At 31.8% G+C, this 115,343-nt stretch carries 109 protein-coding genes and 3 pseudogenes (2 of these 112 cut by a window edge); 70 read left to right on the forward strand and 42 right to left on the reverse strand.

The window, feature by feature from the left end; all coding sequences use genetic code 11:
• Positions 1-307, forward strand: the 3' portion of a protein-coding gene (locus ACSBO6_RS05835; RefSeq protein ID WP_498844345.1) for a sodium:solute symporter family protein. It extends 1,175 nt beyond the left edge of the window; the window shows 307 of its 1,482 coding nt (coding positions 1,176-1,482); the start codon falls outside the window, past its left edge; it ends in the stop codon at positions 305-307.
• A gap of 57 nt (positions 308-364) precedes the next feature.
• Here ACSBO6_RS05835 and ACSBO6_RS05840 read toward each other — a convergent pair whose 3' ends face one another.
• On the reverse strand, positions 365-4,492 hold the full coding sequence (locus tag ACSBO6_RS05840) for a S8 family serine peptidase (RefSeq protein WP_498844346.1): 4,128 nt from the start codon (positions 4,490-4,492) through the stop codon (positions 365-367).
• Between the two features lie 840 nt (positions 4,493-5,332).
• Here ACSBO6_RS05840 and ACSBO6_RS05845 point away from each other — a divergent pair.
• Positions 5,333-6,367, forward strand: coding sequence for a CotS family spore coat protein (locus ACSBO6_RS05845; protein WP_498844347.1), 1,035 nt, complete (start codon positions 5,333-5,335; stop codon positions 6,365-6,367).
• 54 nt (positions 6,368-6,421) lie between these two features.
• Here ACSBO6_RS05845 and ACSBO6_RS05850 read toward each other — a convergent pair whose 3' ends face one another.
• Genes ACSBO6_RS05850 through ACSBO6_RS05865 form a run of 4 tightly spaced genes read right to left on the reverse strand, consistent with a single transcriptional unit; the run spans position 6,422 to position 10,394 of the window.
• Complete coding sequence (locus ACSBO6_RS05850) at positions 6,422-7,585, reverse strand: Ger(x)C family spore germination protein (protein WP_498844348.1); 1,164 nt, start codon at positions 7,583-7,585, stop codon at positions 6,422-6,424.
• Positions 7,572-8,681, reverse strand: coding sequence for a GerAB/ArcD/ProY family transporter (locus tag ACSBO6_RS05855; RefSeq protein WP_498844349.1), 1,110 nt, complete (start codon positions 8,679-8,681; stop codon positions 7,572-7,574). The genes ACSBO6_RS05850 and ACSBO6_RS05855 overlap by 14 nt, the downstream gene beginning before the upstream one ends.
• A gap of 19 nt (positions 8,682-8,700) precedes the next feature.
• Positions 8,701-10,263 carry a spore germination protein gene (locus ACSBO6_RS05860; protein WP_498844350.1) on the reverse strand — a complete coding sequence of 521 codons (1,563 nt, stop codon included), beginning with the start codon at positions 10,261-10,263 and terminating at the stop codon, positions 8,701-8,703.
• A gap of 5 nt (positions 10,264-10,268) precedes the next feature.
• Positions 10,269-10,394: a hypothetical protein gene (locus ACSBO6_RS05865; protein WP_098846855.1), complete on the reverse strand. Its 126-nt coding sequence runs from the start codon at positions 10,392-10,394 to the stop codon at positions 10,269-10,271.
• A gap of 310 nt (positions 10,395-10,704) precedes the next feature.
• Between ACSBO6_RS05865 and ACSBO6_RS05870 the strand changes: the two genes are divergently transcribed.
• On the forward strand, positions 10,705-11,985 hold the full coding sequence (locus tag ACSBO6_RS05870; RefSeq protein ID WP_498844351.1) for a helix-turn-helix domain-containing protein: 1,281 nt from the start codon (positions 10,705-10,707) through the stop codon (positions 11,983-11,985).
• Between the two features lie 110 nt (positions 11,986-12,095).
• Here the strand turns inward: ACSBO6_RS05870 and ACSBO6_RS05875 are convergent, their stop codons facing one another.
• Positions 12,096-13,070, reverse strand: a complete 975-nt coding sequence (locus ACSBO6_RS05875; protein WP_498844352.1) for an NAD-dependent epimerase — start codon at positions 13,068-13,070, stop codon at positions 12,096-12,098.
• A 294-nt stretch (positions 13,071-13,364) separates the two neighbouring features.
• On the opposite strand from ACSBO6_RS05875, the gene ACSBO6_RS05880 reads away from it, so the two are divergent.
• The 4 genes from ACSBO6_RS05880 (at position 13,365) to ACSBO6_RS05895 (ending at position 18,501) form a co-directional block, all read left to right on the forward strand.
• Positions 13,365-14,462, forward strand: coding sequence for a CotS family spore coat protein (locus ACSBO6_RS05880; RefSeq protein WP_498844353.1), 1,098 nt, complete (start codon positions 13,365-13,367; stop codon positions 14,460-14,462).
• Complete coding sequence (locus ACSBO6_RS05885; RefSeq protein WP_498844354.1) at positions 14,459-16,075, forward strand: glycosyltransferase family 4 protein; 1,617 nt, start codon at positions 14,459-14,461, stop codon at positions 16,073-16,075. The genes ACSBO6_RS05880 and ACSBO6_RS05885 overlap by 4 nt, the downstream gene beginning before the upstream one ends.
• 202 nt (positions 16,076-16,277) lie before the next feature.
• Positions 16,278-17,189 carry a UTP--glucose-1-phosphate uridylyltransferase GalU gene (gene galU / locus ACSBO6_RS05890; protein WP_098846850.1) on the forward strand — a complete coding sequence of 304 codons (912 nt, stop codon included), beginning with the start codon at positions 16,278-16,280 and terminating at the stop codon, positions 17,187-17,189.
• 1 nt (position 17,190) lies between these two features.
• Positions 17,191-18,501, forward strand: coding sequence for a UDP-glucose dehydrogenase family protein (locus ACSBO6_RS05895; RefSeq protein ID WP_098846849.1), 1,311 nt, complete (start codon positions 17,191-17,193; stop codon positions 18,499-18,501).
• 47 nt (positions 18,502-18,548) lie between these two features.
• On the opposite strand, the gene ACSBO6_RS05900 is transcribed toward ACSBO6_RS05895, so the two are convergent.
• Both ACSBO6_RS05900 and ACSBO6_RS05905 read right to left on the reverse strand, forming a co-directional pair.
• Entirely contained in the window at positions 18,549-19,331 is a 783-nt protein-coding gene (locus ACSBO6_RS05900) for a HipA family kinase (RefSeq protein WP_098846848.1), read from the reverse strand.
• Positions 19,324-20,433 (reverse strand): glycosyltransferase family 4 protein, encoded by a 1,110-nt coding sequence (locus ACSBO6_RS05905; protein ID WP_098846847.1) that lies wholly within the window; start codon positions 20,431-20,433, stop codon positions 19,324-19,326. Before ACSBO6_RS05905 ends, ACSBO6_RS05900 begins: the two co-directional genes overlap by 8 nt.
• 321 nt (positions 20,434-20,754) lie before the next feature.
• On the opposite strand from ACSBO6_RS05905, the gene ACSBO6_RS05910 reads away from it, so the two are divergent.
• The 4 genes from ACSBO6_RS05910 to menC are packed head-to-tail and all read left to right on the forward strand — an operon-like array spanning position 20,755 to position 24,769.
• Positions 20,755-21,609 carry a MurR/RpiR family transcriptional regulator gene (locus tag ACSBO6_RS05910; RefSeq protein ID WP_098846846.1) on the forward strand — a complete coding sequence of 285 codons (855 nt, stop codon included), beginning with the start codon at positions 20,755-20,757 and terminating at the stop codon, positions 21,607-21,609.
• Positions 21,610-21,633: 24 nt separating this feature from the next.
• Entirely contained in the window at positions 21,634-22,770 is a 1,137-nt protein-coding gene (locus ACSBO6_RS05915) for an amidohydrolase (RefSeq protein ID WP_098846845.1), read from the forward strand.
• Positions 22,771-22,783: 13 nt separating this feature from the next.
• Positions 22,784-23,626 carry a GNAT family N-acetyltransferase gene (locus tag ACSBO6_RS05920; RefSeq protein WP_286138353.1) on the forward strand — a complete coding sequence of 281 codons (843 nt, stop codon included), beginning with the start codon at positions 22,784-22,786 and terminating at the stop codon, positions 23,624-23,626.
• A 27-nt stretch (positions 23,627-23,653) separates the two neighbouring features.
• Complete coding sequence (gene menC, locus ACSBO6_RS05925) at positions 23,654-24,769, forward strand: o-succinylbenzoate synthase (RefSeq protein ID WP_498844355.1); 1,116 nt, start codon at positions 23,654-23,656, stop codon at positions 24,767-24,769.
• A 209-nt stretch (positions 24,770-24,978) separates the two neighbouring features.
• On the opposite strand, the gene ACSBO6_RS05930 is transcribed toward menC, so the two are convergent.
• From ACSBO6_RS05930 to ACSBO6_RS05940, 3 genes are read right to left on the reverse strand one after another with little or no spacing between them, the layout of a single operon-like run.
• Positions 24,979-26,160, reverse strand: coding sequence for a hypothetical protein (locus tag ACSBO6_RS05930; RefSeq protein WP_498844356.1), 1,182 nt, complete (start codon positions 26,158-26,160; stop codon positions 24,979-24,981).
• A 17-nt stretch (positions 26,161-26,177) separates the two neighbouring features.
• A complete protein-coding gene (locus ACSBO6_RS05935) occupies positions 26,178-27,377 on the reverse strand; it encodes a DUF58 domain-containing protein (RefSeq protein ID WP_498844357.1) in 1,200 nt (399 codons plus the stop codon).
• Positions 27,378-28,328, reverse strand: a complete 951-nt coding sequence (locus ACSBO6_RS05940; RefSeq protein WP_498844358.1) for an AAA family ATPase — start codon at positions 28,326-28,328, stop codon at positions 27,378-27,380.
• A 358-nt stretch (positions 28,329-28,686) separates the two neighbouring features.
• Here ACSBO6_RS05940 and ACSBO6_RS05945 point away from each other — a divergent pair, with 358 nt between their 5' ends.
• The 5 genes from ACSBO6_RS05945 to ACSBO6_RS05965 all read left to right on the forward strand — a co-directional run bounded on the left by ACSBO6_RS05945 (position 28,687) and on the right by ACSBO6_RS05965 (position 33,020).
• Positions 28,687-29,859 carry a CapA family protein gene (locus tag ACSBO6_RS05945; RefSeq protein WP_498844359.1) on the forward strand — a complete coding sequence of 391 codons (1,173 nt, stop codon included), beginning with the start codon at positions 28,687-28,689 and terminating at the stop codon, positions 29,857-29,859.
• 476 nt (positions 29,860-30,335) lie between these two features.
• Complete coding sequence (locus tag ACSBO6_RS05950) at positions 30,336-30,884, forward strand: RNA polymerase sigma factor (protein ID WP_098846839.1); 549 nt, start codon at positions 30,336-30,338, stop codon at positions 30,882-30,884.
• Positions 30,881-31,342: an anti-sigma factor gene (locus ACSBO6_RS05955; RefSeq protein ID WP_098846838.1), complete on the forward strand. Its 462-nt coding sequence runs from the start codon at positions 30,881-30,883 to the stop codon at positions 31,340-31,342. The genes ACSBO6_RS05950 and ACSBO6_RS05955 overlap by 4 nt, the downstream gene beginning before the upstream one ends.
• A 14-nt stretch (positions 31,343-31,356) precedes the next feature.
• Positions 31,357-31,812 (forward strand): hypothetical protein, encoded by a 456-nt coding sequence (locus ACSBO6_RS05960; protein WP_142339235.1) that lies wholly within the window; start codon positions 31,357-31,359, stop codon positions 31,810-31,812.
• A complete protein-coding gene (locus ACSBO6_RS05965; protein WP_498844360.1) occupies positions 31,809-33,020 on the forward strand; it encodes a DUF4097 family beta strand repeat-containing protein in 1,212 nt (403 codons plus the stop codon). Before ACSBO6_RS05960 ends, ACSBO6_RS05965 begins: the two co-directional genes overlap by 4 nt.
• 109 nt (positions 33,021-33,129) lie before the next feature.
• Here ACSBO6_RS05965 and ACSBO6_RS05970 read toward each other — a convergent pair whose 3' ends face one another.
• The 3 genes from ACSBO6_RS05970 to ACSBO6_RS05980 form a co-directional block, all read right to left on the reverse strand.
• On the reverse strand, positions 33,130-33,795 hold the full coding sequence (locus ACSBO6_RS05970) for a YwrJ family protein (RefSeq protein WP_098846835.1): 666 nt from the start codon (positions 33,793-33,795) through the stop codon (positions 33,130-33,132).
• 30 nt (positions 33,796-33,825) lie between these two features.
• Positions 33,826-35,181 carry an arsenic transporter gene (locus ACSBO6_RS05975; RefSeq protein WP_098846834.1) on the reverse strand — a complete coding sequence of 452 codons (1,356 nt, stop codon included), beginning with the start codon at positions 35,179-35,181 and terminating at the stop codon, positions 33,826-33,828.
• 247 nt (positions 35,182-35,428) lie between these two features.
• A complete protein-coding gene (locus tag ACSBO6_RS05980) occupies positions 35,429-35,758 on the reverse strand; it encodes a DUF1904 family protein (RefSeq protein WP_098846833.1) in 330 nt (109 codons plus the stop codon).
• 933 nt (positions 35,759-36,691) lie between these two features.
• Here ACSBO6_RS05980 and qoxA point away from each other — a divergent pair.
• The 6 genes from qoxA to katG all read left to right on the forward strand — a co-directional run bounded on the left by qoxA (position 36,692) and on the right by katG (position 43,457).
• Positions 36,692-37,591: a cytochrome aa3 quinol oxidase subunit II gene (gene qoxA / locus ACSBO6_RS05985; RefSeq protein WP_098846832.1), complete on the forward strand. Its 900-nt coding sequence runs from the start codon at positions 36,692-36,694 to the stop codon at positions 37,589-37,591.
• Positions 37,591-39,555 carry a cytochrome aa3 quinol oxidase subunit I gene (gene qoxB / locus ACSBO6_RS05990; RefSeq protein ID WP_098846831.1) on the forward strand — a complete coding sequence of 655 codons (1,965 nt, stop codon included), beginning with the start codon at positions 37,591-37,593 and terminating at the stop codon, positions 39,553-39,555. Before qoxA ends, qoxB begins: the two co-directional genes overlap by 1 nt.
• Positions 39,524-40,123 (forward strand): cytochrome c oxidase subunit 3, encoded by a 600-nt coding sequence (locus tag ACSBO6_RS05995; RefSeq protein ID WP_483295200.1) that lies wholly within the window; start codon positions 39,524-39,526, stop codon positions 40,121-40,123. Before qoxB ends, ACSBO6_RS05995 begins: the two co-directional genes overlap by 32 nt.
• Positions 40,120-40,401 (forward strand): cytochrome aa3 quinol oxidase subunit IV, encoded by a 282-nt coding sequence (gene qoxD / locus ACSBO6_RS06000; RefSeq protein ID WP_098846829.1) that lies wholly within the window; start codon positions 40,120-40,122, stop codon positions 40,399-40,401. Before ACSBO6_RS05995 ends, qoxD begins: the two co-directional genes overlap by 4 nt.
• Positions 40,402-40,571: 170 nt before the next feature.
• Positions 40,572-41,039 carry an NUDIX hydrolase gene (locus ACSBO6_RS06005; RefSeq protein ID WP_098846897.1) on the forward strand — a complete coding sequence of 156 codons (468 nt, stop codon included), beginning with the start codon at positions 40,572-40,574 and terminating at the stop codon, positions 41,037-41,039.
• A 234-nt stretch (positions 41,040-41,273) separates the two neighbouring features.
• On the forward strand, positions 41,274-43,457 hold the full coding sequence (katG, locus tag ACSBO6_RS06010) for a catalase/peroxidase HPI (RefSeq protein WP_498844361.1): 2,184 nt from the start codon (positions 41,274-41,276) through the stop codon (positions 43,455-43,457).
• A 987-nt stretch (positions 43,458-44,444) separates the two neighbouring features.
• Here katG and ACSBO6_RS06015 read toward each other — a convergent pair.
• Positions 44,445-45,656, reverse strand: coding sequence for an MFS transporter (locus ACSBO6_RS06015; RefSeq protein ID WP_098846899.1), 1,212 nt, complete (start codon positions 45,654-45,656; stop codon positions 44,445-44,447).
• Between the two features lie 170 nt (positions 45,657-45,826).
• Here ACSBO6_RS06015 and ACSBO6_RS06020 point away from each other — a divergent pair, with 170 nt between their 5' ends.
• Together ACSBO6_RS06020 and ACSBO6_RS06025 are read left to right on the forward strand one after the other, a co-directional pair.
• Entirely contained in the window at positions 45,827-46,498 is a 672-nt protein-coding gene (locus ACSBO6_RS06020; RefSeq protein WP_098846900.1) for a DNA alkylation repair protein, read from the forward strand.
• A gap of 206 nt (positions 46,499-46,704) precedes the next feature.
• Positions 46,705-47,910, forward strand: a complete 1,206-nt coding sequence (locus tag ACSBO6_RS06025) for a D-alanyl-D-alanine carboxypeptidase family protein (RefSeq protein WP_098846901.1) — start codon at positions 46,705-46,707, stop codon at positions 47,908-47,910.
• Positions 47,911-47,951: 41 nt separating this feature from the next.
• Here the strand turns inward: ACSBO6_RS06025 and ACSBO6_RS06030 are convergent, their stop codons facing one another.
• A complete protein-coding gene (locus tag ACSBO6_RS06030) occupies positions 47,952-48,962 on the reverse strand; it encodes an inorganic phosphate transporter (RefSeq protein WP_098846902.1) in 1,011 nt (336 codons plus the stop codon).
• A gap of 11 nt (positions 48,963-48,973) precedes the next feature.
• On the reverse strand, positions 48,974-49,594 hold the full coding sequence (locus ACSBO6_RS06035; RefSeq protein ID WP_098846903.1) for a DUF47 domain-containing protein: 621 nt from the start codon (positions 49,592-49,594) through the stop codon (positions 48,974-48,976).
• A 327-nt stretch (positions 49,595-49,921) separates the two neighbouring features.
• Here ACSBO6_RS06035 and ACSBO6_RS06040 point away from each other — a divergent pair, with 327 nt between their 5' ends.
• From ACSBO6_RS06040 to ACSBO6_RS06060, 5 genes are all read left to right on the forward strand, one after another.
• Positions 49,922-51,316: an aldehyde dehydrogenase gene (locus ACSBO6_RS06040; protein WP_483295201.1), complete on the forward strand. Its 1,395-nt coding sequence runs from the start codon at positions 49,922-49,924 to the stop codon at positions 51,314-51,316.
• A gap of 115 nt (positions 51,317-51,431) precedes the next feature.
• The gene (locus ACSBO6_RS06045; protein WP_098846905.1) at positions 51,432-52,406 is read left to right on the forward strand and encodes an ABC transporter ATP-binding protein; all 975 of its coding nucleotides are present in this window, start codon (positions 51,432-51,434) and stop codon (positions 52,404-52,406) included.
• Entirely contained in the window at positions 52,403-53,254 is an 852-nt protein-coding gene (locus ACSBO6_RS06050) for an ABC transporter permease (RefSeq protein WP_353616072.1), read from the forward strand. Before ACSBO6_RS06045 ends, ACSBO6_RS06050 begins: the two co-directional genes overlap by 4 nt.
• On the forward strand, positions 53,255-54,061 hold the full coding sequence (locus ACSBO6_RS06055; RefSeq protein ID WP_098846906.1) for an ABC transporter permease: 807 nt from the start codon (positions 53,255-53,257) through the stop codon (positions 54,059-54,061). It abuts the gene before it with no gap.
• Positions 54,062-54,140: 79 nt separating this feature from the next.
• Positions 54,141-55,187 carry a polyamine ABC transporter substrate-binding protein gene (locus tag ACSBO6_RS06060; RefSeq protein ID WP_098846907.1) on the forward strand — a complete coding sequence of 349 codons (1,047 nt, stop codon included), beginning with the start codon at positions 54,141-54,143 and terminating at the stop codon, positions 55,185-55,187.
• A gap of 42 nt (positions 55,188-55,229) precedes the next feature.
• Here the strand turns inward: ACSBO6_RS06060 and ACSBO6_RS06065 are convergent, their stop codons facing one another.
• Complete coding sequence (locus ACSBO6_RS06065) at positions 55,230-55,655, reverse strand: MarR family winged helix-turn-helix transcriptional regulator (protein WP_498844362.1); 426 nt, start codon at positions 55,653-55,655, stop codon at positions 55,230-55,232.
• Positions 55,656-55,854: 199 nt separating this feature from the next.
• Here ACSBO6_RS06065 and ACSBO6_RS06070 point away from each other — a divergent pair.
• Together ACSBO6_RS06070 and ACSBO6_RS06075 are read left to right on the forward strand one after the other, a co-directional pair.
• Positions 55,855-56,044 (forward strand): annotated as a pseudogene (locus ACSBO6_RS06070) (YodN-related protein); the annotation flags it as partial.
• A 125-nt stretch (positions 56,045-56,169) separates the two neighbouring features.
• A pseudogene (locus ACSBO6_RS06075) lies at positions 56,170-56,307 on the forward strand (YodN-related protein); the annotation flags it as partial.
• Here ACSBO6_RS06075 and ACSBO6_RS06080 read toward each other — a convergent pair.
• The gene (locus tag ACSBO6_RS06080; protein ID WP_286138364.1) at positions 56,304-56,945 is read right to left on the reverse strand and encodes a YitT family protein; all 642 of its coding nucleotides are present in this window, start codon (positions 56,943-56,945) and stop codon (positions 56,304-56,306) included. The pseudogene ACSBO6_RS06075 and the gene ACSBO6_RS06080 sit on opposite strands and share 4 nt — an antisense overlap.
• 578 nt (positions 56,946-57,523) lie before the next feature.
• Here ACSBO6_RS06080 and adhE point away from each other — a divergent pair.
• The 3 genes from adhE to ACSBO6_RS06095 all read left to right on the forward strand — a co-directional run bounded on the left by adhE (position 57,524) and on the right by ACSBO6_RS06095 (position 61,834).
• Positions 57,524-60,127 (forward strand): bifunctional acetaldehyde-CoA/alcohol dehydrogenase, encoded by a 2,604-nt coding sequence (gene adhE / locus ACSBO6_RS06085; RefSeq protein WP_498844363.1) that lies wholly within the window; start codon positions 57,524-57,526, stop codon positions 60,125-60,127.
• Positions 60,128-60,225: 98 nt separating this feature from the next.
• Positions 60,226-61,134 carry an RluA family pseudouridine synthase gene (locus ACSBO6_RS06090; RefSeq protein ID WP_498844364.1) on the forward strand — a complete coding sequence of 303 codons (909 nt, stop codon included), beginning with the start codon at positions 60,226-60,228 and terminating at the stop codon, positions 61,132-61,134.
• Positions 61,135-61,144: 10 nt separating this feature from the next.
• The gene (locus tag ACSBO6_RS06095) at positions 61,145-61,834 is read left to right on the forward strand and encodes a copper homeostasis protein CutC (RefSeq protein ID WP_098846912.1); all 690 of its coding nucleotides are present in this window, start codon (positions 61,145-61,147) and stop codon (positions 61,832-61,834) included.
• A 92-nt stretch (positions 61,835-61,926) separates the two neighbouring features.
• Here ACSBO6_RS06095 and ACSBO6_RS06100 read toward each other — a convergent pair whose 3' ends face one another.
• The 7 genes from ACSBO6_RS06100 to phaQ all read right to left on the reverse strand — a co-directional run bounded on the left by ACSBO6_RS06100 (position 61,927) and on the right by phaQ (position 68,458).
• Positions 61,927-62,757: a CAP domain-containing protein gene (locus ACSBO6_RS06100; RefSeq protein WP_498844365.1), complete on the reverse strand. Its 831-nt coding sequence runs from the start codon at positions 62,755-62,757 to the stop codon at positions 61,927-61,929.
• Between the two features lie 549 nt (positions 62,758-63,306).
• Complete coding sequence (locus tag ACSBO6_RS06105; protein WP_498844366.1) at positions 63,307-64,404, reverse strand: SDR family oxidoreductase; 1,098 nt, start codon at positions 64,402-64,404, stop codon at positions 63,307-63,309.
• Positions 64,405-65,153: 749 nt separating this feature from the next.
• A complete protein-coding gene (gene nagE / locus ACSBO6_RS06110) occupies positions 65,154-66,518 on the reverse strand; it encodes an N-acetylglucosamine-specific PTS transporter subunit IIBC (RefSeq protein ID WP_498844367.1) in 1,365 nt (454 codons plus the stop codon).
• A gap of 181 nt (positions 66,519-66,699) precedes the next feature.
• Positions 66,700-66,888, reverse strand: coding sequence for an alpha/beta-type small acid-soluble spore protein (locus ACSBO6_RS06115; protein WP_098846915.1), 189 nt, complete (start codon positions 66,886-66,888; stop codon positions 66,700-66,702).
• A gap of 86 nt (positions 66,889-66,974) precedes the next feature.
• Positions 66,975-67,424 carry a MaoC family dehydratase gene (locus ACSBO6_RS06120; protein WP_098846916.1) on the reverse strand — a complete coding sequence of 150 codons (450 nt, stop codon included), beginning with the start codon at positions 67,422-67,424 and terminating at the stop codon, positions 66,975-66,977.
• Positions 67,425-67,481: 57 nt separating this feature from the next.
• Positions 67,482-67,991 (reverse strand): hypothetical protein, encoded by a 510-nt coding sequence (locus tag ACSBO6_RS06125; RefSeq protein WP_098846917.1) that lies wholly within the window; start codon positions 67,989-67,991, stop codon positions 67,482-67,484.
• A 47-nt stretch (positions 67,992-68,038) separates the two neighbouring features.
• Positions 68,039-68,458 carry a poly-beta-hydroxybutyrate-responsive repressor gene (gene phaQ, locus ACSBO6_RS06130; protein ID WP_098846918.1) on the reverse strand — a complete coding sequence of 140 codons (420 nt, stop codon included), beginning with the start codon at positions 68,456-68,458 and terminating at the stop codon, positions 68,039-68,041.
• Between the two features lie 207 nt (positions 68,459-68,665).
• Between phaQ and ACSBO6_RS06135 the strand changes: the two genes are divergently transcribed.
• The 6 genes from ACSBO6_RS06135 (at position 68,666) to ACSBO6_RS06160 (ending at position 73,733) form a co-directional block, all read left to right on the forward strand.
• The gene (locus ACSBO6_RS06135; protein WP_098846919.1) at positions 68,666-69,178 is read left to right on the forward strand and encodes a polyhydroxyalkanoic acid synthase subunit PhaR; all 513 of its coding nucleotides are present in this window, start codon (positions 68,666-68,668) and stop codon (positions 69,176-69,178) included.
• 24 nt (positions 69,179-69,202) lie between these two features.
• Entirely contained in the window at positions 69,203-69,943 is a 741-nt protein-coding gene (locus ACSBO6_RS06140; RefSeq protein WP_483295202.1) for a 3-oxoacyl-ACP reductase, read from the forward strand.
• A 61-nt stretch (positions 69,944-70,004) separates the two neighbouring features.
• Positions 70,005-71,069, forward strand: a complete 1,065-nt coding sequence (phaC, locus tag ACSBO6_RS06145; RefSeq protein WP_498844654.1) for a class III poly(R)-hydroxyalkanoic acid synthase subunit PhaC — start codon at positions 70,005-70,007, stop codon at positions 71,067-71,069.
• 144 nt (positions 71,070-71,213) lie between these two features.
• Positions 71,214-72,434: an NAD(P)/FAD-dependent oxidoreductase gene (locus ACSBO6_RS06150; protein ID WP_098846921.1), complete on the forward strand. Its 1,221-nt coding sequence runs from the start codon at positions 71,214-71,216 to the stop codon at positions 72,432-72,434.
• A gap of 99 nt (positions 72,435-72,533) precedes the next feature.
• A complete protein-coding gene (locus ACSBO6_RS06155; RefSeq protein WP_498844368.1) occupies positions 72,534-73,202 on the forward strand; it encodes a DUF421 domain-containing protein in 669 nt (222 codons plus the stop codon).
• 24 nt (positions 73,203-73,226) lie between these two features.
• The gene (locus ACSBO6_RS06160; protein WP_098846923.1) at positions 73,227-73,733 is read left to right on the forward strand and encodes a DUF3189 family protein; all 507 of its coding nucleotides are present in this window, start codon (positions 73,227-73,229) and stop codon (positions 73,731-73,733) included.
• A gap of 28 nt (positions 73,734-73,761) precedes the next feature.
• Here the strand turns inward: ACSBO6_RS06160 and ACSBO6_RS06165 are convergent, their stop codons facing one another.
• A complete protein-coding gene (locus ACSBO6_RS06165; RefSeq protein WP_498844369.1) occupies positions 73,762-74,241 on the reverse strand; it encodes a spore coat protein in 480 nt (159 codons plus the stop codon).
• Between the two features lie 230 nt (positions 74,242-74,471).
• On the opposite strand from ACSBO6_RS06165, the gene ACSBO6_RS06170 reads away from it, so the two are divergent.
• Positions 74,472-74,873 (forward strand): DinB family protein, encoded by a 402-nt coding sequence (locus tag ACSBO6_RS06170; RefSeq protein WP_498844370.1) that lies wholly within the window; start codon positions 74,472-74,474, stop codon positions 74,871-74,873.
• 63 nt (positions 74,874-74,936) lie between these two features.
• Here ACSBO6_RS06170 and ACSBO6_RS06175 read toward each other — a convergent pair whose 3' ends face one another.
• Together ACSBO6_RS06175 and ACSBO6_RS06180 are read right to left on the reverse strand one after the other, a co-directional pair.
• The gene (locus tag ACSBO6_RS06175) at positions 74,937-75,284 is read right to left on the reverse strand and encodes a DUF3905 domain-containing protein (RefSeq protein WP_098846926.1); all 348 of its coding nucleotides are present in this window, start codon (positions 75,282-75,284) and stop codon (positions 74,937-74,939) included.
• A 94-nt stretch (positions 75,285-75,378) separates the two neighbouring features.
• Positions 75,379-77,121, reverse strand: a complete 1,743-nt coding sequence (locus ACSBO6_RS06180; protein WP_098846927.1) for a B12-binding domain-containing radical SAM protein — start codon at positions 77,119-77,121, stop codon at positions 75,379-75,381.
• 529 nt (positions 77,122-77,650) lie between these two features.
• On the opposite strand from ACSBO6_RS06180, the gene mtnB reads away from it, so the two are divergent.
• The 4 genes from mtnB to ACSBO6_RS06200 all read left to right on the forward strand — a co-directional run bounded on the left by mtnB (position 77,651) and on the right by ACSBO6_RS06200 (position 81,245).
• The gene (gene mtnB, locus ACSBO6_RS06185; protein ID WP_098846928.1) at positions 77,651-78,286 is read left to right on the forward strand and encodes a methylthioribulose 1-phosphate dehydratase; all 636 of its coding nucleotides are present in this window, start codon (positions 77,651-77,653) and stop codon (positions 78,284-78,286) included.
• Positions 78,287-78,609: 323 nt separating this feature from the next.
• Positions 78,610-78,801, forward strand: coding sequence for an aspartyl-phosphate phosphatase Spo0E family protein (locus tag ACSBO6_RS06190; RefSeq protein ID WP_056474119.1), 192 nt, complete (start codon positions 78,610-78,612; stop codon positions 78,799-78,801).
• Between the two features lie 74 nt (positions 78,802-78,875).
• On the forward strand, positions 78,876-79,322 hold the full coding sequence (locus ACSBO6_RS06195) for a MarR family winged helix-turn-helix transcriptional regulator (protein WP_498844371.1): 447 nt from the start codon (positions 78,876-78,878) through the stop codon (positions 79,320-79,322).
• Positions 79,323-79,550: 228 nt separating this feature from the next.
• Positions 79,551-81,245: a M3 family oligoendopeptidase gene (locus ACSBO6_RS06200; protein ID WP_098846930.1), complete on the forward strand. Its 1,695-nt coding sequence runs from the start codon at positions 79,551-79,553 to the stop codon at positions 81,243-81,245.
• Positions 81,246-81,320: 75 nt separating this feature from the next.
• On the opposite strand, the pseudogene ACSBO6_RS06205 reads toward ACSBO6_RS06200, so the two are convergent.
• Positions 81,321-81,686: pseudogene (locus tag ACSBO6_RS06205) on the reverse strand (efflux RND transporter permease subunit); the annotation flags it as partial.
• A gap of 146 nt (positions 81,687-81,832) precedes the next feature.
• Here ACSBO6_RS06205 and ACSBO6_RS06210 point away from each other — a divergent pair.
• The gene (locus ACSBO6_RS06210) at positions 81,833-81,943 is read left to right on the forward strand and encodes a DUF6254 family protein (protein ID WP_286138372.1); all 111 of its coding nucleotides are present in this window, start codon (positions 81,833-81,835) and stop codon (positions 81,941-81,943) included.
• Positions 81,944-82,140: 197 nt separating this feature from the next.
• Here ACSBO6_RS06210 and ACSBO6_RS06215 read toward each other — a convergent pair whose 3' ends face one another.
• Positions 82,141-82,326 (reverse strand): YkvS family protein, encoded by a 186-nt coding sequence (locus ACSBO6_RS06215; protein WP_098846931.1) that lies wholly within the window; start codon positions 82,324-82,326, stop codon positions 82,141-82,143.
• 176 nt (positions 82,327-82,502) lie between these two features.
• Between ACSBO6_RS06215 and ACSBO6_RS06220 the strand changes: the two genes are divergently transcribed.
• The 6 genes from ACSBO6_RS06220 (at position 82,503) to ACSBO6_RS06245 (ending at position 87,965) form a co-directional block, all read left to right on the forward strand.
• Positions 82,503-82,811 carry a spore germination protein GerW family protein gene (locus ACSBO6_RS06220; RefSeq protein ID WP_098846932.1) on the forward strand — a complete coding sequence of 103 codons (309 nt, stop codon included), beginning with the start codon at positions 82,503-82,505 and terminating at the stop codon, positions 82,809-82,811.
• A gap of 91 nt (positions 82,812-82,902) precedes the next feature.
• Positions 82,903-83,097: a protein YkzS gene (ykzS, locus tag ACSBO6_RS06225; protein WP_098846933.1), complete on the forward strand. Its 195-nt coding sequence runs from the start codon at positions 82,903-82,905 to the stop codon at positions 83,095-83,097.
• A 357-nt stretch (positions 83,098-83,454) separates the two neighbouring features.
• Positions 83,455-83,823, forward strand: coding sequence for a class Ib ribonucleoside-diphosphate reductase assembly flavoprotein NrdI (gene nrdI, locus ACSBO6_RS06230; protein WP_098846934.1), 369 nt, complete (start codon positions 83,455-83,457; stop codon positions 83,821-83,823).
• Complete coding sequence (gene nrdE / locus ACSBO6_RS06235; RefSeq protein WP_098846935.1) at positions 83,801-85,885, forward strand: class 1b ribonucleoside-diphosphate reductase subunit alpha; 2,085 nt, start codon at positions 83,801-83,803, stop codon at positions 85,883-85,885. The genes nrdI and nrdE overlap by 23 nt, the downstream gene beginning before the upstream one ends.
• A gap of 124 nt (positions 85,886-86,009) precedes the next feature.
• Positions 86,010-86,978 carry a class 1b ribonucleoside-diphosphate reductase subunit beta gene (nrdF, locus tag ACSBO6_RS06240; protein WP_498844372.1) on the forward strand — a complete coding sequence of 323 codons (969 nt, stop codon included), beginning with the start codon at positions 86,010-86,012 and terminating at the stop codon, positions 86,976-86,978.
• Positions 86,979-86,996: 18 nt separating this feature from the next.
• Positions 86,997-87,965, forward strand: coding sequence for a quinone oxidoreductase family protein (locus tag ACSBO6_RS06245; RefSeq protein ID WP_498844373.1), 969 nt, complete (start codon positions 86,997-86,999; stop codon positions 87,963-87,965).
• 40 nt (positions 87,966-88,005) lie between these two features.
• On the opposite strand, the gene ACSBO6_RS06250 is transcribed toward ACSBO6_RS06245, so the two are convergent.
• Positions 88,006-89,229 (reverse strand): two-component system sensor histidine kinase NtrB, encoded by a 1,224-nt coding sequence (locus ACSBO6_RS06250; protein WP_498844374.1) that lies wholly within the window; start codon positions 89,227-89,229, stop codon positions 88,006-88,008.
• 126 nt (positions 89,230-89,355) lie between these two features.
• Here ACSBO6_RS06250 and ACSBO6_RS06255 point away from each other — a divergent pair, with 126 nt between their 5' ends.
• Positions 89,356-90,204 (forward strand): DUF72 domain-containing protein, encoded by an 849-nt coding sequence (locus ACSBO6_RS06255; protein ID WP_498844375.1) that lies wholly within the window; start codon positions 89,356-89,358, stop codon positions 90,202-90,204.
• Here the strand turns inward: ACSBO6_RS06255 and ACSBO6_RS06260 are convergent.
• Entirely contained in the window at positions 90,201-90,614 is a 414-nt protein-coding gene (locus tag ACSBO6_RS06260; RefSeq protein WP_098846940.1) for a disulfide oxidoreductase, read from the reverse strand. The two genes, ACSBO6_RS06255 and ACSBO6_RS06260, sit on opposite strands and share 4 nt — an antisense overlap.
• A gap of 139 nt (positions 90,615-90,753) precedes the next feature.
• Positions 90,754-91,458: a purine-nucleoside phosphorylase gene (deoD, locus tag ACSBO6_RS06265; protein ID WP_498844376.1), complete on the reverse strand. Its 705-nt coding sequence runs from the start codon at positions 91,456-91,458 to the stop codon at positions 90,754-90,756.
• Positions 91,459-91,762: 304 nt separating this feature from the next.
• On the opposite strand from deoD, the gene ACSBO6_RS06270 reads away from it, so the two are divergent.
• From ACSBO6_RS06270 to ACSBO6_RS06295, 6 genes are all read left to right on the forward strand, one after another.
• Positions 91,763-92,491 (forward strand): hypothetical protein, encoded by a 729-nt coding sequence (locus ACSBO6_RS06270; protein WP_098846942.1) that lies wholly within the window; start codon positions 91,763-91,765, stop codon positions 92,489-92,491.
• Between the two features lie 10 nt (positions 92,492-92,501).
• Positions 92,502-93,323 carry an HAD family hydrolase gene (locus tag ACSBO6_RS06275; RefSeq protein WP_098846943.1) on the forward strand — a complete coding sequence of 274 codons (822 nt, stop codon included), beginning with the start codon at positions 92,502-92,504 and terminating at the stop codon, positions 93,321-93,323.
• A 189-nt stretch (positions 93,324-93,512) separates the two neighbouring features.
• Positions 93,513-94,400: a ComEC/Rec2 family competence protein gene (locus ACSBO6_RS06280; protein WP_498844377.1), complete on the forward strand. Its 888-nt coding sequence runs from the start codon at positions 93,513-93,515 to the stop codon at positions 94,398-94,400.
• Positions 94,401-94,614: 214 nt separating this feature from the next.
• Entirely contained in the window at positions 94,615-95,751 is a 1,137-nt protein-coding gene (gene nagA, locus ACSBO6_RS06285) for an N-acetylglucosamine-6-phosphate deacetylase (protein WP_098846945.1), read from the forward strand.
• Positions 95,748-96,458 (forward strand): glucosamine-6-phosphate deaminase, encoded by a 711-nt coding sequence (gene nagB, locus ACSBO6_RS06290; protein WP_498844378.1) that lies wholly within the window; start codon positions 95,748-95,750, stop codon positions 96,456-96,458. Before nagA ends, nagB begins: the two co-directional genes overlap by 4 nt.
• Positions 96,458-97,195, forward strand: a complete 738-nt coding sequence (locus ACSBO6_RS06295; RefSeq protein ID WP_098846946.1) for a GntR family transcriptional regulator — start codon at positions 96,458-96,460, stop codon at positions 97,193-97,195. The genes nagB and ACSBO6_RS06295 overlap by 1 nt, the downstream gene beginning before the upstream one ends.
• Before the next feature lie 194 nt (positions 97,196-97,389).
• Here ACSBO6_RS06295 and ACSBO6_RS06300 read toward each other — a convergent pair whose 3' ends face one another.
• Positions 97,390-98,172 carry a Cof-type HAD-IIB family hydrolase gene (locus tag ACSBO6_RS06300; protein ID WP_098846947.1) on the reverse strand — a complete coding sequence of 261 codons (783 nt, stop codon included), beginning with the start codon at positions 98,170-98,172 and terminating at the stop codon, positions 97,390-97,392.
• A 187-nt stretch (positions 98,173-98,359) separates the two neighbouring features.
• Here ACSBO6_RS06300 and glcT point away from each other — a divergent pair, with 187 nt between their 5' ends.
• The 5 genes from glcT to ACSBO6_RS06325 all read left to right on the forward strand — a co-directional run bounded on the left by glcT (position 98,360) and on the right by ACSBO6_RS06325 (position 104,126).
• Positions 98,360-99,211, forward strand: a complete 852-nt coding sequence (glcT, locus tag ACSBO6_RS06305; RefSeq protein WP_098847024.1) for a glucose PTS transporter transcription antiterminator GlcT — start codon at positions 98,360-98,362, stop codon at positions 99,209-99,211.
• A 289-nt stretch (positions 99,212-99,500) separates the two neighbouring features.
• On the forward strand, positions 99,501-101,552 hold the full coding sequence (gene ptsG / locus ACSBO6_RS06310; protein ID WP_498844379.1) for a glucose-specific PTS transporter subunit IIBC: 2,052 nt from the start codon (positions 99,501-99,503) through the stop codon (positions 101,550-101,552).
• Positions 101,553-101,694: 142 nt separating this feature from the next.
• Positions 101,695-101,958 (forward strand): phosphocarrier protein HPr, encoded by a 264-nt coding sequence (locus ACSBO6_RS06315; RefSeq protein WP_098846949.1) that lies wholly within the window; start codon positions 101,695-101,697, stop codon positions 101,956-101,958.
• The gene (gene ptsP, locus ACSBO6_RS06320) at positions 101,958-103,667 is read left to right on the forward strand and encodes a phosphoenolpyruvate--protein phosphotransferase (protein ID WP_498844380.1); all 1,710 of its coding nucleotides are present in this window, start codon (positions 101,958-101,960) and stop codon (positions 103,665-103,667) included. The genes ACSBO6_RS06315 and ptsP overlap by 1 nt, the downstream gene beginning before the upstream one ends.
• A 159-nt stretch (positions 103,668-103,826) precedes the next feature.
• Positions 103,827-104,126 (forward strand): ArsR/SmtB family transcription factor, encoded by a 300-nt coding sequence (locus ACSBO6_RS06325; RefSeq protein ID WP_098846951.1) that lies wholly within the window; start codon positions 103,827-103,829, stop codon positions 104,124-104,126.
• Between the two features lie 61 nt (positions 104,127-104,187).
• On the opposite strand, the gene ACSBO6_RS06330 is transcribed toward ACSBO6_RS06325, so the two are convergent.
• Positions 104,188-104,802, reverse strand: coding sequence for a nitroreductase family protein (locus ACSBO6_RS06330; RefSeq protein ID WP_098846952.1), 615 nt, complete (start codon positions 104,800-104,802; stop codon positions 104,188-104,190).
• A gap of 224 nt (positions 104,803-105,026) precedes the next feature.
• Between ACSBO6_RS06330 and ACSBO6_RS06335 the strand changes: the two genes are divergently transcribed.
• Together ACSBO6_RS06335 and ACSBO6_RS06340 are read left to right on the forward strand one after the other, a co-directional pair.
• The gene (locus ACSBO6_RS06335; RefSeq protein WP_498844655.1) at positions 105,027-105,917 is read left to right on the forward strand and encodes an NAD(P)-dependent oxidoreductase; all 891 of its coding nucleotides are present in this window, start codon (positions 105,027-105,029) and stop codon (positions 105,915-105,917) included.
• A gap of 22 nt (positions 105,918-105,939) precedes the next feature.
• Positions 105,940-106,389: an RDD family protein gene (locus tag ACSBO6_RS06340; RefSeq protein WP_498844381.1), complete on the forward strand. Its 450-nt coding sequence runs from the start codon at positions 105,940-105,942 to the stop codon at positions 106,387-106,389.
• A 40-nt stretch (positions 106,390-106,429) separates the two neighbouring features.
• Here the strand turns inward: ACSBO6_RS06340 and ACSBO6_RS06345 are convergent, their stop codons facing one another.
• On the reverse strand, positions 106,430-107,590 hold the full coding sequence (locus ACSBO6_RS06345; RefSeq protein ID WP_098846954.1) for an aminotransferase A: 1,161 nt from the start codon (positions 107,588-107,590) through the stop codon (positions 106,430-106,432).
• A 150-nt stretch (positions 107,591-107,740) separates the two neighbouring features.
• On the opposite strand from ACSBO6_RS06345, the gene corA reads away from it, so the two are divergent.
• Both corA and ACSBO6_RS06355 read left to right on the forward strand, forming a co-directional pair.
• A complete protein-coding gene (corA, locus tag ACSBO6_RS06350; RefSeq protein ID WP_098846955.1) occupies positions 107,741-108,685 on the forward strand; it encodes a magnesium/cobalt transporter CorA in 945 nt (314 codons plus the stop codon).
• Between the two features lie 164 nt (positions 108,686-108,849).
• Positions 108,850-110,157 carry an ATP-binding protein gene (locus ACSBO6_RS06355; protein ID WP_098846956.1) on the forward strand — a complete coding sequence of 436 codons (1,308 nt, stop codon included), beginning with the start codon at positions 108,850-108,852 and terminating at the stop codon, positions 110,155-110,157.
• 77 nt (positions 110,158-110,234) lie between these two features.
• Here ACSBO6_RS06355 and ACSBO6_RS06360 read toward each other — a convergent pair whose 3' ends face one another.
• The 5 genes from ACSBO6_RS06360 to ACSBO6_RS06380 all read right to left on the reverse strand — a co-directional run bounded on the left by ACSBO6_RS06360 (position 110,235) and on the right by ACSBO6_RS06380 (position 114,281).
• Positions 110,235-111,500, reverse strand: coding sequence for a DUF3967 domain-containing protein (locus ACSBO6_RS06360; protein ID WP_498844382.1), 1,266 nt, complete (start codon positions 111,498-111,500; stop codon positions 110,235-110,237).
• Positions 111,501-111,780: 280 nt separating this feature from the next.
• Complete coding sequence (locus ACSBO6_RS06365) at positions 111,781-112,044, reverse strand: phage holin (RefSeq protein WP_498844656.1); 264 nt, start codon at positions 112,042-112,044, stop codon at positions 111,781-111,783.
• A 232-nt stretch (positions 112,045-112,276) separates the two neighbouring features.
• On the reverse strand, positions 112,277-112,816 hold the full coding sequence (locus tag ACSBO6_RS06370) for a YkyB family protein (RefSeq protein WP_098846958.1): 540 nt from the start codon (positions 112,814-112,816) through the stop codon (positions 112,277-112,279).
• A 145-nt stretch (positions 112,817-112,961) separates the two neighbouring features.
• On the reverse strand, positions 112,962-113,318 hold the full coding sequence (locus ACSBO6_RS06375) for a hypothetical protein (RefSeq protein ID WP_286138391.1): 357 nt from the start codon (positions 113,316-113,318) through the stop codon (positions 112,962-112,964).
• Between the two features lie 129 nt (positions 113,319-113,447).
• On the reverse strand, positions 113,448-114,281 hold the full coding sequence (locus ACSBO6_RS06380) for a metallophosphoesterase (protein ID WP_498844383.1): 834 nt from the start codon (positions 114,279-114,281) through the stop codon (positions 113,448-113,450).
• Positions 114,282-114,403: 122 nt separating this feature from the next.
• Here ACSBO6_RS06380 and fadH point away from each other — a divergent pair, with 122 nt between their 5' ends.
• Positions 114,404-115,168 (forward strand): 2,4-dienoyl-CoA reductase, encoded by a 765-nt coding sequence (gene fadH / locus ACSBO6_RS06385; RefSeq protein WP_498844384.1) that lies wholly within the window; start codon positions 114,404-114,406, stop codon positions 115,166-115,168.
• A gap of 13 nt (positions 115,169-115,181) precedes the next feature.
• Positions 115,182-115,343 carry the 5' portion of an EAL-associated domain-containing protein gene (locus ACSBO6_RS06390; RefSeq protein ID WP_498844385.1) on the forward strand. It continues 1,053 nt past the right edge of the window, so the window shows 162 of its 1,215 coding nt (coding positions 1-162); its start codon is at positions 115,182-115,184; the stop codon falls past the right edge of the window.

Raw genomic sequence — 115,343 nt, forward strand, 5'->3', positions numbered from 1 at the left:
AATTGTGGCGTATAATTTTATAACGCAGCTAGCTCCACCATTTTTCTTAAGTTTAATGAAAAAGAACTTTGTAACAAAGCAAGGCGCTATAACTGGAATCATATTTGGTGGTGTTATTGTTTCAATTTTTGATTTAGGTGAAAAGACATTTGCTCAAGCGTTTCCACACTTTCCACAGTTAGTGAAAGACTTAAATGTAGGGATTATTGCATTAATTATTAATGCGCTAGTAATGGTTGCTGTTAGTCTTATTACAAGAAATAGTATGTCAACGAATAAGGGAATCGATCAATTAGCTGAGCAATAAGAAAAGAAAAACGTCGGGTCTATAGATCCGACGTTTTCTATTATTCTATCAAGTTGATTATTGAATGTTTAAATCCTTCAAAATATCTTCTAAAGTTTGACCTTTAATTTTCTTTTTACCTTTTGGAACGTCTTGGACATCAGGGTTTGGAGTTAAATAATTCTTTTGTACGAAACTCATATCCTTATCGTCAACAATTCCATCGAAATTGATATCAGCTGCACGCTTGTTAGTGCCCCAGTATGTTTTAATATAATCTGCATCTAATACATCGATGACATCATCGTTATTTACATCCCCACCCATAACAGGTGCATATAAAATGTAAGATAAGCGACCTACCGTTTCACCATTCGCTAGATCATATAAATCGTTCACTGTTACGTGTCGATCGAAATGTCCTGGTATTTTGACTGTTAAATCGTAATCTTCATCTGAAGCTGGAAGATTTTTAACAAAGTAACGTGCGCTGCTGTTAAATTCTCCTGTATATGTCTTTCCATTTTTAGAAACTAATGTTAAACTCATGCCTGCTTTCGAAAAATCTTTTTTGTAGTCTAACCAAATACCCCAATCGTCTAGGAATCCATCAGCAAGAATACCACCTTCAAGTTGAGAGTATGTTGGAACAATATTTATTCCTTGACCAAAACCTTCAATTGTTGCAGGTGCTTGATTTAAAGAGAATGCAGTAGATTTTGTGAGATCAATCGTTTGAATCCATTTAACATAGTTAATAGGTTTTTCCTTCACTTTAAATGTAATATCGATTAATGGCATATTCGTTTGGATCGGCTGGATTGAATCGCCAGTTAAATGTGTATTAAGTGTAATTTTACTTGCCGTTTGCTCAATTATTTTAAGATCAGCATTTAAACCATTTGACTTAGCATAAGAAACATAATCCTTATTTAAAGATACATTTGCAATGTCATATACCGTAGAAGGGAATGATAATGTAAATTCTCCACCTGTTAAATCTTTAATATTATTTGCACTAAGTGAAAGGGTTACGTTTTCACCATATTTTACGTCATTTTTGTTAGCAACTAATTTTGCGTATGGTAGTCCTTTTTTAACTAGTGTGTATGAGAAATCAGGGTGATCCTGCATACCGTTTCCTGCGTAGTCAAATGCATCTAAGGTGATTTTTGTTACATCTTTACTGTCTAAAAGACTAGTTTTAAATTCAAAGTCACCATTTTTTTCAATTGCTAAAGGTGTTGAAGAGTATTTGGTTTTATTCATTAAGTTAACCAAATTAGAAGACTGATCCCAATTAAATCCATTTCGATTCATAATATCTACTTGTTGGTCATAGATGTTACCTTTTACAGTCATACCGTCCCCGGTTACTTCGTAAACTCCACCTGGTTGTTGCATTTTTACAATAGGGTTAGAATTTTCGATATAAAATACATCAGATTTTTTAAATGTTTTACCTTCTCGGTTTGTTGCGATTAGTTCTAATTCATATTTTCCTGGAGGAGCAAGCCTTTTTGAATAAGAAATCGGATGATCCTTATGCCCCGTAAATGCATTATAAAGTCCATTAAATCCGTATTCAGTTTCAAACATAAAATCTTCTGTAAAAAGACCTTGATATGCATCAACTAAACCTAGTTCTTTACCAGTCTTCGCATCTTTTAAAATAAAATCTACAGTTTCCATCGGGCTATTTAAGGAGAATTCAATGCCCGTTCCAGATGGGAAACTATGATTTAAATCACGACGCGTTGTGAAGGCGTCTGCATACACATTGATTTTATTAATTCCTTCTTGTAAATGCTTGAATCCAAATGGTATTTGATAAATTTCATTCGGATTACTACTGTTTGTAATATAAATATATCCTTCGTAATTACCAAACTCTGCAGATGCAGGGATATGAATCATTGGTTTAATTTTAATTGTTTTATTGGCATTCATTGTAATCTTATCCGGGAGATCAATCGTCACATGATTTGCTTGTGCATCTTTTGCACCTTTTACATTTTGGTTAAATTTAACTTGAACAGAGAATGTTTTCTTTTTGTTACTTGTATTCGAAATAGAAACCACTCGAGTGTCCGTTTTTTCCTTACCTGCAGTTACTTGTGGACCAAAGCTTAATGCGCCTGTTACGTCTGGAATGGTGATATCTTGGTCATTTTTTGTACTGATCGTTTTATCTAATACTTTAATATGCAAATCAGAATGAACTGCCTCATAAACATCAATTCTTCCAGCACCTACTTCAAATACACTATAATCTTTTTGTAGCGGATCAGCTGTATTCATTAAGGCGGCTTTAACATCTTCTGGTTTGTATTCTGGATGTTCTTGTAGAAGAAGGGCACAAGCTCCAGCTACGTGTGGAGTAGCCATAGATGTTCCAGATGCACTCATATATGCATTCGTATAATCGGTTAGATGATTCGGACCGTTTTCATAAGCTGGTACACTTGAGAATACAGCAACACCTGGTGCGATCACTTCCGGTTTAATATCATAATATCTGTTTGAAGGACCACGAGAACTAAAGTCAGCTAATGTATCTCCGCTAGTTTTCATCTCACCAATTGAGTTTAAAGTAAATGTGGCATTACCTTGTTTTACTTTCTCTAAAACGTTTAATCCTTGTTCATTTGTAAGAGTGAATGAAGGAATAAAGTCAAAGCCGTTTCCAAGATAATGAGGAATTTGGCCTTCTGTTGGGTTATTATTATACATTAAAACTGCTTTTGCTCCATGTTTCTTAGCAAGCATTACTTTTTCATTTAAGCTTAGGACTCCACGCTCAATTAGTGCAATTTTCCCATTAACATCCTTGCCGTTGTAATCACTTTCACTATTTCCAAGTCCAACAAAAACGATAGGTAGGGATTGATCTTTTAAAGTATTTAAATCATCATCATAGCTCTTTGCTAGAAGTCTTAAATTCGAAAGTGATAGATCATTAGCTGAACTAACCGTACCAGTAGCAGTAGGGATGGTCATAGAAAAATCACTTGCACCAACTGTTAAAGCTAGTGGAGAAGTACCAGGTGAACCAAGTGAATATAAATCACTTCCAGAGTTACCAGCTGCAATAACAGCAGTTGTTCCAGCTAGTACAGCATTATTTATTGCGATTGCATTTGGATCAAGTGGATCATTATAATCTGAACCTAATGATAGATTAATAACATCCATTCCGTCTTCTACTGCTTTTTCAATTCCAGCGATGATGTTACTTGAAAATCCAGATCCATATGGGCCAAGCACTTTGTATGCATAAAGATCAACTCCAGGTGCAACTCCGGTGACGGCATAATCAGTTTTATTTTTACCTTGCCCAGCAATTGTTCCAGATACGTGAGTTCCGTGGGAAGTATAATAGGTAGATCCACCTAATGGACTGATTTGGGGTTCTCCAGATTTTTTCCAATCATCATAAGTAGTTTCCATTGGATCAGAATCGTTATTTACGAAATCATATCCGCCTTTATAAACATCTTTTAAATCTGGATGATGATAATCAATCCCTGTATCGAGTACAGCAACCTTGACACCTTTACCGGTAACACCTTCCTCATGAAGTGTTGTTGCTCCTATATTTTCTGTACTATCTACTGCTGGAGAATGAGTAGTTGATTTTGTTGTTTGTTTTTCTGAAGGCGATGGGTCAACTTTGATTACTTTATCTTCAAATATTGCTTTTACCTCATCCATCGCAAGAATATTATGTACTTCATTAGCTGGAACAGTCATCGCAACACCATTAAATGCTTGACGGTACTCTTTACGAATTTTAATTGAAGGTATGGCTTTTTTTGCTTGTCCAATTTTTTGTTTGAAATTTTGATGAGATTTTTCTACTTTATTTTTTGCCTCATCTAAAGAGACTTCAATTCCGTTTTCTTCGTTTTTCTTAACATCTGTTTTAGCAGGGTCTTGAGCAAATTGAACAATGATGTTTACTGGATTATGACTAGTTGTATTAAGCTTAGGTGCTAAATATTTTTCTGGATCTGTCGTTTCAACACCATTATGTACGCGATTTCGATCCTCTTTTGTTAGATTTTTTAAATACTGTTCTACGTATGAGTTGCCAACTTGAGAAGTTGAATCAACCGAAGCAAATGTGTGACTAGAAAATAGCAAACTAGCTGCTATAAAACTTGTAGAAACAACTTTCAGTGGCACTACAAAATGACTCTTCAAATACAATACACCCTTTCAAATTTAACTTAAGGAGTTATCCTTATATTCAGATTATTGAGAATTTTCGACAGGCAGTCAATTGGGTTATTTGTACCCTATAAAATCAACGTTTTTCAAAATCATGAATACAAATCTTACTTTTTTCTAAAAAAATTAAGAAATAATGTCAGAAAACATAGTAAAAAATTGAATTTTGTTGATTTTAAACGTTTCCCAACTTTTTTATGAAAATAGCTAATTTTTCCCTAGAAGTAATATTTTTTGATTTAATAATTGGTAATAAATAGCATAATTTTCTATATTTAACATATTCAGGAAAAATTCCCCTTCTTCAATTCAGTGTAGGGCAAAGCCCAAGAATAAGGAGGGGGGTATTTCGGTTAGGCGATAGCTTAAGGTTTTTTATTTGTATTAAGTACTGTTCAGTCGTGGAATCAAATTAGCTACTAAAATTATCTACTTTCCAAGAAGCCCCCACTTCAAACGACCTGAAAGGGTGTTAAGTGGTGGGTAGTCCACAAAATATAAATAGTGAATTGCAATATTGTGCTAATTTTTTTATTTCTTTACTTATAAAAAGTGCGTGCTTAAAATCATCAATTACTATTTCAGGAAGTATTATAACACTTAATAAAATATAGAATTTTTGTTGTAATGTATTAGGAAATTAAAAGTAAAATTAAATAGAAGAAGATCATTTTATACATTTTGAAAATCAAACAAGAAGTTTATTAGTAGAAAATATTTTACTTCCTAATATAATTAGTAGATTAGCCGTCCCTAAACATGTACATATTCATAGATTAACAGAGGATGAGTATTATTTGGGAGGTATCCTTTTTGGACGCTTTTTTTAGTGATTTAGTAAAAAATGTAATTGCAAATTACCCTTTAGAAGTAAAACATAGATTTTTTGAATACATTGATGAAAAAAAAGCTGTGTGGCCCATTGATACGAATGTCGGTGAAGTATTTTTGAAGAAAGTTTTAATTGATGAAGGATATATTGAACTGATGATCTATGCAATTGACCATCTTAGAGATAATGGCATATTTACTCCAGAAGTATTAACAACAAAATTGGGTGACGGTTTTGTAAAGATGCAAGATGAATATTTTATGTTATTTGAAGCCGTAAATGGTAGAAGTCCAAATTTTGATAGTGAAGAAGATCTTCAATTGATAATGAATGGTATTGCTTCTTTTCATAAAGCCTCAATAGGAATTGAATTAACGAATGAGCAAGTTTCATCCATTGAATCAAACTGGAAAAAAGATTTAGAAAATAAATTTTTAAAATTAACTAAGTGGAAAGAAGAACGAACTAAGTTAAAACATCAAAATGAAATCGATAAACTGTATTTAAAAAATATTAATTCGGTTTTAATGCAATGTGAAAAAGCTTTAGCAATAATTGATAAATGTATTGGTGAAGCACTAGAAGACACAACGAAAACATTATGTTATCAGAATTTCGATGAAAATGGTCTTATTATTGGAGAAGATGGGAATTTATATTTCTTAAATATGAACGCATTAAAAATCGAATTGCCGATTCATGATCTGAGAAAAATTTTAAATATTGTTATGAAAAAAGAAAAAAATTGGAATCCAAAGTTAATGAAGAAAATCATCATCGCATATCATGAAACCAATCCATTAGCATGTTTGCAGTACAAGTTACTAAAAGCTGATTTATTATTTCCTCATTTGTTTTATGACGTATTTTCGGCATATTACGAAAGTATGGAAATAATAATTGTTGATCCTAGTTTAATTTCAAAAATGAAAAAAATAATTACTTTGGAACTGAGTAAAGAAAGAGCAATTTCTACTGTCTTTTCACAAACAAATGAAGCACTTTATGGTCGATGACTTAAAATGATAAAGCTCAAATCCCCTTTAATTTATGGATTCGAGCTTTATTTTTTATTTTGCTTTTTTCTTTCCTATCATTCCATAGTCTCTGATAATAATTTTAACATCATAGTTTATTTTAGCTTTACTAAAAAATTCATCCCAATCCTTCCTCATTTTTTTCCACTTTCTTGGATTTTGAATTCTTACTTCGTTTCCAAATCCAGCAGCATCTGTTTTATATTCATTTTGAAGCTTGTTTGTTACATTTTCTACTATTTTTGTAACTTCCTTTTCAGTTGCTTTCTCTACACTTTTAACGTTCTTCTCTTTAAATAAGGGTTTTAATTTAGGATTCCAATATTCTGCAACTCTACCTTCAGCCTCTAATTTTACGTCAAAAGAGATCTTGTTACCTTTTATATGAGGTGTAATTTTACTTTTCATTGATTCAATTTGAAACCAAGTGGGTCCATCCGATTTTTTTGTATATGCCTTAACTGAACCTCCTTTTACCCTAGCTGATATTAAATTAATTCCTAATACTTCCTGAGGATTAAGAGTGCCAATCATTTTATTGTTCTTACCTTTAAAAATTGCTCCGCCAGAAAATTTCGCTCCTTTATCAGTTGTTTCTAATAATTGGAGGACGAAGCTAGAACCCGAGTTCAATAATCCACCAATTCTAATTAACGGTGTTTTGGTGACAATTTCTGAAGTTGACGATTGGTTTGCAATGTCAACAATTCGTAATGAAGGGATGGTATTTTTTTCTTTTGTTTCTAAAGCATGGTACGCTTTCCCTTTGGCGATAAAAATTAAGGTACTTCCACGAAGATCAATATCGCGGAAATATAAATCAGTAAGCTCACGAAGGTCAACATCTCTTGCAAGTTCTTCACTAATGATAACGCATTTTTGATGTGATCCAAAAATGTATCCTTCCCTACTTAAAGTTGTCTCCCATCCAGAAGGTTCTAAGGAAATCCCTTCGCCGGCTACATTTATATAAGGTTTTTCGGGATTAACACCACCTGATTTTGTAGTCATTGCCTCAGGGACTACATATTGTAGTGTCGATATTATATTTCCATTATCATCTTTATCTAAAGAAGATCCTAATATAATATTTAAATCCTCGATTGATTTACTACTCCAGCATCCTGATAATAAAATTAATAGGCTTAAATTAAAAATTGAAATGATTAATATTCTCTTATACTTATACTTTCTCATTTAGTTTTTTCCTCACAAATGAAATGACTAGTAAGAGAAGAGGGACCATACCAAATAAATAGAATGCAACATTACCGATTGAATCGGCCATTAAAAAAGTCTGATTGATATCTTTAGGGATCATTGAGATAACGTAAATAAATGGTAATGTACCAAAAAGAAACGGCTTTATACTTTTTTTATTCAAAATTTGGGCCATTCCAAGAGTGCAAATATAATATGCAATGATATATGTAGCAAAAATTTGCATAATCCAAATAACAAGCAGTAATGAGTCAAATCTTTCTACAAAAAGACCTTGAATATCGTAACTGCGAATATAAGTAAGTACCGGCCAAGTTTGTAATAAAACACCGTCTACTGAAAAAGCACCAACTACAGCAACAACCGTAATCGCATAAAAAATAAATGGTATACCTATTCCGAGAATAATTGTTTTTGATACTTTCTTTTTATCCTTCATAAACATAAAGATAAAGAGAATTACCTCAAAACCTGAAAATGAAAGGGAAGTTGTTTTGAGTCCATTAATGACAGGTTTGATGCCATTTCCTAGTACAGGACGTAAGTTATCAATTTCAATAATTCCTAATCCTAAAAAAATAACTAATAGAAAAAATAAGACAGTGATTGGGAAAATGATTTCCAACATTCTTGCGATTGGATTGATTCCACCGAGTACTAAATATAAACCAATCCACAAAAACGGGATTAATATAGCCCAAGTAGGAGTACCTTGTAGTAAGAACAACCTAGTCGTTTCTGCCATTACTCGAACCTCTAAAGCTGAAAGCGAAATATAATAAAAGATGATTATGATGCTTAATGGAATTCCTAACCATTTACCAATAATTTTTTGAGTAAATTGAAAATAAGTTTCGTTCGGATATTGTTTACACAACATAACAAGTAAAAAGACTAAAAGGGTTATGAGCAAGCCAGATATGATAACTGAAATCCATCCGTCTGGCGTTTTTACTTTAGCTGTAACACTTCTTGGTAAGATTAAAATACCTGCACCAAAAATAAAATTTACGATCAGCATCACAGTTTGATTCGTCGATATTTGATCAATAGGCTTTGGAACCATAATCATGTACTCCTCCTTTCTTATGCTAGTTCATCCTTCTTGTTTTTTTAGCTTGCAAACTTTTTGGACGTTTTTTCATCATAAATATTGGGGCTCTTATTAAGAAATCCTTCCAATCACTAAATCGAGTTGGAGCAGCGGGACTTAGATAAGGAACACCAAAGCTTTTGAGTTTTACTAAATGACTACAAAGCAGTAAGAAAAATAAAATAACGCCATATAAACCAAATACACTTGCAAAAAGCATGGATATAAAACGAAGCATACGTAGCGCAATTCCAACATTATATTGTGGTAAAGTAAATGAGGAAATGGCAGTTACTGCAACGACAATAACCATGATTGTACTCACAATGCCTGCTTCAACTGCGGCTTGACCAATAATTAATCCTCCAACAATTCCTAATGATTGCCCAATCGGTTTTGGTAAGCGAAGCCCGGCTTCCCTTAATACCTCAATCGATATTTCCATTATTAGTGCTTCAATTAGTGGAGGAAATGGTACACCTCCTCTAGTGGCTGCTATATGAAATACTAATTTTGTAGGAATTAACCCTTGATGAAATGAAATAAATGCAATGTATAAAGATGGACCAAACAATGAAATAAAACAAGCTAAATATCGTAATAATCGAACTAAAGTAGCTGCGACCCATCGTTCATAATAATCCTCAGGAGATTGAAGTAACATCTGAAAAGTTACAGGTGCAATTAGCGCAAATGGAGAACCATCTAATAAAATGGCAACCCTTCCTTCCATTAAAGCGCTCATAACTCGATCGGGACGTTCGGTACTTTGAATCTGAGGAAACGGGCTTAAATAATCATCTTCTATTAATTGTTCAATATAACCAGAATCAGGAAGGCTATCAATTTTAATTCTTTTTATTCTTTTTTTTACTTCTTCAACTAGCTGAGAATCCGCAATAGTTGAGATATATGCGATAACTAATTGTTTTTTTGAAACTTCACCAACTTCATAACCAATCATTGTTAAATCTGGATTTTTTCCGGCACGTCTTAACATGGCTGTATTATCAGCTAAGTATTCAACAAATCCAAGTCTCGGTCCACGAACGAGTGCCTCAGAATCAGGTTCCTTTATATCTCTTGTCTTTGTAAGGGCTTCACCTAGTAAAAAGCACTCAGAAATACCATCTATTAACAGAGCAATTGAGCCAAATAGAACATCTGTTTTTAATTTTTTATAAGTACTGATTTCTTCTATTGTACAAACAGTGAGTGATTGATCTTTAATACATCTTTTAATTTCTTCTAAATTTACAGATTGCCCATTACTTATTTGATTGGTGGCAATGGTCGTAATTCCAGTCATTAATTCTCCCAATATATGTCTTTGAATTAAGTCCGCGTTTGCCAAGCCATCAATAAAAATAATTGCACCTTGAATATCTGTTTCACCTAATAGAAATTCTCTAAATTTAACATCAGAATTCTGTCCAATTTCATTAAAAATCCAATCCAAATTTACTTGTAGATCATTAGATAAGTTCTCATCATTATTTTGAGCTTCATTATTTAGAGATGTCCTGTTTTCTGAACTTTTATCGGATCTCCACCGCTTCATTTAAATCACTCTTTCTCCATAAAATGAACCCATTTAAAAAATTTTGATAAACCTACAGGAATGATAAAGGTAACAAAAGCTTGAATGAAAATTGGATATTCAGGTATATATGAAATAATCTTTTTTAACATTAAAACATCCCCATTAACTAATTTATAAAATATAGAGGTATTATTTCCCATTACAGGAAAAGCATGCAGAAGAGTTGGGAAAGTAATATATTCACTGAAATAAAACTTTAGGCAATGAGACGGTATAGATAAATCATTAACTAATTTTAATTAAATTATTGAATATTTCTTATTTTAAAAATATGACAAAATAGTATAATTAACCTAATAGAAAATGTGTGATAATACCTAGTTGTCCGCTTTTTATCTAGACAAAAGGTTGGGGACGATGAATTAAAATAATGATTACCGAATATGGAGAGGAAGGCTTATGAATCAGATACTTCTATATGATTTTCTTACATTTATGAATGACAAAAATTGGAATAAAGCTGATTTAGCTAAATATTCTGGAATCCATATTAGTGATATAAGTAGAGTATTTAATAATAAAAAGCCGCTTTCTTTGCATTATTTAGATGCAATTACAGAAGCGTTTGGTTTGGCAGAAGGATATTTTTACTCGAGCTATACACAATTATGCTTTAATCACAAACGGTATTTAGATAAACGAAGAAGTGTAGCGTTTATTTATAAATGTGCAATTAAGGGATTTAAAAAAGAATTAAACTTTATCATATCTGAAATGTTAGAAGAAAAATCAAAGACTATACGGACTAAAAATTTACAAAATTTATTTGAGATTGCTGAAAAGTTATTTGCAAAAGGGAAAGAGAAAGAGGCTTTACCTTTATATGAAATCATTATTCATCACATGCCAGATCAAACAGCAGAAGAGGTCGCTATTAGTTATTTTAGAAAGTACTATTTAAATAGATTATCGGAGGAAGGACCAGCTACCCTTGTCCATGTTTTAGAATATGTGAGCTATATGCCAGATGATTTTCAAGAACTGACAATTTTATATATTACGGCTACTTACTATATGTTAAAAAAATGGGACAAAGTTCTTCATTATGCGAAGCGTTTAGAAAAAATGGCAAAAAATGAAAAACATTTTGGTTATGCATTAGTATACCAAGGCTTTGCTTTAAATAGGTTAAGTAATTCAATCGATGAAGTGCTTGACATTATAAAGAAATATAGTAAGATTAATGATTTTTTTGCAGAGGCTGCAATCGGTAATCGTTATGTAACATGCCTTGATTTTGGAAAATTACAGTATGTTGACGAGTACTACGGTTGGATAAAAGATCGAGATGATTTATATGTAGGTATACCGAGAATTATTGAAACCTATGTAAAATTAGGAAGATTAGAAGATGCTTTAGCTTTAATCAATCAGCATGAAAAAGTAATTCATGAAATGGCATATAGTACAAACTTGTATAAACAACAATTGTATTTGGATTTCTGTTACGCACAATCACTTTTAAAATGTGAAAATAAGCAGTATATAGAAGGGCTAAATGATTTAATAAAGGTAGCTAGAAAAGTTGAAAATCTTGGTATTATTGAAAAGTTTAAACAATGCTTATTATCAATTTGGCATTATAGAGATTATTTAACAGATCAATTAAATGAAGATTATATTCAAATGCTAAGTGAGGATCGGAATCAGCCGACTAATTTATATGCAGTGAGCCCTTAATTTGGGCTGATTAGTAATAGTTTTAAAATATTTTCTACATTAGACAAATAAACCACATGGAAAATTAATCCTTGTGGTTAGTTTCATTTTTATTCTTTTTTATATAAGTTTTACTCTATTTTTTTATATTCCTTAAACCATTCAACGAATTTGGCAATACCGTCTTCAATGGAAGTAGTTGGACTATATTGAATGTCATTTATAAGTTGATCAATATCAGCATATGTTTCAAGTACTTCTCCAGGAATCATTGGCATGAATTGTATTTTTGCTTTTTTACCAAGTTCCTTTTCTAGAATCTCTATAAAATAATTTAATTTCACTGGGCTATGGTTACCAATATTATAAAGCTTATAATACGAAGAAGATTCTTTAGGTGGTCCATTTTTAATGATTCTTACAATCGATTCAACTACATCATCAATATAGGTAAAATCACGTTTCATATTGCCATAATTATAAACTTCTATTGGTTTTCCGTTAATGATTGAATTAGCAAATTTGTATAATGCCATATCGGGTCTACCCCATGGTCCATAGACCGTAAAAAAACGTAAGCCAGTAGATGGTAGGTTAAATGTATGACTATATGAATATGCCATTAATTCATTTGATTTTTTTGTGGCAGCATATAAACTTACTGGTTGGTCAACTCGATCATTAATTGAAGAGGGAGTTTTTTTATTATTACCATAAACAGAACTAGAAGAGGCGTATATGAGGTGTTTTATTTGATGGTTTTTACAACACTCTAATATATTGGCAAAACCTACAAGGTTTGATTGGATATATGACCCTGGATTTTCTAAGCTATATCTCACTCCAGCTTGTGCTGCTAGATTAATGACTAGATCGAAGTTATATTGCACAAAGAGCTGATCTAGTAGTTCCATTTCATGAATTGAACCATTTATGAAACGAAAATGCTCATATTTCTTTAAAAGTTCCAATCTATCAAATTTTAGACGTCTGTCATAGTAATCATTTATATTATCTATTCCAATGATCAAAAAACCTTCTTCTAATAGACGTCTGCTTAGATGAAATCCAATAAATCCTGCACATCCAGTGATTAAGATGCGCATAGTATTAGCTTTCTTAATGTTAAAAACCTCCTTATCTAACAAGAGTTGGAATATCATATGATGGAGAAGGGGACAAAGTTCGAATACAAATAGAAATATGTATTTAACTAGTTTAGGGAAAATACTTTTTTAATAGAATACACATATACCCTCACAAAACTTGGACAAAATCATATTATTACATTAGGTCTTAATACACTAAGAGCAATAAAAGTATATTAGTAACTGTATATTACATTTCTTAAAAAAGAAATGTGAAATTTTTTTATGGGCTCTAAACGTAGGAGGGAGAAATTGAATAATATATTAATTGAACCATGGATTGTCGATGAGCTTATTCATGATGAATTCTATGTGCCTGAATATATTGAAAAAATTGGACTTGAAGTACTTAAGTTTTATGACCTTCAAGTAAGTAGTATGCAAGTAATTACAACAAAAGCTGACAAAGGCGGAGCGATTTGGAAAATTGAAACAAACGAGGGTCCAAAAAGTTTTAAGCTTTTACACAGAAGACCTACTAGAAGTATGTTTAGTCTAGGGGCTCAGAAGTATTTAGTTGAAGTTCAACAGGCTAGAGTTCCAAGCATTGTTCGAACAAGAGATGGAGAGGAATATGTAGAAGCTGGTGGAAAGCTATGGTTCATTGCAGAATGGATTGAAGGGTTGGCACCAGTTTCGAAAGATTTAGAAGGTGCTAAGCAGCTATGCTATGCACTTGGTGAGTTTCATCGTTTAAGTAAAGGGTATGAACCACCAATTCAAGCAGAAGTTGCATCAAGATTGCACAAATGGCCAAAAAGCTATGAAAAAATATATAACAAAATGAATTGGTTTAGAACAATTGCCTTGGCATATGAAGAAATGCCTGCTAGTCAGGATTTATTAAATGTAGTAGATCTATTTCAAGAACAAGCAAGAAAGAGTATGGAAGACTTAAATAATTCTAATTACTTTAATATGGTAAATGAAGGCAATGCAAGCTGGGGATTAGTTCACCAAGATTACGGATGGTCAAATGGTCAAATGGGTCCAAATGGAATGTGGATTATTGATTTGGACGGTGTGGCATATGATTTGCCAATTCGTGATCTTAGAAAACTAATATCTGGTACAATGTCTGATTTATACGCTTGGGATGTAACATGGGTAAGAGAAATGATTAACGCATATCACGAAGCAAATCCAATTTCAAAAGAATTATATGAAGTATTAGTGATAGATTTTTCAATGCCAAATGAGTTTTATAAAAACATTAAAGAAGTACTTTATGAACCAGAATTATTTTTAGGTGAATCGACTAAACAATTAATTCAATCAATCGTTGACTTAGAGCAGTCAAAGTGGGCAACATTGAATGAAGTTCGCAACGACTGGAGTGGAAAAGAATGAAAATATTAATGGTATGTACCGAAAACCTACCAGTACCTCCAGTTTTAGGTGGTGCGATTCAAACTTATATTGCAGGAAGTTTACCTTATTTAAGTAAAGTACACGATATAACCGTATTAGGTGTCAATGATCCATCATTACCAGATGAAGAAACAATTGATGGTGTTCATTATGTCCGTGTACCAGGTAAAGTACTAGAACTATATCGTGAAGGCGTAGTTGAATACATTAAAGGAAACCAATTTGATTTAATCCACATTTTTAACAGACCACGACTTGTCCTTCCGATTAGAAAAGTAGCACCAAATTCAAAAATCACATTAAGTATGCATAATGACATGTTTAATATTGGGAAAATTGCTGTTGATGAAGCGAATTTAGTATTAGAAGAAGTTTCTAGTATCGTTACGGTAAGTGATTATGTAGGAAATGTTATTCGTGAACTTTATCCTCAAAGTGCTAATAAAATCAGAACAATCTACTCGGGGGTTGATTCTGACCGCTTCTTACCTGGTAATGATCCTAAAATGATTAGTACACGAAACGCACTTAGAAAAGAGTTTGGTTTAGAAAATAAAACGGTTATTTTATTTGCTGGCAGACTTTCAGAAAACAAAGGGGTTGACCGTCTAATAAGAGCATTGCCAACCCTTTCAAAAACCTTCAAAGATTTAGCTTTAGTTATCGTAGGAAGCAATTGGTTTAGTCAAAATAATGTTACAGACTATGTTGCTTATATTCGTGCAATCGCCAAAAAACAGGATGTACCGATTATTACAACAGGTTTTGTATCACCTTTTGAAATACACAACTGGTTTGCAGTAGCAGATTTATTTGTATGTACTTCATTATGGCAAGAACCTCTTGCAAGGGTTCATTATGAAGCGATGGCAGCAGGACTTCCAATTGTAACAACTGCCAGAGGTGGAAATCCTGAAGTCATTATTCCAGGTGAGAATGGTTTAATCGTAGAAAATCCAGTTGATCCAGATGAATTCGCCACAAAAATCTCAGAAATATTATCAAACAAAACACTAATGAAGAATATGGGAATAAAAGGTAGAGAACTTGCAGTTACTAAGTATTTATGGAGTCGTGTAGCAAATGAAATACTATCTACATGGAGCCAAACAGAATATGCTTCATCACTTTCACCAGAACAATTAGAACAATATGAACCTCAAACATTATTTAAAACTGCAGTACAAAATACTACACAGTTGAATGTAGAAAATAATATACCTGAAGTAATCGAACCGACTGTTGAATCTACAGAAAGTTTATCAGAATCGGTAACTCAGTCCGATATAAATTCTATTGAAGAAATGCTAAAAATCCTAGTAGAGAAAGCAAAATCAGTTCCTAAAGAAAAAGTAGTCGCAGAATTTCCAATTAATACGACACCAAGAGTATTAAGACGAATTAGAAGAGTAACTGATCAGGTCGTAAATAATGAAACCTCAAATTTAATCCTAAACGAAGGATCATCTTTAAATGAAGTAAGTAGTGTAGAAAATAGATCGAATAATCTAGCTAACACTGCAAAATCAGAACCTTTTAAATTAAAGAAAATTCCTAGCGTCACTGAATTGCATAGAGCTAGAACTAGTTAAACAATCATATTTCCTGAGGAATGTGTCTAACGATCAAAGAGGGTATCTCATAAGACTTTTGAGATAGCCTTTTTTCATTTGAAAATGATTGTTTGATGATGTGGTAAAGATAAACTTTCTATTCATAATAGGTATATATGGTGACAAGTCCTCCTTCATTTACATATAAAGTATAATGAACAAATGTTTGGAGGCAAGTTAGATGAAAATCCGCAAGGCTATTATTCCCGCTGCTGGTCTCGGGACTCGTTTTTTGCCAGCTACAAAAGCGTTGCCAAAAGAAATGTTACCTATAGTTGATAAACCAACTATTCAATATATCGTTGAAGAAGCAGTAGCTTCTGGAATTGAAGAAATCATTATTATTAGTGGTAGAGGTAAACGAGCAATCGAGGATCATTTCGATAAATCATATGAACTAGAAGAATCATTATCTCGAAAAAACAAGCTAACTGTTTTGGAAGAAATGCAGAAAATATCTAATATGGTGAAAATCTTTTATGTTCGTCAAAAAGAACCTAAAGGATTAGGGGATGCCATTTTATGTGCTAAGAGTTTTATAGGAGATGAACCATTTGCTGTTTTGTTAGGGGATGACATCGTAATGTCTACAACACCTTGCTTACAGCAAATTATTAATGTATACGAGAAATATAATGCCCCGGTTATTGCTGTTCAGAATGTTCCTGATGAAGAGGTAAGCAAATATGGCGTTATTAAACAAAAAGAAAGTACTTACGATGCAAATACAAATCTATTTCAAGTAGAGTGCCTAGTAGAAAAACCAAAATTGAAAGATGCCCCATCAAATTATGCAATTATGGGACGATACATTCTTACTCCAGAGATTTTTGATATTTTATCTACGATTTCTGTGGGACAAGGCTGTGAATTACAATTAACCGATGCGATTAATGAATTAAATAAAAATCAATTTGTGTTAGCATACAATTTCGAAGGTAAACGATATGATATCGGAAATAAAATCGGATTTATAATGGCTACAATTGATTTCGCGATTAATAGAGAAGATATAAAAGATGAGGTAATTACTTTTTTAAATGAGGTCATATCTGATCATGCTCTAAATATGAAGAATCAGGAAGTGGATTGACTTGAAAATTTCGATATTAGGTACGGGCTATGTCGGTTTAACAACAGGAGTCTGTTTAGCAGAGATTGGTCACTTGGTAACTTGTATTGATATAAATGAACTTAAAATAAAAAACTTATGTGCAGGTATTTCTCCAATATACGAACCAGGAATTGAGGAGTTAATAGCTAATAATATACAGTCAGGAAGATTATCCTTTACAACCTCATATGATAAGGGGTTAGAAGATGCGAAGGTAATTATTATTGCAGTAGGTACCCCTCAAAGGGAAGATGGCTCCGCAAACTTATCCTATCTTGAGGGTGCAGCGATTGATATCGCAAAAAATATTAAACAAGACGTAATTATTGCGATAAAAAGTACTGTTCCAGTTGGAACGAATGAACTAGTAAAGGAAATGATTCAACAAAATTGCAGTAAAGAAATTGTAGTGGACGTTGTCTCAAATCCAGAGTTCCTAAGACAAGGCTCCGCAATAAAGGATACGATGGAAGCAGATCGAATCATTATAGGTAGTAATAATCAAGAGTCCGCTAGAATTGTTGAAGAAATATATAAACCATTAAATGTACCAATCTTAATAACTAGTATTCGAAGTGCAGAAATGATCAAATATGCATCCAATGCATTTTTAGCAAGCAAAATAAGTTTTATAAATGAAATTGCAAATCTTTGTGAAGCACTCGGTGCAAATGTAGAAGATGTAGCGAAAGGAATGGGAAAAGATAAACGAATAGGTGAGGCATTTTTATATGCTGGAATAGGTTATGGTGGCTCTTGTTTCCCAAAGGATGTGAAAGCATTATTGCATACAGCCGAGTTAAATGGGGTTGAATTCGGTTTTCTAAAGGAAACCATTTATATTAATAATAATCAACGTGAATTGCTCGTAAAAAAAGCGATTGAACGATTCGGTAGTTTAATAGGGAAAAGAATCGCATGTCTAGGTTTATCATTTAAACCAGATACAGATGATATGAGAGAAGCACCTTCTATAACTATCATAAAATCTTTAACTGAGTTAGGAGCAGAAGTAATTGCATATGACCCTGTTGCAATTGAAAACGCAAAAAAAATACTAGGTAGCAATTTAACGTTCGCTAGTTCAATAAATGAATGTGTTACGGATACAGATGCAATTTTTATTATTACTGAGTGGCAAGAATTTAGAGAACTTGACTTACCGAACATATTCAAGAAGATGAAGAATCCAATTATTTTTGACGGAAGAAACTGTCTGAAGGAAGAAAAAGTAAGAGATTGTATGAAAATCGAATATTACCCTGTTGGTAAACCGTCCATAATTCAATAGCATAATAAAAACGACTTTCAAACTAATTTGAAGTCGTTTTTATTATGCTATTCATTTTGTTCATGTAATGGACGGTAGATTGTTTTGACAAATTTCTGTTTAAGATAAGGGAGAATTTTTTTTCTACGATTTACTAATCTGCCTACAATTGCCTTTTTGTCTTCTTTAGATAATAACCAATCATCAGGTATTACTTCTACTATTTCTTCTAAAAGCAGTACTGGGAATCTTTGAATAATCTGTAGTTGTTCATTAAATTCTTCTTCACTATTAATATATTGGGACATGAATTGATGAGTAGAACTTTTCATAATCTTTTGAGGTAAAGTTAGTAACTCTGTAGTTAACCAACTATAGGAACCAAATGCTTCAGCATGGTCAATGATCCAAAGTTTAAATTGACCTAAACTTTCTTCGCGAAGTAAAATGTTTTTTCGAGTACGATCTCCATTACAGAGCCAATAATCGAATAAAATAATCCCTGCAAGCTGATTGTTATTTATAATACTAGGAACGGAACCAACTTGGTGTCCATTTAACGTTTCGGGGACATATAAAGAAGCAAATTGAAACTTTGAAAGTTGAATATCTTCCATAACTAGTCCCGGTATTGTTTTTGAAAATTCTTCAGGGATGGAAACAATTTGAGCAAAAGGAACTGGTAAATCTAAAAATCTAGCAATACAATATGCAACCCATTCGTTAGGTAATGTTTTCTCAAAACCTGCCCTAAAATATTTCACAACATAATCTCTACCATCACTAAATGTCATTAAATGAGCATTTGATTTTCCTTCTAGTTTTTTAATATAGGAAACAGGTTCAATCATTTTGAATCACATCACTATTTTTGCTTTTATCAAATTTCAGAAGATATTCGCGATAAATATCAGCTACTTTATGAATAGCAAAGTTTTTTTCAACATGGTTGATTGCATTTTGTGAAAGCTTTTGATGAAAATTCTTATTATCAACAATTGTATATATTTTTTTTACAGCATCTTTAACGTCATGTCCTCGAAAAAGCATACCTGTTTCACCTTGAAGAACGATTTCTGAAATAGGCATAATATTAGAAGCAACAACAGGCACTCCACATGCCATAGACTCAATAAAGGTATTCCCAAATGATTCTACTTTTGTAGTTGCGATTGTACAACCACCAGATTGAAGTACTTTTGCGTATACATGGGGCATTTGTTGATATGGAATAACTGGAAACCATTTAATGATATCGGTTAGTCCTTCTTCTTTCCAAGTTAATGCAAAATCCTCACGCTGAACACTTTGAGCTCCTCCAATTAACCAAATTTCTATATCTGACCGTTCACTTTTTATCAGCTTTGCAATCTCGATTAACATTGGCCAGTTTTTTCGTTTATCCACTCTACCGATACAGCATACAATTTTTTTATTATTTGGTAGGATTGGATTATTTTCATAGGCGATTTCATCTTGTTCTATTGGATGGAAAAATGTTGTGTCAACACCATTGTAGATTACTTTAATGGGGATATTATCTGTTAAGATGGAAACTAATCTTTTTTGATAATTTGATGGAACAATTATAGAAACGGGTTCAATGGATCTGAATTTCTTTAAATGGGGTTGTAGTTTAAGAAGCTCGGGCGTACGTGCTTCTACAATAACTGGACCTTTATATTTAGCTTTTTGTAACCACTTATACGCTGAACCTGTATCTACTACAATGATTGCGTCATATGCATTCTTTTTAATGATATCAATAATTTCGTTTTCGTCCTTCGTTAAATAGACAGGTGCAATATCTTCCATTATGTGTAATCCACCATGATCAGTTGTGTATAAAAACTCAGTATCAATTCCAAACTTTTTAAAATAAATTGAACGATTCCTCCAGCCAGCATTTACTCCACCTACTGTTAAGAGACGCCAGATTATTAAGACTTTCAAATTTTCCCCTCCTTGGTTATAGGGTATACAAATAACGTTTAAACCGACTTGAAAACTAATTGTATACACGTTCTATGGCTTTTGACAGAATTGAAATTTTTTCAATAGTAGTCCTATTTTAGTTAATTCAAATTGAGGTAAATTGTAAGGGCAGTTAACTACAAACCAAAAATATTTATTAGGATAAAAGTATAAAAAACTTACTTCTAAATTTCCTTGCTCCTCATTTATGGATATGATAATGTATAAGAAAAAGAAGGATTAACTGCAATGTTTAAAATAATTGAAGGATAAACTTCAATATTGGAAGGATTAAAAATAATGGAGCGACCTAATTTTAAATTGTTAGTTAAGGAAAAATTTTCCCAATTATCACCAGGGCAAAAAAAAGTAGCCACTTATATGATTGAAAATCTTGAGGAGTGTGCCTTTAAAACTGCATATCAAATTGGAAAAAAAGTTGAAGTAAGTGAAACTACGGTCATTCGTCTTTCATATGCACTTGAATTTGAAGGCTTCAGTGATATGCAATTATCAATTCAAAATGAGTTTCTTCATTTAAATAAAACTGATTATTTAAAAGAAAAAGAAGAAATTAAAAATGCAGAAGGACATAATACTTATACAAAAATTATCGAAAATGAAGTAAATATTTTAAGAAATTTATTACAACCTTCGAATATGAATGAAATTTCAAAAGCAGTTGAAGCAATTACTTTTGCAGATCAAGTGTTAATAGTTGGCCATCGAGTATCCCATATAGCTGCATACTGGTTTTCAAATACGTTAAGCTCAATTAGAGGTAACGTATTGTATTGTTCTCCAGCAGGTGACTTTTATGAAAAGTTTTGCAATTTAACAGAAAAATCGGTTGTCGTTGCATTTTCTTTTCCAAGGTATGCAAAGGAAACACTCACAATTGCAGAATGCACGAAAGAAAATGGTGTAAGTTTAATTTCAGTTACTGATCGATTATTATCACCAATTGGACGAATTGCAGATATTGTTCTAACGACGGAAGAAAATGTAGAAAGTGGCTCTAACTCAATCGCATCCGTTATTAGTCTATTAAATTTAGTGATTGCCGGGTTATATGAAAAAGACCAAAAGAGAATTCAAATGTATCAACAAAAATTGGAAAAAATTTATTCTACCTATGAAGTGTTTATAGAATAGTAGAAACAGTTAGGAGAAAATCTTATGAATCCACAATCTTATCTAGATTTTAATAAAGAAACTATTTTACAAACTTACAAGGATTTACATAAGTTAGCTGAGCCTAGTTGGCAAGAAGAGAAGACAGCAAAGTATTTAAAAGAACGATTAAAAGATGCAGAAGTTGAAATCAAAACGTTTAAAAATCATTATGGATTTATTGCTGAAATTAAGGGAGAAAATGAAACAGTTATTGCGCTTAGAGCTGATATGGATGCATTAGTTCAAGAAGTTGATGGTGTTGTAAAGCCAAATCACTCATGTGGTCATGATGCTCATAGTACGATGGTTTTATATGCAGCGCTGGCTATTTCTGCAAGTGGTATAAAGCCAAAACATACTCTTCGATTTATCTTCCAGCCAGCCGAAGAAAAGGGCGAAGGAGCCCTTCAAATGATGGAAGATGGTGCATTAGATAATGTCATTTCATTGTTTGGCGTACACTTAAGACCAGAAAGAGAAGTACCTTTTCAAAAGGCATCTCCAGTGATCATACATGGTTCTGCTGAAACGATTAAAGGTACAATTCGAGGGGTTCAGGCTCACGCATCTAGACCACAAGACGGTATTAATGCGATTGAAGTAGCTGCCGAAATCGTAAATAAATTGAAGCAAATAAATTTAAATACAGATATCCCATATTCAATTAAAATGACCCAAATTCAAACTGAAAATGAAGCATCAAATACGATCCCAGAAACACTAAAGTTTTCACTTGATGTTAGAGCGCAATCAAATGATATTATGAATGAATTAAATACCCGTACAATTGAAGTGTTTGAGGAAACGATGATTGAAACAAAAGCTAAGATTTTGTGGTCTATGGAAGAGTTTGTTCCAGCGGCCGTACAAAACGAACAGGCAATAAAAATGACCGAAAGAGCCATTGCTGAAATGATCGGATCTGAAAACGTAGTGCCCAAATGCATTTCAAATGGAGGTGAAGACTTCCATTTCTATACAAATAAATATCCTCAAATTGCTGCTACAATGGTCGGTTTAGGATGTGGATTAACTCCGGGGTTACATCACCCTCATATGAGTTTTAATTTAGAAGCACTTCATTATGGAGCGAAAATTTTAACTCAAACAGTTTTATTAGCATCAGAACAAGAAAAATGAAGGGGTGAATGACGTGCTAAACAAAATGAATCAAACAGAATTGAAAACTGAAATTAAGATTCGTGCTCTACACTCAATCGAAGAAATGGGGCAAGTACGAGAACTGGAATCTAAAATTTGGGGTTATGAAGATTCAATTCCTACGCATCAAACAATTACAGCTGCAAAAAATGGTGGCTTAGTTTTAGGTGCATACTTTGAAGATAAACTAATCGGATTTCAATATAGTTTTCCTGGTTATGATGGGCAAAATGTTTATCTTTGTTCACATATGCTAGGAATAGATCAAGAGTTTCGTAATAAGGGGATTGGAAAATTGCTTAAAATTGCCCAGCGAGAAGAAGCTCTTAAACTCGGTTATAAACGTATTACTTGGACTTATGATCCTTTAGAAACAGCAAATGGTTATTTAAATATTTCTAAGTTAGGTGGAGTTTGTAATACGTATATTGAAAACTGCTATGGAGAAATGGAAGACTTATTAAATAGTGGAATTCCATCTGACCGTTTTCTAGTCGAATGGTATATTGCAAAAGGGGAAGAAGAAAAGGAGCAATTGAGACCTTTTGAATTAGATGAAGCAGTTAATAACTCACTTATAACATGGGAAGAAAATAATGACAAAATACCAATGCCGATTCAAAACGATACAGATGTGTTAAACGATCTAGCCTTCGTTGCGGTACCAAAGGATTTCCGAACAATTAGAGAAACGAATAGTAAAATTGCAAGTCAGTGGCGAATGCTGACTAGAGAGTGCTTTAAAAAATTATTTCAAAGCGGATGGAAAGTTACGGGATTTTATAAGAATTCTGAATCAGAAATACCAGTTCATTTTTACGTATTGAAAAAATAAAAAGGAAAATAAAAGGAGAGTTTGGAAATGAAAATTAAACAAATAATATTACGCCATATGAAGCTAGATTTATTGCATCCATTTACAACAAGCTTTGGTACTGAATATGACCGTGAATTTATCCTTTTAGAAGCAATAAGCGAAGACGGTATATCAGGCTGGGCTGAATCTGTTGCTATGCTTGATCCACTATATAATGAAGAAACATTAAAAACAAACTGGCATATTCTAGAAGATTATTTAATACCAATCATTTTAAATAATGATATTAACCATCCAGACGAAATTTCCGAAAAGTATTTCTCGCATATTCGAGGGAACTATATGGCTAAAGCTGCCATAGAAGGCGCAATTTGGGATCTTTATGCTAAACATGAAAATATCTCATTATCAACTGCTTTAGGTGGAACTAAAGAGGCTATTGAAGTAGGAGTAAGCATTGGGATTCAAGATTCAATCGATTCAACAATTAACATCATCGAAAACCGACTTGCAGAAGGCTATAAGAGATTTAAATTAAAAATTAAACCAGGCTGGGATATTGAACTGATCGATAAAGTACGAAAAGTTTATCCAACAATTCCTTTAATGGCGGATGCTAACTCAGCATACACATTATCTGATATGGATCAATTAATTGCTTTAGATGATTATAATTTAATGATGATCGAACAACCACTTGCATACAACGATATCATCGATCATGCAGACCTACAAGAAAGAATGAAAACGCCAATCTGCTTAGACGAGAGTATTCACTCACTTGAAGATGCTAGAAAAGCAATAAAACTAGGAAGCTGTAAAATTATTAATATTAAAATTGGTCGAGTTGGCGGACTAACTCAATCAAGAAAAATACATGATCTTTGCCAGGAAAATGGAATTCCATTATGGTGTGGTGGCATGCTAGAATCTGGAATCGGAAGAGCCCATAATATTGCAATTACATCATTACCTAACTTCATTCTACCTGGAGACACAGCAGCATCCGCCTTATACTGGGCAGAAGATATAATCGAACCAGAAGTAACCGTAGAAAATGGAATGATCACCGTACCAACTAAACCAGGCATCGGGTACGACCCACACATGCAAAACATCGAAAAATATACACTCAGTACGAAAGTTTACAAAAAAAATTAAATACAGCGGCAAGAAAGGACACAAATCTAAGTTTATGGTTTGTGTTTTTTTGTGATGATTCATGAGAAAGAATGGTACGACAAAATGCTAATATAGTTCCTCATACCGCCAAGTCTTATTTGCAGTAATGATATTTTTAGAACCGAAAAAAATTTATAAAAAAAACCAAACCAAGTCCAGTACATGGTTTGGGTCCATTCTTCTTAAACTTATTCCTTATCCTTACTCTTAATCCTTTCCATTATTTTCTTGACTTGTACTTCATATTTCTCAATATCTTTGATTTCACCTTTCCCATAGCGAACTGAGTTATATGCGTCGATTAGTTCGTCTTCATTTTGTATTTGTATTCGCTCCAACCATTCTTTTAATGTTTCGTTTTTGTGTCGACCCAGTTTGTTTTTAGATGCATATTTTTGTAGTTGGAAGATTAGCTTTCTGATTTGCTCTGATGGGGCGGAGTGTTTGAAAAAGGCTCTTTTTTTTCTATGATGTTCTGGTATTGCATTATATTCGATGCTGATTTCCTGCTGGACAGTATGTTTTTCGTTACGTATATAAGTAAGTTTTCTGATGACTAGCCAAATTACGATTAAAACGATTATCAGTATTAATAGCCAAACCCAAGTCGGAATGGATTCTAGTATGTAATGGTGATTTCGTGTATTTTGTGGGATTTTATCTTCAGCGCTTGAATTTTGACCTAGCTTAATTTTTTTCTCTTTAATATTAATGTGATCTACATAGTTAAAGAGAGGAGTTCCTAAAAAACCAACCGCTCTAAATAAACCGTCTAATAATTTAAAAATGCCCCACTTTAAAATAGGTAATATGAACGATATGATTCCGGTAATCAGCACAGCTATACTGATTGATCCTATAATTCCTCGATAGTTTTTAATGGTTTGTGTAGTGGTAGCTTGCTGAAAGTATCTACCTAAACTAAATAGAATTGTGAATATGATTAGAATCCATAATATCAAGTTCATATGAGAATAATGTGAAGTCCAGCCAAAAAAGAGGACTACCAAACTCGACAAATAAAAAATGATTTGTAATTTATTTCGTTCTTCCATCCATAGCGAAGTGTCTTCAAGAAAAGCCTCAAGTCGAAAAAAGATAAAGCTAGCACATAAAATAGATGTAACTGAATTTAACCCAAGAGTATAACCAAGTCCTCCAGAAATAATGGCTGCTAGAAATAGAATAACCCGTGATACTTGTGACTTTCGTAATGAGTAAAGTAAAAATAGATTTCCAAGGATAAAAATACAAATGATTGCCAAAGTAGGTGGCAGTTGATTTTTGGATTCATATATAAATAAAACGATTAAATAGAGTAATAGATATTCTAATGAAAAAAAGTATATAGAAAGTAGACGTAAAATCATTTCATGATCCTTTCGACTTAATGTTGTCCATATGGAACAAGTGTTGGATTTTCTAAATCATCTTGTAGATAATAGATGCTTTGGCCTCGTCTTCTCATTTGAGCAAAATACCGATCTCCATGTTTACCGAACGGACCACATAAAATAACAACAGGAGATTTTCGTTGTTGCTTTTCTACGTAATATAGTAATCTATCGACCGGCTGGGTCATTCTTGCGCCATTTATTCGAGCAAGTATATCAAATGTTTTACCTAGTTGAGATTTACCTCCACCGATCGGTAAATGATAAACTGGAACGCCACTTTCCATGTTTAAATTTAGAAATATTTCATAGTTAATATTTTTTATTGTAGCGTATTGAACTAGATAGGCAATATTACTTGCAATTGATTCAATGTTTTCAATTATACTTAATCTAAAGTGATCATGATGAGTATCTCGTAAATTTATAATAAATGTAATAGAATAATCAGCGGTTCTTTCATAAATTTTCGTTTGAAGTACTTGGGTCTTAGCACTAGCTTTCCAGTGGATTTGATGAAATGAGTCCGAATAGACATAGTCTCTTGTTCCAATCGGAGCCAGGAAATCTTCAAACAGACTAGTATTTGTTACAAAACTACCATATGAGTTAGTTGAAATGATTTGCTCAATTTGAGGTACAGGAATTAAAGTAGGATAAATAATAATTTCTTTATGTAAAAATGGTTTATAGGTCAAATATAGGTAGCCTAAACTGAAAAAGTTTGAAATTTTTAATTCTACTTGTTTAATTCTAGTAACACCTCGTTTAGTAGCTGAAAGTGGAAATGAAATCTGAATCGATTCGTTACCTTTTAGTTGAATTGGGATAATTAGTTCTAAATTTGAATCGCTACTAACAGTCTTACAATTTATACTATCTACGATTGGTTCTAATTTAATTCGAACTGTTGCGTTAATAATTGGTAACCAATGATTCTGGATGATCTTTATCGGAAAATTAAACTGTTCTCCGACGGAAACTCGAATGGGCTCCTTGTCGTTTTCGATGATCAGGTGATCAGCAACATGCTTTAAATAGTATCGACTCATTAAACTAATGATGATTAAAAATCCTCCTAAAAACATTAATAAATAGGAAGATTGATAGAAATTAATAAGTAGAAATATGCCTCCAAAAATAATTAGGATATCAAGTGAATTTTTACCATGTAACTCTTTATTCCAATACATTTATTGACCAGCTCCAGCTTCTAATGGAACTTCAACTTGATTTAAAACTGATTCAATAACTTGTATTGCATTTTTCTTTAAAGATGCCTCAAGGGTCAAGACTAATCTGTGTGAAAGAAGATAAATCGCAACATCTTTTACATCTTGTGGGGTGACAAATGATCTATTGTTTATATATGCTTTACCTTGTGAAGCTCTCATTAGTGCCAATGTGCCACGTGGACTAATGCCAAGTTGTATATCTTCATGATTTCTCGTAGAATGAATAATATTTAAAATATAATCCTCTACTTCTTCGGAAATTGTAACTGTTTTCACCTGTTCTTTCATTTCATTAATTTCTTCTAAAGTTAGTACATTTTTTAAATTAGAAAATGGAGTATTTGAACGATAAGACTTCATAATGCTTTTTTCTTCTTCAAATGTAGGGTATTCCAAACTAATTTGCATAAAAAATCGATCCATCTGTGCTTCAGGTAGTGGAAACGTACCTTGTTGTGATTCAATAGGATTTTGGGTTGCTATAACGATAAACGGATTTGGTAGAGGAATTGTTTCTCCATCGATTGTTACTTGGCGCTCTTCCATTACTTCTAATAAACTAGCTTGGCTTCTCGGTGTAGCACGATTGATCTCATCTGCTAATAAAATATTCGTCATAACAGGGCCAATACGAAGTTGAAAGTCTTGCTCTTTTGGATGAAAAAATTGTATACCAGTTACATCACTAGGTAATAAATCCGGGGTAAATTGAATTCTTTTGAATGAACCGTTAATCGTTTTGGCAAAGCTTTTAGCTAATTGTGTCTTTCCAGTACCAGGCACACTTTCTAGTAAAATATGCCCATTATTAATAAGAGCGATGAAAATCATTTCAATGACATCTTCTTTACCTATTATCACTTGACTAATCTCTTTCTTTAATTTTAATAGCTTTTCTGATCTATTCATTGCTTTCTCCTTATCTTTCAACGTTTTAAATTGTTCATCATGCTATTATTTTAATCGTTCAACATTAATAAAGTCCAATAATTCTCAATTTTTAAAATCTATTAAAGTGAATGAATAATATTAGTTGATATGTTTAAATAAAAACTGTAAAATATAATGTTTGTTTGTTAAAAAATGGAAGTAACTTAAAAGAAAGAAAATAGGAATCTCTAATGGTAGACTAAAGTTTTTTAAAGGTTATAATGAGTATTAAATGTTGAGAAGGTAAAAATATGATTTATATAAGGGTTCCGGATTGTTTTGATCTCTTCTTATACCATGCATTCCATTGAACCTCGCTTTAACAGGAGAGAAAAAGATGAAAAAAATAATGATCGTATTAGTAACCTGCTGTTTTGCTTTACTTAGCGGGTGTACAAAAAATAATCAAGAAGAACACAAAGTAAACGAAAATAAACAAAATACAAAGCAGGTTAAAGAGCAAGAAGAACCTATCAAAAAAATAAATCAGGAAGTAACGAAGGTGACTGTAGGTGCTGTGGGTGACTTATTAATACATAATGAAGTTTATGAAGATGCTATGCTACCAAATGGTGAATATAACTTTAATAAGATGTTTGATGAAGTTAGAAAAACGATGGAAACACCAGATATTTTAGTAGCGAATCAAGAAACGATGATAGGTGGAAAGCACCTTGGATTATCAACGTATCCTTCATTTAATAGTCCGTATGAAATTGGAGATGCACTAAAAAGTGCTGGGGTTGATTTTGTAACACTGGCCAATAATCATTCGCTTGATCGAGGTGAAAAGATTATCCGAAGTGCACTTTCCCATTGGGACGCTATTCATATGCCGTATACAGGTGCTTTTAAATCACAAGCAGATCGTGACCAAATTAGGGTATTAAATAAAAATAATATTCGATTTTCATTTCTTGCATACACATTTGGTACAAATGGGATTCCCGTTCCTAAAGGAAAAGGTTATTTAGTAAATTTGATCGACCTTGGCAAAATACGTAGTGATGTTGAAAGGGCAAAGAAAATATCAGATATAGTAGTGGTTGCCATGCATTGGGGGATTGAATATGAAAGAATGCCGAACAATAGCCAAAAGAATCTCGCAAAACAATTGGCTGATATGGGAGTGCAAATTATTATTGGAAATCATCCGCATGTGCTGCAACCGCCAGCATGGATTACTGGAAAAACGGGGAATAAATCAATCGTTTTTTACTCATTAGGAAATTACCTATCAGCTCAAGATGAAATCTATGAGTTAATTGGTGGCATGGGTACGATTGATGTAGTTAAAACTCAAACTGATCAAAATGTGAGAATTGAATTAGTAAATCCAAGCTTTTTTCCTACTTATAATTACTATCGTGATAATCGTAATTTTAAAATTATGTCTTTAGAAAATATAAATGATGTTCATCTAAAAAATGGCAAAATGAGATACAATGAAATAATGAATCATATGCGAACAAATATTAAGGATTTAAAAAGTATTTCTGAGGTGCAATAGGATTTAATAGGTTGGCTAAATACTGAACATTGAAAGCTTGTTTTTTACAAGCTTTCAGGCTGTCGACAAAGTCGACAGCTATTTTTTATGCGAAGACTAGTATCAAGATATAGTGCCTTTTCTTTAAATCTCCAACTAAATGTGCTAATAAAAAGTATAAAAAACCCCTTTTTCAACAAATTTAATTTTGAAAAAGGGGTTTGTCTACACTCTGAAAGCTTGTTTTTTTACAAGCTTTTTTGCTGTTTATAAATTAAATAGTAGTAAATCTCACAAACTATTTCTAACTGTATTAATGTTTATTTTCACTACATATGGAAAAAAAGTAATATTCTAGTGGGAAGTTAACTATTCTTCTTTTGTTTGTGTAAGAAAAAATGATTATAAAAATTTTTTTTATAAAAAACTTATTTTTTTTGCAGGGTTTATAAATTTGTCTTCGTCTAAAGTTATGGAAGAGGAAAAGAGGTGATGCAATGGAGTCGGATGAACAAATAGTAAGGAATATAGTAAAGGGGAATCATCAACTATTTAAGGAATTAATAGTAAGATACCAATCAAAGGTATTTGCAGTAGCACTGAAAGTTTCAAATAATCAAAAGGATGCTGAAGATATTTCGCAAGAAGTCTTTCTCCAATTGTATCGTTCTCTCGAAAACTTTAACGGAGATTCTAGTTTGGCCACATGGATTTATCGAATTACAATGAATAAAGCAATTGATTTTAAAAGAAAACAAGTAAAACAGCAGGAAAATGAAACTAGTGAATTACTTTCTACTTTACCAGAAGAGAATATATTATCACCAGAGGAATCTTTAATGAAAACGATTGATAAAGAACTTATTCATTCATATTTAATTGAATTGCCACAGGCATATAGCGATGTATTGAAATTATATTATTTTGAAGAACTTACTTATGGGGAAATAGCTTTGAAGTTAAATGTGGCCGTTAAAACTGTAGAATCACGTTTATATCGAGCTAAACGATTAATTAAAGACAAGCATAAAGGAGGGATCATTTGAAACATTTAACTTCTGACCAACTATTATCGTATCAACAAAAGATGCTTTCAAATAAGGAATCTCTTTTGCTTGAACAGCACTTAAATGAATGTAGCTCATGTCAGGCGGAACTTGAACTTTTAAATGAATTAGACATGGAATGGATGAGTCCACCTGAGATCAATTTTTCAGATGAGCTAGTGAACGAAATAATGAAACAAACTGAATCTATACAGATTACGGAAAAAACGTACGAAAAGAAATCCAAAACTAATTCAAAAAAGGTGCGCTTCATTCATTTAGTATTGGCTGCTGCAGCAACATTTTTATTCTTCCAATTTCAATTAACTGAGCGAATTACGAATTCGAATCGACACGTTGTACAAACGATTGATCAGACGTCTTCTTTAATTGAAAAAAGTGAAGAAATTAAACTATCAATTCCAATTCCAAAAATTTTGAAAGGAAATAAAAAATAATGGAGGTACAAACTTTGAAAAAACGTAAAAAATTAGTTTATTTATTATCAATCTTACCTGGTCTTGGCCATTTTTATTTAGGATTAATGAGTCGAGGATTGCAATTTATGCTGTTATTTTTCGGTACAGTATTTTTAACACATTTAATTTCAAGCTTTGGATTTTTTATACCAGTAATCGTATTTTATAGCTACTTTGATGCTCTTCAATATCATAGTAAATATCGTGAGGACATTGAATTGGTAGATGTACCAATCGTAAATCATCAATTTAAATTTAATAAGTTTTTAATTGGTTGGGTTTTAATTGGTTTTGGTTGTTTATCTTTATTAGAGAACGCTTCTGATTATATTTCTAGATATTACAATATCTTTATTGACTATAATTTAGTACAAAATTTACTAATCAGTATTGTATTTGTCGGTCTTGGCATTAAATTATTAACAGGAAAGTCGAAGAAAGAAGTATGAGAAATTGGAAAGTTGGCACGATAACAGCGGGCATCATATTAATTGCAATTGGGTTATTATGGTTTTTACAAAATTTTATTTCAATCCCTTATTCAAAGATTCTAATGAATGCATGGCCGGTTGCTTGTATTTTATTAGGAATTGAAATATTACTATTCCATTTAGTAAGAAAAGAAGATTCACTTCGTTTTCATGGATTTAGTATTTTTTTACTTATCGTAATGATGGTTGTTTCATTACTATTTAGTATTGGTCATTTGTTTGCCAAAGAAATAGGATATACATTCAAAACAAAAAATATTGAAATAAATGAATCAAAAAAGATAACTTCACAAATTAATGAAGTGATGATTAAAGCTAATAATAGTGAAATCAGTGTAAATGGAATAGATTCTAATGAAGTAAACGTAAATGGTAATATAAGAGTTCCAGATCGTGATAAAAAAGATAGTGATAATTTATCAGATTATTATTCAGTAAAAACATTAGGTGATAAAATGATTATCGAGATACGTAATGATGACAATCAGATTTTTCACTTTGGTAATGACAGTTCACAGCTAACTATTGATTTGCCTAAAAGCATTATTGCGAATATAAATATAAATAATGGATCAGTAAATTTATCAAATAAAGACAATAAAACAGTCATAAATTCAAATGACGGTCAAATCAATATTGAAAATGTATCAGGAAACTTAGTTGCAAAAACTAGAGATGGTTCAATCAGCTTAACGAATGCAAATCTGAAAAGTGATAGTGAAATTGCAACGAAAGATGGTGAAATTATCATCAAAAATATTGCTGGTTATTTAAATTCCACTACAAGAGATGGTAGCATTTCGATTGAACATGCAAATATAGAAGGAACAAGTGAAATAATAACTTATGATGGAGAAATTAACCTAAGTGATTATAAAGGAAAAGTTATCGCAAAAACAAAAAATGGTTCAATTAATGTTGATAATGCATTGTTAAATGGTAATAGTAAAATTAGTTCTGATGATGGTGAAATTCAAATCGACCTACTAAAGGATAACAATCTAACGATCAATGCAAAAACACATGATGGTAGTTTTAATGGTAATATTGGATGGGAACTAAAAAATAAAGATGAAAATCATACAAATAAGGCGAAAGTTGGAAATGGTGATCATCAACTTAATTTAAAAACGAAGAATGGATCAATATATGTAAATAAAGATTAGAAGATTAAGAGCCCCAAGTATTGTATGGGGCTTTTTTTCTTTAGAGCAATTATGAATTTAACCCTAAAAAAAACCTTTAAATACATTTTGTATTAAAGGTTATTTCCAGCTATGGTAAGTGTACAGATTTAATATGCCCTAGTCTTAAATAAACATTTTGTCCACTCGCAACAGAAAGTTCTATTTGATTATTATCTACTTTATTTAAAAGCCCAATCTTCATTGGATCTGTTCCACCATCAAAAATAACAAGCTTTCCAATTTCTTTTCTAAGCTGAATTTCAAAAGACCTGTGTAAAGGCGTAGTAGGTGGATGTACTGCTAGTGTCTCATTTGTTAAATTATATGGCACCACTTTATGGTTATACGGTGTGATCCATTTTAAATGTGATAAAGAAATATACATTGTATGAAATACAGGTGAGTAAAATACTAGATAATCATTTAATACGTTCATAATATAACCATGAAAAGTTATATTACCAGTTACATAGATTTCTGAAAAAATTCCTTTAGCATTTAGTAATATTTTACGATAAGAAATGGATTCCATTTCTTGCGTAATGGATGGTTCAATAGGGTTATCTATTTTTTCTTTTATATCATTATTTTGATAAACCATATGGATATGCATCCAAGGAATATAATAATATTTTATGCCGTTAAAAAGCACTAAAATATCTTGTCCTAAATCAGTAAGAATGCCTTCGAATATGACATCCCCAGATAATCTTACTGAGACTTGTTCTCCAAGCAATGTCGATACATCACTCACGTTGATCTCCTCCTAAAGGGTATTAAATTATTAAGCAAAAAATAATTGTATCCAATAAAATAATAATATTAATGAAATAATAGTTGTTAATGGGATCACAATTATAGTGACGCTTAAATAATCCTTCCATTTTACTTTAATTTTATTTTCTCTTAAAATGTGCATCCAAATTAATGATGCTAATGTTCCGATTGGTAACAATAGCGATCCTATGTCACTACCAACTATATTAGCAAGATAGATTGCCTTTAGTGTCACAGGGTCTAGTCCCATTTCAGTTAGGCTGATTGTACCAATCATAAGGGCTGGGTGATTGTTAAAAAGATTTGATAAAACACTTACTAATCCACCCATTGCCAAAGTGGCATTGAAAAGTCCTTGATTAACGATTGGTTCAATTTCTTTTACAATAAAATCAGTTAGACCAGCATTGTGAAGTCCATAAATTATTACATACATTGAGAATGCAAATAAAAGAATTTGCCATGGAGTCTTTTTTAAGATATCAACAGGATTTGTTCTTAAATGGTACCATCTCCATATAAGTAAAACGAGAGAACCAAGTACTGCAACAATCTCAATAGGAACTGAAATAAAAGATGCAACAAACAGTAAACATCTCATAACAAATACGAAAGTTAATATTTTTAGCATAAACTTTGTTCTTTTTCTTTTTGTTTCAACAGAGATTTTACTTTTTAAAGGATGAAAGTTTTTAATAAAAAAGGATTCTTCAATATCATTTGTTGAAGCAGGTAAGACTTCTGGGAATTTACTTTTTAGCACGAAATACATCATGATTGACATAAATAATAATCCTAACATTGTAGGTACAAACATCATTAAAGGTTGCATATATAGTGGCATATGGACAATTTTTAAACCGATTAAATTAACGATATTACTTACGCCTATTGGAGCACTCGAAGCAGTTGCAATTAATGCACCTGATAATAGGTAGGGTATTTGTTGATGTGGTTTCAAACGTAGATTTTTTAAAAGTATCATTAGAATTGGTGTTGTAATAAGGATACTACCATCATTATTAAAAAGTAATGTCATTAAAAAACAAAGTAATTGAATGTACCAATATAATCGATAACTTGAACCTTTCGACAATATAACTAGACGTGCAGCTGACCAATGAAAGAACCCGAAGCTTTCTAAAATAACAGCCATAACAATTGTTGCGATAATTGTAATTGAAGCACCGCCGATTTTCGTTATGATGTCATATAAATCGTGTCGACTAACAACTCCAGTTAGTAGAATGATTATTGCTCCAATCGAAGCAGGCCATGCTTCATGAATTCCTTTTGGTCTCCAGAATATGACAGCCATTGTCATTATGAAAACAAATGCAGTCATTGCAATTTCAAAATTCATTTTCATTCACCTTTCTCTAATCGGTAGCATTTTTTTGTGTCCTACTTGTCCGATTAATATACTAATATTCAATTTTAGTAATCATGTACTTAGTCAGTTAACCATTTTTTTTAGTTTGTATATTTGTCCACATAGTTGAAATGTCCCGAAATGACATATTCCTATAGGTACAAATGCCCCGGAAATATGAATTTTTCCAAAAAAAAAGATCAGCATAGTAGCTGATCTAAATTATTTTAAAATACTATTAAGAAAATCTCTTCCCATTTATATAATAACAATCTTCTTGATATGTAATAAAAGCAATTTCAAATTCAGGGATCTTCAATGTGTTAATATGTTTTTCGATTGTCGCAGCGAAACGATCTCTAGTTTCAACTCCACGTTCAAACCACTTTACTTCAATAAATGGAAAGCTTTCTACAATTTCACCATTAAATATTGAAGTTGAATGGATACAATCAATCGTAAAATTATCAGTTCCACATTCACAAACAACTGCGAGTTCTTCGATTAACGGCGTACTAATTTTGCAAATATCATTAGTCGAAATTCCTTTAATTAATAATTGAGGCATAAATATCCCACCTTTTTTCCACAATTATAACTTAAATTACTTTGGAAATTAAATGAATAGATTAATCTTATGGATTTTAACAATTTTAATACTTCCAATAATAATAAAAAGAACAAATTCATTTTACTATTTAATTTTCAATCAGTAGAGCGAACAAAGGAAATGAGGGGGTGACAATTTATAATTTGAAAGCGGGATATATTTCTACTATTAGAAGATCGAAGCTAAATTGCACAGTTCTTAGTGAAGAAAATAGCTTAATGAAATCGTATGTAGATTATTTCTGTAGAGGAGAAAAAAACAATAATTGGTATTGATAATCATTTTCATTTGTGTTATTCTATGATTAATAAAAGAAATTTAAGAAATAAGCCAATGTTTTTCTTAGTTCTTCGTTTGTATACACATTTAATAATAATTGTGAAATGCGACCCTAGAACCCCAAAACCCTATAGAAGAGAAAAACATGCTAGGACAGTAGTTTTTCTCTTCACCAAATTAATAACCCTGTTTTTAACGCAGATCATTCTGCGTTATTTTTTGTGTGAAAATACTGATTATTTTGTGAAATCCCATTAAAATTATTATACTAATTTACTAATATATAAGTATTAAAATGAGAACAGAAAGTTAATCAAAATCTAATATTTGTCTAAAATGTGAACGTTGTGAATAAGTGAGCAATCGTGTTGAACCTATGATACATAAAGGTTTTCTAGAAAAGAGGATAATTTAAAATATGTCTAAAATGTGAACACTTATTTTTTCCTTTCAAAAAGGAAAATAATTGTTTGTTTTTTTAATTAAAGTATCTTACTATAACTGTGGACATTGTTTGTCATTTTAGTGACAATTTATAAAAATACTTATCTAAGAAATAATTCAAAAAAACTATTTTGAACTTTTACTTACGTTATAGGAAGGAAGAGCGAAATGAAAAAATTTCTAATGGGCATGATGATCATGCTGGTTGCATTAGTAATGGGTGCTTGTGACAAGATTACAGTACTTGATCCGAAGGGTCCTGTTGCTAAAACTCAAGCGGATACGATCATCTTCTCGATGTTGATGATGTTAGGAGTTTTACTAGTAGTTTACATTCTTTATATTGTTATTCTATATAAATATCGTGCTAGTAAACTTCCTAAAGATTACGAACCGCCTCATGAAGAGGGAAGTAAAACACTTGAAATTATTTGGACTGTTATCCCAATTATTATTGTTGCAGTTTTATCAGTAGTAACAGTTAAAACAACAAACGCAGTTGAAAGTGTACCAAAAGGTCATGAAAATGATAAACCACTTGTTATTTATGCAAGTTCTTCAAACTGGAAATGGCATTTCTCATATCCTGAACAAGGAATTGAAACTGTTAACTATGTAAATATTCCAACGAATCGAAATGTAGAATTCAGACTTTATTCATTCGGTCCGATTACAAGTTTTTGGATTCCACAATTAGGTGGTCAAAAATATGCAATGAGTGATATGATAACGAAATTAAATTTTGTAGCATCAAACTCAGGTTCTTTTGTTGGTAAGAACAGTAACTTCAATGGTAAAGGCTTTGCCGGAATGGAATTTGAAGTACTAGCAATGAATGATAATGAATTTAACGGCTGGGTGAAAGACGTTAAAGAAACAGCTCCTGCTTTAACAGAAAAAGAGTTTAATAAATTGCTAAAAATTGAGCATTTAGGTAGAAAAACATATACTTCAACTCATTTAGAATTTAGACCAGCTCCAGAAGGAACAAAAGCAGGACATCAACATGGTTCTATGAAGGATTCATCTGATCACCATGATATGGATAATATGGAGGGGATGAAATAATGGGTTATAAATGGGATCACTTTTTTGTAACAGGTGAACCAATGATTTATGGCGCAATGGTGAGTATCGTTGTTGTATCTCTTGCTATTGTTATTGGTTTAACCAAATTTAAAAAATGGGGTTATTTATGGACTGAATGGTTAACTACTGTTGACCATAAACGTATCGGTGTAATGTATATTCTATGTGCATTATTAATGCTATTCCGTGGTGGAGTAGATGCGTTATTAATGAGAGCACAGTTAGCAGGACCAGATTTAAAAATATTAGATGCACAACATTATAATGAAATTTTTACAACTCACGGCTTAATTATGATTCTGTTCATGGCGATGCCTTTCATTATTGGATTAATGAACATTGTTATTCCTTTACAAATCGGAGCTCGTGACGTAGCGTTCCCATATTTAAATGCAGTAAGTTTCTGGTTATTCTTTGCAGGTGCAATGCTTTTAAACTTAAGCTTTGTTATCGGTGGATCACCTGATGCTGGTTGGACAGCTTACTTCCCACTAGCTAGTAAGGAATTCAGCCCAGGAGTTGGGAATAACTATTACGCAATCTCGCTTCAAATTGCTGGTCTAGGTACTTTAATGACTGGTATTAACTTTATCGTTACAATTTTAAAAATGCGTGCTCCTGGCTTGAAATTAATGAAAATGCCAATGTTTACTTGGAGTATTTTAATTACAAACGTTATTATCGTATTCGCATTCCCAGTATTAACTGTAGCTTTAGCATTAATGATGTTTGATCGTGAGTTTGGTACTCAATTCTTTACGATGGCACATGGTAATGATATGCTTTGGGCGAACTTATTCTGGATTTGGGGACATCCTGAAGTTTATATCGTTATTCTTCCGGCATTCGGTATATATAGTGAAATTATATCTACTTTCTCAAGAAAGAATTTATATGGCTATAAGAGCATGGTTGTCAGTATGATTGCCATCTCTGCTTTAAGTTTCATTGTATGGGTTCACCATTTCTATACAATGGGTCAAGGATCTGTCGTAAATGGATTCTTTAGTATTACAACAATGGCTATTAGTATACCAACTGGTGTTAAAATATTTAACTGGTTGTTTACATTAAGAAAAGGTAAGATCGAATTTACCGTTCCTATGTTGTACTCACTAGCATTTATTCCAATCTTTACAATTGGTGGGGTTACAGGGGTAATGTTAGCTATGGCAAGTGCTGACTATCAATATCATAATACGATGTTCTTAGTTGCTCACTTCCATTATGTATTAATTCCAGGTACTGTTTTTGCGGTAATCGCAGGATTCTATTATTGGTTCCCTAAAGTATTTGGTTTCAAATTAAATGAAAAAATTGGTAAGATTACGTTCTGGACAATTATTGTTAGCTTTAACGTAACATTCTTCCCATTATTCTTATTAGGATTAAAAGGTATGACTCGTCGTACTTATACTTATAGTGCAGAGTCAGGTTTTGGACCATTAAATATGATTGCTACAATTGGAGCTGTAGGATTAGCAATCGGATTCGTTTTACTTGTTTACAATATTTATCACAGTGTACGTTACGCACCAAGAGAAGTTAATGGTGATCCATGGAATGCAAGAACATTAGAGTGGGCTACAAGCAGTCCAATCGCTCCTTATAATTTCGCAGTTATTCCAAAAGTTGACTCTCTAGATCCATTCTGGAAAGCTAAAAAAGAAGGTAAATCATTACTTGAAGGCGAGATTACAGATATTCATATGCCAAGTAATAGCGGTATACCATTCATTTTAGGTGCAGCATTTATGGCATTTGGTTTCTTCTTAATATTTGAATGGTGGGTTCCAATGATTGTATTTGCGGTTCCTATCGCATTATGTTTAATCGCACGTTCTTTCCAACGTGATCATGGCTACCATATCCATAAAGAAGAAGTTATTGAAACAGAGAAAAAATTACGAGGTGATCATTATGAGCAGCAGGCCTCTGTATAGTCTAGGTGAAGAAAGTTCTAATAAGATTTTAGGCTTCTGGATATTTTTAGGAGCTGAGATTGCCTTATTCGGAACATTGTTCGCAGTTTACTTCACTTTAGCGAATAACACTGGTTCAGCACCTACTCAAAAAGAATTATTTGAGATGAAAGGTGTAATGATAGAAACATTTGCCCTATTAACAAGTAGTTTTACGATTGGTTTAGTCGTTAACGCGATAAAATTAAATCACAAAAAAGCTTTTATGAGTTTCCTAGTTTTAACACTAGCTTTAGGAGCAATCTTCTTAGGAGTAGAGATTACAGAATTCTTTACTTATGTTCATGAAGGCGCAACGATCCAAAGTAGTGGAGCATTATCAGCATTATTCGTTTTATTAGGTACTCACGGTGCCCACGTATCATTCGGTATGTTATGGGGTATTGCAATCTTAATTCAAGTTTCTCGTGAGGGAATTACAGAAACTACAGCAAACAAAACATTTATTTATTCACTATACTGGCACTTCTTAGACGTAGTATGGATCTTTATCTTTAGTTTTGTTTACGTGAAAGGACTGATTGGATGAGCGCATTATTCCCTAAGCATCAAGTGGTTGGCTTCATCCAATCACTTGTTCTAACAATCATAGCTTTAAGTGTTTATTATTTAAATTTACCATTTAATGTATCATTAATTATTTTAATTGTAACTGCATTATTACAAGGCGGTCTTCAGTTAATTGTTTTCATGCATATGAAAGAAGATGAAAATAAAGGAGTATTATATATCAATTTAGGCTATGCAGTATTTATTGCAGTAACAATTGTCTTCGGTACTCTTTGGACATTAATTTGGGGTATGTAAAAGTTAGAAGCTCTTCGAAATACGAAGAGCTTTTTTTTGCTTTTTACAGTGGGATTTTTTGATTTTCTTAAACATATTAATGCATGAAATTAATGGTTTATCAATTAAATAGCAGGTCGTCTTGTATGAAATGTAGAAGTAAGTATAAAAAAATAGTTGAGGCTAAATTTATGAACGATTACATTAATACAATGAGGAAAATGGTTGGAAATGAGACGATATTAACAGTTGGTTGTGGCGCAATCATTGAGGATCATTTTGGGCGAATTCTTTTGCAACGTAGAAGAGATTATGCGCTTTGGGGGATACCTGGTGGTTTATTAGAAATAGGTGAAACAATTGAAGGAACCGTTAAAAGGGAAATATTTGAAGAAACTAATTTGACTATTAGAAATGTGAAATTATTTGGTATCTATTCTGGTGAAAATGGATTTGCTCAATATGCAAATGGAGATCAAGTTTTTAGTGTTCAAATCATTTTTCATGTAACTGATTATGTAGGAAGTTTGCAATCTAATAATGAAAGTATTGAATTATGTTTTCTGAGTAAAGATGAAATTCCCAAAAACTTAAATTCTCATCAGGCTCCTTTTATTTACGATTGGTTAAATGAAGTACAAAAACCTATTATAAAATGATTGTTTTAATTCAACTAAAGGTTATTAAAGTTGGACTAAGTATTTGTAATCAAAAATCATGTCATCGATCGTTCACAATTTTTTGAATAATTTCAAGTTTGCGATAGTTATTTCTATTAATATATGTAATAGTTTAATATAATGATTGCATAATAATTAATCATATCTTGTTTGAAAGGTAATACAAGATACATAATTATTTGGGAATTTATTTACTTTTAAGGAGGAAAATATATGGAAATGAATGACAATTCTAACATTGCAAAGTGCCCGTTTAATCACGGTAGCACTACTACTCCGAAATCAGCTGGTACAGTAAATAAAGACTGGTGGCCAAACCAGTTAAATTTGAACATTCTACATCAGAATGATCGAAAATCTAACCCAATGGATGAAGAATTTAATTATGCAGAAGCATTTAAAAAGTTAGACTATCAAGCGCTAAAACAAGACCTTCATAATCTAATGACGGACAGTCAAGATTGGTGGCCTGCTGATTATGGACATTATGGTCCATTCTTTATACGTATGGCTTGGCACTCAGCAGGTACATATCGCACAGGTGATGGCCGTGGTGGTGGAGGAACTGGTACACAACGTTTTGCTCCACTTAATAGTTGGCCAGACAACGGGAATCTTGATAAAGCCCGACGACTGCTTTGGCCGATTAAGCAAAAGTACGGTAACAAGATTTCTTGGGCGGATTTATTTATATTAACAGGTAATGTTGCTATTGAATCAATGGGTGGAAAAACATTTGGTTTTGCAGGAGGTCGCGAAGACGTTTGGCACCCTGAGGAAGATATATACTGGGGTAATGAAACTGAATGGCTAGGGGATAAACGTTACACGGGTGATCGTGATCTTGAGAATCCACTGGCTGCTGTTCAGATGGGTCTTATCTATGTAAACCCAGAAGGGCCAAACGGGAATCCAGATCCTATTGCAAGTGGTCGTGACATACGCGAAACGTTTGCTCGCATGGGAATGAATGATGAAGAAACAGTTGCGCTAATCGCTGGAGGGCATACTTTTGGTAAAGCTCACGGTGCAGGAGACGCTGCTCATGTTGGACCAGAACCAGAAGCAGCTCCGATTCATACACAAGGCTTAGGTTGGCTAAGTACTTATGGCTCTGGTAAAGGTCGTGACACCATCACTAGCGGTATTGAAGGTGCTTGGACTGCAAACCCAACAAAATGGGATAATGGTTACTTTGATTTATTGTTTGGATATCAATGGTGGCTTACAAAAAGTCCAGCGGGTGCGTTTCAGTGGCTTGCCGTAAACCCTGCGGAGAAGGATCTTGCTCCAGATGCGGAAGATCCAACCGTTCGTGTTCCTACCATGATGACTACAGCTGATATGGCACTACGGTTTGATCCAGAATACGAAAGGATATCTCGCCGTTTCCATGAAAATCCAGAAGAGTTCGCTGATGCATTTGCTCGTGCTTGGTTTAAACTAACTCACAGAGATATGGGGCCACGTTCAAGATATTTAGGCCCAGAAGTCCCAGAAGAAGTTTTAATTTGGCAAGATCCAATACCTGCTTCTGAATATGAACTAACCGATGCAGAAGTTGAAAAAATCAAATTAATGATCCTGGATTCAGAACTAACAATTAGCGAGTTAATAAAAACTGCTTGGGCTTCTGCAAGTACGTTTCGTGGCTCAGATATGCGTGGTGGAGCGAATGGAGCTCGAATTCGTCTAGCTCCACAGAAGGACTGGGAAGTGAATCAGCCTGACCAACTGGCAAAGGTACTAAGTGTTCTAGAAAGCATACAAAACCATTTACACAAAAAAGTCAGCATGGCCGATTTAATTGTACTTGGTGGTAGTGCCGCGGTAGAAAAAGCTGCACAAGATGCAGGTTTTAATGTAATCGTTCCTTTTACACCAGGACGTGGCGATGCAACACAGGAGCAAACGGATATAGAAAGCTTTGCAGTGCTAGAGCCAATTGCTGATGGTTTCCGTAACTATCAAAAGAAGCAGTATAATGTAAATTCAGCAGAGCTATTAGTAGATAAGGCACAACTATTAGGCCTTACCGCGCCAGAAATGACTGCTCTTATTGGCGGTTTGCGTGTACTAGGTACAAACTATAATGGCACACAACATGGAGTGTTTACTGATCGAGTAGGCTCACTTACTAATGATTTCTTTGTAAACTTGCTAGATATGGGAATTGAGTGGACACCTGTTGATGGAGACGTATTCGAAGGACGTGATCGTAAGTCAGGTGAGATTGTACGTACAGCAACTAGTGTAGATTTAGTGTTTGGTTCAAATTCAGTACTACGTGCAATTGTAGAAGTGTATGCTCAAGACGATAACAAAGAAAAGTTTGTGCGTGACTTTATAGCTGCATGGGTTAAGGTCATGAATGCAGATCGATTTGATCTCGTCTAAGAAAACTAGTGATATAAGAATAATAATATGCGATAAAAAAATCCTTCCTGATCAACTCGGGGAGGATTTTTCTTAAGAAAATTTTTTCGTCTATTATCTAAATACAAAAGGCCGTCATAAAGACAGACTTTTTCAGAGTGTTGAAATAAAACATTGTCAATATAGAACAAAAGAAGTCTAAGTATATATTATCTAAACAATAATTTGAAAGGTTCATACTCATAAGAGGTTCATGAGGAAGTAAACTAGCTAAAATTTGAAAGATACTTCCACATAAAAGGTTCATGAGGAAGTAAACTAGCTAAAATTTGAAAGATACTTCCTCATAAGAGGTTCATGAGGAAGTAAACTAGCTAAAATTGAAAGATACTTCCTCATAAGAGGTTCATGAGGAAGTAAACTAGCTAAAATTTGAAAGATACTTCCTCATAAGAGGTTCATGAGGAAGTAAACCAGCTAAAATTTGAAAGATACTTCCTCATAAGAGGTTCATGAGGAAGTAAACCAGCTAAAATTTGAAAGATACTTCCTCATAAGAGGTTCATGAGGAAGTAAACTAGCTAAAATTGAAAGATACTTCCTCATAAGAGGTTCATGAGGAAGTAAACTAGCTAAAATTTGAAAGATACTTCCTCATAAGAGGTTCATGAGGAAGTAAACCAGCTAAAATTTGAAAGATACTTCCTCATAAGAGGTTCATGAGGAAGTAAACCAGCTAAAATTTGAAAGATACTTCCTCATAAGAGGTTCATGAGGAAGTAAACTAGCTAAAATTTGAAAGATACTTCCTCATAAGAGGTTCATGAGGAAGTAAACTAGTGAAAAATAGAAAGATACTTCCTCATAACAGGTTTATAAGGAAGTAAACCAGCTAAAATTTGAAAGTTCCTTACTCACGACCAATTAGCGTAGTTGAGAAGCTCGTTTTTCAACATAATAAATAAAAGGCCGTCATATAGACAGCCTTTTAAGAAAATAAATTCCTACTTAAACAGATTTTTTTCGATCATTTGGCAGCATAAAAGCTACTAAACCTAATAGTGGTAAGAAGCTACATAAATTCATTACAAATTTTAGGCTAGTCGCATCAGCAATTACACCTAATAATACTGCTCCTAGAGCACCCATCCCAAATGCTAAACCAACTATTAATCCACTTACTAAACCAACTTTACCAGGAACGAGTTCTTGAGCGTAAACAACAATAACACTAAAAGAACTTGAACTAATGATTCCTATTAAAAATAATATTGGAATAACAGCCAGCAAAGAGATATGAGGTAATAATAAGGCTAATGGGAATGTACCGACTAGTGAAAATAAAATCATATTCCGTTTTCCGAAACGATCAGCTAGCGTTCCACCTATGAAAGTACCAATTACACCTGAAATCATAAAGATAAATAAATACAATTGTGTGCTTTTAATTGATAAGCCATAACTTTTAATTAAGTAAAACTGATAATAATTACCAATGCCTGCTGAGTACCACGAACGTGCAAATGTAATAAATACTAGGAGTATAATAGCAAATTTGACAGCTGATGTAATGTTGATGTTTTCAACTGAAGATTGACTTTTATTTTTTAATTTAAACGGGTTTTCTTTCAGTTTATTTCGATACCATGTGGATACGTAAATTAAAACACAAATCCCAATGGCAGCTAAGAGCGTAAACCATGCAGCACCTTTTTGTCCTAGTGGTACGAAAATTAATGCTGTAAAGATTGGCGCCAGTGAGTTCCCTGTATTCCCTCCTACTTGGTAGATAGCTTGTGAGAGTCCTCTTTTTGAGCCAGACGCTAAAAACGCTACTTTTGAGCCTTCTGGATGGAAGATGGCAGAACCAATCCCAATTAATAGAACTGACAATAATACAATAAATAAATTAGGTGCAAATGCTAAGCAAAGCATTCCTAATAAACTCGATGCCATTCCAATCGGTAAAAGAAATGGTGAAGGCTTTCGGTCTGAAAAAATCCCAAAAACGGGTTGCATTACAGAGGAAGTCATATTTAGCGCAAAGGCTATGAATCCAATTTCTGTATAAGTTAAATTCATTGTCTTTTCTAAAATTGGAAATATGGCTGGTACAACTGCTTGCATAGAGTCATTTAATAAATGACCTAAACTGATTGCAAATAAAATTTGATACATTGTTGATTGATTAATAACCTTTGTATTAACTGCTGGTTGCATAATATCCTCCTTTCCTATTGACTTATCTATCATAAACTAATCTTCGGAAAATTTACATAATTTTGCCTCATACACTTTTCATTAAACTTTATGCTCATTTATAATAGAAGAAATGATTAAAATAAACTTAACTAAGTAGTACTACTTAGTTAAACGTTAGGGAGTGAATAATGGACAACTATTCAACAGAGTTAATGAGATTTTTTAAAGAACACAAAAATAATGAAAATCGTCACGCTATGGAAGCGTATATGAAAAATAGATTTACCTTTCTAGGAATAAAAGCACCAGAACGAAATGCACTCTTGAGACAGTTTAGATTGAGTAATGGTGAACCACCAAATTTAGAATCAATAATCGATATTTGGAGCTTAGAAGAAAGAGAATTTCAATATATTGCATTAACATGTTTAGATCGTCAGTTAAAAAAAGCAGAGCTAGAACGGATTAAATTATATGAACAACTTGTAGTTGAAAAGTCTTGGTGGGATACCGTTGATACAATTGCTGGACGATTAATTAGTTATCATTTATTAATCTATCCAGAGTTGATTGATGAGTACGCAAATAAATGGATCTCTTCGGATAATATGTGGCTAAATCGAGTAGCGATATTATTTCAGATGAAATTTAAGGACAAAACTGACCAGGAGCGTTTATTTCATTACTGCCGTCTTCTCAAAGAAAGCAAAGAGTTTTTCATTCAAAAAGCAATAGGTTGGGCATTGAGAGAGTATTCCTATATCAATCCAAATGAGGTTGAATTGTTTATTATACAAACTAATTTATCACCTTTAAGCAAAAGGGAGGGATTAAAATATATTGATAAATTAAAGAAATAGATGTCGATTTTCCGGGAAATAACCGATCTAATTTAAGTAAAGACTATTGAAAAATAGGTTAGTTGAGACCTTATTCTTAAAAAGGTATAATAGGTGCATTATTGTTTTCAAACACTTCTCTATTATCAAGAGTGTTATTTAAATTTGAGTTATGTAACCTGTACAAAATAACTAAATGAAAAAAGTTCAAAGGAGATTTAGTGTTTATGAAATCGACTTTTAAAAATATGATTAAATTATGCCTTTGTTTTAGCTTAATTAGTGGCTTCTTTATTCAAAAAAATGTACATGCAGACGAAATAAACTTATTTAGTGATAAAGCAATTTCAATATTGGCCGATAGTGGGGAAGTAATTTATAGTAAGAACGCAAATAAAATTGATTTCCCTGCTAGTACAACTAAAATAATGACCGCAATGGTTATGATGGATCATTTAAAAGAGATTGATAAAATTCAAATGACAAAAAGAAGTATCCAAGAAGAAAAAAGTAATTCCCAAATTCTTTTTTCTGAAGGAGAAGTTTTAGATCGAAATACAGCTTTAAAGACAATGATGATTTTAAGTGCCAATGATTTAGCATATGCTATAGGTGAAAGAGTTGGCGGAAATATGGACCACTTTGTAAAAATGATGAATGAAAAAGCTAAAATGATTGGCGCAAATCAAACAAATTTCATGAATCCGAATGGGCTTCACAATGTAAATCATTATACAACTGCTCATGATTTAGCTTTAATTACAAAAGAAGCTCTAAAATATCCATTAATTATGAAAGCAATGGGTACAAAAGCTGCTCATATTAGTACATCTAAGCAAAAGAATGTATATATTTATAATCGTGGAAAAATGTTTAAAAATCCTTATTTTTATGCGGGGAAAACTGGTTATACTGATGCTGCTAGGAATACTTTAATTGAAATCGATAAAAAAGATGGCCAAATGATTATTAATATTTTATTACGCTCATCAAAACCGCAATATCTACAAGATATTAAGTTATTAGATGCCTATGCATTTTCAAGAATCCATCAAAAAACGCTTATAAAACAACGTGATTGGCAAAAGGAATTAAAAATAAGAAATGATTTAATTCAAACAAAAATACCTAGCGATTTATCCTTTTTGACTGCACTAGGCACGAATACAAATTACGATATTAAATTAAAACGGTTAAATGCAATAGATCAGTCATACAAGGAAAATGGAATATCCAAAAATCAGAAACTTGGACAAGTTGAAATATGGGCCAATAACGAAAAACTTTTCAGTACGGAGCTACTAGCTGCAAAATCATATGATCGACCGACAATACTCTCTCTGAATACTTTTATCATAGCAGGAACGGTAATTTTACTACTGCTGTTTATATTTTTTATTACAAAACCTAAAAGGAAAAGAGAATATATGTAATAAAAAGGCGAAACGTAAAAATACGATTCGCCTTTTTATCATTAAAGTAAGATTAGTTTTAAAATTTGATAGAAAATTGCAGCTACTGTTGCTGAAATTGGAATTGTAATAATCCATGTAATTACCATACGTTGAGCAGTGCCCCAGTTTACATCTTTAACACGTTGAGCAGAACCTACCCCCATAATAGAAGAAGAAATTACATGAGTAGTACTTACTGGTAAATGTAAAGCAGTAAATGTGAAAATAATAGCTGCAGAAGATAAGTCAGCTGCCGCACCATTAATTGGGCGAATTTTCATGATTTTTCCACCAACAGTTTTAATGATTTTCCATCCACCAACTGATGTACCAATAGCCATTGCCATAGCACAACCGATACGTACCCATAAAGGAACATCTGCGCCTGCTGGTTCAATTTTTGCAGCTATTAAAGCGATCATGATAATTCCCATAGCTTTTTGTGCATCATTTGTACCGTGAGTAAATGACTGTAAAGAAGCTGTGAAAATTTGGACTAATCTAAAGCCTTTATTCGTCTTAGAAAGATTAGCACGTCGGAAAATAGTTGCTAAAATTGTCATAACGATAAATCCAATTGTAATAGCAATAACAGGGGAAATTAATAAAGCTTCAATAATTTTAATAAAACCGTCCGCCTCTAAAACGCCAAATCCTTTTGCAGAGACAGCGGCACCTGCTATTGCACCAATGATTGCATGAGAAGAACTACTTGGAATACCAAAATACCAAGTTAATAAGTTCCAAAAGATACCGCCTAATAAAGCTGCAATTACGACAACTAGTCCATCTGAACCTTGAATTGTAATCGGATCAACGATACCATTTGTAATCGTTTTTGCAACACCTGTAAAAGTAATCGCACCAATGAAATTCATTATTGCAGCTAATAAAATAGCTGTACGTGGCTTTAATGCTTTTGTTGAAACTGACGTTGCAATTGCATTAGCAGTATCATGAAATCCATTAATAAAATCAAACAGGAATGCAAAAATCACGATTAAAATCGTAAGTAAATATAAATGCTCCATTTTATGACTCCTTACGCATTTCGCATGATAATTTGCTCAAGTGTGTTTGCTACATCCTGTGCACTATCAGCTACAGATTCTAGATTTTCGTAGATTTCTTTATACTGAATAATTTTAATTGGGTCTTTTTCATTCATAAATAATTGTTTAATTGATGTACGTAATAGCTCATCACATTGAGACTCGTAATCCTTAATTTTAATTGCATGAACACGGATCTCTAATAATTTTTTATTTGAAAGTAATTTAACTGCATGTAAAATTTCTTCAACAGCTTTTTGAAGAATATCAACGAATTTAACCATATATTCATCAGCAGACGTGATTGAATACATTTCAAATCGTGCTGAACAATGTTCGAATCCATCTAATACATCATCCATTTTCATTGCAAGTTGTAAAATATCTTCTCGCTCAATTGGAGTAATAAAAGTTTTGTTTAATTCAACGATCAAAGAGTGAATAAATTTATCACCTTTTGTTTCATATTCTTTCATTTCTTCTTGAAACTTCTTTAAGTCGCTTGCATTTTTTATTTTAAAATCAACGTAATACTTTGATGATACGTGCAAATTCTCTGCAATACCTAAAAGCTTTTCAAAGAATACATCCTTTTTTTGTCCAAAAAACATTATGATTCCTCCAACTAAAACATATAATTTATTATCACCTTCACATTTGTCAGTTAATTTTATAATGTCAGAAACTATGTAAAAAATGTCGAAAAAAGTAAAGGTCACGTTAATAATAATAATTGGTTTTTGAAATTAATCAATTAAAAACGTCTAATTAATTTACAAATTTACAATATCTTTACATTCCTTTAACAAAGTTAATATTTCGATTTCTACATTAGTTAATATAAGGAATAGTATTCACAGAATAATTGACTTTATGTGAGATTTTAATTTAGCATAGGATTATTCGTTTAAACTATTGGACTTAAAAAGGATGTGATGATGATTTTGGAAAGTACATATAAGGCATCTGAAATTAAACATTTAGTATCTATGCAAAAAGAATTTTTTCAGACTGGTTTTACAAAAACTTCAAATTTTCGAATAGAACAATTAAAAAAGTTATATAAATCGATCGTAGAGAACGAGGATGAAATAAAGAGCGCTTTAAAAAAGGATTTAAATAAGTCAGATTTTGAAGCCTATGTAACTGAAATAGGATTTACATTAAAAGAACTATCGGAAGCAATTAAACATCTTAAAAAATGGATGAAGCCTAAAAAAGTTAAAACTCCAATTACGCATATTGGAACAAAAGGATATATTTACAAAGAACCGTATGGAGTAACATTAATTATTTCACCATGGAATTATCCTTTTCAATTAACGATGGCTCCATTAATAGGTGCAATAATTGGCGGGAACACTGCAATTATAAAACCATCAGAATTAACACCAAATACATCAATCATTATTAATAAAATAATTAATGAGAATTTTGATAAACAATATATCGCTGTAGTTGATGGTGGAATTGAAGAAAGTACGATTTTATTACAACAAAAATTTCATTTTATCTTTTTTACAGGCAGTGTTCAAGTTGGAAAAATTGTGATGGAAGCAGCAAGTAAAAATTTAACGCCACTAATTCTTGAATTAGGTGGAAAAAGCCCAACAATTGTACATAACGACTCGAATATTCAATTAGCTGCGAAAAGAATTGCTTGGGGAAAATTTACAAATGCAGGGCAGACTTGTATTGCTCCAGATTATATTTATGTTCATAAATCAGTTAAAAAGGATTTTATTAAAGCATTAAAGAATGAAATAGTTCAGTTTTATAGTAATAAACCTTTACTTAATAATGATTATACAAAGATCATCAGTGATCGCCATTTTAATCGTTTGGTTAGCTTTTTAAATAATGGTGAAATTCTACATGGTGGGGAATTTGATCAATTATCTCATAAAATTGAACCGACTTTAATTTCTGATGTATCTTGGGATTCACCAATTATGTCTGAAGAAATATTTGGTCCAATTTTACCAATCCTTACTTATGAAAATATGGATGAAGTCATAAATGAAATTAATCAACACCCTAAGCCATTAGCACTATACGTCTTTACAGAAAATAAACAAATCGCTCAGAAAGTAATTGAAAGAGTTCCATTTGGTGGAGGATGTGTAAATGATACCCTTTATCACATGGCAAATCCTAATTTACCGTTTGGTGGTGTCGGGGAAAGTGGTTCAGGAAATTATCACGGGGAGTACAGTTTTGCTGCTTTTACACATGATAAAAGTGTCCTTTTACAAACGACTAAAATTGACTTGAAAATTAGATATCATACAACAAAAAACGCTTTACGGTTGATTCGTAAATTGTTAAAATAAAGGTTAAATATGACTATTTTTCTAGCTCCTTGACAAAAAGGGGCTTTTTATATGTTGAAAATAAATTATTCATTTCTACATAATAATAAAATATTACTAAAGATGGGACGGGAAAATGAAAAATATAATAGAAATTGAACAAGTAGAGAAAAACTTTAGTGAAAATAATGTGATTTCTCCCCTTTCATTAGAAATTTATTCAGGAGAGTTCTTAACAATTTTAGGACCAAGTGGTTGTGGGAAAACAACACTCTTAAGAATGATTGCTGGTTTTGAAGAACCATCGTCAGGTGTAATCAAATTAAACGGAGAGGCAATTAATAATTTACCTCCATATAAAAGGGATATGAACTTAGTGTTTCAACATTATGCATTATTCCCTCATATGAATGTTGAAAGAAATATTCAATTTGGATTAAAAATGAAAGGTATTTCGTTAGAAGAGCAAAAGGTCCGTGCTGAGGAAGCAATGAGATTAACTCAATTAACTGAATTTAGAAATCGTAAACCTAGTCAATTATCAGGTGGTCAACAGCAAAGGGTTGCAATCGCACGTGCAATAGTGAACAATCCAAAAGTCTTATTATTGGATGAACCATTAGGAGCACTTGATTTTAAGCTTCGCAAAGATCTACAAAGAGAACTTAAAAATCTTCAGCGTGAATTAGGAATTACTTTTATCTATGTAACACATGATCAAGAAGAAGCGATGAGCATGAGTGATCGAATCGTTGTTATGAATAAAGGGAAAATCGAACAAATAGGATCACCGAAAGAAATTTATCAAAACCCAGCAAGCAAATTTGTAGCTTCATTTATCGGTGAAAATAATTTCTTTGATAAAGGTGTGAAAGAAATTGCGGTTAGACCAGAAAATATTAAAGTTTCACATACTACAAATGAGAATAATCCTTATTCAGGCATAATAAGAGATGTAGAATTTGTAGGGACTTTAAATAAAATCTTTATCGATTTAAATAAACATAAACAAACGATTATTGTCTATCAAATGCCAGACCAAACAAGTTTTAATAGAAATGATCATGTTGAAATTAGTTGGAGGTCGGAAGATGAGGTGATTATGTATTGAAAAATGAAAAGTACATAATTGCACCTACGATTATCTGGCTATTAGTATTTTTTCTAGTGCCTTTATTATTAATTTTTGGTTTTGCATTTATGAAAAATGGAATGTATGGGGAAATTGAAAAAACATTTACTTTAGAAAATATTGTAAAAGTTTTTGACCCACTTTATTTAAAAGTTTTATGGACAACTTTTTGGATTGCTTTAGTAACGACAATAATTACTCTTTTGATTGGATATCCTTATGCATATACAGCTACAGTTGTAAATGAAAAATGGCAGAGAGTTTTACTATTATTAATCACAATCCCTTTTTGGATAAATTTCTTAGTTAGATCGTATGCATTAATTGTTATCCTTCGTTCAAAAGGAATTATTAACTCTTTATTAATCCAATTAGGGATTATAAAAGAACCTTTACAACTACTTTATAATACACCATCAGTCATAATGGGGATGGTCTATACATTATTACCATTTATGGTATTACCGATTTTTGTTGCCATTGAGCAGTTAGATAACCGAAAATTGGATGCTGCAAACGATTTAGGAGCTACGCCATTTCAAACCTTTATATATGTCACTCTTCCATTAACGATGAAAGGGATTTTTGCAGGTAGTATATTAGTTTTTGTAGCTTCATTTGGAATGTTTGTTGTTTCAGATGTAATGGGTGGATCAAAAGTTGCTTTAATCGGAAATGTTATTCAAAATCAATTCTTAGCAGCGAGAAACTGGCCATTTGGTTCTGCACTTTCAATATTCTTAGTCATTACGTCAATTGGTTTAATTGGACTTTATTATTTAGCTACAAAAAATATTGGTGCTGATAAAAGTAGAGGTGAGAAATAAATGAAAAAACCTATACTTATTGGATTTTCAACAATTATTTTGATTTGTTTATATTTACCAATCTTGATTTTAATCCTATTTTCATTTAATAAATCAAAGATTAATGCGCAGTGGACTGGTTTTACGTTTGACTGGTACTTAAATTTATTTCAAAACCCACAAGTTATTGATGCTTTTATGAATAGTTTATTTATTGCCATTGTCACGACAATCCTTTCAACAATTCTTGGTACTATTTGTGCACTTGCTTTACATAAGCATAAGTATAAATTTACTAATTTTATTAGTGGGCTAGTTTACTTACCAATTGTCGTTCCAGATATATTAATGGGACTTTCATTACTAATATTATTTACTAATTTTCATATTGAATTAGGAAGTATTACCATTATTATTGCTCACGTCACATTTTGTATTTCATATGTAATTATTCTCTTAGCAGCTCGACTTTCAGGAATGTCATCTGATTTAGAAGATGCTGCAAGTGATCTAGGTGCTACACCATGGCAGACATTTAGATTTGTAACTTTACCGGCGCTAATGCCTGGAATTATTGCTTCTGCACTATTATGTTTTACATTAAGTATTGATGATTTTGTCATAAGCTTTTTTGTTTCAGGACCTAGTTCAACTACATTGCCAATTTATATTTATGGAATGGTTAAAAAAGGTGTAACTCCTGAAATAAATGCAATTTCGACGATATTAATCGTTACAATTATATTCTTAATGGTAATTTCTGAGGTGTATCGTACAAAAGGTATTAACAATCAAGAAAAATCAGAGAAAAAATCCTATATTGTTTAAAATCGAATTTTGTAGAGTAGAGAATAAAAGGCATACTGGATTAATGTGCCAAATTATAAGGAGGTAGTCTGAACGAATTATGAGTATATTTAGAAAAACTGCAGCAATTTTAATTTCATTAGGCTTAGTAAGTTCACTATTATCTGCTTGTTCAGTTGGAAAAAAAGAATTAAATATTTATAGCTGGGCAGATAATTTTGACGAGAAAGTTTTAGAGTCATTTGAGAAGAAATATGATGTTAAAATTAATTATCAAGTTTTTGCAAGTAATGAAGAATTGTATGCAAAACTAAAGGCTGGCGGTTCGAATTATGATGTAATCCAACCTTCAGATTATATGGTTAAACTAATGATTCATCAAAATATGTTGGCTAAATTAGATAAAAGTAAAATGCCAAATTTAAATAATATTTCTCCAGAATATACAAATCAAGAGTTTGATCCAAATGGGGACTATTCAGTTGTTTACACTGGTGGATTAACGGGGATTGCTTATAATCCAAAATATGTAAAAGAAAATATTGATAGCTGGAACGATCTATGGAACCCAAAATACAAAGGTCATGTAACGTTACTTGATGACAATAGAGAAGTATTTGGAATGGGATTAATTAAAAATGGTTATTCAAATAGTTCAACAAATGAAGACGAATTGTTAAAAGCTTATAGCAATTTAAAAACATTAACTCCTAACCTATTAGCATTTGACACGGATACAGTAAAACAAAAGTTTATTACTGAAGATGCATGGATTGGTCAAGTATGGTCCGGAGATGCTGCCTATATTCAAAAAGAGCTTAAAGATATTAAATGGGTTGTACCAAAAGAAGGATCTTCAAGATGGGCAGATACTTTGGCCATACCAAAAGATGCTAAACAAAAAGATTTAGCCCAGAAGTTTATTAATTATTTATATGACCCAAAAGTAAGTGCACAAAATTATGAGGCGATTGGCTATGCTGATCCAAATAGTAAATCAGAACCGTATCATTCGGCAGAGTATAAACAAAATCCGTTTATTAATGTAACAAAAGCACAAACGGATGCTACCAACTGGATTAAAGATGTCGGGGACCAAACAGAATTATATGATAAGTATTGGACAGAATTGAAAACTGGTAAATAAATAATTCAAATTAAAAAGGTTATCTTCTAGGAGATAACCTTTTTAGTTTGAGATTAATTTGTTTAATAAGAATCGAAATTGATCTCTTTCACTATGTGAAAGATTTTCGAATAAAGTTTGCCATAATTCTTGTCTGAAATTGAAGATTTCTTCAATCAACCGTTTTCCTTCATCAGTTAATTCAAGCCATGTAACTCTTCGATCTCGGCTATCTCTTTTTCGAGAAATTAAATGATTATCAACCAATTTATTAACAGCAGTTGTAATAGAACCTGAAGATAATCCAATTTGTCTTCCAAGTTCTGAAGCAGTAATTTTTTGATTTTTATAAATTAAATATAAAAGCAAATACTTTGGTGGAGTTAAGGAGTTTTTAACTTCCTCATCAGTTTTTTGCCAGTTTTTTCGAACTCGAATCATTAAACTTGTTAAATCATCTAGAAGAAGTTTGTCGTTATCGGTTAGCAAGGCAGAATCCACCTCCTAAATTATGATTAAAAGTTATTAATAAAGTTGGATTGTACGTATAGGTTACCAATTTTCTAAATTATTTTCAAGAATGCAAGGGATTTAGCTAAGTTTTTTAAATTTGTCAAGTTTTGTCTGTATAGTATCTATAGTGTTTTGTAAATAGTATGATAAAAGACATTGGTAGGGGTGAAGTTCAATGTTTAAGTATTTTAAGTTTAAAATAAATGATACTGTTCAATTTGTGAAGAATGATGGTCATTTCTATCGAGTGATCGGGTACAGGATCGAAAAAAGTATTTATTTAAATGATGAGTACAGTAGCATTATTTACGAACTCTTACGAGAATTTGATGGTCTTCAAGTTGACGCTGAAGAAGATGAATTAATAAGCGTATCGAACTTCGATGATTTCTACGGTTCAATGTTTGAGAAACTTGGCACATTTACAATTAAGTTTGCTAAAAAGCAGGAAGAAGGAAAGAAAACAAGCATCGGTAATGCCACATCTGTAGACGAGCTATTAGATAAATATAATGATTATCGAAGACTAGCAATACTTTTTAAAGATTGTCTTTACGATCTAGCTGCCGAAAATGTTTTAAATGAGCTCACCGATTTTTCAGAATCAAAAAAAGATTACATGCATTAAGCATGTAATCTTTTTTCATTCGTTTTAATTGTAACAGATTCTTTTTGAAATTTACTTTCATAGACCAATTCTGTTACTTTCGCACAGATTGCAACAGAAAGAATGGTATATCCTACTTCATTCCAAGAAAGGTAAGATAGTGAGCAAAGAAGTATTATAGCATCAAAAATAAAATATACTTTACCGATCGATATTTTTGATTTTTTGCTCATTATGATTGTGATTAAATCATCTCCACCAGTTGCACCACCACTTCTTAGAATTAACCCTAAACCAAGTCCAGCGAAAATTCCACCTAAAATAGCGGGTATCCAAAGATGACTTCCAAAATTAAATGTAAAATTAGAAGATGTTTTTTCTATTATAGAATAAAAAACAGAAAATGAAATTGCACCGATAGTCGTATTAATTAATAATTTTCTACCTAAATACAATCCAGCGATTAAGATAATTGGAATATCAAGTAGCAAGGTTGTAATTGAAGGTGATATATTTAGAGCGTTTTTTACTAATAAAGCAATACCAATAAATCCACCTTCAGCTAAATTATTTTGATAATGAAAATGATACAGTGTAGTGGCTAAAATAAATGAACCAACTAAAATCATTAAGGTCTCACCCAAACGATTGTTACTCATTGTTATTTCCTCTTTTCGTAGTTAGTAGTTAAAAGTAGCTTATAAACTAACTACGTACATATAGAGCTCGTAGTTAGTTTTTTGGCTTTCTAACTACATAGCTATATATCATTGAAGAAATAACATAATCGCCTGTCAACCATAGTTTCGCCTACCTTCAGTTTTATTTTAGAGTTCTTTTGGTTCTCTAAATTAAAACTGCTAAGTGTAGGATAAGTCTTTACGTTGCCAAATGCTCCTTCGAGCAATCATGGTTACACGTCCTTTATACCAGTTTTGTTAGAAAAATCTAACAGGTGAAAAATAAGTTCAATGAGAACTTATTCTTAATTTTATCATATGCGAAAATATTTGAAAAAAGAAAAGAATTAACAAAAATCTACAAGAAGTTAAAAGTAAGGAAAGAAAGGAAAATATACAAAATGTGAAATATTTCACAAATTAGACATAGCAATTTCAATCAAAAGGATATATATTATATTTGTAAATAGAATTGTGAAATATTTCACAATTATAAATCGGACATAATGAAGCTTCAATATGGTGATTACTGTCCGACATCAGAGGAGGAGAGCCAAATGGCTGTTCAAGAAAAAATTGTAAATGAAATTAGTAACGCTTCTGAAATGGTAAATGATTTAGTCGTAAAAGGACAAAAAGCATTAAAGGAATTTGAAAGCTTTAATCAACTTCAAATCGATGAAATTGTACATTCGATGGTTCTAGCAGGTTTAGATCAACATATGCCACTAGCAAAAATGGCAGTTGAGGAAACAAATCGTGGAATCTATGAGGATAAAATTATTAAAAATATATTTGCGACTGAATATATATGGAATTCAATTAAAGATAATAAAACAGTTGGGATTATAAGTGAAGATCAGCAAACAGGAATAACTGAAATTGCTGAACCTGTAGGGGTTATTGCAGGGGTCACACCAACAACTAACCCTACATCAACTACTTTATTTAAAGCAATCATCGCAATAAAAACAAGAAATCCAATTATTTTTGCTTTTCATCCTTCCGCACAAAAATGTAGTAGAGAAGCAGCGAGAATTGTTCGTGATGCAGCAGTTAAAGCTGGAGCACCAGAAAACTGTGTTCAATGGATTGAAGTCCCTTCAATAGAAGCAACAAAATGTTTAATGAATCATGAAGGAGTAGCACTTGTTTTAGCAACTGGTGGTGCTGGTATGGTTAAATCGGCTTATAGTACAGGAAAACCTGCTTTAGGGGTTGGACCTGGTAATGTACCATGCTATATTGAGAAATCTGCTGAAATAAAATCTGCAGTGAATGATCTAATTCTTTCAAAAACATTTGATAATGGCATGATTTGTGCTTCTGAACAAGCCGTTATTGTAGATAAAGAAGTTTATAATGAAGTGAAAGCAGAATTAAAAGCAAATAATTGTTATTATGCTACAAAAGAAGATAAAAAGAAATTAGAAAAGCTAGTCATAAATGAAGCTACATGTGCTGTAAATGGTGACATAGTTGGTAAATCTGCATATGAAATTGCTAAGCTTGCTGGCATTATTGTTCCTGAAGATACAAAAATTCTTATTGTTGAATGCACAAGTGTAGGTGAGAAGGAACCTTTAACAAGAGAAAAATTAAGCCCAGTTTTAGCAGCAATTAAAGTAAATGATAAAGAAGAAGGATTTAAACGTTGTGGAGAAATGTTAGAGCTTGGTGGATTAGGACATTCTGCCGTTATTCATAGCAATAATGAAGAAATTCAAAAAGAGTTTGGATTAAGAATGAAAGCATGTCGTGTCATAGCAAATGCTCCTTCAGCACATGGTGGAATTGGAGATTTATATAACGCCTTTATTCCTTCTCTTACATTAGGCTGTGGATCGCATGGTAAAAACTCAGTATCGTCTAATGTAACAACTGTACACTTATTAAATATTAAAAAATTGGGAAGAAGAAATATGAATATGCAATGGGTCAAACTACCACCAAAAATTTATTTTGAAAAATATTCAACACAGTATTTAGAAAAAATGCCTAATATTAAAAAAGCATTTATTGTAACAGACGAAGCAATGGTTAAACTAGGTTATGTTGATGTGATTAAATATTATTTAGAGAAAAGACAAGGAAATGTTCAGATTGAAATCTTTTCAGATGTAGAACCAGATCCTTCAGATGTTACTGTAATAAAGGGTGCAGATAGAATGATATCATTTGAACCGGACACGATTATTGCTTTCGGCGGTGGATCAGCAATGGACGCCGCTAAAGGGATGTGGATGTTCTTTGAATACCCAGAAACTACTTTAGACGGACCTAAACAAAAATTCTTAGATATTCGAAAAAGAGCTTATAAATACCCTAAATTAGGTCGTAAAGCGCAGTTTGTAGCAATACCAACTACTTCTGGTACTGGTTCAGAGGTTACACCTTTTGCTGTAATTACTGATAAAGCAAATAATATCAAATATCCTTTAGCTGATTATGAATTAACCCCTGATGTAGCAATTATTGACGCTCAATTTGTATCAACTGTTCCTAAAAGCATTACAGCAGATACAGGTATGGATGTATTAACACATGCAATTGAAGCTTATGTAAGTGTTTTAGCAAATGATTATACAGATGGATTAGCATTACAAGCTATTAAATTAGTATTTAAATATTTACCTAAAGCATATGAAAATGGGAACGATCTTGAAGCCCGTGAAAAAATGCATAATGCTTCAGCGATCGCAGGTATGGCGTTTGCAAATGCGTTCTTAGGAATTAACCACAGTTTGGCGCATAAAATTGGAGCGGAATTCCATATCCCACATGGCAGAGCAAATGCAATATTAATGCCGCATGTTATAAGATACAATGCAAAGAAACCAACTAAGTTTACAGCATTCCCTAAATATAAACATTTCATTGCTGATGAACGATATGCTGAAATTGCACGTTTCCTAGGACTACCAGCAACAACAACTCAAGAAGGTGTTGAAAGTTTAATTCCAGCAGTTATTAATTTAGCTAAGGAATTAAATATCAATATGAGTATCGAAGCACAAGGAGTTACTGAAAAAGAATTTTTAGAAAAAGTTTCCTATTTAGCTGATCGTGCATTCGAAGATCAATGTACTACTGCAAACCCAAAACTACCTCTAGTAAAAGAATTAGAAGAAGTTTATCTGAATGCTTTCAAAGGATGTTAATGAATTTACATTTTTCATTAAGAAGCACTTAAACAGGTGCTTCTTTTTTTTGCTAATTATTTTGATATAATAGCCATATCGAAAGTGGTGATTAAAAAATGGAGTTAAAGAAACAAAATTCATGGTATAAGGTAATAATAGGTTTTGAGCATAAAGATCAAACAGTTGAGTCCTATTTAAAAAATGTATGGCAGTTTCCAAAGAAATTGTTACATGAATTAAGGATGGCAAAAGGTTGTAGAATTAATGGAGAAATTAAACCTTGGAATACAATCCTTTTAAGTGGTGACCAAGTTGAAATTCAATTGTTCAAAGAGGAGGATTATGGTGTAATTCCGCAAGAACAATCGATTGAAATCTGTTTTGAAGACGAACATATACTTATTGCTAATAAACCTATTGGGGTCGACACACATCCTAATGAAAAAGGACAGTTAAATACATTAGCAAATGGGGTAGCATTTCATTTCCAACAAAATGGATTAAAAACAAAAGTACGTCATATACATCGCCTTGATAAAGACACGACCGGCGGAGTCGTATTTGCTAAACATGCATTGAGTAGTGCAATTTTAGATTCAATGTTAAGCCAACGTAAAATCAAACGTACTTATACAGCTATAGTTGAAGGGAACGTTAAATCAGCAAAAGGTACTATAGATGAAGCGATTGGAAGAGATCGACATCATCCTACTAGAAGAAGGGTTTCAAGAAATGGCGATAAAGCAATTACACAATATAAAAAAATAAGATATCTATCAATGATGAATGTAACAATATTAGAATGTCAGTTAGATACTGGTCGTACACATCAAATCCGAGTTCATTTAAGTTTTTTAGGTCATCCATTAATCGGAGACTTATTATATGGTGGGAAACAAAATTTATTGAATCGTCAAGGATTACACGCTAGTAATGTACAATTTGTGCATCCTTTTACGAAAGAAAATTTATCAATTCATATCCCATTTCCATCGGATATAAAACGAATACTTAACGAAAAGTGAGATGAATGAAATGTTATTAGAAGTTATTGCCACTAACGTAAAAGATGCATTAGATGCACAAAGGTTTGGGGCAAATCGAATCGAATTAGTTACTGGGATAAAAGAAGGGGGCTTAACACCAAGTTATGCGACAATTAAACAGGTTGTTCAAAATGTCTCGATTCCAGTACATGTCATGATTCGACCTCATAGTCGGTCTTTTTTATATGACCAGTATGATCAAGAAGTAATCCTAAGTGATATTAGTGTATGTAACGAGCTTGGAGCTGCTGGTATCGTTTTTGGTGCTTTGACAAAAGAGAATACAATTGATGAGGATCTGTTAAAAAAAGTAACGGCTCGAGTAAAAAATATGAACTTAACATTTCATAGAGCAATTGATGAATCAAATGATCTGTTAGCAGCGATTAATACATTAAAAAATTACCCTGAAATTACGCATGTATTAACATCTGGTGGTGTTGCTAGTGCTATTGATGGGAAAGAAATAATAAAAAATATGATTGAACTGACAAGTAAATCGCATATAAAAATTTTAGCAGGAAGCGGATTATCCATTGAAAATATAACAGACTTTATAGAATATACGAATGTAGAAGAAATACATTTTGGTTCCGGTGTCCGAAAAAATAACTCTGCAATTGAAGAAATAGATTCCTCATTAATGGAACGTTTACGAAGAAAGTTAATCCGAGGCTAAAGTCAAATAATGTTAGAATACATCAACGTTTTTTTCACATAATAAAAAAAGTAGTCCGGATAAACGGACTACTTTATATAAAACTTTACTGATTATTTACCGATGAATTGTTGAGTCCAAGCATTTGATCTTGAATCATAACCAACACCAATTTGATTTAAGTTAGGATTTAAGATATTTGCACGGTGACCAGCACTGTTCATCCAAGCAGTAACTACTTCTTCAGGAGTTCTTTGACCTTTAGCAATGTTTTCTGCTGCATAGTTATAAGAGATTCCGAATTGTTTCATCATATCAAATGGTGATCCATAAGTCGGTGAATTGTGATCAAAGTAATTTTTGTCAGTCATATCTTGTGATTTTAAACGTGCTGTTTTAGATAATGTTGCATTTACAGTAAATGGTTTTAAACCAGCTTTTGTACGTTCAGCATTTGTTAAATCAACTACTTTTGATTCGTAAGCTGATAATGATGCTGAATTTGATGGATTTGATGGTGTAGTTGGTTTAGCTGGTGTTTCAGTTGACGGAGTTGTTGGTTTAGCTGGTGTAGTTGGTTCCGCCGGTTTTGTTGTAGGTGTCGCTGGTTTAGCTGGCGTTGTTGGAACTGTTGGTTTTGTAGTTCCAGGGTTAGCCGGCTTAGTCGTTGGAACTTGTCCAGATTGTTGCTTCATAGCATCTTGAAGTTCCTTCATATCAATACCATTAGAAGTAAATAATTTATTTAAATCGATTTTAATAGTACCATTTGTAGTTGATAAGTTTGGTAGTTTAAAATAATGGAATAAAGAATTATTTAAATTAATATGTTGTGTATATGATTTAGTTGTATCCTTAGTAATTGTTTCTGCGTTTACGGCACCTACAGGAGCACCTACTAATAGAGTAGCAGCCACAGTTGATAAAGTAATGATTTTTTTCATGTTCGTTCTCCTCCAATTGTTTGGTTATCGTCTCGCTGTACAAGTAATACTTTAGCATGAAAACGGATGACATAATTATGGGAAAAAATGGCGAGGAGAATTTGAGGATTTTTTTGGTAGTACTGTTTTAATACAGAAATAAAAAAGTCGTTGTTATAACTACTATTTTACTAGAATGTTATTAAAACATTATCTTAAATTTTTTCCTGAAATTTCCACTGAAAAAATTTAAACTTAAGAAATAATCATATTTCCACGTTATAATACAGGAAGAAAAATCCATTTTTGTTGTTATTCAGTTACGATTGTAATCTTTCTGTAATGAACGTATTGAAGGTGCATAATTTGAAATTATTTTTGACTTAGAGCTAAGTAAAAGAGGTTGTATCAAACCACTTAATTAAAAAACGTCAAATTAAAACGCAAGAATGCTGTTAAATCAACATTCTTGCGTTTTGTTTATAAATTTCAAGGCTAAAATCTACCTTTTGGGACTGTCTCTTGATTTTTTTCCTTCATATATATAGAAGCGAAATAACATAACTAGATTTACTTAATTAATACATGCTTTTCTGTTACTGCCTTATTCACTTTATAATAATCTGTAATAACAGGAAGTATATCTTTAAAGTCCGGACATTTGATACTTGTGTTTTGTAAATCAGTTAAAGTATTCATACAATCATATTCGGAATAACAATTAAAATAAGATATTACCTCTTTTTCAACTTTAAGTAAACGTCTAATGAAAGGAATGGAAAGGAGTGGATTAATTATTTTCATTGGAATAATTCCTACGGTAGTTTTGTTTAAGTAATAGGAAAGAAATTCTTTATATATATCTTGTACAAGGTAAGGAGAGGGATCTGTAATTTGATAAGTTTTGTTAACTCCGATTTTTGCATGACTCAAATAGTAAACAGCGTCAATTAAATAGTCGATTGGAATGAAATTGCAATATGCATTATCTTTACCTACTTGTGGTATAGGTAAATAGCGAAGTTTTGTGAAGAAGTTTAAAATGAAATATGGTCCATCAAATTTACTTGTCTCACCAGTTTCTGAATGACCAACTACAATTCCAGGCCTGATGATGGTGATTGGAAGTTGGGTTTTTAGCTTCTCAACTTCAATTTCAGCATAATACTTCGTTTCTTCATAATAGTTTTTAAATGTTTGTCCCATTTCTAATTCATGTTCATAAATTCTTCCTTCACGAGTTCCCGACACATAGCTAGTACTAAAATAGGTGTAACGCTTCAAAGATTTCAACTTAAGTGCGAAATCATTTACGTTTATTGTTCCTTTCACATTTACTTCATATGCAATCTTTTTAGGCACTGCAAGGTCGTATATTGCAGCCAAATGAAATAAGTCTGTTATATTATTAATAAGTTCATTTTGAGTTATTAAATTAAGTCCAAAGTTTTTCTTAGTGATATCACCAGTTAAAAGTTCTATTTTTAAAAGAGTATAATCTGGATATTTTTGATCTAATGTAAATAAAAAATCTCGGCATTGTTTTTCAGTATTAGGAAGAATGAGTAAATAAATTTTTTGAAAAGACATTTCATTATCAAGAATTTTAAGGAGTAAATGTTTTGAAATAAATCCGGGAAATCCAGTAATAAAGTACGTTCTTTCCATCTTAGTCACCTACTTTATGTAAATTAAACTTCTTTGTTTATTTTATTAAAGTGAAATTCATTTAATGTAATATTCTGTTCAATATTATTTTAAGAAATTGCCTAAAAAGTACCGCATGAACCGTTTAAGAGGAAGTATAATTCATGAAATAGCATAAATAGTACCGCATGAACCGTTTAAGAGGAATTAAAATGCAAGGAATAGCCTAAAAAGTACCGCATGAACCGTTTAAGAGGAAGTATAATTCATGAAATAGCTTAAAAAGTACCGCATGAACCGTTTAAGAGGAATTAAAATGCAAGGAATAGCATAAAAAGTACCGCATGAACCGATTAAGAGGAAGTATAATTCATGAAATAGCATAAAAAGTACCGCATGAACCGTTTAAGAGGAATTAAAATGCAAGAAATAGTCTAAATAGTACCGCATGAACCCTTTAAGAGGAAGTAAAATGCAAGAAATAGCATAAAAAGTACCGCATGAACCGTTTATGAGGAAGTATAATTCATGAAATAGCATAAAAAGTACCGTATGAACCGTTTAAGAGGAAGTAAAATGCAAGAATTAGATTAAATAGTATCTCAAGAACCCCTTAAAAGGAAGTATAATTCATGATTTAACTTAAAGAGTTTCACATGGCCCCGTATGGAAACTAAAGTTCAAGACTTAGCTCCCTAACTAATTGTGATTCCTTATGAGTTGCAAGAGAAAAGCTTGCCCATTCGGACAAGCCTTAAAATCAATTACAATTATTTTACTTGTTTTTTCAAGTCTTCAGCAACAAACTCTACGTTTGTACCAACTACTACTTGTACGTTTTTATCGTCTAATTTAATAACTCCACGAGCACCTGCTTTTTTAAGAAGTGCTTCATTTACTTTAGAAGCATCTTTTACTTGTAAGCGTAAACGAGTTGTACAGTTATCAATATTTGTTAAGTTTTCTTTTCCACCTAAAGCTTGTAGGTATAATGAATCACCAATTTCAGTTGTTACTTCATCAGTTTCAGCTTCTTCATCTTCACGACCTGGTGTTTTAATGTCAAATTTCTTAATTGCGAAGTAGAACACGATAAAGTAAATTGCACCAAAGATTAAACCAATTAGAAGTAACAGAATCGGTTTTGTTGCAATATTGTAGTTCAGGATGTAGTCCATGAAACCTGCTGAGAAAGTAAACCCATCTTTAATTCCTAAAGCATTTACGATACCCATTGATAAACCAGTTAAGATTGCATGGAATGTATATAGTACTGGAGCAATGAACATGAATGCAAATTCAATTGGTTCCGTAATACCTGTTAAGAAAGATGTTAATGCAAGTCCAATAAACATACCTGAAACAGTTTTACGTCTTTCTGGTTTCGCAGCAGCGATCATAGCAAATGCAGCGGCTGGAAGACCGAACATCATAATAGGGAAGAAACCAGTCATGAATGCACCAGCAGATTTGTCACCAGCGAAGAATCTGTTTAAGTCACCGTGAACTAATTTACCAGCAGCATCAGTAAAGTCACCTAAGTTGAACCAGAAAATTGTATTTAATACGTGATGTAATCCTAGTGGGATTAAAATACGGTTTAAGAAACCGAATACTGCGGCCCCGATTGGACCAATAGCAATAATCCAGTTACCAACTGAGTTAATTGCATCTTGAATTGTTGGCCATACATAACCAAATATACCTGCTAATACAAGCATCGTAGCTGATGTTATAATTGGAACGAATCGTCGTCCACTAAAGAAACCTAGCCATTCAGGTAATTTAATACCACTGAAACGGTTGTAAAGAAGACCAGCTATAACCCCTGTAATAATACCACCAAGAGCAGCCATATTAATATCTTTATTTATCGTAGTTGTTCCTGCAGTTAATACAAAGTAACCGATTGCACCTGCAAGACCGGCGGCTCCATTTCCATCCTTTGAAATACCGATTGCAACACCGATAGCAAAGATTAATGGAAGATTAGAGAAAATTGCATTACCAGCAGCCGCCATAAACGGAATGTCTAGTAAATCTGGTTGTCCAAAGCGCAGTAAAAGTCCTGCTGCTGGAAGCACAGCGATTGGTAGCATTAATGCTTTACCAATGCGTTGTAAAAAACTAAGCATAATGTTTTCCCTCCGAAAATTATTATAATGATTACGCTTTCAATATTAACTTAAAACGCTCAACTTGTCTATACAACTAGTTAAGATAAAAATTTCTATTTTCTTCCAATAAAAATAAAAATAAAAGGGGAAGAATTAAATCTTCCCCTATATTAAGCCATTTTATATAGTTTTATTTAAATCAAACACCCTTTAAATGACTTTGCGCTTGAGCAATTAAACGTTTAGTGATTTCGCCACCAACTGAACCATTTGAACGTGCAGTTGTATCAGATCCTAAATTTACTCCGAATTCATTAGCGATTTCATATTTAAATTGATCAAGTGCTTGCTCTACACCTGGTACTAATAATTTATTTGTTCTAGCCATGATAAATTCTCCCTTTCTGTAAGTAATAGCTTACAATTCTATTTTTTACATTTAGGGATTTCTCATGCTTGGTAAATACAGTCATATTAGGGTGATGTTAACTTTTTAACCAACGCTGAGCCTTCAACGACGAGTACATTTTCTTGATTATATACATTCGTTTGGAGCGTTAATAATTTTTTATCATCTCTTTTACGTATCACACTAACGATTACTTTAATTGTGTCATTAATTTTTACTGGTGCTTTGAAAAATACTTCTTGAGATAGGTAGATGGTGTTTTTACCGGGTAGTTTTGTACCTAATACTGAGGAAATAAAGCTGCAAATCAACATGCCATGTGCAATTCTTTCTTTAAAGATGCTTTCTTTTGCAAAATCATCTAATAAGTGAATTGGATTTACATCTGTTGAAATTGCAGCAAATTGTTCGATTAACTCGGCAGTAATTTTTACTTCAAGAGTAGCTTCATCACCAACTGATATGGAGTCAAAATGAACTTCCTGTACATGTCTTGCACTTTCGAAAACATTCATTTTGTTTCATCCTCTCCTTGATGAAATACCTAGCTAATCAAGAAAATTGTACAATTATTATAGTTTAGCGAATGAGAATTCTTGTAGGTTTTTTAACCAATCTTCTTGAGTTTTTTGGAACTGTTGATACATGTTCGTCCAAGCAGTGTAAGGTGAGTTAGTTAATGGTTGTTTAAAAAATTGTTGGAATAATTGTTGTTGTTGATTTGAAAATGTACTCATAGCTTGAAAAAACGGTTGATATGGGTTTTGATTCATATTCGTCCATAAAGATTGAAATGGAGCAAACTGATCAAATAATTTTTTCCAAGTTTTTTCATAAGTCTCTTGATTAATTGTAGGCTTAATTTCATTTAATAATTTAATCATTTCTTGGAATTGTTCGTATGACTCTTGTTGTTGTACTTGAACTTGATCGTTTAACGTTTTCCATTGTTTTGCTTGTTCTTGAAATAATGACTCTGTCCATTGTTGGATTTGTAATTGATTGTCTAATAAATATTGAAGCATTTTTTGAAAATTCTCAGCTGCAAGTTCAGTTTGTAATTCGATTGTTTTTTCAGTCATTAGTGTTTCCTCCAAAAAAATTTATTATTGAATGCATTGCTGCAATTTCAATCATCTTTAAAACTTTGATCAGAGTTGCTAAATGGAAAGAATGAATTTGTATAGATCGAAAAAAATGTTTGGAGCATCTGATTATATTGAGTAAATGAATTATGGCAAGTTTTTAAATATTCCTCTCCGGCATCTGTGATTGAGTAAATTCGTTTTGCCGGACCTTCATTTCCATATTCCCAACTAGATTTAATATAACTATCTTTTTCAAGTTGCCTTAGAATTCGATAGACATTACTTGAATCAAGCGTAGTAAAACCTAAATCAAATAATACTTGCATTAATTTATACCCATGCATATTCCATTGCTTAAGGCTAAGAAGTAGAAAGGGAACTAAGAAGTTTTTAGGCAATGTAATCGATTCAGAAGTTTCGAGTTTATTTTTTTTACTTGTTTCCTTTTCATTTGTTGTCATAAAGTACTGTTCCCCCCTATATCGTAGTAATGGAATCATTATCCCTTAGGTGTAATTTACACTTAGTTAAATTTATTGTCAATGTATTTTAAATATAATGAATATTAAAAAACAAATTTCGACAGAAGATGTAGAAATATCGCGAAAACATTGGATTGTTTTGTCGTTAACTTGTTTTCTATACTTAAAATAGTGAGGGGGATTAACATGTCAGAGCAAAATTATTCAGATCCATTAAAAATGTGGAAGCAAATGTATGATGTTAATGAAAAATACTTTGGAAAAATGATGAACGAATATGTTCAGAAGGAAGAATTTTCCGAGTGGATGGGTTCTGTAATAGATTTTAATCTATTCTGTAAAAAGATGTTGAATGATCAATCAAAAACGTTCTTAGAGGCTTCAAATATTGCTTCTAAAGAAGATATTGCAAATGTAGCTAGCTTAGTGATTAATTTAGAATCAAAAGTAGATACATTAGAAGATCAATTATTTTTAGATTCCCAACCCGAGTTAGATGTTCAAGCATTGAAAAAAGAGCTAGACATTGTGACAGTTAAACGAGATCTTACAAAATTAAAAGCTGAAACCAAATCAATTCATCAACAAATTAGTGAGTTAAAGTCTTCAATGGAAAGCGTTGAGCAACTAAAGTCTTCAATGGCTAACATTGAACAACTTTTACAACAATTAACGACTAAACAACCAACAAAACAATAACTAGTTAAAAAAGGAGAAATGACAATGGATTTAGTAAATCGTGTAGCGATCGTAACAGGTGGAGCAAAAGGAATCGGAAAAGGTATAGCATTTGCTTTAGCAGAAAAAGGTGCAAAAGTTGTAATCAATTATAATAATAGTGAAGCACACGCAAAAGCAGTTGTAGATGAACTTTTTGAAAATGGTTATGAAGCATTAGCAGTGCAAGCTAACGTTGCTGAATTAGATCAAGCGAAAGCATTAATTGATCGTACAGTTGAGCATTTTGGCCGATTAGACATTATTGTTAATAATGCTGGTATTACTAGAGATCGTAGTTTCAAGAAACTAAGTGCAGAAGATTGGCATGAGGTTATTGATGTGAATTTAAGCAGTGTTTATAACACATGTAATTCTGCTCTACCTCACCTACTTGAATCTGATAACGCTCGTATCATTAATATTTCATCAGTTATTGGTCAATCAGGAGGATTCGGCCAAACAAACTATTCTGCTGCAAAGGCTGGCATGATTGGATTTACTAAATCATTAGCACTTGAATTAGCAAAATCAAACGTTACGGTAAACTCTGTATGTCCTGGATTTATTGAAACTGACATGGTAAACGAAATTCCAGAAAATGTAAAAGAGCAAATTAAATCTAGAATACCAAAAAGAAGATTTGGTACTGTAGAAGAGATTGCTAAAGCTGTTATTTACTTATGTGAAGGTGGAGAGTACATTACTGGTCAACAGATTAATGTAAATGGCGGACTTTACGTTTAAGTCTTACTTATAGATGACATTTTTAAGATCTAAAGGGGGGAAAAGTGTGTTTAATTCACAAATGTTAGAAGAAGCTACACAATCGCTTCCGAGCGGATTAAAAGAATCATACAAAAGATTGAAGAAAACTGCAGATATTCTTATAAAAGAGGGAGAACCTTTAGTAGGTCAATCTCCTAAAGAAGTGATTTGGACTAAAAATAAAAGTAAATTATATCACTATATTCCAACTACAAAAAAAGTAAAAAAGACGCCAATCCTTCTTATTTATGCGCTAATTAATAAACCGTATATTCTTGATTTAACAAAGGGGAACTCTTTTGTTGAGTACCTTGTAAATGAAGGATTTGATGTTTATCTATTAGATTGGGGAACATTTGGTCATGAAGATCGTCATTTAAAATTTGACGATATTATTCACGACTATATTGCAAAAGCGGTAAATAGGGTTCTTCGTTTTTCAGGTGCAAAAGAATTATCCATGTTAGGATATTGCATGGGTGGTACTTTAACTAGTATTTATGCAGCACTATATGAAAATGCACCAATTAAAAACTTAATTTTTGTAACTAGTCCATTCGATTTTTCTGATACAGGATTATATGGTGCGTTTTTAAATGAAAAATACTTTGCACTTGATAAAGCTGTTGATACATTGGGGAATATTCCTCCTGAAATGATCGATTTTGGTAACAAAATGTTAAAACCAGTTACTAATTTTGTTGGACCTTATGTAACATTATTGGATCGTTCTGATAATACAAAATTTATTAAATCGTGGCAGTTAATGCAAAAATGGGTTACAGATGGTATTCCATTCCCAGGTGAAGCATATCGCCAATGGATTAGAGAGTTTTACCAGCAAAATAAATTATTAAGCGGTGACCTAGAAATTAGAGGAAGAAAAGTAGATGTTTCAAACATTAAAGCTAATGTTTTAAATATTTCTGCTACGAAAGACCATATTGCGATGCCTTGCCAAGTTGAAGCATTAAATGAGCATATTTCAAGCGTAGATAAGCAGTATGTTTCGATTCCATCGGGCCATGTATCAATCATGTTTGGACCTGTTTCATTAAAAACGACATATCCAACGATTGGTAAATGGTTGGCTGAAAGATCATAATTTCAGTAAGTTTCTAGAAATCCTTTGCATTAATAATGATCTATATTACGTTTAAAAAAAAATCTCACTTTTAAAAAAGTGGGATTTTTTTTATTCAACTGACAAAAACTACCTTAAATATGATTTTTGAAAGGAGAGTAGACGTTGAAAAGTATAAGTGGAGTCTTGTATTGGCCAACGACATACACTGATTCACATAGTGATCTCGAAAATATAAAGTCACTCGATGAAGATCAAGCGTGTGATTATGTAATAATTGGAGGCGGTGAATCAGGAAGTTTATGTGCTTATTTCTTAAGTCAAACGGGAGCTAAGGTCATATTACTAGATAAGCGTAAAAAACTTGTACAAGGAAGTACTAGTGCAAATACGGGGCTCTTACAATATTCAAATGATAAAACTTTAAATTCGTTTATCAATTCTTATGGAAAAGAAAAAGCTGTCCGTCATTATCAATTATGTGTAGAGGCAATTAAAGGTCTTGAAGAAATGTCAAAAACGTTCGATATTAATCCTGATTTTATAAAAAGAAAAAGTTTATATTTTGCTAGTAATTTAGATGGTAAAAAAATGATTGATCTGGAATATAAAGCATTAATAGAAAATGGTTTTAATGTTGAACGATATACAAAATCACAAATTGAAGAAAAGTTTAATTTTTCAAAAGAAGCTGCACTGTTCACAGGGGATGACGCTGAAGTAAATCCATATAAATGCGCACACGGTTTACTTTTATATGCCAAAAAACGTGGAGTGAAGTTATTTTCGGATACAGAGGTAATTCGGATCATTGGTACAGATGAAGGGGTAAAACTATTTACTAAAAATAAACATACGATTCGAGCAAATAAAGTTATTTTTGCTGGAGGTTATGAATCATTAGAGGTAAAAAGTGAGAAAAATGCAGTATTAACATCAACATTTGCAATTGCAACCCAACCTCTAATTGAGAAAAACAATGCATGGTATGAAAATTGTTTAATTTGGGAAACTGCAAGACCTTATTTATATCTTCGTACTACAGTTGATGGGAGAATAATTGTAGGAGGGCTTGATGAACCTACAATAATACCAGAAAAACGTGAATCTATGTTATTTCATAAAAAAGAAGTGCTTATCAAAAATTTAATAGAATTGTTTCCTATTTATAAAGATGCTAAACCAGAATTTTATTGGACTGGTACATTTGGAGGAACACATTCCGGCTTACCAATGATTAGGCAATATGATGAATATCCTAATTGCTTTTTTTTAATGGCCTATGGTGGAAATGGAACTGTTTATAGTTATATATTAGCTAAAATATTAAAAGATCTAGTTACTGTCGGATCTCATCCAGACGCATCTATTTATATGGATTATTAAAGTTTAATTAGAATGAAGTTCAATTACCAATTTCATGTATAAAAAGAGTAAAGTAGTAAGAAAATTTAATAGGTAATTAAAATTTTAGGAGTGTTATACATGAGTTATCATGAAATGTTTACTGAGTTGGTTTGTGGATATATAGCTCTTTTTATTGTTGTTAAAATTAATGGGAAAACTCAAATTACACAAATAACACCATTTGATTTGATTTCGTCGCTAGTGTTAGGAAATATACTAGGAGATGGAATATATGATAAAGAAGCAAATCTACCAAGAATTCTTTTTAGTATTTTTGTTTGGGGAGCATTAATCTTAGTAACAGAAATCTTGACACAAAAGTCAATATGGGCAAGAAAGTTCTTAGAAGGTGATGCTTCAGTTGTCATAAAGCACGGTGCAATACAATGGAAAGAATTGAAAAGAAATCGTTTGGACACTGACCAATTGATGCAATTACTCAGATCAAAAGATACTTTTTCAGTTAGTGAAGTTGCGTATGCTATTTTAGAAAATGACGGTACGATTAGTGTTTTGAAGAAATCAAATTTCGATACGCCTACTAAACAGGATTTAAAAATTCAAATGGAAAAAGAATTTTTACCGGTTGTCGTAATTAGTGATGGGAAAATAATTCAAAGAGCTCTTAACACGTTGAAAAAAGATGAAAAGTGGGTTCATAAAAAACTTTCTGAGTCAAATTTATCACTTAAACAAGTATGCTTTGCAGAATGGGATTCAAAACAATTACATTTACATACGTATTAATATAAAAATTTGAGGATGAGATAAATGAAATATTATATTTATTACTGTTTTGGTGGTACGCATTCTTCACCTCTGGCTGCTGCATATCATTTGAAGCAATTACCACTTGATCGGCAACCGACAACGGAAGAAGTAAAAAATACATACTTATTTAATAAACTGAAACCAAAAGATGGTGGAAAACTTTTTTATCACGGTGAAGACGAGAATGGGGATCAAGTATATACTGTAGCAAAAAGATATACTAAAAATGTCCCGACAGCGATCGAAGGTTTAGGAAAAATCTTATTAAATGAAGAGGATAAAATAATCTTATCAAGTACATCGCCAACTGTACCATTAGCTATGACTTTAGGTGGTTTTACATCAAGATTTCTACATCTTGATTTTATTGGGGTACCATTACTTGTTTTAGGGGCTAAGCAAACTTATCTAAATTTGATAAAATTAGTTGAAAATACGAAGAGATATCATCACATTGCAGCTGAAAAGGTGACAGACTTATCGAATAAAAACTTCAACAAAGATTAAAAAATGGACGTTTGACTACGTCCATTTTTTAATACGGCATCTTTAAGACATCCATAGCTTTTTTAGCATCGTTCTCGATTAACTTATTAATATTAAATATGGAATATTGTCCTTGTTTTGATAAATAGTTAAAAATTTTTGTATGTAAATTGTTAACTGATACTAGATGCTTAATAAATAAATTATTTAAATCAAGGGTAGCTGTTTCAGTAAGTGCATGCGCATACATTTTGGTTAATACTTTTGTTGCTGATAATAAATCTTCTGCACTCATTTCACTTGCTAGTTTATTGCTTTGTGCATCTCTTTCTCCAATCTTAATATTGCTCATAAATTTAAGTAAATCCCGTAAATTATTTTCAAACAATGTAATGGAAGTTTTATATAATTCTTTTAATCCTGCATCTGTAATATTTTTTAAATTTGTTTTAAGCTTAAATAAGTAGTGAGTAGTTGTAGCAACAATTTCATGTAATTCTAAGGTTTCATGCCAAGCCAAAGTTCTCATAAATTAAAATCCCTCCTATATGGTACAAGTCTATTCAATAGGAAAGGGTTATATGACGGAAATAAATAGATAAAGGTAAGCAGGAAGGGAGGAAAAGGGACAAGTTTGGTTATTTAGAGATTGATCTAAGAGACGAATAATTAGGTTCTACCATTCTTTGTCCCTCTTAAATTATGTATATTGAGAATGTGTTTAATCAGTTGAGTTTATGTGTAAAGAGTGTTTTAGAAATGATTGATTCAATCAAAGAGGAGGATCTAAATTTTCGACCGGTTGAACATAAGAAATCGATCGGAGAATTAGTCCAGCATTTATGTGAACTTATTGGTGCTGATATGGAAATTATGAGCGGTGTAAGTCAAGAAAAGATGGTTAATTATTATAGGGTGGTTAAATGTAACTCACTAGTAGAAATGAGATATCTATTACAAAAAAATTTTGATGAGTTAAAGAAATACTATTTTAATATGAAGAAAAATGATTTAGTTGAGAAAACGACTTCCTATTGGGGACTTCAATATTCAAAATTCGAATGGTTATTAGAGATTTTAGTCCATTTCACACACCACAGAGCGCAGTTACATATGCTACTAGTCCAAAAAAAGGGCGATATCAATATCGCACTTTTTTAAAGAAAAATAAGGGGAGTCAAGAAATGATAAACCATTTTCGATCCCCTAAATCTTTGTGCTTGATCAGTCTCTCGTTTCGTGCTGTGGATGCATAAATTGTTTTGCTGGTTGTTCTCGCTTTTTTGATTCTAATAGGTCAGCGTTTTCAGGACTTGCCCAACCAATATCATTTGTTGGATGAACCCATTCGTCTCCTGCCATAACTGATGGATCAACATCTTCAGACCAATTATTTAATGGAGAGTTAGGAGAGCTATACTTACTGTCTCCAATGACTACACCTTTTGAATTTACAAAAGGTTCTTCCATTTTAATGTCTGTCCCTTTAAAAGATGGAAAGTTTGAAATATGGGGTAAAGTATCATCCAATACTGGTGAATCGATTTTGGTTTTCTTATTTTTTCTCTTCATTATATATCACCTCTGCTTACAAATTATTATTTACTATTTAGTGATTTCAATTCAAAAAGGACAATATCCAAAATTGAATATTGTCCTCTTTTACTCATACTTCAATTGTAAAAAATGAAGGCGATAATGTTTTAGGTGAGAAATAAACTAGCATTGCATAATTACCAGTTCTATATTCTCCAGTTTGTAAGAAATGTTCGATATCAAATGAAAGTGATTCAATCATTGTATGTTTAAAGATTTCTTTTTCGTTTAAATGAAGTGAAATAAATTCTGAACCTAAAAATTCAGGGTTATCAATAATTCGTTTATAAATTTCCTTCGTAAAATCATGGTTTGTTATTTCAGACCACCAAGGTTTACGTGGTTTATACTTATGATTTAAGTAATAATCAAATTTCATAATATCTTTAACGATGGTCTCGTTTTTAATTTGATAATGCGTTAAAAACTCATTTAGACGCTTAAATAAATCTTCAAGCTGATGACCGATTCTTGACCAACCACGTTCTTCCCAATATGCACCAAATAATTGGAAGAAATCAAAAGGACTTTCAAACTCATTTTCAACTAAATATTCAATCGTATTATTTGTTCGATGGTCATTCCAATATTTTTCAAGTACATCTTCAACTTGTTTAATTTTTACAATGTCGTCAAAGGATAGTACATTATTACTTAATATTTCATACGGAGCATAATCCATATACACATAATCATGTTCATTTGCTCTTAATCGTACACCAGTTCCTCTTAGCATTTTTAAGAAACCTAATTGTAGTTCTTCGGGTCTTAACGCAAAAACGTCATTGAATGTTTGACGGAATGAATCGTAATCCTCTTCTGGTAAACCAGCAATTAAATCTAAATGTTGATCTATTTTTTCTCCATCTCGTACAAGTGTGACAGTTCTGCATAGCTTTTCAAAGTTTTGTCTTCGCATAACTAACTCGTTTGTCGCATCATTTGTCGATTGAACGCCTATTTCAAATCGGAATAAGCCTTTAGGTGCATTTTGATTTAAAAATTCGATGACTTCAGGTCTCATAATATCACCAGTAATTTCAAACTGGAATACAGTTCCTTCCACATGTTCGTCAATTAAAAATTGGAACATATCCATTGCATAACTACGACTTATGTTAAAAGTTCTGTCTACGAATTTAAAAACTTTTGCTCCGTTTGCCATAAGATAACGAATATCATCTTTGATCACCTCTCGATTAAAGTATCGTACCCCAACTTCAATAGAAGATAAGCAAAACTGGCAATTAAATGGGCAACCTCGGCTTGTTTCGATATATTGAATTCTTTTACTTAGAAATGGCAAATCTTCTTTAAATCGATAAGGGGAAGGAATTGTTGTCAGATCAATTTTTTCGGTTTGTGGTTTAATGATATTTTTTCCTTCATCTCGATAACCAATGCCATTTATAGAAGTGAAATCATCCCCATTTTCAATCGCTTTAATTAATTTCTTAACAGTGATTTCTCCTTCACCAATCGTAACGATGTCAATTTCCTTTACACGATCTAACCAATAATTGACATCATAGCTTACTTCTGGACCGCCAACAAAAATAATAACTGAAGGATCAATCTTCTTATACATACGTATTACTTCAATCGTTTGTTCGATATTCCAAATATAGCAGCTAAAGCCAAGAATTTTTGGCTTACGTTTATATAAGTCTGTGATGATATTAAGACTTGGGTCTTTAATTGTATATTCAGCAAGCTCTATATCATATTCAGGCTGAGCATAGGCTTTAATGTATCGAATCCCCAAATTAGTATGGATATATTTTGCATTTAATGTAGCTAAAACAATGTTCATTTATATACCTCGTTCTAAATTATTATCGATTTATTTTATCATAAATTAATGAGATTACTAAATTTTGAAAAGCGAAATAGAAAATGAATGAAAATTATAAGTTCAAAATAATTTTAGCGGGAAGTATTTTCAAGAAGTTTTGCACTAAAAACCCGTAAAAATACGAAGAATCTTGCCGAATTAATAGTAGATTTTCTTCACGTTTTTAATAAAAAAGACATATGATTTACTAAACACAAAAAAGTTTCCTTAGGGAAAGAAAGGGTCAAGAAAATGAGTAGGAAAGTTTTATTTTTCACGTATTTGTTTAATAAAATAGGAGTATTGTCAAATCAAGATGTAAAAAAAGTATTAAATCATTAATTACTATCAAAAATGGATAAAAGCTGTAGAAAATTGATGATTCTTCATTTACTTAGAACTATTGACAATGAAGACCGACACATGACATAATTTTATTAAATAGTATGAATAGTTTGAATTTTTAACGGTGTCCAAATAGATAGTTTAAATAAGTGGAGGTGTAAATATGAGTTTATTTTTAGAACAATGGAAGAAGCTTGCAAATATTAAATGTGATTTGGCGAAAAGAGATTGGTTTTATGGTACGAGTGGAAACTTGTCTATGAAAATTTCAGACGATCCATTATTATTTCTTGTAACAGCGGATGAGAAGGATAAGAGGGCACGCTGTGATGAAGAATTTATTGTTGTGAATAACCTTGGTGAACCAGTATTTGATACGGTATTAAAGCCATCACTTGAAACATTGATTCATGCAAATATTTACGAAAAAACAGCTGCTACTTGTGTGCTTCATGTACATACTGTAGATAATAATGTTATTTCTGAGTTATTTAGCAATGAAGGGCAAGTAGAACTTGAAAATAATGAGATGATTCATATCTTAACAAGTTCGTATTTTGAAAATAAAATAACAGTTCCAATCATTGAGAATGCTCAAGACATGGAAACGTTTAAACGCGCATACACTCCATTTTTAACAAAGGACTTTGGGGCTGTTCTTGTTAGAAATCATGGAATTACTGTTTGGGGAAGAACCCCTCTAGAAACGAAGAAATGGCTAGAAGGAATTGAATTTCTAATAAGTTATAAAGTAAAACTAATGATGATTAAAGGTCATAAAATAAAAGCAGGCAACTAAATAGTATTAAAAAAAGCTGAAATAGTAGTGGTAAATAAATTCCATTACATTTCAGCTTTTTTATTTTATAATAAAATTATACTATTTTTGAAAAGGAATCATTTTAAGCAGGATTTAATAAAAAGTCGTCTAATTTATTTAAGTAAGAACGATCGATAAAAGAGCTATTACATAAAAAAAAATAAACCTACTAGGTAAATTTGCTTAGTAGGTTTCATATTGTATCTATTTTAAATAATTTAGTTAAAATGAATAATAGAAACGAATTCGATTAAGTATGAAAAGGTTTGTTAAAAAACATCCTGTAGAAGGGAATCAGTCTAATGAATGAATATCAACTCAGCCGTTTATTATTATCTATTTCATTAAAAAGGGAAGAAATGGTATTTTTTGCGGAAACTAAAGGGTTAAACGAACATTTGACCTTAAAAGCCAGTCAAGAATTGGACGAGTTAATTATTTCATACCAAAAAAAATTACTAACTGAATTAAATAAGTCATTTTCATTGAAATAATCTTAAGATTGATTAATAAGTGTAAAATAGTAATATAGAATGAACGATGTAAAAGAAATTGAAGGGGTATTATTATGGAAGAGACAAATAGAAAAGATATAGAGCTTTCTTTAAAGCTATTTATTGTATTATCGCGAGCTCATAGAAAGATCAGTGATTCAGCAAACAAATCAATTGCTAGTTTTAATTTAAATCCAACTGAATTTGCAGTACTAGAGCTCTTGTATCATAAAGGAAATCAACCACTTCAACATATTGGAGAAAAAATATTAATCGCAAGTGGAAGTATTACTTATGTTGTAGATAAACTTGAGAAAAAGGGACTAGTTTATCGAAATCCTTGTAGTGCAGATCGTCGAGTAATTTATGCAGAAATAACGGACAGTGGAAAAAAATTGATGGATGAAATTTTTCCTATTCACGAAGAATTTTTACATGAACAAATGAGTGATCTATCGAATGAAGAAAAAAACTTCCTAATTCACTTATTGAAGAAAATTGGATACCATGGTTCTAACTAAAAAAGCTTGCATTTGATGGAGCTTTTTTTTATTTTTTTACAACCATCTTATAAATTATTTTGGATTAAACTACTAATTTTTTCTTGAAAAAACTAGTATCTCTGCATTTCTATTGTATGATCCTAAGTTGTTAATTTTTAAATTTTCAGAAATTTATTTAGATTTAGGTTTTTTTACAAGAAGATTTTTTATATAATAGCAATATCACAAAAAAATGGAGGGATTAACATGGGTTTTCAAGATTACAAGTATTGTAGACCGAATATTCAGAAGTTTGGGGAACAATTTAAACGTTCACTACAAAATTTTTATGATGCTTCAACGGTCTATGAACAAGAATTAGCAATGAATGAAATCAATGATTTAAGAAATGAATTTTCAACAATGGAAAATTTATGTGCAGTTCGCCATTCAGTTGATACAAACGATAAGTTTTATGAAGATGAGCAAGCTTTTTTTGATGAGAACACTCCAATTGTTCAATCTTATGGGCAACAATATTATAAAGCATTAATCGGTTCACCATTTAGAGAGCAACTTGAAGAGAAATATGGCCATCAATTATTTGCTTTAGCTGAATGTGAAGTGAAAATTTTAAATGAGGAAGTAATACCAGATTTACAGGAAGAAAATAAACTAACGACTGAATATGCTAAGTTAGTAGCTGCTGCTAAACTACCATTCTATGGTGAAGTGAAAACGTTAGCACAAATTTCAGCACATTTCGAGGATAAAGATCGAGAGGTTAGAAAGACAGCATATGATACATATTTTGGATACTTCTCGGAGAATCAGGATAAATTTGATGAGATTTACGATAAATTAGTAAAAATTAGAACTCGTATTGCAAATAAACTTGGATTCTCAAACTTTATTGAACTAGGATATGCTCGTATGATGAGGACAGATTATGATGCAAATGATGTGAAGAAGTTTAGAGAGCAAGTTCTTGAAACAATTGTTCCAATCGCCACAGAATTAAGAGAACGACAAGCTAATCGTATCGGTGTGGAACAACTTTATTATTATGACGATAAATTTGAATTTGTAACTGGTAATGCTACACCTAAAGGTAATCCTGAGTGGATTATTGAGAATGGTAAAAAAATGTATGATGAATTATCGAAAGAAACAAGTGAATTTTTCAATTTTATGTTAAAGGAAAATTTACTAGACTTAGTTGCTAAGGAAGGAAAACAAGGTGGGGGATATTGTACTTATATTCCAAACTATAAGGCTCCTTTTATTTTCTCGAATTTCAATGGTACATCAGGTGACATTGACGTACTTACACATGAAGCTGGTCATGCATTCCAAGTTTATGAAAGTCGCAAATTTGAAACACCAGAGTATAACTGGCCAACTTTTGAGGCGTGTGAGATTCATTCAATGAGTATGGAATTTTTCACATGGCCTTGGCAAGAAGAATTCTTTAAGGAAGATACTCAAAAATATTATTTTACACACTTAAGTAGTGCAATTACATTTATTAGTTATGGTGTAGCAGTAGATGAATTCCAACATGAAATCTACGCAAATCCCGATTTAACACCTGAAGAACGCCACGGGCTGTGGAAGAGAATCGAAGAAAAATATTTACCGCACCGAGCAAATGATGGAAATAGTTATTTAGAAAAGGGTGGTTTATGGCAAAGACAAGGTCATATTTACCAATCACCATTCTATTATATTGACTATACATTAGCTCAAATTTGTGCATTACAATTTTGGAATAAAATGCATGAAGACCGAGACTCAGCGTGGTCCGATTATGTTGGACTTTGCAGGTTAGGAGGAAGTAAATCATTTTTAGGTTTAGTTAAAGAGGCTAAACTCGAATCTCCATTTAATGATGGCTGTATTGAGAAAACACTAGAACCTGTTAGAAAATGGCTTGCAGGCGTTAATGATCAAGATTTATAAGAAAAAACTCCGACTTTTTAAAAGTCGGAGTTTTTTATATGGGTTAGAAAAGATGAAGAAACCTTTCTCTTAAATTTAATTATTAACGACTTTAGCAGTTTCCTCAGATTTAGAATGCTTTTTTGTTCTCTTAGAAAAGAACAGTTCATATACAACTGGAATAAATACTAGTGTTAATAAAGTCGATGAAGTTAAACCACCGATGACTGTAATAGCTAATCCTTTCGAAATAAGTGTACCACTAGACGTTGTTAATGCTAATGGTAGTAAAGCAGCGATTGTAGCAAATGCGGTCATTAATATAGGTCTTAGACGTGTTTTACCTCCCTCGATGATCGCTTGACGAAGAGGTAATCTTTTTTGTTCTATATTTTGACTAATGCGATCGACTAGTACGATTGCATTGGTTGTCACAATCCCAATTAACATTAGCGAACTAATATGAATTTTCAATCTTTTGAAGAAAAAAGATTGAAAATTCATTCTTATTACTTGTTCAATCCTTTTAAAAATAATTAACATAGATTTTCATTTTTTGTGAAATGATAAGATGGCAAGAAATTGATTAATTTTAAGGAGGTATAATAATGACAAAATCAAAAAGAGAAAAGGAACGATTTTGGAATGAAAGAAAGTCGAACCAACAGCCACATGGTAAAGTAAAATCGTTTAAAGAATTGGACAAAGAAACAAAATAGTCATCTCCTTTACTAAAGAATGATTGAAGTAGAATATCACTTATCACATTTTCATTGTAATCATAAAAAAAAGTCCCGTGATCTACACGGGACCTAAGACTGATTTGGTAAAGAATTCTTATATTTTTTATAGAATTGAAATCTATGTAGTTCGAACCTTTTTAAAATACGAATATAAGTAGAATCTATTATTTAAACTATTCTACAGTTGTTACTATTTTATAATTTTTATGATTTACGACTGTTAGCGGTTCCATTTCTAAATCTCTGAAATTTTCCATTATGGATATGTCAACAATGACAGAATTTTTATTAACCTTTTGTACTCTACCTTTCAACCCCTGTTTAAACTCAATGATATTTCCTGCTTCTGCAATTTTCATGAGCGTATCTCCTAACAAAGTTTTGACTTGACACCTTCTATAATGCATGAAAACGGTTTAAAGGTAAAGAGAAAATTCAAATTTTTTTACAATTTTGTCTTTTTTTATAAAAAATTATGTTTAAAAACCTTTTGTAAGGCAAAAATGGTTGTAGCACTTTTTTGGAGGTTAGTTTGTTGAAAGACTGGTTTGAAGAGTTTGAAGTAGAAATTTCAAATGAGATTGAAAATTTGGTTAGTCGTAATACGCTCATTGGTGATCCGATTTTATTTTTTGAAAACATTATTTTAGTACCATTTTTTGAAATGATTTTGGCGCTAGGGGAAGCTCATTCATCATATGAGTTTGCGAGTATTGGAACAGGAGTAGAAGTCATTCCTAAAGCATTCTTAGTTTTAAAAGATGGAAAGAGTGAAGTAATTTTAGTAAATAATAAAAATATGAATTTAGCTGTTACGGAAAAAATTCTAGATGTTACTATTTAGTTTCCATTAAGTTCATTCTTTGTTAATGTTAAGGTTATAGTTTATTTCTTGTAGCGATCAAAGATAAATCAAAATAATGAAGGGTGATTAGATGGAACAAAATGAATTTATCAATTTGATTGATCAGCTAGTTAAAGGCGTGATTTCTGAAATTTACATTACAAAAGATGATTTTTTAACATTTAGACAAATAATCGTTAATCGAGAGGACTTTAAGCACTTTCGTGGGATTGCTCAGCATGGAGGCCATGTAATATATACTTACTTGGAAGAAGCTAGAAGTTAACTGTTTTGTTAATTTTAAAAGTCAAAATAATATTAATTTAATCGAGTACTCATTAATAGTTTGCGAAAAAAAAAGTTTTTTTTAGCTTTTTTTCTTATTTCGCAAGGTGTTAATGAGTATTTTTTTTGTGAAAATGTTATGACCTCATTTGACAAAAAAATCGTTTTACACTTTATTGCACTCTTCTCCATAATTTGTTAAATTTCATATATTGTTTAAATTAGAGACATATTGTCGAAATGTTTATTTTTTAAATCCAGTATCTATATATTGTGTTTGTTCTAAAAAGGTAATACAATATGTAGGTATATAATATAAGTATTTTCAATATTCTTACATATTAACGAGGGTGATAATATGGTGATAGTTTACAGTTCAATGACTGGCAATGTTAAGCGATTTGTCAATAAAGTTAGAATGCCGTCAATCCAAATAAAAGATGGACTAAAAATTGAAGAACCGTATATTCTCGTAACCTATACTACAGGATTTGGTAACGTACCTGAAAACGTAAGTACTTTTTTGAAGAGTAATTCGAAGTATTTAAAAGCAGTTAGTGCAAGTGGTAATAAAAACTGGGGAGATTCTTTTGCAGCAAGTGCAGATAAAATAGCATCAGACTATCAAGTTCCAGTGTTATCAAAGTTTGAACTGTCAGGGACAAGTCGAGATGTACAATATTTTATTGAGGGAGTGGAAAAGCTTGAGACATATAGAGCTAAATAATGAATTGACGATTAAAAAAGATGGTTTTTTTGATCTCGCAAAAGATAAAGAAGCGCTTCTTTGTTTCTTAAAAGAAGTAGAAGATAAAAAGATTCAATTCTCTTCTTTAAAAGAACGCTTAAACTATATGATTCAAGAAAACTACTATTATAATGTTGAGTTGGATTACTCCTTTGATGAAATAGAAAAATTATATGAGTTAGTATACAATGCCGAATTCACTTTTCAATCCTACATGGCCGCATCAAAATTCTTTAAAGATTACGCATTAAAAACAAATGATGGAAAGTATTATTTAGAAGGATATGAAGATCGCATTGCGATTGTTGCACTATATTTAGGAAGAGGCAATATTGAAAAAGCATTGAAATTAGCAAAAATGATGATTCAACAAAACTATCAGCCAGCTACACCAACTTTCTTAAATGCTGGACGAAGTAGAAGAGGCGAATTGGTGTCATGTTTCTTATTAGAAATGGACGATAGTTTAAATTCAATAGGATTTCAAATTAATACGGCAATGCAACTGTCAAAAATCGGCGGTGGTGTTGCACTAAATCTATCTAAACTTAGAGCCAGAGGAGAGCAAATTAAGGAAATTGATAACGCTGCAAGTGGTGTTGTTCCTGTTATGAAGCTATTAGAAGATTCATTTTCATACGCTAACCAGCTAGGACAACGTAAAGGTGCTGGTGCAACCTATTTAAATATTTTCCACTGGGACGTAGTTGAATTTCTTGATACAAAAAAAATCAATGCCGATGAGAAAAGCAGAATTCAATCACTATCAATCGGTTTAATTGTTCCAAATAAATTCTTTGAACTAGCAGAAAAAAATGAACCATTCTATGTATTCGCACCATATACAGTGTATAAAGAATATGGGATTCATTTAGATGATATTGATATAGATGAAAAATATGAAGAGTTAGTAAATAATGAACGAGTTAAAAAGAAAAAACTAGATTTAAGTGCACGTGATCTTTTAGTAAAAATTGCTGCGATTCAATTAGAATCGGGTTATCCATATTTAATGTATAAAAGTAATGCCAATCAACAGCATGCATTAAAGGATATTGGCGAAATTAAAATGTCTAATTTGTGCACAGAAATTTTTCAACTTCAAGAAACATCAGTCATCAATAATTATGGTGAAGAAGATCAGATTAAACGTGATGTGAATTGTAATTTAGGATCATTAAACATTGTAAATGTAATGGAAAATAAAGCGATCAGAGAATCTGTACATGTTGGAATTGAAGCATTAACAGCTGTAGCAGATATGACGGAAATAGAGAATGCACCTACTGTTAAAAAGGCAAATGAAGAACTTCATTCGGTTGGTCTTGGTGCAATGAATTTGCATGGATTTTTAGCGAAAAATAAAATCTCATATGAAAGTGCTGAGGCTAAAGATTTTGCGAATACATTCTTTATGATGGTAAACTTTTATTCGATCGAAAAAAGTATGCTAATCGCTAAAGAAACTGGTAAAACGTTTAAGGATTTTGAAAAGAGTGAATATGCTAAAGGCACTTATTTTGAAAAGTATACTTCAAAATCTTATGAACCTAAAACAGATAAGGTAAAAGAATTATTTAATGGAATTTATATCCCAAATGAATTTGACTGGGTTACATTAAGTAAGCAAGTACAAGCGTATGGATTATATAACAGCTATCGTTTAGCAATCGCTCCTACTCAATCGATTAGTTATATTCAAAATGCTACTTCATCAGTTATGCCGATTGTAAATGTTATTGAATCTAGAACTTACGCAAATTCAACAACTTATTATCCGATGCCATATTTATCAAAAAATAGTTTCTGGTATTATAAATCAGCTTATGATATTAACCAATTTAAGTTAATTGATTTAATTGCTGAAATTCAGCAGCATGTCGATCAAGGTATCAGTACAATCTTATATGTAAATAGTGATGTCTCAACGCGTGAGCTTGCTAGATACTATATTTATGCTAATAAAAAAGGATTAAAGAGTTTATATTACACACGTACTCGTAAGTTGAGTGTAGAAGAATGTATTAGTTGTTCAGTATAAAATAGGCCAAAATGAATCTAAATTAAACGACTTAATGATCTAAAATGAAATGCTCGAATATAGAATGCTATTTTGCATATTGTTCTATATCATCGAGCTTTCTTTATGATTAGGGGGAAAATAAATGAAAGCTGTTAACTGGAATAAAAAAGAAGATGATTTTAGTTTAGTGTTTTGGAAGCAAAATCTATCTCAGTTTTGGACGGAAGAAGAAATTGTCGTTTCATCTGATAAAAATACTTGGAATACATTATCAAAAGAGGAACAAACTGCATTTAAAAAGGTTTTAGGTGGTCTAACATTATTAGATACTAAGCAAGGCGGAGAAGGAATGCCTTTAATATTAGTTCATCTTAAAAATTTACAAGCTAAAAGTGTACTAGCATTCATGGGTGCAATGGAAGAAGTTCATGCCAAAAGCTATTCACATATTTTTACAACTCTTGCTACAGAAGATGAAATTGAAGATTTATTTAAATGGGTGGACGAGCATCCAATTTTAACTAAGAAATCGGAATTAATTTCTTCTTATTATTTAAATTTATTAAAGCGTGATGTAACTGATGAAGAGTTATTCATGGCAATGGTTGCAAGTGTATTTTTAGAAAGTTACTTATTTTATAGTGGATTCTTCTTTCCGTTATATTTAGCAGGACAAGGTAAAATGACTGCTAGTGGTGAGATTATTAATCTAATTTTACGAGATGAAAGTATTCACGGTGTATTTGTAGGACTATTAGCGCAACAAATTTATGTCCAATTTACTGATGAACAAAAAACTCGACTTTACAATGATACCATGTCATTATTAGTTCAATTATATGAAATTGAGTTACAATATACTGAAGAAATTTATTCTTCAATTGGTTTAGTAGATGAAGTTAATAAGTTTATTCGATATAATGCAAACAAAGCGTTAATGAACTTAGGTTTTGAAACATATTTTGATGAAGAAGATATTAATCCTATTGTTTTAAATGGTTTAAAAACGGATACTAAAAATCATGATTTCTTCTCTGTTAAAGGGAATGGGTATGTAAAAGCAGTTACAGTGGAAAAATTAACAGATGAGGATTTTGTCTTTGAATTTTAAATGTAAGGAAGTATGTAAATGAAAGCACTTGTTTTTAGAGAATTTGGTCAATCAGACGTATTAACATACGAAGAGATAGCAACACCTAAAATTTCAAATGATGAAGTATTAGTTGAAATGAAGGCTGTGGGAGTTAACTTTGCAGATATTTATCGTCGTAAAGGAAATTATCATTTAGCAGGTGATCCTCCGTATATTTTAGGGTATGAAGGCTCTGGTATTATTGCAGAAGTCGGTTCAGATGTAACGGACTATAAAGTAGGAGATCGCGTAGCTTTTGCAGATGTTCCTTTTGCGAATGCAGAGTATGTTGCTGCAAAGGAATCTCATATTGTACCAATTCCAGATGAAATTAATTTTGAAATTGCTGCATCTATTATGCTACAAGGGTTAACTGCACATTATTTAATAAATGATAGTTATAAAATAAAAGCAGGTGATGTTGCACTTGTTCATGCAGTCGCAGGTGGTGTTGGTCAATTATTGACTCAAATGATTCGCTTAAAAGGTGGAGAGGTAATCGGATTGACCTCATCACAAGAAAAAAGAGAAAAAGCTTTATCAATCGGTGCGAAAGAGGTATTTTTATATACTGATAATTGGGTTTCAAAAATAAAAGAGTTTACAAAAGAAAAAAATGGTGTAGATGTTGTCTATGAATCAGTCGGATCTACAATAATGGATAGCTTTGAAGCAACAAAAGTTCACGGTACAGTTGTATTTTATGGAATGGCTGGGGGGGATCCAGTTCATATTGATCCAAGAATGTTAATGGATACCTCAAAAACACTAACCGGTGGCGACTTGTGGAATGTACTAATTTCGAAAGAAGAGAGACTACGAAGAAGTAGTGAGTTATTTAATTGGATTGCAACGAAACAATTAATCGTACAACAACCTACTGTGTTTCCTTTAAAAGATGGTAAGCTTGCTCATGACCTATTAGAAAGTAGAAAATCGACTGGAAAAATCATATTATCTGTTTAATAAGAAAGACCAAAACAAAAGTTTTGGTCTTTTTATTAAGCTATCTAATCGGTAGTGTTATTGTAAAAGTAGTACCATTATTACCACTAATTACGGATATGGTACCATTGTGATTTTGAATCAATTTTTTTGTTAAAGATAAACCTAGTCCGGTCCCGTCATCTTTCGTTGAGAAGAACGGATCAAAAATATATGGTAAATCTGAAGGCGGAATTCCCGATCCATCGTCTTTTAATGCAATATAAATAAAATCTTTATCAATATAAGTTGCAATGCTAATTGTAAGCTGTCCTTCTTTTTTAGCATCTAATGCATTATGAAATAAATTTAAAATTACTTGAACAAGTTGGTTTTTATCAAAGAAAATATGTGCTCCTACTAATTCCTCTGATAAGTAATAGTCAATTTTGACATTATTTAAAACGGTCTCGCTAAATAATAGTTGTTTAATGTGATTTGTTAAAAAATCATTTATATTGATTGGCTCTGGCTTATAGTTCGCATTCTTTGTAATCGATAAAAAGTCTGTAATAATTCCATTTGCCCGGTCTAATTCTGGAATCAATAAATCATTAAACAATTGCTTATACCTAGATGGAGCTTCTTCTTGCAAGAATTGCAAATAACCTCTAACAGTTGTAAGTGGATTGCGGACTTCATGTGCTATACCTGCAGCGATTCTACCTGACATTGCTAGCTTTTCAGAATCTCTTGCCTCGTTTAAATTATGAAAAATACCAATAACTCTTGATATTTCACCATTTATATCACGGATAATCCGTGTATTGATAATGCCATAGTTAATATTTAAAATTTCCTTATTATAAAATTCTTCGCCCGAATAAAGTGTTTGCAATATATAAATGTCTTTATCGTCTATTTTTAATAACTCTCTAATATGTCGTCCGATAAATTCGTATTTAGTGATTCTAAAATCGATCGAAACTTGTTGATTGTATAGCGTAATTATTCCATCTTTATCGATAAATAATATGTGGTGTGGTAATGCATCATAGATTGATTGCAAAGTCCTTCTACTATTCGATAAAAAGTTAGTGAATTTAGTATGTAATGGAAGTATATCATTATTTGTATTAGATTTACTTGTATTTCTAGTTAAATGATTCGAATTAGATAATTCGAGTGTTTCGTTCGAAAATATAGATCCAGAAGTTATTGTATTTAAAATTATTTCATACGATTTTACCTTTTCTTCAAGTTCGTTAATTTTAGCTTTTAGTTCATGTACTGGCTCGTTTATCATTTACACTATACTCCAATTTCTACTAAAATAAAATTATACTATAGTCATTATAACAAACATATCCGTTTATTTTAATGAAAATTAGAAATAATTAATTAATAATGAAAGAACTAATAGGAGAGATGTATGGAAATAAAGATTGGAGTTACTGGGTGGGGCGATCATGATAGTTTATACCCTGATCGGATTCACTCTTCAAAAAAATTGAGACAATATTGTATGCATTTTCCAATTGTCGAAATTGATTCTTCCTATTATAGTATAATGCCACAATCAAACTATCAAAAATGGGTAAATCAAACGACAGCTGACTTTTCATTTATTGTTAAAGCATATGGCGGAATAACGGGCCATTCAAGGCAAAACTATTCTAAAGAGGAGCAGATTTTACTGTTAACGCCATTTTTGGAATCAATCCAGCCTTTAATTGAAGCGAATAAATTAAAAGGCATATTATTTCAGTTTCCACCTTGGTTTAATTGTAAAAAAGAAAATGTTGAATTATTAAGAATTTTGAAAAGTAAGCTCAAAGGACTTCCTGCAATTTTAGAATTTCGTAATCAGACTTGGTTTTATCCTAGTTTTTATGAGCAAACTTTGAAATTTATGGAGGATGAAGGGTGGATTCATTCGATCTGTGATGAGCCACAAGCAGGGAATGGTAGTATTCCGATTGTACTACACCCAACAAATTTAAATCTAACTTTAATCCGTTTTCATGGACGAAATATTTATGGATGGAATCATAATGGACAAGATAACTGGCGTGAGGTACGTTATTTATACAGATATAATGAAGAAGAATTGTATGAATGGGTAGAAAGAATTGAGCAGTTATCAAAAAACACAAAAGAAATTTGTATACTGTTTAATAATAATTCTGGTGGAGATGCAGCGGATAATGCTAAACAATTAATGAAGCTGCTAGGCATTGAATTTGGACCATCCTCTACCGAGCAGCTTGAATTATTTTAGTTTGATTTTCGTAAAAGAACTATGCAGAAAATATTAATTAGTAGGAATGCAACAAATGCTAACATTGGAATGGTAATAAATCCAAACCAATTTAAATAATCTCCAGTACAAGGGACAGGTCCACATTGTGTAGCTGTTTCTTTAAGTGCAGGAACCTTTTGAATTAAAATATGATAAATTGAAATACACATACCTATTAAGGATAAAGGTAGTGCATAAACAACATCTTTTATATTATTTTTATAAAAAGCGATTCCGATAATAAAAACAATCGGGTACATAAAAATTCGCTGATACCAGCATAATGAACATGGTGTCCAATGATTAATTACTGAAAATGATAAACTACCTAGTGTTGCGATAATGCTTACAATCCAGGTGAGAAATAAAATTGATTGCTGTTTCTTCATACCTTACCATCCTTAAATTGAATTTCGATATTGCTATTGTACCTTTGATTGGATGTAAAGTGGTATAAAAACGTCGTTAGGTTGTTAAGTTTTTTAATTAATAAAAGCCTGAGATTATGTTCTCAGGCTTTTAAATAACTTAAGCGATTGCTGCATCTAGTGCGATGACAATCATATCATTAAAAGTAGTTTGTCTTTCTTGTGCAGATGTTTCTTCGCCAGTGAAGATATGGTCGCTTACCGTTAAAACAGTAAGTGCGTCTACATTATGTTTTGCTGCGATTGTATATAATGCAGTTGTTTCCATCTCTACAGCAAGAACTCCGTAATTCGCTAATTTTTCGTACATGTCCATACTATCTCGGTAGAAAATATCAGAAGTTAAAATATTTCCTACTTTCACATTTAATCCTTTATTCACAGCACCTTCATACGCTTTCTTTAATAAATCAAAGCTAGCACAAGGAGAATAATCGAAACCAGGAAATGTTTGACGATTCATATTTGAATCTGTACAAGTCGTCATCGCAATAATGACATCACGAATTTTTACATCTTTTTGAAGCCCACCACAAGTGCCAACACGAATCAACGTTTTTACACCATAACTATTAATCAATTCATTTACATAAATCCCAATTGAAGGAATTCCCATTCCAGTACCTTGAACGGAAATTCTTTGACCTTTATAAGTACCAGTAAAACCAAGCATTCCGCGAACTTCATTATAACAAACTACATCTTCTAAAAACGTTTCTGCAATATATTTAGCTCTTAATGGATCACCAGGTAATAAAATTTTATCAGCAATTGCACCTTGTTCGGCACCAATATGTATACTCATTTAATGCTCCTCCTTCAAAACTGTTTGTATATAGCCCATCATTATCAGTATGTTAGTTTCTACATTTAAATAAAAAACATTCTTATTTGTAACACTACTTAAAGGAAAAAGTAAGATGGACGTAGTACATATTAAATATAGAAATAAAATATTCATAGACAATATTAACCAATACAGATAATTTATGGCGAATTTTAATTATTGCACAGGTGATAAAATATTGAAAGAGTTTACAATTAGAATTTTTAGCTTTCTTGAAATAACTAAAAATTATTAATTTTAACTTTTTAAGGGAGAATGATCTATGAAATTTCGTTTTATTGCTGCTCTATGTGTAGCTATCTTAATTATTCTACTAATTAGCAATCGTTTAGTTAATCATAGTATATTATCAAGTAGTAGCCATGTTAGCCAACTGAAAGTTCAAAAAGTAAAGTGGAATCTATCGACTAAAAAAACCTTACAAGAAGTAACGGTATCTTCTAGATCATTGAATGCATTGCAACGAGAAAAAATTAGAATATTTATTACGACAGATCAATTAAATTCCTATAAAGTCATTGAACCTGTCTATAATGGGAATAACCATTTTACATTTAAGTATTCCTTTAAGAAAGATATACCTTATTACGTTAGTATATTTATACATAATCAAACCCTTGATACAAAGATTTTCCAAAAGCAAAAGAACAAAAAAGGAGAAGTATTTCCGACTGCAATTTTAACGAAAAAAACTGATGATTACAGAGTTTCCCTACTTTATACTTCAATTCTTCCAAAAACTAAGAGTAAAATTACATTTAATTTTGATCAATTTAAAAAACGTTCCAAATTTACTGATCAGCAATTTTATATAATGAATGAAGAAGGAACATATTTTAGGCTAATTAGCAATCCTAATAATCAATCAAAAGTAAGCTATGAACTTGATTTACCTGAAGCAGGTATGTATAAAATATTTTATGAATTTAAATTAAATGACGATCGAAAATCATTTAATTTTATTTTAGACGTAAAAGACAAAGACAGCTAAGGAGTAGAAAATGCACAATTTATTAATGAATTCAAAAGTATTAGTTTTTGATTTAGATGGTACTTTGTATGATGGTACCGAGCACTACGATTACTATGCCAAATTACTTGCGAATGAGATAAGTCCAGAAAAGCGTGATTCTTTTTTAAAGGATTATCAAAAAATAAAAGATTATGACCATGCACTAACTATAGGCAAAATTTATGATTCGAAAAATGATTTAATTATATCGTTAGATCCAATTACATTAAATCCAATTCAAGTATTTACTTGGGAAGGGCAGCTGCTTTCTAAAAATGAACTTCCAGAAAATTATCTTGAAAAAATTAATTATGAATTACCATATATCCCAGTAGGTGATGGATGGTGGATTCCTTTAGTAGCAAGTTATCATTACGGTGCAAAAGATGTTTATCACTGTTATGATAAAACAAAGGAGTATATGGCAACAAAAGAGTTTAGTATTCCTTATATAAAAGGTTTAAAAGAAGCATTAGAAAAAGTTAAGGATTCAAAAAAGTTAGTATTGTTAACAAACTCTGATCGAGCAGATGTAACTAGATTACTGAAACTACTTAATTTAAATGATTTATTTCATTTAGAAATTACGGATGGTAAGAAACCATTAGAAACAGAAAAGCATTTTAAAAATATAATAAATCAGTTCAATGTTAAGCCACATGAAATTGTTTCAATTGGTGATAACTTCATTAATGAAATTTCTCCTGCTTTAAAATTGGGGATGCATGGGGTTTACATTACAAATCAAACAACGAGACAAGTAAGTGATTCCTTATTAGTTGTAAAAAAACTAGAGGAAGTATTTGAGTAATTTGGTAAAACTGTAAGCAAAAAATTGCTTACAGTTTTTTGTGATTTTTTATCATGATTAACTAATCTTTTACACATAATTTGAATTGGTATTTCACTTTGATGTATACTCAATTTCCATCTTTATTTTATGTGCTTCATACATACTTTGGAAATTGCTTAGAGAAAATAATGTTAGGAGGAAGTGTGAATGAACAAAAATCGAAGACGATACTCTCTCATATTTTCTATCTTTATTTTTTTTAGTGCATTTTTTAGTCAAAATATAAATAGTGAAGCAAGAACGACAAATTACGGCTATATTACTCATCCGTTATTAATTTATTTTTTTGATGTAGGTCAAGGGGATAGCATGGTTATGATTTTACCAAATGGTAAGACGGTACTGATTGATGGAGGAGACGTGGAACATGGTGGAGTGGTTATAAAAAAACTTAGACGACTACATATAAATGAAATCGATCTCTTAGTCAGTACACATCCTGATATTGATCATATTGGTGGGTTATTAAAAGTAATGAATAGTGTTAAAATCACAAAAATCCTCGATAGTGGGAAAAAATATAATTCACATTCTTATTATTTATATAAGAAAGAAGCATATCAAAGGAATATTCCAATAAGTATTGCAAAGTTAAATGAAAAAATTATGCTTGACCCAAATGTCGATATCACGGTTTTAAATAGCGGGAAAAAATCGTATACAAATAATAATAGTTCAATTGTATTGAAGGTAAAATATGATGACATTTCAATTTTATTAACTGGAGATATTGAAAGAAAAGCCGAACAAAGGTTAATTAAAAATGAGGATATCAATGCTCAAGTACTAAAAATTCCGCATCATGGATCATCAACATCAACTTCAGAAGCGTTTTTATTTGCAGTAAATCCTACAGTCGCAATTCTTTCATATGATAAATTTAATTTATTTGGTCATCCTCATCGTTCAGTAATGAAGAGGTTAAATCACCTAGGAATTAAGCAATATACAACGGACCAATTCGGAGATATCGAATTATCAACAAATGGACATAAATTATATATTGAAAAAGAAGAAGTATTGGTAGATCCATGAAGGACAAAAACCTATACTTCTTTTTTTAGTCAAAAGTGATTTAATTTATTATTTTTGAATCAGTAGTATAGACAACTAGGAGTATATATCATAAAATAGTTATGAAGAAATCAAGCTACTTATATAAATGAATGTGAATGATGATTAAGTAAACACTACTTTCTATATTGGGGTATTGACGAAGACTTCTTAGACAAAGGAAAGAGGAGAGTAAATGAAATCAATCATTAATGTTAAAATTTACACAGGTAAAGAAGTAATTGAAAATGGCTATATTCGATACAATGAAAAAATTTCATCTCTTGGTCATATGAATGGTTATGAAAATGAAGGTGAAGAAATAATTGATGGAAAAGGGACAGTTATTATTCCTGGAATGATTGATGTCCATATTCATGGTGCATATGATGTCGATGCAATGGATGCTGATCCAAACTCAATGGTAAGGATGAGTAAAGAAATGATGAAGGAAGGGGTAACAACATTCTTCCCGACTACCATGACACAATCGAAAGAAAATATTAAAAATGCTTTAAAATCTTTAAATGAAGCAAAAAAACTTGGTGCTCATTTTGAATATATTCATTTAGAAGGACCGTTTGTTAATAAAAATAAAGCTGGAGCACAGCCATTAGAATATATTATTAACCCTGACGTTGAACTATTTAAAGAGTGGCAAGAAGCTTCTGGTGGACTAATCAAATTAGTTACTTATGCACCTGAGGTTGAAGGTGCAATAGAGTTAGAAAAAGAGCTAGAGCGTACTAATGTAGTTGGCACAGTAGGTCACTCAGATGCAATTAGATCAGATTTTGAAGGTCGAAATATTTTCCACGCTACACATTTATACAACCAAATGAGACCTATGCATCATCGTGAAGCAGGGACTGTTGGACATGTATTACTTGATGAAAGAGTAATGGTAGAAGTGATACCTGATGGAATTCATATTCATCCTGATATGGTAAAACTTGCTTATCGCCTAAAAGGTGCGAAGAAAATAAGCGTAATTACTGATGCGATGAGAGCAAAAGGGTTAGCTGAGGGCAAGTATGAATTAGGTGGACAACCTGTATTTGTAAAGGATAAAAGTGCAAGATTAGAAGACGGAACACTTGCGGGTAGTATTTTAAAAATGGATGATGCATTCAGAAACATTATGGCTTTTACCGGATGTAGTCCTGAAGAAGCAGTACAAATGACTTCAATAAACCAAGCTAATGAGTTTGGTCTTAAACATAAAGGAGCATTAGAACCAGGTAAAGACGCTGATTTTGTGCAAATGACTCCTGATTTCTTCGTTATTGATACAACTAGACAAGGTAAAAATATGAATGAGGTGACTTTATGAACGTAATCGTAGTAAAAAATGCAGAAGAAATATCAAAAGTAGCATATGAAAAAATGGTAAAGGCATTTGAAGGGAAAGAAGAATTCACTTTAGGATTGGCTACTGGTGGTTCTCCATTAGGTATTTATGAACTTTTCCGTATTCGTAAACCAGATGTATCACACGTCATTACTGTAAATCTTGATGAATATGTTGGACTTGCAGAAGATGATCAAACAAGCTACCACACATATATGGCAGAACAACTTTTTAATCATTTAAAATTTAAAGAAAACCATTTACCAAATGGAAATACAAAAAATCTAGAAGAAGCTTGTAAAAATTATGAAGAATTACTACAAAAGCATCCTGTTGATTTACAACTATTAGGAATAGGTGAAAATGGTCATATTGCATTTAATGAACCTGGGACACCATTTGATACACCTACTCATATTGTAGAACTTACTGAATCAACTCGTAACGCAAATAAAATTTATTTTGAGAACGAGGAAGATGTCCCTACACATGCAGTAACGATGGGAATTGGTTCAATTATGAGAGCAAAAGAAATCATTTTAGTAGCTTCAGGCATCAAAAAGGCTGAAGCAGTCAAGGAAATGTTAAATGGAAAATTAGATATTAACTGTCCTGCTACTGCACTCCAAAACCACAACAACGTAACAATTGTTGTTGATGAAGAAGCTTACTCACTTTGTCATAAATAATGTTAAAACTAGATAAAAATTCACCGTTACCGATTTATTTCCAAATACAAGAAATTTTAAAGCTTAAAATTAACTCAGGAGAATGGAAACCTGGTGAGCGAATTCCTTCTGAGCAAACATTGAGTGAGATGTTAAATGTAAGCAGGATGACAATAAGACAAGCATTAAACAATCTTGTAAAGGAATCATTAATAAGCCGGAAACGCGGAATTGGTACGTTTGTATCAGTAAAAGATGGAATTGAAGTTGAGGAATCATTAAAATCATTAAGGAGTTTTTCTGAGGACATTACATCCATAGGATTGACCCCTACTAATAAATTACTTGGCTTTTCGACAATTGAAGCTGATGAATACTTAGCAGAAGTGTTATCAATTGAAAGTGGCTCTGAAATTTTTAAAATTGAAAGATGTCGCTTAGCAAATGAGCATCCCATTGCCATTGAAACAACGTACCTACCAAAAAAATTAGTAAATCGAATTGATGAAAAAGTCCTAAATCATTCCTTATATGAATATTTTGAAGTTACATTAGGTTATTCAATTGAAAAAGCTACAAAATGGATTAAAGCATCTTTAATGACAGAAAAAGATTCATTAATCCTTGAGGTAGCAGAGGATTCTCCTGCACTTGAATTACACCAAGTAACGTTTATTAATGATGGAATCCCACTTGAATATGTAAGCTGTATTTACCGAGCTGATCGTTATCGTTTTACAATTGATATTGATCGTTAAAAGAGTGCTTTTTTAGCACTCTTTTTTCATTTTTTAGATGAAACTGCCATTAGAAAAATATCCAGTAAAATGATTATCGAACTATAACGATTAAGAGGTTCATAAAAAAGAGCAATCTGATTAATCGAAATCACAAGACTCCCATACATTATATTTCAATAAAAAAAGGGTGCTCAATTTAGCACCCTTTCATTTTACTTAATTTGTGAAACAATATTAACTGCTTCAGCTACTGAAGGAACAATATATGAAGCATATTTCTTAACTTCATCGTCAGCATTTTCCATTGCAAAGCTATGAGGAGTTAGTTCAAACATAGAGATATCATTGTAAGCATCACCAATACAAGCAATTTCATCTCGTTTAATACCTAATTTTTCGATTAATATTTGAATTGCTGAACCTTTACTAACATTTACTGGAACGATATCTAAACAATTTTTAGCAGAAATAAATGAAGTTACAAATTCAGGTAATTCTTTTTGTAATTCTTTTTGAAGTTCAAGTAAGTCCTCATCTTCACCTAAAACTACATATTTTTTTGGTGTGATTGATTTACCTAAATCAGTTTTTAGTGTTTTTAATTCAATTGTTTTCATGCTAGAGTTTTTTTCGATTTCTTTCACTAAATCAGTTTTCTCTTCAATATAGTATGTTGAATTGTCCGCTACGTAAATTAAAAATTTATCGTTAGAAATCATTTCATAAACTCTGTCAATTACACTTGGATGAAAGGTAGCATCTAACAATGCTTCGCCATCATTTGAATAAATATAAGTTCCATTCATACTAATACGGTGAAAATTACCTTCTAAGCTTTCCATGATTTTTACGATTTCATAATCTAAGCGTCCGGAAGCAAAACATAATAAGACACCTTGATCTAGAAGTTTTTTTAATGCTTCTACATCATGTTCAAATAGTTGCCCTTGATGAAACATTGTCCCATCTAGATCACTAACAAATAACTTAATCATTATTTTTAACTCCTACTCAATTTATATTATACTTTTTACTTTTCTATTCTATCCTAATATAATAGATAATCAAAAAAAAAATGATTAATTTACAAAACTTAAACTGTGTTTTAACTTTTTCAGAAAAATTATGTTATGATATATAAGCGATTTTTTAAACTTGGGGGTGATAAAAATAATGTCAGAGATGTCAGTATGTTACACAATCAAAAAAGTTCTTAATAATAATGTTTTAATAGCGAAAAATCCCGATCATACAGAAGTAGTTTTGTTAGGTAAAGGCATCGGTTTTAATAAAACTAGAGGAGATTTAATTTCCGAAGGTGTAGTAGAAAAAATGTTTATTTTAAAAGATGAACAAAAACAAAAACAATATAAATCACTAATTAACTTTATGGATGAAAAATTAATGGGTACGCTACAGCAGGCGATCTATTTAATTTCTGAAAGAACAGGATGTACATTAAATGAGCAAATTCATATCGGGTTAACAGACCACTTAATATTTGCGATTAAGCGTATTCGAGAAGGTTATAATGTTGATAATCCGTTTTTACAGGAAACGAAAGCAATGTATCCAGAGTATTTTAAAATTGCACAAGAAGTAATTGATTTGATAAATAAAGAAATTGATATAAATTTACCGATTGAAGAAGTAGGGTTTGTAACTCTCCATATCGTTAGTAATTTATCGATGGAAGTTCTATCGGATGTAAATAAGTTCTCTCAGATTATTAAAGATTTAGTAATCTATATAGAAGAATATTTACAAATTGAAATTGATAAAGAAAGTATTCACTATTCAAGATTAGTTCGTCATTTGCGATTTTTAATTGACCGTATTTTTCATGGTAATTCATCTGAAGAGTCACCAGCTTTAGGTATTATCTTAAAAAAAGAATACCCCATCTGCTATGATTTAGCATGGAAAATTTTAAAGTCAATCCAAGCTTCATTAAATAAAAAAGCAAGTGAAGCCGAAGTAATCTACTTAACCTTACACTTAGAACGACTTGTTCAAAGTAAAATTAAAAAATAATTCAATAAGCCTAAACAACAATTTAGCGCTTTTTTTAACATAGTAAAAAAATATTAAAAATTGATAAGTTTTTTGACTTGATATTTTTAAAATCTATAGATATAATGAAAGCGAAATCATATTAAAACATAATTGAATAGAGTACACATTATACGTGTTACTGATTCGATCAGGCATGAGTTGAAAAAATGTGAATTATTATACTTGGGTAGGGGAAACTATATCCAGGATTCAATAATCTCATTTTTTCTGCTCATGCCTTTTTTGTTTGGATAAAAGGAGGAAAACAATGTTTAAGAAGATCTTTGGAGTTTTACAAAAAGTTGGTAAAGCGCTTATGCTTCCTGTTGCAATTTTGCCAGCTGCCGGATTGTTACTTGCATTTGGTAATGCATTTCAAAATCCACAAACATTAAAGTATTTACCGTTTCTTGATGCACAATGGTTCCAACTAGTAGCAAAAGTTATGGAACAATCAGGTGACATCATTTTTGGTAATTTGGCATTATTATTTGCAGTAGGTGTTGCCGTTGGTTTAGCAGGAGGAGAAGGTGTTGCAGGTTTAGCAGCAATCGTCGGATTCCTAATTATGAATAAAACAATGAGTGTGTTCAAAGATGTTGGACAATATGTTGTTTTAGATAAAGCATTAAATATTGCTAAATTTGATGATCCATCATTTGCGTTTGTATTAGGTATACCTACATTACAAACAGGTGTATTTGGTGGTATTATCGTCGGTATTTTAGCTGCATGGGCTTACAATAAATTCTTTGAAATTGATTTACCATCATACTTAGGTTTCTTTGCAGGTAAACGATTTGTACCAATTGCTACTGCAGCGTTTTCAGTATTACTTGGTATTTTAATGTGCTTTATTTGGCCACCAATTCAGCACGGTTTAAACACATTTTCACATAATATGATTGATGCGAACTTAACATTATCGGCATTTATTTTTGGTGTTATTGAGCGTTCATTAATTCCATTTGGTTTACATCATATTTTCTATGCACCTTTCTGGTTTGAGTTTGGTTCATATACTGATAAAACTGGTTTGGTTGTACATGGGGATCAAAAAATCTTCTTCGCTCAATTAAAAGACGGAGTAAAATTAACTGCTGGTACATTCATGGTAGGTAAATTCCCATTCATGATGTTTGGTCTACCTGCTGCTGCATTAGCTATGTATCATGAAGCAAAACCTGAAAATAAAAAAATCGCTGGTGGTATTTTAGCATCAGCAGCGTTAACTTCATTCTTAACAGGTATTACAGAGCCAATTGAATTCTCATTCTTATTTGTTGCTCCAGTACTATTTGGAATACACGCAATCTTCGCTGGTTTATCATTTATGATCATGCAATTATTAAATGTTAAAATTGGTATGACGTTCTCTGGTGGTTTAATCGACTTCTTATTATTCGGTGTTTTACCGAATAGAACTGGCTGGTGGTGGGTAATCATCGTCGGTTTAGTATTAGCAGTGATTTACTACTTCGGTTTTAGATTTGCTATTAGAAAATGGAATTTAAAAACGCCAGGTCGTGAAGATGCAATCGCTGAAGATACTACAAGTAATACGCCAGCTAATGAATTACCATATGAAATTTTACAAGCTTTAGGTGGAAAAAGTAATATTTCTTCATTAGATGCATGTATCACACGATTACGAGTACAAGTTAATTCAAAAGACGAAGTAAATAAAAATCGCTTAAAAGCATTAGGTGCCGCTGGAGTTCTTGAGGTTGGAAATAATATTCAAGCAATCTTTGGACCTAAATCAGATACATTAAAATCACAAATTAAAGACATTATGACTGGAAAAACACCGGTTGTTAGTCAAGAGGCACATAAAGAAACAGCATCAGCAGTAGATACTGCGATTGAAGAGGCGATTATTAATCCAATTGAAGGAGAAATCATCCCAATTACAGAAGTACCAGACCAGGTATTTTCTGGAAAAATGATGGGTGATGGATTTGCGATTATTCCTTCAGAAGGTACAGTTGTATCTCCTGTAGATGGGGAAATTGTAAATGTATTCCCAACAAAACATGCGATTGGTATTTTATCAAATGGTGGAAAAGAAATTTTAATTCATATCGGAATCGATACTGTAAAACTAAATGGTGAAGGCTTTGAAGTACTGGTATCACAAGGTGAGAAAGTAACTAAAGGTCAACAATTAGTTAAAATTGATTTACACTTTATTCGTGAAAATGCACCGTCTACAATTACACCAGTTGTATTTACAAATTTAAGTGAAGGACAACAAGTTGTAATCGAAAAACCAGGTAAGCAATCAAAAGGTGAAGTAGGCATCATTAAGATTAAATAAATCTAATTAAATAGACGAAAAATGTTTGATTTTAAAAGGGGTAGTATAGTTGACACTATGCACCCCTTTTAATAGAATATTTAGAGTAGGCCAAACGTCTATACCAAAAATGTAGATTTAATCACAAAGGAGATAAATTATTATGGAAAAAACTTTTAAAGTAACAGCTGATTCTGGAATCCACGCTCGTCCAGCAACATTATTAGTAAATGTAGCAGGTAAATTTAATTCAGATATCAATCTTGAGTATAATGGTAAAACAGTTAACTTAAAATCAATCATGGGTGTAATGTCTTTAGGAATTCAACAAGGAACTGAGATCAAAATTACTGCTAACGGTGAAGATGCAGATCAAGCACTTGCTGCAATCGAAGATACAATGAAAAAAGAAGGATTAGGCGAATAATGTCTTTACATATTAAAGGTATTGCCGCTTCTAGTGGAATTGCGATTGCAAAAGCATTTCGTTTAGAAAATCCTGAATTAAACATTGTTAAAAAGCAAATTTCAGATATTGATGCTGAAATAGCTAAACTTGACAATGCCATTCAAGTTTCTAACACTGAATTAGAAAAAATTCGTGATCATGCGAATGCTGAACTTGGTGAAGATAAAGCTGCAATCTTTTCTGCGCACATCTTAGTTTTAAATGATCCAGAGCTAGTTAACCCAGTTAAAGATAAAATTAAGTCTGAAAGTGTCAACGCTGATTTTGCTATGAATGAAGTTGCTTCAATGTTCGTTCAAATGTTTGAAAGCATGGATAATGAATATATGAAGGAACGTGCTGCAGATATCCGCGATGTTACGAAACGTGTAATGGCGCATCTTTTAGGTGTTACAATTTCTAACCCTGCAAATATTACTGAGGAAGTTATTATTATTGCAGAAGATTTAACACCATCTGATACAGCACAATTAAATCGTAAATATGCGTTAGGTTTTACTACTGATATTGGTGGTCGTACTTCTCACTCAGCGATTATGGCTCGTTCTCTTGAAATTCCTGCTGTTGTAGGGACAAAAGAAGTGACAAGTAAAATCGAAAATGGCGTAATGGTCATTGTAGATGGATTAGATGGCCATGTAATAGTAGATCCTTCTAATGAAGAATTAGAAGAGTATAAAGCTAAAAAAGAAAAATTCGAGCTTCAAAAAATTGAATGGGCTAAACTGAAAAATGAACCAACTGTAACGAAAGATGGACATCATGTTGAGTTAGTAGCTAATATTGGTACACCAAATGATGTAGAAGGCGTTATCAATAATGGTGGTGAAGGTGTAGGTCTTTACCGTACTGAGTTCCTATATATGGGACGCGATAACTTCCCATCAGAAGAAGAGCAGTTTGAATCATACAAATCAGTTCTTGAAAGTATGGGTGATAAGCCGGTAGTAGTAAGAACACTAGATATCGGTGGAGATAAAGAATTATCTTATTTACACTTACCAAAAGAAATGAATCCATTCTTAGGATACCGAGCGATTCGTTTATGTTTAGATCAAAAGGACATATTCCGTACTCAATTACGTGCATTACTTCGTGCTAGTGTATATGGTAATTTGAAAATTATGTTCCCAATGATTGCAACTTTAGATGAGTTCAGAGCTGCAAAAGCTGTTTTATTAGAAGAAAAAGAACAATTAGTAAAAGAAAATGTTCAAGTTTCAGACAATATTGAAATTGGTATGATGGTAGAGATTCCTGCTTCTGCTGTTCTAGCAGATGTATTTGCTAAGGAAGTTGACTTCTTTAGTATCGGGACAAACGATTTAATCCAATATACAATGGCTGCTGATCGAATGAATGAACAAGTTTCATATTTATATCAACCATATAACCCATCTATTTTAAGATTAGTTAAAATGGTAATCGATGCTGCAAACAAAGAAGGTAAATGGGCTGGAATGTGTGGAGAGATGGCTGGAGATGCATTAGCTATTCCTTTACTTGTAGGATTAGGCTTACACGAATTTTCTATGAGTGCTACTTCTATCCTACCTGCTCGTAGTCAAATGGCTAAACTTTCTAAAGCTGAGATGGAATTATTAGCACAAAAAGCTTTATCTATGTCTACAGCTGAAGAAGTTGTTAATTTAGTAAATAGCATTTAATTTAAAACAACAGGGAAACCTGTTGTTTTATTTTTAAGATTATATTTGATTCTGAATAAAAAACGCCTACTGTTGACAAATTCACTTCTTTAATTTAGTGTATGTTTAAATTATTAAACGAATAAGATTATTTTTGGATAATAAAAGTAGGTGGAAGATTTGAGTAAAGAAGCAGTTGAAGTATTTAGAGAATGTATTCCGTTGTTCCAAGCGTTAAGCGATCCTTACAGACAGGATATCATTTTAATGTTATCAGAAGGTGAAGCGCTAACTGTTAATGAAATTACAGAAAAAACTTCATTATCTAGACCCGCTATATCGCACCATTTAAAGATATTACGTGATAATCATTTAGTACAAATTGAGCAAAAAGGTACTCATAGATACTATTCATTAGCAATTGATTCTTCTTTAGAATTACTTAAGAAATTAATCATTACTGTTGAACAACATTGTTAATGAAACTTAAATGACATAAAAGGGACTCCGACTTTTGTCAGAATCCCTTTTCATTTTAAGATTAAATCCAAATCGACATTTCTTTTGCAGAAAAACGTGTTGTATGATGTCCAGGTACCTTTTCTTTACCAATGGCAATCAACATCGTTGGAATATAGCGATCATCTGTTAAGAAATTTTCTTTAAATGCTTGTTCATTAAATCCACCGATTGCACAAGTATTCCAACCTTTTGCAGAAGCAGCCATTATTAATTGCATAGCAGCAAGAGATGAATTCAAGATTCCTTGTTCACGATTGCGTTGCTCTGTTGCATACGCATTTTCAACGTTTGCTTTTAATTTGTCTTTTGCTTCTTGGGTCATATAACCAGCTTCAACTGCAGGTCCAAAAACTAAGTCAACATTTTTGGCTGATTGTGTATCGGCCAATACAGCAATTACACAAGAAGCATCTTTGATCTGGCCTTGGTTATATGCAACAGGTAATAATTTACCTTGCGCATTCTCACCATGGAATACAACGAATTTCCAATGTTGTAAATTCCAAGCAGATGGTGCAGTCATTGCAGCATCAAGAAGTTCAGTAATTTCGCTACTACTGATTTCAGTAGATGAATCGAATACTCTAGTAGAGTTTCGTTCTTTAATCATTTCAAAAAATTGTTCATTTTTCATATGAAAATACCTCCAAAAATTAGGTGAATTAGATACATTTTTATGTACTTATTTAATATAGAAAAGTTCCATTATTAGAGTCAACAAATTAGTATTGAAATAAACTAAATATAATTTTGAAATAATATTTAGTTTACTTAGTTAGCTCAATCTTTTTAATTAGTTATTTTTATGGTAATTTTATATGTGGATATTCAATGAGGGGTGTGGAAAAAATGGGAGCAATTAGTTTAAAAGATTTGCAAATTGGATTTATCGGTATTGGTGTTATGGGTAAAAGTATGGCAAAGCATTTAATCAATGCAGGTGCGAAATTACATATTTATAACCGTACAAAAGAAAAAGCAAGTGAGTTAATTGATTTAGGGGCAATTTGGTATGATACACCGAAAGAATTAGCTCCAAATTGTCAGGTAATTTGTACGATGGTCGGCTATCCAAGTGATTTAGAAGAAGTATATTTTGGCGAAAATGGGATCATCCAATCGGCTTCAAAGGGGACTACATTTATCGACTTTACAACTTCAACACCAACTTTAGCCAAAAAAATTGATGAGCATACAAAGTCATTAGGTATGTCATCATTAGATGCACCTGTGTCAGGTGGGGATTTAGGTGCAAGAGAAGCTAGATTAGCGATTATGGTTGGAGGAGAAGAAGAAACTTTTCATAAAATGACCAGCTTATTTGATGTTTTAGGAAAAAATATTGCTTATCATGGAAATGCTGGTAGTGGGCAGCATGTAAAAATGTGTAATCAAATTGCAATAGCTTCTGGTATGTTAGGCGTTTGTGAAGCACTTGCATATGCTTCAAAAGCTGGATTAGACGGTGAAAAAGTATTAGGAAGTATTTCTACTGGTGCAGCAGGTAGTTGGTCATTATCTAATCTAGCACCTCGTGTTTTAAAAGGTGATTTCGAACCAGGATTTTATATTAAACATTTTATAAAAGATATGGGAATCGCAATTGAAGAGGCAGAGAAGATGGAATTAAATCTACCAGGACTTTTACTTGCAAAAAAATGCTATGACGAACTGTCTAAAAATGGATTAGATGAAAAAGGAACGCAAGCACTTTATACTTTATACGATCCGTCTCACCACATTCAATAATATAATGAATAGAGGTTAACAAGTGCAGAATTTTCAACTTGCAAAGTTTTATCAACGATTAAGTGCGTTTTTAATCGATACGTTTATTATTTCAGTAGCGTATGGGATCATTATCGCGATTATTACGATGAATCCTGAGAAGATATTAAGTCGTTTTAATTCTACATCAGGAAACTCAACGGTCGATTTAATCGTTATTTCAATTATAATGATCATATTATTTGTAGTTGTTCCAAAATTTAATAAAGGAATGACATTTGGTCAAAGATTTTTAGCTATTAAAATGATAAAAGATAACTATGAAGAAACGACAATGATCTTATTTTTCATTCGTTTTATTTTTATCGCAGCTATATCAGTTTTATTTTTAGGTGTACCATTAATTGTTAATGTCTATTTAATGCTATTTAGAAAAGATCATAAAACCATTCAGGACTTGTTATTCAAAACAAGCGTAATACAAGCTAGATAAAAAAAGCAGGGGAAGATTTGTAATTCTTCCCCTGCTTTTTTTAATTTCTAAGACTCGTTACAAACTCTTCTAATCGATCACATGCAATTTCTAATTCTTTCATTGAATAAGCGTAAGATAATCGAATAGATGAATCTCCATATTCAGAAAAAGCTTCTCCAGGAATAACCGCTAGATTATGTTTTTCTACTAGATTTAGTGCAAATTCCATAGAAGGCATGTTGAATTCTTTAATTGATGGGAATAAATAAAATGCACCTTCTGGCTTAATACAAGGTAGCCCCATCATCTCTAATCGATTAATCATATAATTACGTCTTATTTTATATTCCTTAGCCATTTCCATTGGTGAATCAATACAATCAGTTAAAGCTGCAATTGCTGCATATTGAGATATTGATGTAGCGCATGATACATTATACTGATGTACTTTTAAGATTTCTTGTGCTAAGTAAGCAGGTGCATAGATAAATCCAATTCTCCAACCAGTCATAGAGTGAGATTTACTAAGACCGTTTATGACAATTGTTTTTTCTCTCATTCCAGGGTAACTTGCAATTGATGTATGAGTAGAATCATATGTCAGTTCACTATATATTTCGTCTGATAAAATGAACAAATCTTTCTGAGATAAATAGTTAGCTAAATTCTCAAGTTCCTCTTTCGTTAATGTGACGCCTGTTGGGTTATTTGGATAAGGTAAAACAATACAACGTGTTTTTTCAGTAATATGTTCTTCCAATAATTCAGGAGTAATTTTAAAACCACTATTAGATGTATCTACAAAGACTGGAGTTGCCCCACATGTTTGAATAATAGGTGCATAGCCAGGGTAGATTGGTGCAGGTAAAATAACCTCACATTCTTCGTTAAGGATTGTTCTAAATGTAACATCAAGTGCCTGACTAGCCCCTACAGTAACGATTACTTCATTTGTTGGATCATATGATAGCGAATATTTTTGCTTTAAAAAGTTAGAAGCAGCATTTCTAAGTGCTGGCAGTCCTGCATTAGGAGTATAGACTGTATGATTTTGATTAATTGCAGAAATAGCAGCTTCTTTAATAGGCGCTGGAGTTGGAAAATCAGGTTGGCCTAATGTTAATGCAATAACATTATCATATTTTTCAATTTTTTGGGCAAATTTTCTAATACCAGAGATTTGTATTTCTTTTACACTTTCGTTTATAAATCGGTTCATTTTAAATCCCTCAACTTATTATTTTTATATGTAAATTAAAATTTTTTAATCGAACTATCAATTCAATGAAATTTCCTTCATTTTACCATATAATAAAAAAAGAATTTAGTAGTGAAATAATTTGATTGCCTAAAGAAGGTGTGTAAAAACTTGTTACAAGTAATAGGAATCACAAAAAATAAAGTAATTGATCGAAATATTACAATTGCAGACGCAAGATCAAATAAATACTTATGGTATTGGGTAGATATTAATGAACCAACTGAAGATGAGATTCAACTTTTAACAACTGAATTTAATTTTCATCCTTTAGCGATTGAAGATTGTTTGGAGTATGTACAACGACCTAAACTTGATTATTACGAAGGATATCACTTTTTAATTTTGCACGAATTAAATAAATCAGATTTAGAGGAGACGGAACTGGATATATTTGTAAGTGACCATTATGTCATCACATTTCATATTCATAAAAGTCCGGCTATACAATTAGTTTTAGAAAATATGAAATCAGATCGTCGGGCTTCGAAGAGTCCACTTCATTTAACGCATCGAATTATTGATGAGCTTGTAGATAGCTATTTTCCACTTATTTATCGTTTGGAGGATGAGCTATCAGACTTAGAGATTGATCCTTTAAAGAAACAAGTAAATAATGTTGTTGAAAGATTATATGATATTAAATCGGATTTATCGAAATTAAGAAGAACGATTTTACCAACTCGTGATTTATTATATCGAATCCTTAATTCGAATCGATTTAAAGATATATCGGAACATCGAATTTACTTTGAAGACATACACGATCATTTAATGAAACTTTCGGATATGATTGAGACGAATCGAGATGTAGCTTCCGATATTCGTGAAAGCTATTTTTCATTAAGCTCAGAGAAAATGAATAATATTATGAAAACATTAACCATCATCTCATCTTTCTTTTTACCACTAACGTTTATCGTAGGTTTATATGGAATGAATTTTCATTATATGCCAGAATTAACATGGAAATATGGGTACTTATTTATCTTAATTTTTATGGGATTTGTTACGATCTTAATGTACATATTTTTTAAAAGAAAAGGTTGGTTTTAAGTCGTTAAGCACTTAAGTTTGACGACTTTTCTTATATTTTAGAATACTTTGTAATAATGTGACGTTCTATGTAGAAATGTTTTTTTTGAATTTTTTGTATTAATAATTAGAAGTTTAAATAACTATGTTATAATTTGTTGAAAGAAGGGGTGGGGGACACTTTAATGCTGCAATTAAAAGATTTATTAATTCAATTTGCAATCATAATCATTCCGGTCTTTTTATACGAAATGTTCTGGCTTAGTAGATACCACAATACAAGCCCAAAACAAAATAGAATTTTAGTTGGATTGCTAACTTTTTTTAATATTTTTATTTGCTTGCTTTACCCAATTCACATTAGTGAGAGCATGGCTATTACTTTTAGTATTTTATTAATCTATTCATCTATTTTATATGGTGGTAGATTGATCGGAACGATTATTATATTAACGAAGGCAGTTTTTGTTTATTTACTATATGGTTTAGCATCGTTGAAATCCTTTCCATTTGAAGTGATTTCGTGTATTCTACCATTTATTGTTTCACCACATTGGGTTAGTTTTTCTAAACGAAAGAAATTTGCTTTAAGTATTTTAATGCCAATTTTATTTTCCTTCAGCATGGTCTGTTTGCTTTATTATGAAGCAACAGTTAATGGTATAAAAGAGTACCAATCAGATCAAACCATTTTTTCGGCGTGCATATTTTTTACTGTTTTAACCATTACAATGCTGTTTCATGTTTATTTAAGAGAGTTTTTATTTGAAAATGCAGAAATCCGTGTTCAAATGCAAAAATCCGAGAAATTAAATATGGTAAGTGAGCTAGCTGCGAGTGTAGCGCATGAAGTTAGAAATCCATTAACAGTTGTAAGGGGTTTCATTCAGTTGATTGAAAATCAAGAAAGTGGAACGAATAGAGAATATATGAAACTTGTATTAGCTGAACTAGACCGAGCTGAAAATATCATTTCGGACTATTTAAACTTAGCTAGACCGCAAATCGAAGAAAAGAAAATAATCAATATGACTGAACAACTGAATGAAGTTACTACATTAATGTCAAGTTATGCATCACTGCAAGGTGCTTTCTTACAAGTAAATGTAAATGAGGATATGTATACTGTCGGAGATCGAGCTAAGCTTAAACAAGCAATCATTAATGTTCTAAAAAATGGTGTAGAAGCTATAAAGGAAACGAAAGGCTATATTAAAATTGAAGCAAATATTGAGAAGGTAAGAGATAAAGAATCCATACGGATTGTCGTTAAAGATAATGGGGTAGGGATGTCGAAAGCACAATTAGATCGATTAGGACAACCTTTTTATTCTTTAAAAGAAAAAGGAACAGGTCTAGGTCTAATGGTTACTTTTAGTATCATCGAGGCCCATAAGGGAACGATTGAGTACTTAAGTGAAGAAGGTAAAGGCACTGAAGTTCATATTGTATTACCGGCCTATCATCAAGAACAGATGGAAGAAGTAGAATGAAAGAATAAAGAGAAGGGAAAATCCCCTTCTCTTATCTAACTAAAATTCTTTAAATTAAATACTAAATAATAAACAAACTACTTTACTGACTTTGGTTTAAAAAAGAGTGATTTAATTGCATTCTTCCAGTCTCTTTCCTTAGAAGCAGCAACCATCTTTTTTGTTTCCTGTAATTCTCTAATCATCCTCATTAATTGGGCATCTCGGCCAGATTCTTTCGTTTTTATTTCTTCAAACATTTGCTCTAATTTTTCATCTTTTTCTTCGATTACTGTTGCTAACCCTTGAAGCTCTTCACTTTTTTCTTCAACTGAATATAATATTTTTTCTAACTTTTGATCCTTCTCCAAGTTCTGTTTGATTAATGTTTGATTTTGAGTAAGTATTTGTTCATTTTGATAAGCTAGATTCGTAATTTGAGACATAAACTCTTCAAACATAATTTGATTTGTATTTGTCGGTACAAATGTAGTGACATTTTCTTTTGAAACAATAGGTTCAGTTACTACGTTTGATTCATCTGCCTTTGAAAGAACTACTTCATCAGGTAGTTTTTTATTTTCCTCAAGTACTTGTTCAACAGTCATTTCTTCAAAACGGTATGCTTGGACATTTTCAACCTCTTGCTCTTCTTTTAGTACTGATTGGTCCACTACGACATCTTCAAATATTTCTACTTGTGATACAGGCTCTTCAAATTTTTCAGTATGTTGTGAAACAGGTTGCTCCATTTCGAATTCTTCAATTGTTTCTAGTTGAGTAAGTGATTCTTCTAAATGGTTTGTATTTTGTGAAGTTAATTGACTAATCTTAGCTACTTTGATTGATTCTAATTGGGATCCATAAGCTTCTATCTGTGCTTCTTCTTGTAAAGGTGAATGATGGGTTAATTCTGAATTAATCGTTTCAATTTTGGAAACAGCAACTTCAGCAATAGCATCTTTCTGTACTTCAAAAAGTTCCAGGTCATTCTTCATGTCTAAACGATTATGTATGTTATGTTCTAGAGGAATATTTGGGGTGTTATTCGTAACGATTTCATTATTTTCTTCTGTCGTTTCAATCTCAATTGAAGATGTTTCGATTGCATGAACTTCAGGTTGGCTTTGATTTGACAGGTAATTTAAAGCATATTCAACTGATTGTAAAACATTTTCATTCTGATGGTACTCTTTAATGATCATTTGAAATAATTCGAAATCGTTTTGATTATAGATTCTTGTATCTTGATTCTTTGTAAAATGATATTCTTTCTTTTCTAGTTCCTTACTAATTTCTCTTACACGAGATTTACCTATTTTTAATTTCTTTGAAATGTCTTTACTTGTAAAAATTACTGACATTTGGGATCCTCCTGAAAATTATGTGTTTTTACAACATTCAATATAAAGTTAAATTTTTCCTACCTAATATACTTAAAATAATTCTACAATGTATAACAAAGTCCATATGATTACTAAAATTAAAATCAATATATGAGGAAAAATAGTGAAAAATAGAAGATATTACTTAAAAGTTAGCATAAATTCGACTCAAAAATTGAGAGTGAATCAATGTTTAATCACTCTCAAACCAAATCTTTAATTTTGTAATCTAAACTTCAAAAAGTAGTCATAAAGTAATCTATTGATCTGAATTAGACTGGTTTTTTGTTTTTTCTAATCCTGCTTCTTGAAGTACAGCCTTTTGAGCTTGTCCTTTTTTCCCTAAATAATTGTGCTTAGCACCGAAGTATAAAATAAAAAGGAATGAAATGATGTTAAGTACAGCATCAATTTGTTCATTATTTAGGAACTTAATCCCAAAAGAATTTAGTAACAATTGAAGTGCAAATAAGAATCCAGCAACATAACGAATAATATCTTGTAAGTTTTTATTACCGAACAGATTAATCACCCCCTATTAATAAAGTATGCTTGGCATATTAATAGGTGAGGAAAAACTACTAAAATATGATAGGAAAAACAAGAGAAAATATGAATTTTCATCAATAACTTTCAAGCTGAATTTCGGTATAAATTTAAATAAAAAAAGGAAGGATTAAAAACCATTAAAAATAAAGGTTTCCTAATCTTCCTATGATCTATATTAATATTATTTTAGTAAGAATTGATCCAACTTATTTCTCTTGCTTACCTTTATTTTTACGAATTGGTTCACTCGGAAAAGTAAATGTAGAGTTATTTAGAAATGAAGAAGCTCTTAAAAATTGCCCTGGGGTATTTCTTCGGTAGTTAGATCCGTTTTTATAATGACTTTCAGATTTAACATTTTGAATACCTAAGAAATGATGAAGTATTTTTTTTGCATAACTTAAAGACATGGATACTTTTGGGTTACGGTGAGTATTTTCTAATATTCCTAAATGCGGGAGAAGTTTAAAGTCTTCTTTTAACGGTGGTATATGAAAGTAAAAATCTCCACAAGCTATCAACACATCAGATTGTTGTTTACTTGATTTGGGGTTATTTGAAAAATGTAAACCAACTTTCTTAGCAATTCCTTTATCAATAAGCTTTAAGATAGCTTGTCTTTTTAATGAATATAGTTGACTTGGTTCAAGTGCTGTTTTAGCATGTTTATTTACAACAAATATTGCCTGAAAAATTTCTTCATTTGTAAAATTTAGTTTATTCAGGCTAGGTTCTTTCGGTTTCATGCTTCTTGGTTACCTCCAAAAAATAATAGATATGAGTATATTATATCTTTAGTTTAAAATTTTTCAAATCAAATCTAGAGAAGTGGTTATATAATAAAAAGCTAATCGAAATAATATACATTAATGCGACTAGCTTTTTTATTTTTTAGTATGGATAAGGTCCTATATTACCTGGTGTATTTAATCCTGCATTATTAGGTAAAAAAGCACCAGGATTTACAGGAGGGTAAGGTTGTTGATATCCAGGGTATCCACCACCAAACCCACCACCGTACGGAGGAAATGCTGGATATGGTGGGTATGGTCCGTATGGCGGATAATAAGGTGGTCTAAACGCTAGTGCGCCTAACGCGAATCCACCTGCTAATCCCGCTAATCCTCCTATTATTGGCAAAAATGGGAAAAAAGGAACAAAGCGTTGTTCGTTATGATCATAGTAGTAGGATGGAGCATGAGCTTCTCTATAATAATGATCTAAATTAGGGTGATATTGATAATTCATGTATTAACCTCCTCTCTTGTCTTCAATATTAGTGTATGGTTTCATAAAATAATTGAGCAAGTACCCATAAAAATAGGTAACCAACCTAGTGCGTGCAAAAACTATGAGCAATTAACATTCATGATTAATTTATTTTTTAGTTTGGCCATTAATTTCGATTGATACGATTTCTGGAGGAGTAAATAGGCGAATTGGTAGTTTAGTTGTTCCAATTCCGTTTGAAACGACTAAATGACTATTATATTTACTTGATAGTGTGTATACACCTCGGTTGTATTTTTTTGCATATGGAGGCATTATATAGGACTTGTATAAAGGTAAATAAATTTGTCCCCCATGGCTATGGCCAGAAAGTTGAAGATTTATCGGATAGTTTTTCGTTAAATCAGCAATGTCGGGTTCATGTGCTAGAACAACTGTATAACTATTTTTTTGAATGCGTTCTAAAACATTATTATATTGTTTGTTTCCTAACATATAGTCATCGAGACCGATAAATGAAACTTTTTGTTTTTGAACGAAAAAGGTTTTTTCTTCGTTTTTTAATAATATAAAATTGCTTTCGCTTAATAGTGCTTCATATTGTTCAGTAAAATATCCACCATGATCATGGTTACCGTATATTGCAAGTTTTCCTATTTTGGGGTTTAGTTCTTTTAAAAGCTGAATAACTTCATACTTGTATGAAAACTTTCTTATATCACTAACTAAATCCCCAGTAAATAGAATAAAGTCAGGCTTCATATGGTTAATATTATTTACGACTTTTTTAAACCTTATTAAATCTTTTTTATTATTAAAATGAGTATCAGAGATTTGTATTAATTTAATAGTAGTATTTAAATTTAGGCGATTGTCTGAAAATGTTAAGTGCTTAGTTCGAATTGAGGTTGGCTCAACATAGACTGAATAATAGATTGTACAAATTAATAGTAAAAAAAATGTTATAAGTTTAATTTTCAATTGTCCCCCGACCTTTTTATAGAAATAAATACTGCATACTATATTAAATAGATTAATTGTTAAAAATATTCTCAAAATAATAAAATGTTGCTAAACTATAGAGTACAAAAGGAGTGAAACGAGTGAAGGATAAGGTTGTGATCATTACTGGTGGCTCTAGTGGTTTGGGGAAAGCAATAGCAATGCGTTTTGCAAAGGAAGGTGCAAAAGTAGTTATTGTCGGAAGAGATTTAGAAAAATTAAATAATGCAAAAGAAGAAATTGAACAAAGTGATGGTCAAGTATTATCAATCGCTATGGATGTTCGGAATCCTGAATTAATTAAAAATATGGTAAATGAAGTTGATCAAACATTTGGAACAATAGACTTCTTAGTAAATAATACAGCTAGTAATTTTATTTGTGCTGCAGAGGATTTGTCTGTAAACGGGTGGAACACGGTTATTAATAGCGTTTTAAATGGAACATTTTATTGTAGTTCTGAAGTTGGACGGTATATGATACAACATAAAATTAAAGGAGCGATTACAAATATAATTGCTACATATGCTTGGGATGCGGGTCCTGGCGTTATTCACTCTGCTTCAGCTAAAGCGGGTGTTCTTGCTATGACAAGAACATTAGCTGTTGAGTGGGGAAGGAAATATGGAATTAGAGTGAATGCAATCGCTTCTGGACCGATTGAACGTACAGACGGTGCAGCAAAATTATGGCTTTCTGATGAATTAGAAAACCGCACAATACAAAGTGTACCACTAGGCAGACTAGGTACTCCTGAAGAAATAGCAGGACTTTGTGCATATATATTTTCAAATGAGGCTGGTTATATTAATGGTTCTTGTTTTACAATGGATGGAGGACAGTCCTTACATCAATACCCATTTTAGAAGGAGGTTCAAAATGGATCCTTTAGACGTAATAAGCAACTTAGATAAAGTCGTACCATATTTTCAACCAATATATGGAGCTGATACACAAAAATGTGTAGGAGTAGAGGTTGTTGGTCGACTTAAACTTGAAAACTTACATAGCCTTGAATTCTTCTTTGCAAATGATTTGGTG

Origin of the sequence: Bacillus sp. AL-1R (genome assembly GCF_052180195.1) — a bacterium.
In the GTDB taxonomy this organism is placed as follows: Bacteria; Bacillota; Bacilli; order Bacillales; family Bacillaceae_G; genus Gottfriedia.

Excerpts from the sequence above, each read along its gene's own strand:
- ACSBO6_RS05850 (WP_498844348.1), bottom strand. The coding sequence starts at position 7,585 with ATGAGAAAGTATAAGTATAAGAGAATATTAATCATTTCAATTTTTAAT.
- ACSBO6_RS05855 (WP_498844349.1), bottom strand. The coding sequence starts at position 8,681 with ATGATTATGGTTCCAAAGCCTATTGATCAAATATCGACGAATCAAACT.
- ACSBO6_RS05860 (WP_498844350.1), bottom strand. The coding sequence starts at position 10,263 with ATGAAGCGGTGGAGATCCGATAAAAGTTCAGAAAACAGGACATCTCTA.
- ACSBO6_RS05865 (WP_098846855.1), bottom strand. The coding sequence starts at position 10,394 with ATGTTAAAAAAGATTATTTCATATATACCTGAATATCCAATTTTCATT.
- ACSBO6_RS05870 (WP_498844351.1), top strand. The coding sequence starts at position 10,705 with ATGAATCAGATACTTCTATATGATTTTCTTACATTTATGAATGACAAA.
- ACSBO6_RS05875 (WP_498844352.1), bottom strand. The coding sequence starts at position 13,070 with ATGCGCATCTTAATCACTGGATGTGCAGGATTTATTGGATTTCATCTA.
- ACSBO6_RS05885 (WP_498844354.1), top strand. The coding sequence starts at position 14,459 with ATGAAAATATTAATGGTATGTACCGAAAACCTACCAGTACCTCCAGTT.
- galU (WP_098846850.1), top strand. The coding sequence starts at position 16,278 with ATGAAAATCCGCAAGGCTATTATTCCCGCTGCTGGTCTCGGGACTCGT.
- ACSBO6_RS05900 (WP_098846848.1), bottom strand. The coding sequence starts at position 19,331 with ATGATTGAACCTGTTTCCTATATTAAAAAACTAGAAGGAAAATCAAAT.
- ACSBO6_RS05910 (WP_098846846.1), top strand. The coding sequence starts at position 20,755 with ATGGAGCGACCTAATTTTAAATTGTTAGTTAAGGAAAAATTTTCCCAA.
- ACSBO6_RS05915 (WP_098846845.1), top strand. The coding sequence starts at position 21,634 with ATGAATCCACAATCTTATCTAGATTTTAATAAAGAAACTATTTTACAA.
- menC (WP_498844355.1), top strand. The coding sequence starts at position 23,654 with ATGAAAATTAAACAAATAATATTACGCCATATGAAGCTAGATTTATTG.
- ACSBO6_RS05930 (WP_498844356.1), bottom strand. The coding sequence starts at position 26,160 with ATGATTTTACGTCTACTTTCTATATACTTTTTTTCATTAGAATATCTA.
- ACSBO6_RS05935 (WP_498844357.1), bottom strand. The coding sequence starts at position 27,377 with ATGTATTGGAATAAAGAGTTACATGGTAAAAATTCACTTGATATCCTA.
- ACSBO6_RS05940 (WP_498844358.1), bottom strand. The coding sequence starts at position 28,328 with ATGAATAGATCAGAAAAGCTATTAAAATTAAAGAAAGAGATTAGTCAA.
- ACSBO6_RS05945 (WP_498844359.1), top strand. The coding sequence starts at position 28,687 with ATGAAAAAAATAATGATCGTATTAGTAACCTGCTGTTTTGCTTTACTT.
- ACSBO6_RS05950 (WP_098846839.1), top strand. The coding sequence starts at position 30,336 with ATGGAGTCGGATGAACAAATAGTAAGGAATATAGTAAAGGGGAATCAT.
- ACSBO6_RS05965 (WP_498844360.1), top strand. The coding sequence starts at position 31,809 with ATGAGAAATTGGAAAGTTGGCACGATAACAGCGGGCATCATATTAATT.
- ACSBO6_RS05975 (WP_098846834.1), bottom strand. The coding sequence starts at position 35,181 with ATGAATTTTGAAATTGCAATGACTGCATTTGTTTTCATAATGACAATG.
- ACSBO6_RS05980 (WP_098846833.1), bottom strand. The coding sequence starts at position 35,758 with ATGCCTCAATTATTAATTAAAGGAATTTCGACTAATGATATTTGCAAA.
- qoxA (WP_098846832.1), top strand. The coding sequence starts at position 36,692 with ATGAAAAAATTTCTAATGGGCATGATGATCATGCTGGTTGCATTAGTA.
- qoxB (WP_098846831.1), top strand. The coding sequence starts at position 37,591 with ATGGGTTATAAATGGGATCACTTTTTTGTAACAGGTGAACCAATGATT.
- qoxD (WP_098846829.1), top strand. The coding sequence starts at position 40,120 with ATGAGCGCATTATTCCCTAAGCATCAAGTGGTTGGCTTCATCCAATCA.
- ACSBO6_RS06005 (WP_098846897.1), top strand. The coding sequence starts at position 40,572 with ATGAACGATTACATTAATACAATGAGGAAAATGGTTGGAAATGAGACG.
- katG (WP_498844361.1), top strand. The coding sequence starts at position 41,274 with ATGGAAATGAATGACAATTCTAACATTGCAAAGTGCCCGTTTAATCAC.
- ACSBO6_RS06015 (WP_098846899.1), bottom strand. The coding sequence starts at position 45,656 with ATGCAACCAGCAGTTAATACAAAGGTTATTAATCAATCAACAATGTAT.
- ACSBO6_RS06020 (WP_098846900.1), top strand. The coding sequence starts at position 45,827 with ATGGACAACTATTCAACAGAGTTAATGAGATTTTTTAAAGAACACAAA.
- ACSBO6_RS06025 (WP_098846901.1), top strand. The coding sequence starts at position 46,705 with ATGAAATCGACTTTTAAAAATATGATTAAATTATGCCTTTGTTTTAGC.
- ACSBO6_RS06030 (WP_098846902.1), bottom strand. The coding sequence starts at position 48,962 with ATGGAGCATTTATATTTACTTACGATTTTAATCGTGATTTTTGCATTC.
- ACSBO6_RS06035 (WP_098846903.1), bottom strand. The coding sequence starts at position 49,594 with ATGTTTTTTGGACAAAAAAAGGATGTATTCTTTGAAAAGCTTTTAGGT.
- ACSBO6_RS06040 (WP_483295201.1), top strand. The coding sequence starts at position 49,922 with ATGATTTTGGAAAGTACATATAAGGCATCTGAAATTAAACATTTAGTA.
- ACSBO6_RS06045 (WP_098846905.1), top strand. The coding sequence starts at position 51,432 with ATGAAAAATATAATAGAAATTGAACAAGTAGAGAAAAACTTTAGTGAA.
- ACSBO6_RS06055 (WP_098846906.1), top strand. The coding sequence starts at position 53,255 with ATGAAAAAACCTATACTTATTGGATTTTCAACAATTATTTTGATTTGT.
- ACSBO6_RS06060 (WP_098846907.1), top strand. The coding sequence starts at position 54,141 with ATGAGTATATTTAGAAAAACTGCAGCAATTTTAATTTCATTAGGCTTA.
- ACSBO6_RS06080 (WP_286138364.1), bottom strand. The coding sequence starts at position 56,945 with ATGAGTAACAATCGTTTGGGTGAGACCTTAATGATTTTAGTTGGTTCA.
- adhE (WP_498844363.1), top strand. The coding sequence starts at position 57,524 with ATGGCTGTTCAAGAAAAAATTGTAAATGAAATTAGTAACGCTTCTGAA.
- ACSBO6_RS06090 (WP_498844364.1), top strand. The coding sequence starts at position 60,226 with ATGGAGTTAAAGAAACAAAATTCATGGTATAAGGTAATAATAGGTTTT.
- ACSBO6_RS06095 (WP_098846912.1), top strand. The coding sequence starts at position 61,145 with ATGTTATTAGAAGTTATTGCCACTAACGTAAAAGATGCATTAGATGCA.
- ACSBO6_RS06100 (WP_498844365.1), bottom strand. The coding sequence starts at position 62,757 with ATGAAAAAAATCATTACTTTATCAACTGTGGCTGCTACTCTATTAGTA.
- ACSBO6_RS06105 (WP_498844366.1), bottom strand. The coding sequence starts at position 64,404 with ATGGAAAGAACGTACTTTATTACTGGATTTCCCGGATTTATTTCAAAA.
- nagE (WP_498844367.1), bottom strand. The coding sequence starts at position 66,518 with ATGCTTAGTTTTTTACAACGCATTGGTAAAGCATTAATGCTACCAATC.
- ACSBO6_RS06115 (WP_098846915.1), bottom strand. The coding sequence starts at position 66,888 with ATGGCTAGAACAAATAAATTATTAGTACCAGGTGTAGAGCAAGCACTT.
- ACSBO6_RS06120 (WP_098846916.1), bottom strand. The coding sequence starts at position 67,424 with ATGAATGTTTTCGAAAGTGCAAGACATGTACAGGAAGTTCATTTTGAC.
- ACSBO6_RS06125 (WP_098846917.1), bottom strand. The coding sequence starts at position 67,991 with ATGACTGAAAAAACAATCGAATTACAAACTGAACTTGCAGCTGAGAAT.
- phaQ (WP_098846918.1), bottom strand. The coding sequence starts at position 68,458 with ATGACAACAAATGAAAAGGAAACAAGTAAAAAAAATAAACTCGAAACT.
- ACSBO6_RS06135 (WP_098846919.1), top strand. The coding sequence starts at position 68,666 with ATGTCAGAGCAAAATTATTCAGATCCATTAAAAATGTGGAAGCAAATG.
- ACSBO6_RS06140 (WP_483295202.1), top strand. The coding sequence starts at position 69,203 with ATGGATTTAGTAAATCGTGTAGCGATCGTAACAGGTGGAGCAAAAGGA.
- phaC (WP_498844654.1), top strand. The coding sequence starts at position 70,005 with ATGTTAGAAGAAGCTACACAATCGCTTCCGAGCGGATTAAAAGAATCA.
- ACSBO6_RS06155 (WP_498844368.1), top strand. The coding sequence starts at position 72,534 with ATGAGTTATCATGAAATGTTTACTGAGTTGGTTTGTGGATATATAGCT.
- ACSBO6_RS06160 (WP_098846923.1), top strand. The coding sequence starts at position 73,227 with ATGAAATATTATATTTATTACTGTTTTGGTGGTACGCATTCTTCACCT.
- ACSBO6_RS06165 (WP_498844369.1), bottom strand. The coding sequence starts at position 74,241 with ATGAGAACTTTGGCTTGGCATGAAACCTTAGAATTACATGAAATTGTT.
- ACSBO6_RS06170 (WP_498844370.1), top strand. The coding sequence starts at position 74,472 with ATGATTGATTCAATCAAAGAGGAGGATCTAAATTTTCGACCGGTTGAA.
- ACSBO6_RS06175 (WP_098846926.1), bottom strand. The coding sequence starts at position 75,284 with ATGAAGAGAAAAAATAAGAAAACCAAAATCGATTCACCAGTATTGGAT.
- ACSBO6_RS06180 (WP_098846927.1), bottom strand. The coding sequence starts at position 77,121 with ATGAACATTGTTTTAGCTACATTAAATGCAAAATATATCCATACTAAT.
- mtnB (WP_098846928.1), top strand. The coding sequence starts at position 77,651 with ATGAGTTTATTTTTAGAACAATGGAAGAAGCTTGCAAATATTAAATGT.
- ACSBO6_RS06190 (WP_056474119.1), top strand. The coding sequence starts at position 78,610 with ATGAATGAATATCAACTCAGCCGTTTATTATTATCTATTTCATTAAAA.
- ACSBO6_RS06195 (WP_498844371.1), top strand. The coding sequence starts at position 78,876 with ATGGAAGAGACAAATAGAAAAGATATAGAGCTTTCTTTAAAGCTATTT.
- ACSBO6_RS06200 (WP_098846930.1), top strand. The coding sequence starts at position 79,551 with ATGGGTTTTCAAGATTACAAGTATTGTAGACCGAATATTCAGAAGTTT.
- ACSBO6_RS06210 (WP_286138372.1), top strand. The coding sequence starts at position 81,833 with ATGACAAAATCAAAAAGAGAAAAGGAACGATTTTGGAATGAAAGAAAG.
- ACSBO6_RS06215 (WP_098846931.1), bottom strand. The coding sequence starts at position 82,326 with ATGAAAATTGCAGAAGCAGGAAATATCATTGAGTTTAAACAGGGGTTG.
- ykzS (WP_098846933.1), top strand. The coding sequence starts at position 82,903 with ATGGAACAAAATGAATTTATCAATTTGATTGATCAGCTAGTTAAAGGC.
- nrdI (WP_098846934.1), top strand. The coding sequence starts at position 83,455 with ATGGTGATAGTTTACAGTTCAATGACTGGCAATGTTAAGCGATTTGTC.
- nrdF (WP_498844372.1), top strand. The coding sequence starts at position 86,010 with ATGAAAGCTGTTAACTGGAATAAAAAAGAAGATGATTTTAGTTTAGTG.
- ACSBO6_RS06245 (WP_498844373.1), top strand. The coding sequence starts at position 86,997 with ATGAAAGCACTTGTTTTTAGAGAATTTGGTCAATCAGACGTATTAACA.
- ACSBO6_RS06250 (WP_498844374.1), bottom strand. The coding sequence starts at position 89,229 with ATGATAAACGAGCCAGTACATGAACTAAAAGCTAAAATTAACGAACTT.
- ACSBO6_RS06255 (WP_498844375.1), top strand. The coding sequence starts at position 89,356 with ATGGAAATAAAGATTGGAGTTACTGGGTGGGGCGATCATGATAGTTTA.
- ACSBO6_RS06260 (WP_098846940.1), bottom strand. The coding sequence starts at position 90,614 with ATGAAGAAACAGCAATCAATTTTATTTCTCACCTGGATTGTAAGCATT.
- deoD (WP_498844376.1), bottom strand. The coding sequence starts at position 91,458 with ATGAGTATACATATTGGTGCCGAACAAGGTGCAATTGCTGATAAAATT.
- ACSBO6_RS06270 (WP_098846942.1), top strand. The coding sequence starts at position 91,763 with ATGAAATTTCGTTTTATTGCTGCTCTATGTGTAGCTATCTTAATTATT.
- ACSBO6_RS06275 (WP_098846943.1), top strand. The coding sequence starts at position 92,502 with ATGCACAATTTATTAATGAATTCAAAAGTATTAGTTTTTGATTTAGAT.
- ACSBO6_RS06280 (WP_498844377.1), top strand. The coding sequence starts at position 93,513 with ATGAACAAAAATCGAAGACGATACTCTCTCATATTTTCTATCTTTATT.
- nagA (WP_098846945.1), top strand. The coding sequence starts at position 94,615 with ATGAAATCAATCATTAATGTTAAAATTTACACAGGTAAAGAAGTAATT.
- nagB (WP_498844378.1), top strand. The coding sequence starts at position 95,748 with ATGAACGTAATCGTAGTAAAAAATGCAGAAGAAATATCAAAAGTAGCA.
- ACSBO6_RS06295 (WP_098846946.1), top strand. The coding sequence starts at position 96,458 with ATGTTAAAACTAGATAAAAATTCACCGTTACCGATTTATTTCCAAATA.
- ACSBO6_RS06300 (WP_098846947.1), bottom strand. The coding sequence starts at position 98,172 with ATGATTAAGTTATTTGTTAGTGATCTAGATGGGACAATGTTTCATCAA.
- glcT (WP_098847024.1), top strand. The coding sequence starts at position 98,360 with ATGTCAGTATGTTACACAATCAAAAAAGTTCTTAATAATAATGTTTTA.
- ptsG (WP_498844379.1), top strand. The coding sequence starts at position 99,501 with ATGTTTAAGAAGATCTTTGGAGTTTTACAAAAAGTTGGTAAAGCGCTT.
- ACSBO6_RS06315 (WP_098846949.1), top strand. The coding sequence starts at position 101,695 with ATGGAAAAAACTTTTAAAGTAACAGCTGATTCTGGAATCCACGCTCGT.
- ptsP (WP_498844380.1), top strand. The coding sequence starts at position 101,958 with ATGTCTTTACATATTAAAGGTATTGCCGCTTCTAGTGGAATTGCGATT.
- ACSBO6_RS06330 (WP_098846952.1), bottom strand. The coding sequence starts at position 104,802 with ATGAAAAATGAACAATTTTTTGAAATGATTAAAGAACGAAACTCTACT.
- ACSBO6_RS06345 (WP_098846954.1), bottom strand. The coding sequence starts at position 107,590 with ATGAACCGATTTATAAACGAAAGTGTAAAAGAAATACAAATCTCTGGT.
- ACSBO6_RS06355 (WP_098846956.1), top strand. The coding sequence starts at position 108,850 with ATGCTGCAATTAAAAGATTTATTAATTCAATTTGCAATCATAATCATT.
- ACSBO6_RS06360 (WP_498844382.1), bottom strand. The coding sequence starts at position 111,500 with ATGTCAGTAATTTTTACAAGTAAAGACATTTCAAAGAAATTAAAAATA.
- ACSBO6_RS06370 (WP_098846958.1), bottom strand. The coding sequence starts at position 112,816 with ATGAAACCGAAAGAACCTAGCCTGAATAAACTAAATTTTACAAATGAA.
- ACSBO6_RS06375 (WP_286138391.1), bottom strand. The coding sequence starts at position 113,318 with ATGAATTATCAATATCACCCTAATTTAGATCATTATTATAGAGAAGCT.